General features: G+C 55.6%; 92 protein-coding genes, 5 tRNA genes, 3 rRNA genes and 1 riboswitch (1 of these 101 only partly in view). Of the genes, 61 read left to right on the forward strand and 39 right to left on the reverse strand.

The features are described 5' to 3' along the window. Positions 1–32: 32 nt before the first annotated feature. On the reverse strand, positions 33–1,025 hold the full coding sequence (gene xylF, locus AC4IBF_RS00795; protein ID WP_133293540.1) for a D-xylose ABC transporter substrate-binding protein: 993 nt from the start codon (positions 1,023–1,025) through the stop codon (positions 33–35). Between the two features lie 371 nt (positions 1,026–1,396). On the opposite strand from xylF, the gene xylA reads away from it, so the two are divergent. From xylA to AC4IBF_RS00815, 4 genes are all read left to right on the forward strand, one after another. Then, a complete protein-coding gene (gene xylA, locus AC4IBF_RS00800; RefSeq protein WP_127732712.1) occupies positions 1,397–2,719 on the forward strand; it encodes a xylose isomerase in 1,323 nt (440 codons plus the stop codon). Between the two features lie 61 nt (positions 2,720–2,780). Continuing rightward, entirely contained in the window at positions 2,781–4,235 is a 1,455-nt protein-coding gene (gene xylB / locus AC4IBF_RS00805; protein ID WP_491463110.1) for a xylulokinase, read from the forward strand. A 103-nt stretch (positions 4,236–4,338) separates the two neighbouring features. Continuing rightward, positions 4,339–4,878 carry an isochorismatase family protein gene (locus tag AC4IBF_RS00810; RefSeq protein ID WP_248175444.1) on the forward strand — a complete coding sequence of 180 codons (540 nt, stop codon included), beginning with the start codon at positions 4,339–4,341 and terminating at the stop codon, positions 4,876–4,878. Continuing rightward, positions 4,878–5,798 carry a GlxA family transcriptional regulator gene (locus tag AC4IBF_RS00815; RefSeq protein ID WP_491463111.1) on the forward strand — a complete coding sequence of 307 codons (921 nt, stop codon included), beginning with the start codon at positions 4,878–4,880 and terminating at the stop codon, positions 5,796–5,798. The genes AC4IBF_RS00810 and AC4IBF_RS00815 overlap by 1 nt, the downstream gene beginning before the upstream one ends. Here AC4IBF_RS00815 and AC4IBF_RS00820 read toward each other — a convergent pair. Next, positions 5,791–6,786 (reverse strand): acyltransferase, encoded by a 996-nt coding sequence (locus AC4IBF_RS00820; protein WP_133293544.1) that lies wholly within the window; start codon positions 6,784–6,786, stop codon positions 5,791–5,793. The two genes, AC4IBF_RS00815 and AC4IBF_RS00820, sit on opposite strands and share 8 nt — an antisense overlap. A gap of 182 nt (positions 6,787–6,968) precedes the next feature. Between AC4IBF_RS00820 and AC4IBF_RS00825 the strand changes: the two genes are divergently transcribed. The 4 genes from AC4IBF_RS00825 (at position 6,969) to AC4IBF_RS00840 (ending at position 12,274) form a co-directional block, all read left to right on the forward strand. Continuing rightward, positions 6,969–7,274 (forward strand): YsaB family lipoprotein, encoded by a 306-nt coding sequence (locus AC4IBF_RS00825; RefSeq protein WP_136195911.1) that lies wholly within the window; start codon positions 6,969–6,971, stop codon positions 7,272–7,274. Positions 7,275–7,434: 160 nt separating this feature from the next. Beyond that, a complete protein-coding gene (glyQ, locus tag AC4IBF_RS00830) occupies positions 7,435–8,346 on the forward strand; it encodes a glycine--tRNA ligase subunit alpha (RefSeq protein ID WP_003860141.1) in 912 nt (303 codons plus the stop codon). A gap of 9 nt (positions 8,347–8,355) precedes the next feature. Further along, positions 8,356–10,425, forward strand: a complete 2,070-nt coding sequence (glyS, locus tag AC4IBF_RS00835) for a glycine--tRNA ligase subunit beta (protein WP_133293547.1) — start codon at positions 8,356–8,358, stop codon at positions 10,423–10,425. Positions 10,426–10,654: 229 nt separating this feature from the next. Beyond that, positions 10,655–12,274: an ATP-binding cassette domain-containing protein gene (locus AC4IBF_RS00840; protein WP_248175441.1), complete on the forward strand. Its 1,620-nt coding sequence runs from the start codon at positions 10,655–10,657 to the stop codon at positions 12,272–12,274. 39 nt (positions 12,275–12,313) lie between these two features. Here AC4IBF_RS00840 and AC4IBF_RS00845 read toward each other — a convergent pair whose 3' ends face one another. After that, a complete protein-coding gene (locus AC4IBF_RS00845; protein WP_111964342.1) occupies positions 12,314–12,601 on the reverse strand; it encodes an HTH-type transcriptional regulator in 288 nt (95 codons plus the stop codon). 331 nt (positions 12,602–12,932) lie between these two features. Between AC4IBF_RS00845 and AC4IBF_RS00850 the strand changes: the two genes are divergently transcribed. Continuing rightward, positions 12,933–13,643 (forward strand): DUF3053 domain-containing protein, encoded by a 711-nt coding sequence (locus tag AC4IBF_RS00850; RefSeq protein ID WP_014882044.1) that lies wholly within the window; start codon positions 12,933–12,935, stop codon positions 13,641–13,643. A gap of 247 nt (positions 13,644–13,890) precedes the next feature. Beyond that, complete coding sequence (cspE, locus tag AC4IBF_RS00855; RefSeq protein WP_003860775.1) at positions 13,891–14,103, forward strand: transcription antiterminator/RNA stability regulator CspE; 213 nt, start codon at positions 13,891–13,893, stop codon at positions 14,101–14,103. A 58-nt stretch (positions 14,104–14,161) separates the two neighbouring features. On the opposite strand, the gene ghrB is transcribed toward cspE, so the two are convergent. The 6 genes from ghrB to AC4IBF_RS00885 form a co-directional block, all read right to left on the reverse strand. Further along, a complete protein-coding gene (gene ghrB / locus AC4IBF_RS00860) occupies positions 14,162–15,136 on the reverse strand; it encodes a glyoxylate/hydroxypyruvate reductase GhrB (protein WP_115876665.1) in 975 nt (324 codons plus the stop codon). Between the two features lie 26 nt (positions 15,137–15,162). After that, on the reverse strand, positions 15,163–16,443 hold the full coding sequence (locus tag AC4IBF_RS00865; protein WP_127729184.1) for an MFS transporter: 1,281 nt from the start codon (positions 16,441–16,443) through the stop codon (positions 15,163–15,165). Between the two features lie 117 nt (positions 16,444–16,560). Further along, positions 16,561–17,499, reverse strand: a complete 939-nt coding sequence (locus tag AC4IBF_RS00870) for a sugar kinase (RefSeq protein WP_136195913.1) — start codon at positions 17,497–17,499, stop codon at positions 16,561–16,563. 3 nt (positions 17,500–17,502) lie between these two features. Next, positions 17,503–18,252 carry a sugar phosphate isomerase/epimerase family protein gene (locus tag AC4IBF_RS00875; RefSeq protein ID WP_127729188.1) on the reverse strand — a complete coding sequence of 250 codons (750 nt, stop codon included), beginning with the start codon at positions 18,250–18,252 and terminating at the stop codon, positions 17,503–17,505. Positions 18,253–18,355: 103 nt separating this feature from the next. Continuing rightward, positions 18,356–19,372 (reverse strand): LacI family DNA-binding transcriptional regulator, encoded by a 1,017-nt coding sequence (locus AC4IBF_RS00880; protein ID WP_008502761.1) that lies wholly within the window; start codon positions 19,370–19,372, stop codon positions 18,356–18,358. A gap of 129 nt (positions 19,373–19,501) precedes the next feature. Further along, the gene (locus AC4IBF_RS00885) at positions 19,502–20,164 is read right to left on the reverse strand and encodes an OmpA family lipoprotein (protein WP_032650803.1); all 663 of its coding nucleotides are present in this window, start codon (positions 20,162–20,164) and stop codon (positions 19,502–19,504) included. 213 nt (positions 20,165–20,377) lie between these two features. Here AC4IBF_RS00885 and AC4IBF_RS00890 point away from each other — a divergent pair, with 213 nt between their 5' ends. Next, a complete protein-coding gene (locus tag AC4IBF_RS00890) occupies positions 20,378–22,657 on the forward strand; it encodes a molybdopterin guanine dinucleotide-containing S/N-oxide reductase (RefSeq protein ID WP_458728413.1) in 2,280 nt (759 codons plus the stop codon). Here AC4IBF_RS00890 and AC4IBF_RS00895 read toward each other — a convergent pair. Beyond that, positions 22,620–23,066: an N-acetyltransferase gene (locus AC4IBF_RS00895; RefSeq protein WP_115876660.1), complete on the reverse strand. Its 447-nt coding sequence runs from the start codon at positions 23,064–23,066 to the stop codon at positions 22,620–22,622. The genes AC4IBF_RS00890 and AC4IBF_RS00895 overlap by 38 nt on opposite strands. Then, positions 23,044–23,625, reverse strand: a complete 582-nt coding sequence (tag, locus tag AC4IBF_RS00900; protein WP_111964349.1) for a DNA-3-methyladenine glycosylase I — start codon at positions 23,623–23,625, stop codon at positions 23,044–23,046. Before tag ends, AC4IBF_RS00895 begins: the two co-directional genes overlap by 23 nt. Positions 23,626–23,787: 162 nt before the next feature. On the opposite strand from tag, the gene AC4IBF_RS00905 reads away from it, so the two are divergent. The 9 genes from AC4IBF_RS00905 (at position 23,788) to dppF (ending at position 34,353) form a co-directional block, all read left to right on the forward strand. Further along, on the forward strand, positions 23,788–24,486 hold the full coding sequence (locus AC4IBF_RS00905; protein WP_111964350.1) for an autotransporter domain-containing protein: 699 nt from the start codon (positions 23,788–23,790) through the stop codon (positions 24,484–24,486). 238 nt (positions 24,487–24,724) lie between these two features. Beyond that, positions 24,725–25,927, forward strand: a complete 1,203-nt coding sequence (locus AC4IBF_RS00910) for an L-lactate MFS transporter (protein WP_252093560.1) — start codon at positions 24,725–24,727, stop codon at positions 25,925–25,927. Positions 25,928–26,166: 239 nt separating this feature from the next. Continuing rightward, positions 26,167–27,861 carry a kdo(2)-lipid A phosphoethanolamine 7''-transferase gene (gene eptB, locus AC4IBF_RS00915; protein ID WP_115876656.1) on the forward strand — a complete coding sequence of 565 codons (1,695 nt, stop codon included), beginning with the start codon at positions 26,167–26,169 and terminating at the stop codon, positions 27,859–27,861. A gap of 91 nt (positions 27,862–27,952) precedes the next feature. Continuing rightward, positions 27,953–28,029, forward strand: a tRNA-Pro gene (locus AC4IBF_RS00920). A 620-nt stretch (positions 28,030–28,649) separates the two neighbouring features. Next, positions 28,650–30,257, forward strand: a complete 1,608-nt coding sequence (gene dppA / locus AC4IBF_RS00925) for a dipeptide ABC transporter periplasmic-binding protein DppA (RefSeq protein ID WP_111964353.1) — start codon at positions 28,650–28,652, stop codon at positions 30,255–30,257. 160 nt (positions 30,258–30,417) lie between these two features. Continuing rightward, entirely contained in the window at positions 30,418–31,437 is a 1,020-nt protein-coding gene (dppB, locus tag AC4IBF_RS00930; RefSeq protein WP_008502770.1) for a dipeptide ABC transporter permease DppB, read from the forward strand. Between the two features lie 9 nt (positions 31,438–31,446). Beyond that, positions 31,447–32,349: a dipeptide ABC transporter permease DppC gene (gene dppC / locus AC4IBF_RS00935; RefSeq protein WP_111964354.1), complete on the forward strand. Its 903-nt coding sequence runs from the start codon at positions 31,447–31,449 to the stop codon at positions 32,347–32,349. Positions 32,350–32,359: 10 nt separating this feature from the next. Further along, positions 32,360–33,343 carry a dipeptide ABC transporter ATP-binding protein gene (dppD, locus tag AC4IBF_RS00940; RefSeq protein WP_008502772.1) on the forward strand — a complete coding sequence of 328 codons (984 nt, stop codon included), beginning with the start codon at positions 32,360–32,362 and terminating at the stop codon, positions 33,341–33,343. Continuing rightward, a complete protein-coding gene (gene dppF, locus AC4IBF_RS00945; RefSeq protein ID WP_032644494.1) occupies positions 33,340–34,353 on the forward strand; it encodes a dipeptide ABC transporter ATP-binding subunit DppF in 1,014 nt (337 codons plus the stop codon). Before dppD ends, dppF begins: the two co-directional genes overlap by 4 nt. Before the next feature lie 43 nt (positions 34,354–34,396). Here the strand turns inward: dppF and coaA are convergent, their stop codons facing one another. After that, complete coding sequence (coaA, locus tag AC4IBF_RS00950) at positions 34,397–35,347, reverse strand: type I pantothenate kinase (protein ID WP_021242480.1); 951 nt, start codon at positions 35,345–35,347, stop codon at positions 34,397–34,399. 317 nt (positions 35,348–35,664) lie between these two features. Between coaA and AC4IBF_RS00955 the strand changes: the two genes are divergently transcribed. From AC4IBF_RS00955 to rpoC, 13 genes are all read left to right on the forward strand, one after another. Continuing rightward, positions 35,665–35,740 (forward strand) — tRNA-Thr (locus AC4IBF_RS00955). Between the two features lie 8 nt (positions 35,741–35,748). Then, positions 35,749–35,833, forward strand: a tRNA-Tyr gene (locus AC4IBF_RS00960). Between the two features lie 117 nt (positions 35,834–35,950). Then, positions 35,951–36,025: transfer RNA gene (locus tag AC4IBF_RS00965), tRNA-Gly, on the forward strand. A gap of 6 nt (positions 36,026–36,031) precedes the next feature. Then, positions 36,032–36,107, forward strand: a tRNA-Thr gene (locus AC4IBF_RS00970). A 118-nt stretch (positions 36,108–36,225) separates the two neighbouring features. Next, positions 36,226–37,410, forward strand: a complete 1,185-nt coding sequence (tuf, locus tag AC4IBF_RS00975) for an elongation factor Tu (RefSeq protein WP_023309456.1) — start codon at positions 36,226–36,228, stop codon at positions 37,408–37,410. A 228-nt stretch (positions 37,411–37,638) separates the two neighbouring features. Next, the gene (gene secE / locus AC4IBF_RS00980; RefSeq protein WP_014068449.1) at positions 37,639–38,022 is read left to right on the forward strand and encodes a preprotein translocase subunit SecE; all 384 of its coding nucleotides are present in this window, start codon (positions 37,639–37,641) and stop codon (positions 38,020–38,022) included. A 1-nt stretch (position 38,023) separates the two neighbouring features. After that, complete coding sequence (gene nusG, locus AC4IBF_RS00985) at positions 38,024–38,569, forward strand: transcription termination/antitermination protein NusG (RefSeq protein WP_002438628.1); 546 nt, start codon at positions 38,024–38,026, stop codon at positions 38,567–38,569. 156 nt (positions 38,570–38,725) lie between these two features. Then, on the forward strand, positions 38,726–39,154 hold the full coding sequence (gene rplK / locus AC4IBF_RS00990; RefSeq protein WP_008503452.1) for a 50S ribosomal protein L11: 429 nt from the start codon (positions 38,726–38,728) through the stop codon (positions 39,152–39,154). Positions 39,155–39,157: 3 nt separating this feature from the next. Further along, on the forward strand, positions 39,158–39,862 hold the full coding sequence (gene rplA / locus AC4IBF_RS00995) for a 50S ribosomal protein L1 (protein WP_006810530.1): 705 nt from the start codon (positions 39,158–39,160) through the stop codon (positions 39,860–39,862). Between the two features lie 291 nt (positions 39,863–40,153). Then, complete coding sequence (rplJ, locus tag AC4IBF_RS01000) at positions 40,154–40,651, forward strand: 50S ribosomal protein L10 (protein ID WP_003862338.1); 498 nt, start codon at positions 40,154–40,156, stop codon at positions 40,649–40,651. 66 nt (positions 40,652–40,717) lie between these two features. Next, positions 40,718–41,083: a 50S ribosomal protein L7/L12 gene (gene rplL / locus AC4IBF_RS01005; protein WP_002445276.1), complete on the forward strand. Its 366-nt coding sequence runs from the start codon at positions 40,718–40,720 to the stop codon at positions 41,081–41,083. A gap of 319 nt (positions 41,084–41,402) precedes the next feature. Further along, entirely contained in the window at positions 41,403–45,431 is a 4,029-nt protein-coding gene (gene rpoB / locus AC4IBF_RS01010; protein ID WP_032644498.1) for a DNA-directed RNA polymerase subunit beta, read from the forward strand. A gap of 76 nt (positions 45,432–45,507) precedes the next feature. After that, positions 45,508–49,731, forward strand: a complete 4,224-nt coding sequence (gene rpoC, locus AC4IBF_RS01015; protein WP_023309968.1) for a DNA-directed RNA polymerase subunit beta' — start codon at positions 45,508–45,510, stop codon at positions 49,729–49,731. Between the two features lie 58 nt (positions 49,732–49,789). Here the strand turns inward: rpoC and AC4IBF_RS01020 are convergent, their stop codons facing one another. The 10 genes from AC4IBF_RS01020 to rsd all read right to left on the reverse strand — a co-directional run bounded on the left by AC4IBF_RS01020 (position 49,790) and on the right by rsd (position 58,572). Further along, positions 49,790–50,107 carry a PTS lactose/cellobiose transporter subunit IIA gene (locus tag AC4IBF_RS01020; protein ID WP_003862327.1) on the reverse strand — a complete coding sequence of 106 codons (318 nt, stop codon included), beginning with the start codon at positions 50,105–50,107 and terminating at the stop codon, positions 49,790–49,792. After that, on the reverse strand, positions 50,107–50,415 hold the full coding sequence (locus AC4IBF_RS01025; RefSeq protein ID WP_010425948.1) for a PTS sugar transporter subunit IIB: 309 nt from the start codon (positions 50,413–50,415) through the stop codon (positions 50,107–50,109). Before AC4IBF_RS01025 ends, AC4IBF_RS01020 begins: the two co-directional genes overlap by 1 nt. Positions 50,416–50,595: 180 nt before the next feature. After that, entirely contained in the window at positions 50,596–52,137 is a 1,542-nt protein-coding gene (locus AC4IBF_RS01030) for a sensor domain-containing diguanylate cyclase (RefSeq protein WP_115877033.1), read from the reverse strand. Between the two features lie 336 nt (positions 52,138–52,473). Next, on the reverse strand, positions 52,474–53,601 hold the full coding sequence (gene thiH / locus AC4IBF_RS01035; protein WP_111966107.1) for a 2-iminoacetate synthase ThiH: 1,128 nt from the start codon (positions 53,599–53,601) through the stop codon (positions 52,474–52,476). Then, positions 53,598–54,368 (reverse strand): thiazole synthase, encoded by a 771-nt coding sequence (gene thiG, locus AC4IBF_RS01040; protein WP_111966108.1) that lies wholly within the window; start codon positions 54,366–54,368, stop codon positions 53,598–53,600. Before thiG ends, thiH begins: the two co-directional genes overlap by 4 nt. A gap of 1 nt (position 54,369) precedes the next feature. Continuing rightward, complete coding sequence (gene thiS, locus AC4IBF_RS01045) at positions 54,370–54,570, reverse strand: sulfur carrier protein ThiS (RefSeq protein WP_032644502.1); 201 nt, start codon at positions 54,568–54,570, stop codon at positions 54,370–54,372. Further along, the gene (locus AC4IBF_RS01050) at positions 54,554–55,309 is read right to left on the reverse strand and encodes a HesA/MoeB/ThiF family protein (protein ID WP_491463112.1); all 756 of its coding nucleotides are present in this window, start codon (positions 55,307–55,309) and stop codon (positions 54,554–54,556) included. Before AC4IBF_RS01050 ends, thiS begins: the two co-directional genes overlap by 17 nt. Beyond that, a complete protein-coding gene (gene thiE, locus AC4IBF_RS01055; RefSeq protein WP_491463113.1) occupies positions 55,296–55,937 on the reverse strand; it encodes a thiamine phosphate synthase in 642 nt (213 codons plus the stop codon). The genes AC4IBF_RS01050 and thiE overlap by 14 nt, the downstream gene beginning before the upstream one ends. Beyond that, positions 55,937–57,832 (reverse strand): phosphomethylpyrimidine synthase ThiC, encoded by a 1,896-nt coding sequence (gene thiC, locus AC4IBF_RS01060; RefSeq protein ID WP_133293557.1) that lies wholly within the window; start codon positions 57,830–57,832, stop codon positions 55,937–55,939. The genes thiE and thiC overlap by 1 nt, the downstream gene beginning before the upstream one ends. 79 nt (positions 57,833–57,911) lie before the next feature. After that, a riboswitch (TPP riboswitch) is annotated at positions 57,912–58,020 on the reverse strand. A gap of 54 nt (positions 58,021–58,074) precedes the next feature. Beyond that, entirely contained in the window at positions 58,075–58,572 is a 498-nt protein-coding gene (rsd, locus tag AC4IBF_RS01065; RefSeq protein WP_143344509.1) for a sigma D regulator, read from the reverse strand. 95 nt (positions 58,573–58,667) lie between these two features. On the opposite strand from rsd, the gene nudC reads away from it, so the two are divergent. The 6 genes from nudC to AC4IBF_RS01095 all read left to right on the forward strand — a co-directional run bounded on the left by nudC (position 58,668) and on the right by AC4IBF_RS01095 (position 63,020). Then, entirely contained in the window at positions 58,668–59,441 is a 774-nt protein-coding gene (nudC, locus tag AC4IBF_RS01070; RefSeq protein ID WP_143344510.1) for an NAD(+) diphosphatase, read from the forward strand. 38 nt (positions 59,442–59,479) lie between these two features. Further along, the gene (gene hemE / locus AC4IBF_RS01075; RefSeq protein WP_029742041.1) at positions 59,480–60,544 is read left to right on the forward strand and encodes a uroporphyrinogen decarboxylase; all 1,065 of its coding nucleotides are present in this window, start codon (positions 59,480–59,482) and stop codon (positions 60,542–60,544) included. Between the two features lie 9 nt (positions 60,545–60,553). Continuing rightward, on the forward strand, positions 60,554–61,225 hold the full coding sequence (nfi, locus tag AC4IBF_RS01080) for a deoxyribonuclease V (RefSeq protein ID WP_025910411.1): 672 nt from the start codon (positions 60,554–60,556) through the stop codon (positions 61,223–61,225). Between the two features lie 41 nt (positions 61,226–61,266). After that, positions 61,267–61,857 (forward strand): YjaG family protein, encoded by a 591-nt coding sequence (locus AC4IBF_RS01085; RefSeq protein ID WP_008503468.1) that lies wholly within the window; start codon positions 61,267–61,269, stop codon positions 61,855–61,857. Positions 61,858–62,043: 186 nt separating this feature from the next. After that, positions 62,044–62,316 (forward strand): nucleoid-associated protein HU-alpha, encoded by a 273-nt coding sequence (gene hupA / locus AC4IBF_RS01090; protein WP_002445246.1) that lies wholly within the window; start codon positions 62,044–62,046, stop codon positions 62,314–62,316. 11 nt (positions 62,317–62,327) lie between these two features. After that, entirely contained in the window at positions 62,328–63,020 is a 693-nt protein-coding gene (locus AC4IBF_RS01095) for a DUF1481 domain-containing protein (RefSeq protein WP_115877041.1), read from the forward strand. 58 nt (positions 63,021–63,078) lie between these two features. Here the strand turns inward: AC4IBF_RS01095 and purD are convergent, their stop codons facing one another. Next, a complete protein-coding gene (gene purD / locus AC4IBF_RS01100) occupies positions 63,079–64,371 on the reverse strand; it encodes a phosphoribosylamine--glycine ligase (protein WP_252093700.1) in 1,293 nt (430 codons plus the stop codon). A gap of 15 nt (positions 64,372–64,386) precedes the next feature. Then, positions 64,387–65,976: a bifunctional phosphoribosylaminoimidazolecarboxamide formyltransferase/IMP cyclohydrolase gene (gene purH, locus AC4IBF_RS01105; protein ID WP_127729212.1), complete on the reverse strand. Its 1,590-nt coding sequence runs from the start codon at positions 65,974–65,976 to the stop codon at positions 64,387–64,389. A gap of 560 nt (positions 65,977–66,536) precedes the next feature. Between purH and AC4IBF_RS01110 the strand changes: the two genes are divergently transcribed. The 6 genes from AC4IBF_RS01110 to AC4IBF_RS01135 all read left to right on the forward strand — a co-directional run bounded on the left by AC4IBF_RS01110 (position 66,537) and on the right by AC4IBF_RS01135 (position 74,493). Beyond that, a 16S ribosomal RNA gene (locus tag AC4IBF_RS01110) occupies positions 66,537–68,078 on the forward strand. Between the two features lie 199 nt (positions 68,079–68,277). Then, positions 68,278–71,183, forward strand: a 23S ribosomal RNA gene (locus tag AC4IBF_RS01115). A gap of 72 nt (positions 71,184–71,255) precedes the next feature. Beyond that, positions 71,256–71,371: ribosomal RNA gene (gene rrf / locus AC4IBF_RS01120) — 5S ribosomal RNA — on the forward strand. The 16S, 23S and 5S rRNA genes sit together here, the layout of an rRNA operon. Positions 71,372–71,496: 125 nt before the next feature. Beyond that, positions 71,497–72,525, forward strand: coding sequence for a UDP-N-acetylmuramate dehydrogenase (murB, locus tag AC4IBF_RS01125; protein ID WP_325848810.1), 1,029 nt, complete (start codon positions 71,497–71,499; stop codon positions 72,523–72,525). Further along, entirely contained in the window at positions 72,522–73,484 is a 963-nt protein-coding gene (gene birA, locus AC4IBF_RS01130; protein WP_127732572.1) for a bifunctional biotin--[acetyl-CoA-carboxylase] ligase/biotin operon repressor BirA, read from the forward strand. The genes murB and birA overlap by 4 nt, the downstream gene beginning before the upstream one ends. A gap of 16 nt (positions 73,485–73,500) precedes the next feature. Beyond that, positions 73,501–74,493 (forward strand): family 8 glycosyl hydrolase, encoded by a 993-nt coding sequence (locus AC4IBF_RS01135; protein WP_248175431.1) that lies wholly within the window; start codon positions 73,501–73,503, stop codon positions 74,491–74,493. Between the two features lie 54 nt (positions 74,494–74,547). Here AC4IBF_RS01135 and bcsG read toward each other — a convergent pair whose 3' ends face one another. The 3 genes from bcsG to bcsE are packed head-to-tail and all read right to left on the reverse strand — an operon-like array spanning position 74,548 to position 77,973. Continuing rightward, entirely contained in the window at positions 74,548–76,227 is a 1,680-nt protein-coding gene (gene bcsG, locus AC4IBF_RS01140; protein WP_252093640.1) for a cellulose biosynthesis protein BcsG, read from the reverse strand. Then, complete coding sequence (gene bcsF / locus AC4IBF_RS01145; protein WP_024908822.1) at positions 76,220–76,417, reverse strand: cellulose biosynthesis protein BcsF; 198 nt, start codon at positions 76,415–76,417, stop codon at positions 76,220–76,222. Before bcsF ends, bcsG begins: the two co-directional genes overlap by 8 nt. Beyond that, entirely contained in the window at positions 76,411–77,973 is a 1,563-nt protein-coding gene (gene bcsE, locus AC4IBF_RS01150; RefSeq protein WP_136195976.1) for a cellulose biosynthesis c-di-GMP-binding protein BcsE, read from the reverse strand. The genes bcsF and bcsE overlap by 7 nt, the downstream gene beginning before the upstream one ends. A 175-nt stretch (positions 77,974–78,148) precedes the next feature. Here bcsE and bcsR point away from each other — a divergent pair, with 175 nt between their 5' ends. From bcsR to AC4IBF_RS01195, 9 genes are all read left to right on the forward strand, one after another. Then, the gene (gene bcsR / locus AC4IBF_RS01155) at positions 78,149–78,337 is read left to right on the forward strand and encodes a cellulose biosynthesis protein BcsR (protein ID WP_008503237.1); all 189 of its coding nucleotides are present in this window, start codon (positions 78,149–78,151) and stop codon (positions 78,335–78,337) included. 11 nt (positions 78,338–78,348) lie between these two features. Further along, positions 78,349–79,101, forward strand: a complete 753-nt coding sequence (bcsQ, locus tag AC4IBF_RS01160; protein WP_325848813.1) for a cellulose biosynthesis protein BcsQ — start codon at positions 78,349–78,351, stop codon at positions 79,099–79,101. Continuing rightward, a complete protein-coding gene (gene bcsA, locus AC4IBF_RS01165; protein ID WP_143345642.1) occupies positions 79,098–81,713 on the forward strand; it encodes a UDP-forming cellulose synthase catalytic subunit in 2,616 nt (871 codons plus the stop codon). Before bcsQ ends, bcsA begins: the two co-directional genes overlap by 4 nt. A gap of 10 nt (positions 81,714–81,723) precedes the next feature. Beyond that, positions 81,724–84,144 (forward strand): cellulose biosynthesis cyclic di-GMP-binding regulatory protein BcsB, encoded by a 2,421-nt coding sequence (gene bcsB, locus AC4IBF_RS01170; RefSeq protein WP_491463114.1) that lies wholly within the window; start codon positions 81,724–81,726, stop codon positions 84,142–84,144. A 6-nt stretch (positions 84,145–84,150) separates the two neighbouring features. Continuing rightward, a complete protein-coding gene (bcsZ, locus tag AC4IBF_RS01175; RefSeq protein ID WP_115876800.1) occupies positions 84,151–85,257 on the forward strand; it encodes a cellulose synthase complex periplasmic endoglucanase BcsZ in 1,107 nt (368 codons plus the stop codon). Then, positions 85,239–88,721 (forward strand): cellulose synthase complex outer membrane protein BcsC, encoded by a 3,483-nt coding sequence (gene bcsC, locus AC4IBF_RS01180; RefSeq protein ID WP_136195974.1) that lies wholly within the window; start codon positions 85,239–85,241, stop codon positions 88,719–88,721. The genes bcsZ and bcsC overlap by 19 nt, the downstream gene beginning before the upstream one ends. 119 nt (positions 88,722–88,840) lie before the next feature. After that, entirely contained in the window at positions 88,841–90,847 is a 2,007-nt protein-coding gene (gene hmsP / locus AC4IBF_RS01185; RefSeq protein ID WP_491463115.1) for a biofilm formation regulator HmsP, read from the forward strand. A 159-nt stretch (positions 90,848–91,006) separates the two neighbouring features. Then, a complete protein-coding gene (locus AC4IBF_RS01190) occupies positions 91,007–92,293 on the forward strand; it encodes a dicarboxylate/amino acid:cation symporter (RefSeq protein WP_023309587.1) in 1,287 nt (428 codons plus the stop codon). A 226-nt stretch (positions 92,294–92,519) separates the two neighbouring features. Then, positions 92,520–94,013 (forward strand): M16 family metallopeptidase, encoded by a 1,494-nt coding sequence (locus AC4IBF_RS01195; RefSeq protein WP_143345639.1) that lies wholly within the window; start codon positions 92,520–92,522, stop codon positions 94,011–94,013. A 63-nt stretch (positions 94,014–94,076) separates the two neighbouring features. Here AC4IBF_RS01195 and kdgK read toward each other — a convergent pair whose 3' ends face one another. Next, the gene (kdgK, locus tag AC4IBF_RS01200) at positions 94,077–95,006 is read right to left on the reverse strand and encodes a 2-dehydro-3-deoxygluconokinase (protein ID WP_127732564.1); all 930 of its coding nucleotides are present in this window, start codon (positions 95,004–95,006) and stop codon (positions 94,077–94,079) included. 229 nt (positions 95,007–95,235) lie between these two features. Between kdgK and pdeH the strand changes: the two genes are divergently transcribed. After that, positions 95,236–96,009 (forward strand): cyclic-guanylate-specific phosphodiesterase, encoded by a 774-nt coding sequence (gene pdeH / locus AC4IBF_RS01205; protein ID WP_491463116.1) that lies wholly within the window; start codon positions 95,236–95,238, stop codon positions 96,007–96,009. Positions 96,010–96,074: 65 nt separating this feature from the next. Next, positions 96,075–98,117: an AsmA family protein gene (locus AC4IBF_RS01210; RefSeq protein WP_133295298.1), complete on the forward strand. Its 2,043-nt coding sequence runs from the start codon at positions 96,075–96,077 to the stop codon at positions 98,115–98,117. A gap of 60 nt (positions 98,118–98,177) precedes the next feature. Here AC4IBF_RS01210 and AC4IBF_RS01215 read toward each other — a convergent pair whose 3' ends face one another. The 3 genes from AC4IBF_RS01215 to AC4IBF_RS01225 form a co-directional block, all read right to left on the reverse strand. Further along, positions 98,178–99,500, reverse strand: coding sequence for an MFS transporter (locus AC4IBF_RS01215; protein WP_111963705.1), 1,323 nt, complete (start codon positions 99,498–99,500; stop codon positions 98,178–98,180). A 260-nt stretch (positions 99,501–99,760) separates the two neighbouring features. Next, positions 99,761–100,786: an inner membrane protein YhjD gene (gene yhjD / locus AC4IBF_RS01220; protein ID WP_115876806.1), complete on the reverse strand. Its 1,026-nt coding sequence runs from the start codon at positions 100,784–100,786 to the stop codon at positions 99,761–99,763. A 50-nt stretch (positions 100,787–100,836) separates the two neighbouring features. Beyond that, entirely contained in the window at positions 100,837–101,736 is a 900-nt protein-coding gene (locus AC4IBF_RS01225) for a LysR family transcriptional regulator (RefSeq protein WP_115876807.1), read from the reverse strand. Between the two features lie 119 nt (positions 101,737–101,855). On the opposite strand from AC4IBF_RS01225, the gene AC4IBF_RS01230 reads away from it, so the two are divergent. After that, a complete protein-coding gene (locus tag AC4IBF_RS01230; RefSeq protein ID WP_136195983.1) occupies positions 101,856–102,614 on the forward strand; it encodes an SDR family NAD(P)-dependent oxidoreductase in 759 nt (252 codons plus the stop codon). Between the two features lie 264 nt (positions 102,615–102,878). On the opposite strand, the gene AC4IBF_RS01235 is transcribed toward AC4IBF_RS01230, so the two are convergent. Next, positions 102,879–103,418: a GNAT family N-acetyltransferase gene (locus AC4IBF_RS01235; RefSeq protein ID WP_136195970.1), complete on the reverse strand. Its 540-nt coding sequence runs from the start codon at positions 103,416–103,418 to the stop codon at positions 102,879–102,881. A gap of 148 nt (positions 103,419–103,566) precedes the next feature. Here AC4IBF_RS01235 and AC4IBF_RS01240 point away from each other — a divergent pair, with 148 nt between their 5' ends. Beyond that, entirely contained in the window at positions 103,567–105,156 is a 1,590-nt protein-coding gene (locus AC4IBF_RS01240; protein WP_133295296.1) for an STY4199 family HEPN domain-containing protein, read from the forward strand. 61 nt (positions 105,157–105,217) lie between these two features. On the opposite strand, the gene AC4IBF_RS01245 is transcribed toward AC4IBF_RS01240, so the two are convergent. The 3 genes from AC4IBF_RS01245 to AC4IBF_RS01255 form a co-directional block, all read right to left on the reverse strand. After that, positions 105,218–106,867, reverse strand: coding sequence for an alpha,alpha-trehalase (locus AC4IBF_RS01245; protein ID WP_111963711.1), 1,650 nt, complete (start codon positions 106,865–106,867; stop codon positions 105,218–105,220). A 182-nt stretch (positions 106,868–107,049) separates the two neighbouring features. Continuing rightward, positions 107,050–108,402, reverse strand: coding sequence for a glutathione-disulfide reductase (gorA, locus tag AC4IBF_RS01250; protein WP_133295294.1), 1,353 nt, complete (start codon positions 108,400–108,402; stop codon positions 107,050–107,052). Between the two features lie 71 nt (positions 108,403–108,473). Further along, positions 108,474–109,316, reverse strand: coding sequence for a 23S rRNA (adenine(2030)-N(6))-methyltransferase RlmJ (locus AC4IBF_RS01255; protein ID WP_047652937.1), 843 nt, complete (start codon positions 109,314–109,316; stop codon positions 108,474–108,476). A gap of 207 nt (positions 109,317–109,523) precedes the next feature. Here AC4IBF_RS01255 and prlC point away from each other — a divergent pair, with 207 nt between their 5' ends. Next, complete coding sequence (gene prlC, locus AC4IBF_RS01260) at positions 109,524–111,566, forward strand: oligopeptidase A (RefSeq protein WP_059363924.1); 2,043 nt, start codon at positions 109,524–109,526, stop codon at positions 111,564–111,566. A gap of 7 nt (positions 111,567–111,573) precedes the next feature. After that, positions 111,574–112,326, forward strand: coding sequence for a 16S rRNA (guanine(1516)-N(2))-methyltransferase RsmJ (rsmJ, locus tag AC4IBF_RS01265; RefSeq protein WP_017384177.1), 753 nt, complete (start codon positions 111,574–111,576; stop codon positions 112,324–112,326). Positions 112,327–112,418: 92 nt separating this feature from the next. On the opposite strand, the gene uspA is transcribed toward rsmJ, so the two are convergent. Beyond that, on the reverse strand, positions 112,419–112,856 hold the full coding sequence (gene uspA, locus AC4IBF_RS01270; RefSeq protein ID WP_003861223.1) for a universal stress protein UspA: 438 nt from the start codon (positions 112,854–112,856) through the stop codon (positions 112,419–112,421). A 283-nt stretch (positions 112,857–113,139) separates the two neighbouring features. Between uspA and uspB the strand changes: the two genes are divergently transcribed. Beyond that, entirely contained in the window at positions 113,140–113,475 is a 336-nt protein-coding gene (uspB, locus tag AC4IBF_RS01275) for a universal stress protein UspB (protein ID WP_003861224.1), read from the forward strand. A gap of 43 nt (positions 113,476–113,518) precedes the next feature. On the opposite strand, the gene AC4IBF_RS01280 is transcribed toward uspB, so the two are convergent. The 3 genes from AC4IBF_RS01280 to pitA form a co-directional block, all read right to left on the reverse strand. Next, positions 113,519–113,926, reverse strand: coding sequence for a hypothetical protein (locus AC4IBF_RS01280; protein ID WP_127732549.1), 408 nt, complete (start codon positions 113,924–113,926; stop codon positions 113,519–113,521). Continuing rightward, entirely contained in the window at positions 113,904–114,293 is a 390-nt protein-coding gene (locus tag AC4IBF_RS01285) for a polymorphic toxin type 44 domain-containing protein (protein ID WP_252093633.1), read from the reverse strand. Before AC4IBF_RS01285 ends, AC4IBF_RS01280 begins: the two co-directional genes overlap by 23 nt. Positions 114,294–114,466: 173 nt before the next feature. After that, positions 114,467–115,343, reverse strand: partial view of an inorganic phosphate transporter PitA gene (gene pitA, locus AC4IBF_RS01290; RefSeq protein ID WP_127732547.1) — the 3' portion only. The gene runs 623 nt beyond the window's last position; only the last 877 of its 1,500 coding nucleotides appear in the window; the start codon falls outside the window, past its right edge — the gene reads right to left on this strand; the stop codon is at positions 114,467–114,469.

The following is a 115,343-nucleotide window of genomic DNA, read 5'->3' on the forward strand; positions in this document are numbered from 1 at the left end:
ATGCGCCCCCGCAGAGCAGGGGCCGCGCCGGATTACAGTTCGCTCTTCTTGTGGAAGCCGTCTTTAATGACGGTGGCGTCAATGTTCTCTTTATTGACTTCAATAGGGGTGAGCAGGCGAGCCGGAACGTCTTTCAGTCCGTTATTTAGCGTTGCGTCTGCTTTAGGCTGCTTGCCATTGCCCAGTTCCACGGCGATTTCCGCCGCCGTATTGGCAAGCTCGGTAATCGGTTTGTAGACCGTCATGGTTTGGGTGCCTGCGATGATGCGTTTTACGCCAGCCAGATCGGCATCCTGTCCTGAAATGGCGACTTTACCGGCCAGCCCCTGTGCACTCAGGGCCTGGATAGCACCGCCTGCGGTGGCATCGTTGGAGGCCACAACCGCATCAATTTTGTTGTTGTTGGCCGTCAGCGCGTTTTCCATAATCTTCAGCGCGTTTTCTGGCAGCCAGCCGTCGGCCCACTGATCGCCGACCACTTTAATTTTCCCGTTGTCGATGTACGGTTTAAGGACTTTCATTTGCCCTTCGCGGAACAGCTTGGCGTTGTTATCCACCGGAGAGCCGCCCATCAGGAAATAATTGCCCTGAGGCACTTTGTCGATCAGGCTTTGCGCCTGTAATTCCCCGACTTTTTCATTGTCGAACGAAATATAATAATCTATGTCCGCATTATTAATCATGCGGTCATAGGCCAGGACTTTAATGCCTTCCTGTTTGGCTTCTTTCACCACGTTACTTAATACCTGGCCGTTATAGGGGATAATGACCAGCACATCGACGCCACGGTTAATCATATTCTCAATCTGCGACATTTGTGTTTCTTCGTTGCCGTTAGCCGACTGAACAAACACGCTGGCGCCGAGGGATTCTGCTTTTTTAACAAAAATATCGCGATCTTTTTGCCAGCGCTCCAGGCGCAGGTCGTCAATCGCCATGCCAATTTTGACCTCTTTGGCATGTCCTGCAAAGCTTGCAAGGAGGAGCGTAGCGCAGAGCGTTAGAGTCAGGTTCTTTATCTTCATAATTATTAGGCCTTTTTGTAGGGGTATGTGTTGCTGAGATAAAAGAAACATTCACTGCTGGGACGCAGCAAATTTTTAACGCGGAAAGGCGGGCTGGCAATTACAGATTTTTATCTTCGCATTATGATATTTGGTTTATTTCTGAATTTATGACCGCGATCGGATTTTAAAATACGTAACGTCTTAATTACATTTGATTCTGGAATATGCGCCGAAAAATAGTTTGTCTGCGCATTATTTTGCGAGCCAGCGCACAGTTGTGCATTCTCTCAATAGCAGTGTGAAATAACGTAATTGAGCAACCCAAAATGTCTATTCACTATTACTCCTGTATCAACGACTCGCCGCATACCCTGATTATGGAGCTCAATATGCAAGCTTATTTCGACCAACTCGATCGTGTTCGTTACGAAGGCCCGAAAACGACCAATCCTTTAGCATTTCGTCACTACAACCCGGATGAGCTGGTGCTGGGTAAGCGCATGGAAGATCATCTGCGCTTTGCCGCCTGTTACTGGCATACCTTCTGCTGGAATGGCGCCGATATGTTCGGCGTGGGCTCCTTTGATCGCCCATGGCAGCAGCCGGGTGAGGCCATCGAACTGGCAAAGCGCAAAGCCGACGTTGCGTTTGAGTTCTTCCACAAGCTGAACGTGCCGTACTACTGCTTCCATGACGTCGACGTGTCGCCGGAAGGCGCATCGCTGAAAGAGTATCTGAACAACTTTGCACAGATGGTGGATGTACTGGCAGCAAAACAGCAGCAAAGCGGCGTGAAGCTGCTCTGGGGCACGGCAAACTGCTTCACTAACCCACGCTACGGCGCGGGTGCGGCAACCAACCCGGATCCGGAAGTGTTTAGCTGGGCGGCCACGCAGGTGGTGACGGCAATGAACGCCACGCATCAGCTGGGCGGCGAAAACTATGTCCTGTGGGGCGGACGTGAAGGCTATGAAACCCTGCTCAACACCGATCTGCGTCAGGAGCGCGAGCAGATTGGCCGCTTTATGCAGATGGTTGTCGACCACAAGCACAAAATTGGCTTCCGCGGCACGCTGTTGATTGAGCCGAAGCCGCAGGAACCAACGAAGCATCAGTATGACTACGACGTGGCGACGGTGTATGGCTTCCTGAAGCAGTTTGGTCTGGAAAAAGAGATCAAAGTGAACATTGAGGCCAATCACGCCACGCTGGCGGGCCACTCTTTCCACCACGAGATCGCGTCTGCGATTGCGCTGGGCATCTTCGGCTCGGTCGATGCGAACCGTGGCGACGCGCAGCTGGGCTGGGACACCGATCAGTTCCCGAACAGCGTGGAAGAGAATGCGCTGGTGATGTACGAGATCGTCAAAGCGGGCGGTTTCACCACCGGTGGCCTGAACTTTGACGCCAAGGTGCGTCGCCAGAGCACCGACAAATACGATCTGTTCTACGGCCACATTGGCGCGATGGACACCATGGCGCTGGCGCTGAAGGTGGCGGCACGTATGATTGAAGACGGCGAGCTCGATAAACGCGTGGCGAAGCGCTACAGCGGCTGGAACAGTGAGCTGGGCCAGCAAATTTTGAAAGGGCAGTTATCGCTTGCGGACATCGCGAAGTACGCTGAACAACATCAGCTGGCGCCGCAGCACCAGAGCGGGCACCAGGAACTGCTGGAAAATCTGGTTAATCACTACCTGTTCGATAAATAACAGCATCCAGGCCCGGTACGCGGAAGCGACACCGGGCATTTCTGTCAAAGGAGTCACCGCAATGTATATCGGGATCGATCTGGGCACATCGGGTGTGAAAGCCATCCTGTTAAGCGAGCAGGGCGAGGTGTTAGCAACGCAGACAGAAAAGCTGCAGGTTTCACGTCCGCATCCGCTGTGGTCGGAACAGGACCCGGAGCAGTGGTGGCAGGCAACGGATCGTGCAATCAAGGGGTTAGGTGAACAGCATTCTCTGCGTGACGTGAAAGCGCTGGGGATTGCCGGGCAAATGCACGGTGCAACCTTGCTGGATAGCGAGCATCGCGTGTTGCGACCCGCCATTCTCTGGAACGATGGCCGCTGTGCGGAAGAGTGCGCGCTTCTTGAGGCGCATGTACCCACGTCTCGTGAAATTACCGGCAACCTGATGATGCCCGGCTTTACTGCGCCCAAACTGCTGTGGGTGCAGCGACACGAGCCGGAGATTTTCCGTCAGGTGGCGAAAGTTCTGTTGCCGAAAGACTATCTGCGCTTTCGTATGACGGGCGATTTTGCTTCCGACATGTCCGATGCCGCAGGCACGATGTGGCTCGACGTGGCGAAACGCGACTGGAGCGAGGCGATGCTGGATGCTTGCCATCTAACCCGGGAACACATGCCCGCGCTGTTCGAAGGTAGCGAGGTAACAGGCTCGTTGCTGCCGGACGTTGCGGAACGCTGGAATATGCCTGCCGTACCGGTGGTTGCCGGGGGCGGTGACAATGCCGCGGGTGCCGTGGGCGTCGGCATGGTTGAGGCAGGTCAGGCGATGCTGTCGCTTGGAACCTCTGGCGTCTATTTTGCCGTCAGCGATGGGTATCGTAGTAATCCTGAAAGCGCTGTGCACAGTTTCTGTCATGCGCTGCCAGGAAAATGGCATTTGATGTCAGTGATGCTGAGTGCAGCGTCGTGCCTGGACTGGGCGGCGAAGCTGACCGGGATGGCCGATGTTCCTGCGTTGATTGCCGCAGCACAGCAGGCGGATGAAAATGCCGGTACCGTCTGGTTTTTACCGTATCTTTCCGGCGAACGTACGCCGCACAACAACCCGGAAGCGAAAGGGGTGTTTTTTGGCTTAACCCATCAGCATGGTCCGGCAAAACTGGCGCGTGCAGTTCTGGAAGGGGTGGGCTATGCGCTGGCCGACGGGATGGACGTGGTGCACGACTGCGGCCTGAAACCGACGAGCGTCACCCTGATTGGCGGCGGTGCGCGAAGCCCTTACTGGCGACAAATGCTGTCGGATATCAGCGGGTTGCAGCTGGATTTCCGCACGGGAGGGGATGTTGGCCCCGCGCTCGGCGCCGCGCGTCTGGCGCAGATAGCCATTCATCCGGAACAACCGCTTTCACAACTGCTGCCGCAGCTTACCCTTGAGCAGGCGCATTTCCCGAACGCGGTAAACCATGCGCGGTACGCGGAAAGGCGCGCGGTATTCCGTAAAATCTACCAGCAGCTGCTGCCGCTGATGTCGTAAATACGCTTGTCCGGGAGAGGCACGAGGATGTCCTTTTTTGGTCTGTGCGTGCCTTCCTTTCCTTGCCAGTATGGTGTCACACCCACCGGCGAGGAGATCCATCATGTCACGTATTGCACTCATCAATATTGATACTCAGCAGTCCTTCCATCACCGCAATTACTGGCAGGAAAGCGAGATCCCTGCTTTTCAGCAGGCGATTCTGGGGCTGATTGATGGCTGCCAGGCACGTAATATCCCGGTCGTTGATATTTTTCACGTGGATGAAGACGGTCCTTTCACCCTGGAAAGTGGCTATGTCAAACCGATGGCCTTTTTACGTCATCAGCCGGATGTGGTTTTTCAGAAACACGTCCATAATGCCTTCACGGATACCGGGCTTGACCGCTGGCTGCGCGAGCGTGATATCAACCAGCTGATTATCTGCGGCATTCGCACTGAACAATGCTGTGAAACCACCGCCCGGGTGGCATCCGATCTGAGTTATGCTGTGACCTTTGTAAGCGAGGCGACGCTGACGTTTCCCATGACGTACAAAGGGATAACCCTTAGCGCAGCGGAAATTCGCCACCGTACCGAAACGGTACTGTCCGGGCGTTTTGCCGAAATTAAAACGGTAGCGGAGACGCTGGAGTCACTGTAATGAGCATCGACGTCTGGTTCGTCATGTTGCCCGGGGTGCTGTCATTAGATATGACGGGCCCGGCAGAGACCTTTGTGCTGGCTGGCGACGCGTTTCGTCTGCATTACATTGGGCCGCAACCGGACGTTCCGACGTCGATAGGCCTGACGATGAGCGGCATTCAGCCGCTGCCGGAACGTCTCCCGGAAGGCAGCCTGCTGGTGCTGCCGGGGGTGAGCGACTCCCGCTATCAGTTTTCGACACCACAGGCGTTACGGATACAGCACTGGCTGATGCGCCTGCAGCCGGCCATTCAGCGCCGGGATATCACGGTGATGTGCGTCTGTTCAGGGGCGCTGCTGGCGGCGAAATCGGGTCTGCTGAACAACCGGCAGTGTACAACCCACCATGACGTTATCAGCCGTTTACGCACCGCAGCCCCCACGGCGACAATTAAAGAAAACCGCATCTTTGTGCAGGATGAGAACATCTGGACCAGCGCAGGCATCACGTCGGGCATCGATCTGGCGCTGCATATGATTAACCGCCTGTGCGGTCCCGAAAAGGCGCTGGCCGTGGCGCGTGAGATGGTGGTCTGGTTCCGCCGTTCCGGTGACGATCCCCAGCTCTCCCCGTGGCTGCGCTACCGCAATCATCTTCATCCGGCGATCCATCGGGCGCAGGATGCGCTCACCGCCGAGCCGCAAAAAGCGTGGAGCTTGCCTGACATCGCCGCGCTGGCGCACGTCAGCCCGCGCCATCTTACCCGGCTTTTCCAGTCACATTTAGGCATTAGCGTTCGCGATTATCTGGAGCAGCTGCGTCTGGCGGTGGCGGAGCAGTGGCTATTGCAGGGGCGAGGCGTGGAGCAGGCTTCGCTGGCGGCAGGGTTTTCCTCCCCGCGCCAGTACCATCGCGCGCGGCAGCGCAGCGTTAGCTGACGAAGCGGCGAACGTCTATTTTTTGCAGCAGCATCGACAGCAGCAGGCTGATCGCCAGCGTGGCGGCAAAAATCCAGACCATATCCAGCACTGGCCAGGTTTTAAGCTCGACGCCTCGTGTCCGAAGCGCGTGGATCACCAGCGCGTGAAAACCGTAAATCCCGAGAGAGTGTCGTGAAATGACGCTCAGTACGGGAAGGGGACGCGCATTCAGGGTGTTTTTGGCGAGCGTGAGCAGCGATACGGCACAGATAAAGACCATCGGCCCGCAGTAGAGATACCAGGTATCGGCAAAATTGCCGCGCCACTGAAGCTCGTACAGCGTCCCACGTGAAATCACCGCCACGCCAGCGATAAACAGCGCCCCGCAGAGCCAGTTCAGCCCGCGTTTTTGCGTGTCCATCATCCCGATGGCGCGCCCCAGCATGCCGTAAAGCACGTAGTAAAAGGTATCGCCGTTGATATAGAGGTTCACCGGCAGCCACTCAAACCCGTCGATTTTCTGCGAAACCGTATTCGGGTTGGCGATGATGCCAATCACCACCATCAGGGCCAGGAGCATTTTCCCGCTGACGTTTTTCACCTGAATGAGCGGGGAGACCAGATAGATAACGATAATGGCGAAGAAGAACCACAGGTGGTAGAACACCGGTTTTTGCAGCACGTATTTCAGCGATAGTCCGGCGTTTATTGAGGTAAACAGGGTGATATAGAGCAGGGCAACGGCGCTGTAAAACCCCAGGCAGGCCGCAATGCGGATGAAGTGCCGCGGCTGAGCGCTGCGATCGCCAAAAAAGAGAAAGCCGGAAATCATAAAGAACAGCGGCACGCTGACGCGCGACGCAGAGTTGAGAATATTGGCGATATCCCAGTTAACAGGGCTGATGCTGTGGGCATTCGTGACGTACCAGGTCGTCGTGTGGATCATGACCACCATCAGACACGCTATTCCTCGCAGGTTATCAATCCAGTTAATTTTTGACGGCATCAGTTCCTCGTATTCCCTGTAAAGTGAGTGTGACTCCCATTGTCCAAAAGTCTTCGTTTGGAAAATTCTGAGTTTTATGCGCAGGCTTGCCGGGAGACCGCGAGATTCGCAGAATGGCAGTCCTTAATCTATAAAAGTGTTGATACTAAAAATAACAGCCGCTGACCAGGACGGTAATAAAAATGATGATGAAGCGTGTGGCATTACTCATTCTGCTTTTCATGCTGGCAGGATGCAGTGCGCCGCAAGAAGCACCCGTGCAAAAAGCGCAGCAGGGTAAAATGAGCCCGGAACGTTCGCTGAATATGGAAGCGCTCTGTAAAGATCGGGCCGCACGCCGCTATAACTCGGACGTTCAAAAAATTGATGTCACCGGGTTCGAGCGTTTTCAGGGCAGCTATGAGCTACGGGGCCATACGTCGCGTAAAGAGGGCTTTGTCTGCTCGTTTGATGCGGACGGTCAGTTTTTACACCTCTCCATGCGCTAGCCTGCTCGCATAATCAACAGCCAGACGCCGTCAGCGTTCTGGCCGGAAGGCTTATTTCCCAATTTTCCCTAAACAACCCCGTTTCGTACTGTATATCTTGCAGCCAGCGGGTATACTGGTCGCTTCCATTTAAAACCACACGTATCCAGCACGAAATACTATGCAAAAGTTTGATACCAAGACCTTCCAGGGCCTGATCCTGACCTTACAGGATTACTGGGCTCGTCAGGGCTGTACCATTGTTCAACCTTTGGACATGGAAGTCGGCGCCGGCACTTCACACCCGATGACCAGTCTGCGTGCGTTGGGGCCAGAGCCAATGGCGACCGCGTATGTGCAGCCTTCCCGTCGTCCGACCGATGGTCGTTACGGTGAGAACCCGAACCGTCTGCAACATTACTATCAGTTCCAGGTGGTGATTAAGCCATCACCCGACAACATTCAGGAACTGTACCTCGGGTCGCTGAAAGAGCTGGGTATGGATCCAACCATCCACGACATCCGTTTCGTGGAAGATAACTGGGAGAACCCAACGCTGGGTGCCTGGGGTCTGGGTTGGGAAGTGTGGCTTAACGGTATGGAAGTGACCCAGTTCACTTACTTCCAGCAGGTGGGTGGTCTGGAATGTAAGCCGATCACCGGTGAAATCACCTACGGTCTGGAACGTCTGGCGATGTACATTCAGGGCGTAGACAGCGTTTACGACCTGGTCTGGAGCGACGGCCCGCTGGGTAAAACCACCTACGGCGACGTGTTCCATCAGAACGAAGTGGAGCAATCCACCTATAACTTCGAATACGCGGACGTGGACTTCCTGTTCACCTGCTTCGAGCAGTACGAGAAAGAAGCGCAGCAGCTGCTGGCGCTGGAGACTCCGCTGCCGCTGCCTGCCTACGAGCGTATTCTGAAGGCCGCCCACAGCTTCAACCTGCTGGACGCCCGCAAAGCCATCTCCGTGACTGAACGTCAGCGCTACATTCTGCGTATTCGTACCCTGACCAAAGCCGTTGCAGAAGCTTACTATGCGTCCCGTGAAGCCCTTGGCTTCCCGATGTGCAACCGAAACAAATAAGAGGCGGCCATGTCTGAGAAAACTTTCCTGGTGGAAATTGGCACCGAAGAGCTGCCACCAAAAGCCCTGCGCAGCCTGGCTGAATCTTTTGCTGCGAACGTGACCGCCGAGCTGGATAACGCTGGCCTGGCGCACGGTAAAATTGAGTGGTTTGCTGCCCCGCGCCGTCTGGCGCTGAAAGTGGCAAACCTGGCGGCGTCTCAGCCAGATCGCGAAGTCGAAAAACGTGGCCCGGCGATTGCTCAGGCGTTTGACGCGGAAGGCAAGCCGAGCAAAGCGGCGGAAGGCTGGGCGCGCGGCTGCGGCATCACCGTCGATCAGGCCGAGCGTCTGACCACGGATAAAGGCGAATGGCTGCTGTATCGTGCCCATGTGAAAGGCGAAAGCGCGGAAGCGCTGCTGCCGGACATGATTGCCACGTCTCTGGCGAAGCTGCCTATTCCTAAGCTGATGCGCTGGGGCGCGTCTGATGTGCACTTTGTGCGTCCGGTTCACACCGTGACCCTGCTGCTGGGCGACACCGTTATTCCGGCTACCATTCTGGGCGTGGCGTCCGATCGCGTGATCCGCGGCCACCGCTTTATGGGCGAGCCAGAGTTCACCATCGACAATGCCGACCAGTACCCGCAGATCCTGCTGGAGCGCGGCAAGGTCATTGCTGACTACGAACAGCGTAAAGCCAAAATCAAAGCGGACGCGGAAGACGCGGCGCGCAAGATTGGCGGTAAAGCCGATCTGAGCGACAGCCTGCTGGAAGAAGTGACCTCGCTGGTGGAATGGCCGGTTGTGCTGACCGCGAAGTTTGAAGAGAAATTCCTGGCCGTTCCGGCTGAAGCGCTGGTTTACACCATGAAGGGTGACCAGAAGTACTTCCCGGTCTATGCCAACGACGGCAAACTGCTGCCAAACTTCATCTTCGTGGCAAACATCGAATCGAAAGATCCGATCCAGATTATCTCTGGTAACGAGAAGGTCGTGCGTCCACGTCTGGCCGATGCCGAGTTCTTCTTCAATACCGACCGTAAAAAGCGTCTGGAAGATCATCTTCCACGCCTGCAGACCGTGTTGTTCCAGCAGCAACTGGGTACGCTGCGCGACAAGACCGACCGTATCGCGGAGCTGTCCGGCTGGATTGCCCGTGAAATCGGTGCGGACGTCAACCACGCAACGCGTGCTGGCCTGCTGTCCAAGTGTGACCTGATGACCAACATGGTGTTCGAATTTACCGACACCCAGGGCGTGATGGGTATGCATTACGCGCGTCACGATGGCGAAGCGGAAGACGTGGCCGTGGCCCTGAACGAGCAGTATCAGCCGCGCTTTGCGGGTGACGAACTGCCGTCCAACCCGGTTGCCTGTGCCGTGGCGATCGCCGATAAGATGGACACCCTGGCGGGTATCTTCGGTATCGGTCAGCATCCAAAAGGCGACAAAGACCCGTTTGCGCTGCGTCGTGCCGCGCTGGGCGTGCTGCGTATCATCGTTGAGAAGAACCTGAACCTGGATCTGCAGACCCTGACCGAAGAAGCGGTGCGTTTGTACGGTGATAAGCTGACTAACGCGAACGTGGTGGATGATGTGATCGACTTTATGCTCGGTCGTTTCCGCGCCTGGTATCAGGATGAAGGTTACACCGTCGACACCATTCAGGCGGTGCTGGCGCGTCGTCCGACCCGTCCGGCTGATTTCGATGCGCGTATGAAGGCAGTTTCCCACTTCCGTACGCTGGAAGCGTCATCTGCTCTGGCGGCAGCCAACAAGCGTGTATCCAACATTCTGGCGAAATCCGACGAGACGCTGAACGAGCGTGTGAACGCCGCGACGCTGAAAGAGCCGGAAGAGATCGCCCTGGCGATGCAGGTTGTGGTGCTGCGCGACAAGCTCGAGCCGGTCTTCGCGGAAGGTCGCTACCAGGAAGCGCTGGTGGAGCTGGCCGAGCTGCGTGACGTCATTGACGCCTTCTTCGAGAAAGTGATGGTGAACGTAGAAGATAAAGAGCTGCGTATTAACCGTCTCTCTATGCTCGAAAAACTGCGTGAGCTGTTCCTGCGCGTAGCGGATATTTCGCTGCTGCAGTAATGTGCCCGTTGATACAAATGCTAAAAACCCGCTTCGGCGGGTTTTTTTATGATGTGTTGCTGAAAATTTAACCTTGAAACCGTCAACACATTACCGCTATCCTTATCCACGTTAACTTTCTCGCGCTGGAGTGCCCCCCAAAAATGAACAAACACGACTGATGAATTTCGATCCTTGCTAAACGCCACCGCGTCGGCAGGGGATGTTTTGATTTCATTCAGGAGTGCTTATGGCTCATTTTGCGCAGCCCCCTTCTTTTATTTTGCATCAGGTCACCTGTCAGTTTCCGACGGGCGATACCCTTTTTGGCCCGCTGAACCTCACGCTGGAACCCTCTCTGTGCGCGCTGGTTGGCCGCAACGGCAGCGGAAAAACGCGTCTGCTGCGTCTGCTGGCGGCGCTGGACGAACCGGCTACCGGTCATATTGAACGCTTTGGCTCGCATGTCTTTGTGGCGCAGCAGCACGTCATTTCTTCGCAGACGACGCTGGCTGAACTTCTCGGATATGACGCGATTTTTACTGCGCGTAAGCGCATCGACAGCGGTGATTACCAGCCTGACGATCTGGCGTTGCTCGACGGCTACTGGGATGTAGCCGAGCGACTGAGCGAGGCGTTTATCAATGCGAAGCTCCCGGCGTTTGATCCGGATAAGCCTGCCCTGGAACTCAGCGGCGGCGAGCGCATCCGCGCCCTGCTGTGCGGCGCGTTTACGGCTGAAGCGGATTTCATGCTGCTGGACGAACCGACTAACCATCTGGATCGACAAGGTCGGGCGTGGTTCTACGACCAGTTGAGTCGCTATCAGGGCGGCGTGCTGGTGGCCTCTCATGACCGCGAACTTCTGGAGCAGGTGCCGCGTATTCTTGAGCTGAGCGCCTCGGGTCTGCGCAGCTACGGCGGAAATTATGCGGATTATCAAGCCCAGCGCGATGCCGAACAGCAGGCTGCCCGCGCGGCGCTCGAACATGCGGCAACCGAGCGCAAACGCACCCGCGCGCGCATGCAAAAAGAGCATGATGACAGCCAGCGGCGGTCGGCAAAGACGTTACGCACCGTCGATACCCTGAATATCGCATCGTTTGAGCGTGTCAAATACAAAGGCGCGGCAAAGGAGCGGATCGGCTCATGGAAAAAACAGCACAGCGAGCAAAATGAAGCCCTGAACGCCGCGGTAAACAAGGCGCGTGAACGCGTTGAAGAAGATAACCCGGTCATGTTCACCCTGCCGGGAAGTCAGGTCCCGGAAGGGAAACAGGTACTGGTTCTGGAGGATCTGGTGTTGCCGCATGTGCCTGTCCCACCCATCACATGGCGTATGGACGGACCGATGCGCGTGGCGTTAAAGGGACCGAACGGCTGTGGGAAATCGACGTTGTTAAAAACCATCCTCGGCGAGGTTACTCCCCGTTCGGGTGCCTGTAAGGTATCCGTCAGCTGTGCTTATCTCGACCAGCATCTGTCGCAACTCGATCTCACGCAGTCGGTCATGACGCATCTCAATTTGAGTCATACCCCTCTGGAAGAGGGGGTATTGCGAACCCGTTTAGCACAGCTTCAACTGGGGGCCGACAAAGTGAAGCTCCCATTGGCGGAGCTCAGCGGCGGCGAGCGTCTTAAGGCTGCCCTGGCCTGCGTGCTGTGGCGTGCGGAGGCCACGCAGCTTCTTCTGCTGGATGAACCGACCAACCATCTGGATCTGGCTTCAGTCCAGGCCATTGAAGCGGCGCTGGCCGGTTTCCCTGGGGCTCTGCTGGTGGTATCACACGATGAGCTTTTTTTAAGAGGCCTGGTGTTAACGCATGAGCTGGTATGGGAAGAGGCGGGTTGGCGTTGTGATAGCCTGTAAAACACAAGCCCCCGCAACGGCGGGGGCATTCAATCTTCACTACGCTATCTGTTTGCTGAGTGCAGGGTTGGCCTGAATCAGGCGCATCAGCCGTAACTCGGTTGGGGTGGGTTTCTCACGTTTTGACTCCCACTCCTGCACCATAGCCACGCTGACACCCATCGCTCTGGCGAATTCTTCGGTTTTCAGTCCTGTCCCTTTGCGCAATTGCTCATATTCTGTAAAGGGATTGGATTTTTGTTGCAGGGTAATCATCTGCGGTACATCTTTAAAAATGATCTGTTCCAGACTGCTCAGCAGTTCAAACTCAGGATCTTTATATTCCATTGAGGACTCCTCTTAAATCTCACATCGTGATCAAGAACATCAGAGAGCCAGTTAAGAATAGTCCCTAATACCAACCCAGGATCGTCACGGGTGTGATTAATTGTGCGGTAACGATCGCTGTATCCGATTCAGCAATATGGATAGTTATGCTAATTCCCTGATTAGTCATAGGTCGGCTTCGCCAGGTATTTTTTTGTAAATGATAAGAAATAAATCGGCAATAGCCGTTTTGCATGAAAAGAGTATCTTGCAAGGCTGACCTGGACTATCCTTGTCAGCGTCGGGCACGCGTGTGCCGGTGTGCGCTTTTTTGGGTGAAAGGAGTAATAAAATGGCGACAGGAAAGTCCTGCTCTCGCTGGTTTGCGCCTATTGCGGCGTTGTTGATGGTTGTTAGCCTGAGTGGGTGTTTTGATAAAGAAGGCGATCAGCGCAAAGCGTTTATCGATTTTCTGCAGAATACAGTGATGCGCAGCGGCGAGCGGTTGCCGACGCTGACTGCGGATCAGAAAAAACAGTTTGGTCCCTTCGTGTCCGATTACGCCATTCTTTATGGTTATTCACAGCAGGTGAGCCAGGCGATGGATTCCGGTATCCGCCCGGTAGTGGATAGCGTGAACGCCATCCGCGTTCCACAGGATTATGTGACGCAGCGTGAACCGCTGCGCCAGTCCAACGGTGCGCTTGGCGTGCTGAGCCAGCAGTTGCAAAATGCGAAAATGCAGGCTGACGCGTCACGTTCTGCGCTCAAGCAAGGTGACGATCTTAAACCGGTCTTCGACAAAGTGTATGAGAAAGTGGTGACCAAGCCTTCTGAAGCGCTGCAACCGCTGATTCCGGCTGCGCAAATCTTCACGCAGCAACTGGTTCAGGTGGGTGACTTTATCGCCCAGCAGGATACGCAGGTGAGCTTTGTTGCCAACGGTATTCAGTTCCCGACCTCGCAGCAGGCAAGCCAGTATAATACGCTGATTGGGCCGCTGGCCTCCCAGCATCAGGCCTTTAGCCAGGCCTGGAGTGCGGCAGTCACTGCCACAGAATAAACCGAAAAACCCCCGCTTCTGGCGGGGTTTTTTTATGCCTGTCGAAAATAACGCTTGTCATTCCTCTACCACATCGGTATAACTATTCCCGTCGGTTTGTTACACAGACCTAAAGCAGTTTAGTAAAGCAGTCCAGATTGTTATCCATAGATACCCTTCGTAGTGACCCTTCCTTCATCGCTTAAAAATCTGTAACGCAATCCATCAAGCCGGAAGGCACAATATATTTGTTAATAAGGTAATTTCTATGTCTGCTAAAATGACTGGTCTGGTAAAATGGTTCAACGCTGATAAAGGTTTCGGCTTCATCACTCCTGACGATGGCTCTAAAGACGTGTTCGTACACTTCTCTGCTATCCAGAACGATGGCTACAAATCTCTGGACGAAGGTCAGAAAGTGTCCTTCACCATCGAAAGCGGCGCTAAAGGCCCAGCAGCTGGTAACGTTGTAAGCCTGTAAGCTTCCAACCCAGTAGCAAAAAATTTAAAAACCCGCCTTCTGGCGGGTTTTTTCGTTTCTACCGTTGCACCTGCGGGTTCACGCAGTTTATCTCCACCTTTCCGCTAAGGGCGGCAATTAGATTATCGACCGCCGTTGCCGCCATATTGTAGCGCGTCTCATGGGTGGCTGAACCGATGTGGGGCAGGGCAACCACGTTAGGCAGCGAAAGCAGCGGCGAATCCACCGGCAGCGGCTCCTGCTCAAACACGTCCAGACCTGCTGCATGGATCTGACCGTTTTTAAGGGCCTCAATCAGCGCCTTCTCATCCACCACCGGGCCACGACCCGCGTTGATGAAAATGGCTGACGTCTTCATTTTTTCAAACGCCTCTTTGCCAATCAGATGACGAGTTTCGTTCGTGAGCGGCAGAACCAGGCAGACAAAATCGGCTTCCTGCAGCAGGGTATCCAGCTCGCAGTAACGAGCGTTGAAGCGTTCTTCGGCTTCACCGTGATGGCGACGCGCGTTATACAGAATCGGCATGTTAAAACCAAAATGCGCGCGCTGCGCCAGCGCCAGCCCGATACGACCCATACCGACAATGCCCAGCGTCTTGCCGTGAACGTCCACGCCGAACCAGTCCGGACCAATGCTTTTTGTCCATTCGCCCGCTTTGACACGCTCAGCCACTTCCACCACGCGACGGGCCGTGGTGAGCATCAGCGCCATCAGCGTATCGGCCACGGTTTCCGTCAGGGCATGCGGCGTATGCATCAGCAGGATCTTGCGGGCGTTAAGGGCATCCACGTCGAAGTTGTCGTAACCCACGGAAACGGTTGAGGTAGCACGAAGCTTCGGCATTTTTTCCAGCAGGGCGACATCCACTTTCTCGCTTGAACCCAGCAGGCCCTCGGCGCTGGCGAACGCGTCGGCGTGCTGTGCCACGGTTTCCGGGCTCAGGTTCTTCACCTGCGTGACGGTGAAGTGTTCTTCAAGGCGTTTCTGCAGATCTTCCGGCAGTGCTTTATACAAAATGACGGACGGCTTCATGCTAATCTCCGTTGATTTTTAAGGATTCAGGCGTGGCGAGCGCCGACAGGGTGTTGTTGATTATTAGCAGGCTTAACAATCAGAGTAAGCCACACGGAGGCGAAAAGCGCCACCCCCATAAATATGTACGATGCGGACGGGCTGCCGGTGGCACCGTTCAGGTAGCCGACGAACCAGGAGCCGCAGAACGAGCCCAGCGCACCCATGCTGTTAATTAACGCCATTGCGCCACCCGCAACGTTACGCGGGAGCATCTCCGGGATGATGGCAAAGAACGGTCCGTAAGGGGCGTACATGGCCGCACCGGCAATCACCAGCAGGGTGTAAGAGGCCCAGAAATGGTTTGCGCCCACGGCCCAGGAGCCAATAAAGGCGAAGGCAGCAATCAGCAGCAGCGGCCAGACAAACAATTTACGGTTCTGCAGCTTGTCCGATGCCCAGGAGACGACGATCATGGCGATGGTTGCCGCCAGATATGGTACGGATGACAGCCAGCCTACTTCGACCATGCCGAGGTTCTCGCCGCCGCTGCGGATAATGGACGGCAGCCACAGCACAAAGCCGTACACGCCAATGCTCCAGGTAAAATACTGCGCGCAGAGCAGGAGCACGTTACGCGAGCGGAAGGCTTCGCCGTAGTTACGTACCGCCTTCAGGCCCTGCTGTTCTTTGTCCAGCTGCGCCTGCAGCGCCGCTTTCTCATCTTCAGAAAGCCATTTCGCCTGGGCTGGTTTATCTTTCACCAGCACCCACCAGCAGAAGGCCCAGATAATCGCCGGCACCCCTTCAATGATAAACATTTCGCGCCAGCCGAAGGACTGGATCAGGTAGCCGGACACCACTGACATCCACAGTACCGTTACCGGGTTACCGAGGATAAGGAAGGTATTCGCGCGCGAGCGTTCAGATTTGGTAAACCAGTTGCTGATGTAGATCAGCATCGCCGGCATAACCGCCGCCTCAACGACGCCGAGGATAAAGCGAATGGCGGCCAGGGCAGGAATATTGTTCACCATGCCGGTCAGTGACGCGCAGGCGCCCCACAGGATCAGACAGATGAAGATCAGCTTACGCACGCTGCGGCGTTCCGCATAAATCGCGCCGGGGATCTGGAAGAAGAAGTAGCCCAGGAAGAAAAGGGCACCCAGCAGGGAGGAGATACCTTTGGTGATGCCAAGATCCTCTGTGATCCCTGCCGCAGACGCGAAGCTGAAGTTGGCACGGTCAAGGTACGCCAGGCTGTACGTGATAAACACGATTGGCATGATGTACCACCAGCGTTTTACTGCATTGGTCGAACTGTTCATAGGCTTGCCTCTGTTGTTGAGGTTGTTACCGCCGTTGTCTGTAGGGTACACGGTGGCTTAATTATTTGGTGCGGCTTGCTGCCCTCACCCTGGCCCTCTCCCACAGGGAGAGGGAATTTAAACGCCGAGCTGTGCTCGCGTTGGTAATCCTTCGCTGTCGCCCTGCACCTGAATGGCCAGCGAGCCAATCTTGTTGCCTCGCGCGACGGCCTGCGGCAGCGTTTTGCCTTCCAGCAGGGCGCTAATCACGCCCACGGCAAAGCCGTCGCCCGCGCCGACGGTGTCGACTACGTTCTCGACCTTCACCGCCGCGACCGCGCCCTGTTCGCCGTCGGCCGTTTTAAACCATGCGCCATCAGCACCGGTTTTCAGCACCACCGCTTTTACCCCTTTATTCAGATAGAAATCGGCAATGCCTTCCGGCGTGCCTTCGCCGGTCAGGATCATCCCTTCTTTCAGGCCTGGCAGAACCCAGTCCGCCCTGAACGCCAGACGGTTTAGTTTCTCCACCATTTCCGCTTCGCTTTTCCACAGCACCGGGCGCAGGTTGGGGTCGAACGATATGGTTTTCCCCTGGCCTTTCAGAGTGGTCGCGGCATGATCGAGCAGCTCATACGAGCTGGCAGACAGCGCTGCCGCCACGCCGCTCAGGTGCAGATGGCGCGCGGAGGCAAAGTAATCTGCGTGGTAATCCGCGACAGACAGGTGGCTTGCGGCCGATCCTTTACGGAAATACTCCACGATGGGATCGGTTCCATTTTCGACCTTAGATTTAAGCTGAAAGCCGGTAGGGAAGCGTCCCTCGAGGGTGACGCCTGCGGCATCAATCCCCTCTTTTTTCAGCGAATCGAGAACGAAATGACCAAAGCTGTCATCCCCCACGCGGCTGACCCAGCCCACGTTCAGGCCAAGACGCGCCAGGCCGGTTGCGACGTTGAGTTCAGCGCCTGCGACGCGTTTGATAAAGTGCTCTACCGCGCTCAGCTCGCCCGTTTCGGTGGCGACAAACATCGCCATGGCCTCGCCGATCGTGATGACATCCAGCGTCTTGTGCATGGTTTACTCCTCGCGCAGCAGGTTGACGTAATGGCGGGTAACGGCGGTTAAATCCGCCCCTTCCAGCGGGAACTCGATACCGCGCGGGGCATCGGCAGGCAGCTGGCCGAGCAGATCCAGCCAGCGCGCATCGGCGCGATCCGGCGCTACTGCGCGGAAGTTATCTTTGTGCGGCACGGCGGCCTTCACGTGGATATAGCTCACCGCAGGGGCCAGATGACGCGCGGCCTCTTCGGGGGAATCGCCAACCCATAGCCAGTTGCCCATGTCGAAGGTTAGCGTGACGGGTAAAGCCATTTCCCGACAGGCGGCCTGGAAGCGCTGCATGGGGGCGAGCTGCCCGCAGTCGGTCTGATCGTTCTCCACGACCAGCGCCATACCGCTTGCATTAAGCAGGCTACGCAAGTCGTCAAGAGGCTGCGCGTCGCGGAAATGGCCCAGGGAAACCTTCAGCCACAGGGCGTTCAGGGTGTTGGCTTCAGAAAGATAGCGGGGCAGGTCCGGGTTGAGGTTGCCGTCGGGCATAAACAGGGCGGCGGGTGCGGAGTAGCACGCCAGCAGGCCCAGCAGCTCAATGGATTCACCCAGCGCAGGCAGTGCCAGCAGCTCTTCGCTGTTGAACAGTTCCCGGCGGATCTCCACGCCGTCTGCCCCTGCGCCTGCAATAACGGGAAGCATCGCCCGCTGACCGCCTGCCTGTCGCACCTGTTCCGCACCGTACGCGGCGGTGACCACCATAATTTTCCGGCCCATCTTCGGACTCCATCGCAACATATCAATACTATTACGCTAGATGGAACCGGTTCCAAAGAAAAGGTCAGGATGTTGAATTTATGATCGCTATCACAAGGGAAATTTAACGCGCGGTAGAGCCACGAACGATCAGCTCGCCGGAGAAGACCTGCTCGCGAACGGCATCGCTGGTACCTTCAATACGACGAACCACTTGTTCAACAGCAGCATAGCCAATTTGCCAGGTGGGCTGCTTGAGGGTGGTAATGCCTACGCCAGCCAGTTCCGCCCACTCCAGTTCATCAAACCCCAGCAGACCGATGTCGCTGCCCCAGTGAAGGCCAATGCGCTTGAGCGAGCGGGCGACCTGAAGCGTCAGCGCCCCGTTGGCCGAGATAACGGCTTTGCGCATCCCGCGATGGCGCGTGTGGAACTGACGCAGGGTGTTGTCGAGCTGCCCGGCTTCGTGAAGCGGCGTTTCGGCATTTTCGGCAATCACGCCGGGATATCGCTCCAGCGTGGCGCGAAATGCACTCAGGCGCTCGCGACGGGTATTGACCATCCCCAGCGGTTCACTCAGAAACAGAATAGCCTCGAAGCCCTGTTCAATGAGATGTTCGGTAGCGGTCGTGGCGGCCTGGGTGTTATCCAGCCCGACGACATCGCAGGCAAATTCAGGAATTTTACGGTCGATGAGGACCATAGGCAGAGAGGACTGCTGCAGGCGGTTTAACCCCTCTTCACGCATGCCTACCGCGTTGACCACAATCCCTTCCACCTGATAGCTGCGCAGCAGGTCGAGATAGTGCAGCTCCTGGTCGACTTCATTATTGGTATTACAGACCAGTGGCGTGAACCCCTTCTCGCGACAGGCGGCTTCGATACCGCTGAGCACGTTAACGGAGTAGGGATTAGTGATATCGGCGATGATAAGTCCGATAAGACGGGTGCGACCGCGTTTAAGCCCGCGCGCCATGAGGCTGGGACGGTAGTCGAGATCGGCAATGGCCTGTTCAATTCGCGCCAGCAACGCATCGGACAGCAGGTGTTTTTCACCGTTAAGGTAGCGCGAAATACTGGTTTTACCGGTTTTGGCGGCTTTCGCCACGTCGCTGATGGTGGCCCGGGCTGGTTTGCTCATCGCTGATTTCCCTGAATTTAGTGAGAATACCTTAGCGGGAAAATCAACGATGGCAAGTGGTTCATGCCGGGGTGTGGGGCTTGATGCCCTCACCCCGACCCTCTCCCACTGGGAGAGGAGGAAATGCAATTACTGAATTGGGCTCAACGTAATCTCAACGCGGCGGTTCTGCGCTTTGCCTTCCGCCGTGCTGTTGCTGGCGATAGGGTTGGCAGGGCCCATGCCGCTGGTGCGGATGCGGTTTGCTTCAACGCCCTGAGTGATGAGCGAGCTGGCCACGGCGTCGGCGCGCTGCTGGGACAGACGCATGTTCAGTTCCTGGCTGCCGGTGCTATCGGTATAGCCCATCACGTTCACGGCAGTCTTGTTGTACTCTTTCAGCACCATTGCCACGCCGGTGAGCGTATTCGCACCTGCTGGTTTCAGCGTTGCGCTGCTGCTGTCGAAGGTCACGTTGTTCGGCATGTTCAGGATGATGTTATCGCCGCTGCGCGTCACGCTCACGCCGGTTCCCTTCATTTTGTCGCGCAGCTTCGCTTCCTGCACGTCCATGTAATAACCAACGCCGCCGCCCAGCGCCGCGCCCGCCGCTGCGCCAATCAGAGCGCCTTTGCCGCGGTCTTTCTTGGAGGAGGAGAGCGCCCCAACGCCTGCGCCGACCAGCGAGCCGATACCCGCGCCAATGCCGGATTTACCCGCTTCGCGTTCACCGGTGTAAGGGTTGGTTGTGCAGCCAGAAACAGCCAGGGCACCGCTCACCAGAGCGGCAATAACGAGTACGCGTTTTTTCATCTTCTTTCCTTAATCCTTTTTATTCTTTGCCACGGCGAGCGTGGCAGTTGATTATGACGTCCAGATACGGAGAAAATTCCGGGTATAACTCTGAAATTTGTGACAAACCATAAACTGCCTCAGCAAAGAAGGCCGTAAAACCTGCACGCAACCAGGAGCGCACGCTTGAGCACCTCAACGAAAACCATTCTGACCGCCGCCCACTGGGGTCCGATGCTGGTCGAAACCGATGGCGAAAATGTTCTGTCGTCCCGCGGGGCACTGCCAACCCAACATCCCAACTCGTTACAGACCGTCGTTCGCGATCAGGTGCACAGCAAAACGCGCGTGCGCTGGCCGATGGTGCGTAAAGGTTTTCTGGCCTCGCCGGACAAGCCGCAGGGTATTCGCGGTCAGGATGAGTTTGTTCGCGTGAGCTGGGATGACGCGCTGGCGCTGATCCACGCCCAGCACAAGCGTATCCGCAACAGCTACGGTCCGTCGTCCATTTTCGCCGGGTCCTACGGCTGGCGTTCAAACGGCGTGCTGCACAAAGCCTCGACGCTGCTGCAGCGCTACATGAGCCTGGCGGGAGGCTATACCGGTCATCTGGGGGATTACTCCACCGGCGCGGCGCAGGCGATCATGCCGTACGTCGTGGGCGGGAACGAAGTGTACCAGCAGCAGACCAGCTGGCCGCTGGTGCTGGAGCATACCGATGTGGTCGTACTGTGGAGCGCTAACCCCCTTAACACGCTGAAAATTGCCTGGAATGCCAGCGACGAGCAGGGCATTGGGTATTTCGACGCGCTGCGTAAAAGCGGCAAGCGCATCATCTGCATTGACCCGATGCGTTCTGAAACCATGGATTTCTTTGGCGACAGCGCCGAGTGGGTTGCCCCGCATATGGGCACCGACGTGGCAATGATGCTGGGTATCGCCCATACCCTGGTGGAGAACGGCTGGCACGATGTCGAATTCCTGACGCGCTGTACCACCGGTTTCGATAAATTCGCCGACTACCTGACGGGTCAATCCGATGGGATTGCGAAAACGGCAGAGTGGGCGGCAAATATTTGTGGCGTTCCTGCGGAGAAAATCCGCGAACTGGCGGCGTTGTTCCATAAAAATACCACGATGTTAATGTCCGGCTGGGGAATGCAGCGCCAGCAGTTTGGCGAGCAAAAACACTGGATGCTGGTGACCCTTGCTGCGATGCTTGGGCAGATCGGCACGCCGGGCGGTGGTTTTGGTCTCTCCTATCACTTTGCTAACGGCGGCAACCCCACGCGTAAAGCGGCGGTGCTGGCGTCTCTGCAGGGCTCGGTGCAGGGCGGCGTGGATGCCGTGGATAAAATCCCGGTGGCGCGTATTGTTGAAGCCCTTGAAAACCCCGGTGGTTTTTATCAGCACAACGGTCTGGACCGCCATTTCCCGGACATTAAATTTGTCTGGTGGGCTGGCGGGTCGAACTTCACGCACCATCAGGATACCAACCGCCTGATCCGCGCCTGGCAAAAGCCGGAGCTGGTGGTGATTTCCGAGTGCTTCTGGACCGGTTCGGCTAAGCATGCAGATATCGTGCTGCCGGCGACCACCTCGTTTGAGCGTAACGATCTCACCATGACCGGTGACTACAGCAACCAGCATATGGTTCCGATGAAGCGCGTAGTGGCCCCGCGAGATGAAGCACGTGATGATTTTGAGGTGTTTGCTGAACTGAGCGAACTGTGGGAAACGGGCGGCCGCGAGCGTTTTACCGAAGGGAAAAGCGATCTGCAATGGCTGGAGACCTTCTACCAGATTGCCGGACAGCGCGGCGCAGCGCAGGGCGTGACGCTTCCGCCATTTGCTGAGTTTTGGGAGGCGAACCAGATTGTCGAGATGCCGGAGAGCGAGCAGAACGCGAAGTTTGTCCGTTTTGCCGATTTCCGTCGCGACCCCGAGAACCACCCGCTGAAAACAGAGAGCGGAAAGATCGTGATTTACAGCGAGCGCATCGCCAGCTTTGGCTATGCCGACTGCCCGCCGCACCCTACCTGGCTCGAGCCGGATGAGTGGCACGGCAACGCCCAGCCGGAACAGCTACAGGTGTTGTCTGCGCATCCCGCGCACCGTCTGCACAGCCAGCTTAACTATACGTCCCTGCGCGAGCGGTATGCGGTCGCCGGGCGAGAGCCCATCACGCTGAATACCCATGATGCGAAAGCGCGCGGGATTGCCGACGGTGACGTGGTGCGCGTCTGGAACTCGCGCGGGCAGGTGCTGGCAGGGGCGGTGGTGAGCGACGGAATTAAACCGGGCGTGATCTGTATTCATCAGGGCGCATGGCCCGACCTTGAGCCCGCCGAGGGCGGTATCTGTAAAAACGGGGCGGTTAACGTGCTGACCAAAGATCTCCCCAGCTCGAAGCTGGGGAATGGTTGCGCAGGGAACACTGCGCTGGCCTGGGTCGAGAAATATGAGGGGCCCGAGCTTACCTTAACGGCGTTTGATCCGCCTGCCAGCTCATGATCCATGTCGGGTGCTGAGTATCATCCTGCCAGGCGCTGTCTTCAATGCGAAAGCCATGAGCATGATAGAAATTCACCGCCCGGACATTTTTCTGGTACACCTCCAGAGTTAAGTGCGGGAAGCGCTGTTGAACATGGTTCAGCAGCGCGCGCCCGATGCCTTTCCCGATGCATGACGGCGCCACAAACAGGGCGCCGACAAACTGAGACTGCATCACGCTGATAAATCCGTAGGGTTCGCCATCCTGTTCCCAAACCCAGGTTTCCGCCGACGGCAGGTAAACGTCCCGCACCATGGCCTCGTTCTCTTTCCAGTAACCCGGCTCGATAAACGGATGCGCTTCCGTGGTGCTTTCAAGCCACAGGCTCAAAAGCGGCGCGGTATTTTCATTTTGCCATTTGCGGATCATGATGGCCTCCCGGATGACAGAAGCAGCCGGTAACGTGGTCATTGACCAGGCCACAGGCCTGCATAAAGGCGTAGCAGATGGTGGAGCCGACAAACTTAAAGCCGCGTTTTTTCAGTGCTTTCGAGAGCGCATCCGAGGCCGGGGTGGAGGCCGGGATTTCCGCGAGCGTGGCGGCCTGAGTGAGTTGCGGTTTGTTGTTCACAAACGTCCAGACAAAATCTGAAAATGATTCGCCGTTTTGCTCCATCGCCAGGTAAGCGCGTGCGTTGCCGATGATGGCCTGGATCTTACCGCGATGGCGGATGATGCCGGCGTCCTGCACCAGCCGCTCCACGTCCTCATCGGTCATCGCAGCGACGGCGACAGGATCGAACTGATGGAAAGCATTGCGGTAATTTTCACGTTTTTTCAGTACCGTAATCCATGATAACCCCGCCTGCTGGCCCTCCAGGCAGATCATCTCGAAGAGCTTTTTGCCATCCCTTTCCGGCACGCCCCATTCCCGATCGTGATAGTCGATATAAAGCTGATCCTGGCTTACCCAACCGCAACGTTCCATCCGTCATCTCCCTTATTGATACTGATTTCGCAAAAATTTCGTTCTGACTGGCTTGACGTGTTTACTATAAAGACAATAGTTAATACAGGGCCATATGCTCTCTAAGCTCTTCCTGAATAACGACAAATATCGCCGAATTCGGCTCTCTCTGGGGTCGCGTTGATGATGATAAAAAAAATCAGTGGTCGCCATGCTGCTTCTGGCCTGGTGGGAATTTCAGCCTGCCTGTTCTTTTGTAATACAGCGTCTGCCTGGCAACAGGAATATATCGTTTCAGACGCCCAGAATAATACGGCGGAACGCTATACATGGGACGCGGATCACCAACCGCGTTATGAGGATATTCTGGCTGAGCGTATTCAGTCTTCGCAGAACGCGCCGGGACTTGCCCTGAATATACCGTCTGGCAGAACGACGGAGGGGGCAATGAGCGTGGGCTGGAATTTTCCCGTTTCAGCACGCATCACCACCGGCCCGGTGGTGGCATGGCGGTACGACGGCACGACTCCCATGATGATCAACGAGTTTGGTGATAGCGCGTCGACGCAAGCAATCACCGACCCGCTCTGGCATGCCAGCGTCAGCACGCTGGGGTGGCGCGTGAATACCCAGTATGGCGATCTCCGTCCGTGGGCGCAGATTAGCTATAACCAGCAGTTTGGTGAAAACCAGTGGAAATCGCAGTTTGGCATGCCGCAAACGCCAGCCCCTGCCCAAAACGGTAGCTGGATGGATGTCACCGTGGGAACGGATATTCCCTTTAACACGCACATGGCGGCCTATGCGTCGCTGGCTCAGGGGGAGCACACCACCACCGGTGAGGAGTTTTTATACACACTCGGCGTCAGCGCAAATTTCTAGAGTTGTTACTTTTTTAAACGTTACGGTAACATCTCGAAAACAATAACCACGGGCTTTACAGCGATAGCAGATACTAACATGCTATCGCTTTATTCCCTTGCCAGGTCATTCATTCCCGATTCCAGGCATTTCATTCCGTTCCGCCTGCATTTCATGCCATTTTACCCCATGCGTTTTAAGGTTTTGTTTATCGTTGTCCTCAGCGAACTTCCTTAATTTCTCTTGCAGGACAACTGCCATGAACACATCAACCTATAACCGCACGCGCTGGCTCACGCTCTTTGGCACCATCGTCACCCAGTTTGCGCTGGGATCGGTCTATACCTGGAGCCTGTTCAACAGCGCGCTTTCCGATAAACTCGGCGCACCGGTCAGCCAGGTCGCGTTCTCCTTTGGTTTGCTGAGCCTGGGTCTGGCGATTTCGTCTTCCGTCGCGGGTAAGCTGCAGGAGCGTTTTGGCGTGAAGCGCGTGACCATGGCGTCCGGCATCCTGCTGGGTCTGGGCTTTTTCCTGACGGCGCACTCCAGCAATCTGATGATGCTGTGGCTGAGCGCCGGCGTGCTGGTGGGTCTGGCCGATGGCGCAGGTTACCTGCTGACCCTGTCAAACTGCGTGAAGTGGTTCCCGGAGCGTAAAGGTTTAATCTCCGCGTTTGCCATCGGCTCTTATGGCCTGGGCAGCCTCGGGTTCAAATTTATCGACTCCCACCTGCTGGCGTCCGTTGGCCTCGAAAATACCTTTATGATCTGGGGCGCAATCGTGCTGGTGATGATTCTGTTCGGCGCCACGCTGATGAACGATGCGCCGCAGCAGGAGGTTAAATCCGTGAACGGCGTGGTGGAGAACGACTTCACCCTCGCGCAGTCCATGCGTAAGCCACAGTACTGGATGCTGGCGGTAATGTTCCTGACTGCCTGCATGAGCGGTCTGTATGTTATCGGCGTGGCGAAGGATATCGCGCAGGGCATGGTGAAGCTGGATGCGGCCACGGCGGCGAATGCGGTGACGGTCATCTCCATTGCCAACCTCTCCGGTCGTCTGGTGCTCGGTATTCTGTCTGACAAAATTGCCCGCATCCGCGTGATTACGATTGGGCAGGTGGTCTCGCTGGTCGGTATGGCGGCGCTGCTGTTCGCTCCGCTGAATGAAGCCACCTTCTTTGCGGCGATTGCCTGCGTGGCCTTTAACTTCGGTGGCACCATTACCGTCTTCCCGTCACTGGTGAGCGAGTTCTTTGGCTTGAACAATCTGGCGAAAAACTACGGCGTTATCTATCTGGGCTTCGGGATCGGCAGTATCTGCGGCTCGCTAATTGCCTCCCTGTTCGGCGGGTTCTACGTGACCTTCTGCGTAATATTTGCCTTGCTGATTATCTCGCTGGCGCTCTCAACCACGATTCGCCAGCCGCAGCGCGAAGTATTCAAAGAAGCGCATGCGTAAGCGGTATGAAAGAGGCCTCTGTGGCCTCTTTTGTCTTTATGCGAGACGCTTCCCGTCTCGATATTTTGTAAAAATTTACACCGATCACACTCTCTGCTGCCACTTTTCTCTCCCGCTGTGGTCTACTTACCGCGCTTGTAGACGTTTCTCATAACGCTTCCTTACGCATTTACTTACTCTGTCCGCTTTCTCTTTGAGATTCGACGGGTCTTTATACCCCTTCCCCCAGGGTTGTTTGCATGAAATACATTAGGTCTCTTACCCAGCAAAGATTGTGTCTGATGCTGGCTGTCTATATCGGATTATTTCTGAATGGCGCGGTACTGTTCAGAAGAGTGGAAGGTTATTTCGAAAACCTTACCGTAAGTAATTGTATTTTTGCCGCAATTGAAGTGTTCGGCTCCGTCCTCGCTACCTTCTTCCTCTTACGCCTGCTGTCCCTTTTTGGCCGACGTACCTGGCAAATTTTGGCCTCGCTGGTGGTGATTATTTCTGCCGCCGCAAGCTATTACATGACCTTTATGAACGTGGTCATTGGGTACGGTATCGTTGCCTCGGTGATGACCACGGATATCGATCTCTCGAAAGAGGTGGTAGGGAAAGGCTTCATCGTCTGGACGGTTTTAACCTGTCTGATACCGCTGTTCTTTATCTGGAACAATACGTGCCGCTATACGCTGTTACGCCAGCTGCGCACGCGTGGACAGCGGATCCGCAATATCGTCGTCGTTCTGCTGGCCGGTCTGCTGGTATGGGCGCCTATCCGCCTGATGGAAACGCAGCAAAAACGCGTCGAAAAAGCGACGGGCGTGGATATGCCAAGCTATGGCGGCGTGGTGGCAAACTCCTATTTGCCGTCTAACTGGCTGTCAGCGTTAGGTCTGTATGCCTGGGCGCAGGCGGATGAATCCGGTGATGTTAAGTCGCTGATCAATCCACTGAAAAAATTCACCTACCAGCCACCAGCCGACGGGCTTGATGATACGTACGTCGTTTTTGTCATTGGCGAAACGACGCGCTGGGATCATATGGGCATTCTCGGCTATAACCGGGATACCACGCCAAAGCTGGCGCAGGAGAAGAACCTGGTGGCTTACCGGGGTTACTCCTGCGATACCGCGACCAAGCTTTCGCTGCGCTGTATGTTTGTTCGCGAAGGCGGTGCAAGCGATAACCCGCAGCGCACGCTGAAAGAGCAAAACGTCTTTGCCGTGCTGAAGCAGCTTGGATTTAGCTCAGACCTGTTCGCCATGCAAAGTGAGATGTGGTTCTACACCAATACCCTGGCAGATAACATCGCGTACCGTGAGCAGATTGGCGCCGAACCGCGTAACCGCGGTAAAAACGTCGACGACATGCTGCTGCTGGAAGAGATGTCGCAATCCCTCAAGAATCATCCGCAGGGCAAGCATCTTGTCATTCTGCATACCAAAGGATCGCATTACAGCTATTACCAGCGCTACACGCGTGATTTCGCGAAGTGGCAGCCTGAGTGCGTGGGCATTAATAAAGACTGCAGCAAGCAGGAGCTGATCAATGCCTATGATAACTCGGTGCTGTATGTGGATACCTTCCTGAGCCGGGTGATCGACCAGCTGCGCGATAAGAAAGCGATTGTGATTTATGCGGCAGACCACGGTGAATCCATCAACGAGAAAGAGCATCTGCACGGTACGCCGCGCAAGCTGGCACCGCCTGAACAGTTCCGCGTGCCGATGATCATGTGGATGTCGGATAAGTATCTGGAAAACCCGGAGAAGGCGAAGATGTTTGCTCAGCTGAAGAAAGAGGCGGAGATGAAGGTGCCGCGTCGTCACGTTGAGCTGTACGACACCATTATGGGTTGTCTCGGCTATACCTCACCGAACGGTGGGATTAACGAAAACAACAACTGGTGTAAACTCCCTGCTAACAGCGTAAAAGCCGCGCAGTAGCTGCTCTGGCGAGAATATCGCCAGTTGAATGGCTTTTTGAAAATAAGGGATTGACGGGGGCGCACCTCAGCAGTAAGATGCGCTCCGCATTCGGCGAGTAGCGCAGCTTGGTAGCGCAACTGGTTTGGGACCAGTGGGTCGGAGGTTCGAATCCTCTCTCGCCGACCACATTCTGAAAAGGGCTAACCGCAAGGTTAGCCCTTTTTGCATTATGACCTTATCCCGTCAGAGTATCCAAAACGCCCCTTAGGTCCGCTTCTTCCTGCCTGTTAACGATTTTGTGACATAATCCATTGTATTTTTTTATATATAGATTGATCTTTTTTCGCGTTGCTTATGGATAACCTCAGCATTTTTCGCTGTGCGTTTTAGCGTTCATGGAATTTAGTGCTCAGATAATCACCATTCTGCAAGAAAATTTACCCATTCTGAATAAAAGTTAATCACTGATTGTTGCGAAATATGAAGAGACTTGTGCTGCAGGATAGCGAGTAGCATAAATTTCCCTGCTGAAAACTGGCATACATAGTTTTTTTAATCTTTGTTTGCGGTTTCTCACACTCAGCGTAAATCCCCGCCACCTGTATTGACGTTTTCACATTCTGTTGACAGATTGTAGGGCATGAGGGGCATTTCAGGGACGATCTGCGCTGCAACTCAAACGCTCTTCTGAAAGGATTCTCCATCCCTTTAACGCCTTCGGGCACCTCCGACCGGACCGGGTAAAAAATAAATAAAGGTCTGGCGGCGTAACACAACAAAGCAAAACATCACATTGGAGCAGAATAATGAGTATTTCCTTGAAGAAGTCAGGGATGCTGAAACTTGGTCTGAGCCTGGTGGCTATGACCGTGGCAGCAAGCGTACAGGCAAAAACCCTGGTTTACTGTTCTGAAGGCTCGCCGGAAGGCTTTAACCCACAGCTCTTTACCTCTGGTACGACTTACGACGCAAGCTCTGTACCGATCTATAACCGTCTGGTTGAATTCAAAACCGGTACCACGGAAGTGATTCCGGGGCTGGCAGAGAAGTGGGACGTCAGCGAAGACGGCAAAACCTATACCTTCCACCTGCGCAAAGGCGTGAAGTGGCAGGACAGCAAAGAATTCAAACCAACGCGCGACTTTAACGCCGACGACGTTGTGTTCTCCTTCGATCGTCAGAAAAACGCGCAGAACCCGTACCACAAAGTGTCTGGCGGCAGCTATGAATACTTCGAAGGGATGGGCCTGCCGGATCTGATTTCTGAAGTGAAAAAAGTGGACGACAATACCGTTCAGTTCGTGCTGACGCGTCCGGAAGCGCCATTCCTGGCTGACCTGGCTATGGACTTTGCTTCAATTCTGTCCAAAGAGTACGCGGACAACATGCTGAAAGCCGGTACGCCGGAAAAAGTCGACCTGAACCCAATCGGTACCGGTCCATTCCAGCTGCTGCAGTACCAGAAAGACTCCCGCATTCTGTACAAAGCGTTCGAAGGCTACTGGGGCACCAAGCCGCAGATCGACCGTCTGGTCTTCTCCATTACGCCTGACGCTTCCGTGCGTTATGCAAAACTGCAGAAAAACGAATGCCAGGTTATGCCATACCCGAACCCGGCTGACATTGCCCGCATGAAGCAGGACAAGAACATCAACCTGCTGGAGCAGGCTGGCCTGAACGTGGGCTATCTCTCCTTCAACACCGAGAAGAAACCGTTTGATGACGTGAAAGTGCGTCAGGCGCTGACCTACGCGGTGAACAAAGAAGCGATCATCAAGGCCGTTTACCAGGGCGCTGGCGTTGCAGCCAAAAACCTGATCCCACCAACCATGTGGGGCTATAACGACGACGTTAAAGACTACAGCTACGATCCTGAGAAAGCGAAAGCGCTGCTGAAAGAAGCGGGCCAGGATAAAGGCTTCACCGTCGAGCTGTGGGCGATGCCGGTACAGCGTCCGTACAACCCGAACGCACGCCGCATGGCAGAAATGGTTCAGGCTGACTGGGCTAAGATTGGCGTTCAGGCCAAGATTGTGACCTACGAGTGGGGCGAGTACCTGAAGCGCGCTAAAGCGGGTGAGCACCAGGCGGTAATGATGGGCTGGACCGGTGATAACGGGGATCCGGACAACTTCTTCGCTACCCTGTTCAGCTGCGCGGCGGCGAAAGACGGTTCTAACTACTCTCGCTGGTGCTACAAGCCGTTTGAAGACCTGATTCAGCCGGCGCGTGCGACCGACGATCACAACAAACGTATTGAACTGTACAAGCAGGCTCAGGTTGTTATGCACGATCAGGCTCCGGCGCTGATTGTTGCTCACTCCACCGTGTACGAGCCAGTGCGTAAAGAAGTGAAGGGCTACGTGGTTGATCCACTGGGCAAACACCACTTCGAGAACGTATCTGTTGAATAATAAGTAGGGTGTTTTCCCTCTCCCTCCGGGAGAGGGCAGGGGTGAGGGGCGTGCATGCATCCCCTCACCCTCATCTTCTCTCAAGGGAGAAGAAATTTACATTTGTGAGCAATACAGACGTCACGCCACTGGTCGTGCGTCATCAGAGAGAATCCGGGTTATGTTGCAGTTCATCCTCCGACGTCTGGGACTTGTTATCCCCACGTTTATCGGTATCACCCTTCTCACTTTTGCCTTCGTCCATATGATCCCCGGCGACCCGGTAATGATTATGGCGGGCGAGCGTGGTATTTCCCCTGAGCGCCATGCACAGCTGCTGGCTGAACTCGGTCTCGATAAGCCGATGTGGCAGCAGTATCTCCACTATATCTGGGGCGTGCTGCACGGTGATTTAGGGATTTCGTTGAAAAGCCGCCTTCCGGTGTGGGACGAGTTCGTGCCGCGTTTTAAAGCGACGCTGGAGCTTGGCGTCTGCGCCATGATTTTCGCCACTGCGGTAGGTATCCCGGTTGGGGTGCTGGCAGCCGTTAAGCGTGGCTCTATTTTTGACCATACCGCCGTGGGCCTGGCGCTGACCGGCTACTCCATGCCTATCTTCTGGTGGGGCATGATGCTGATCATGCTGGTCTCGGTGCAGCTTAACCTGACCCCGGTCTCCGGGCGCGTTAGCGATATGGTCTTCCTGGATGACTCCAACCCGCTCACCGGCTTTATGCTGATTGATACGGCTATCTGGGGCGAGGAGGGCAACTTCATGGATGCCGTCGCGCACATGATCCTGCCTGCCATGGTGCTGGGGACCATTCCTCTGGCGGTGATCGTGCGTATGACCCGTTCATCGATGCTGGAAGTGCTGGGTGAGGATTACATCCGCACCGCGCGCGCCAAGGGCCTGACGCGCATGCGCGTCATTATCGTCCATGCGCTGCGTAACGCCATGCTGCCGGTGGTGACCGTTATCGGTCTCCAGGTGGGGACGTTGCTGGCGGGGGCGATTCTGACCGAAACCATCTTCTCCTGGCCGGGCCTGGGCCGCTGGCTGATTGACGCGCTGCAACGCCGTGACTATCCGGTTGTGCAGGGCGGTGTACTGCTGGTCGCGACGATGATTATCCTCGTCAACCTGCTGGTCGATTTGCTGTACGGCGTGGTGAACCCGCGTATTCGTCATAAGAAGTAAGGGGCCATCATGTCACAAGTCACTCAAAATAAAGTGGTCGCTGCACCGGTTCCTATGACGCCGCTGCAGGAATTCTGGCACTACTTCAAGCGCAATAAAGGTGCGGTAGTAGGGCTGGTGTATGTCGCTATCATGATCCTGATTGCGGTGTTTGCGAACTTCCTCGCACCGTACAACCCGGCGGACCAGTTCCGTGATGCGCTGCTCGCGCCACCTGCGTGGCAGGACGGCGGTAGCCTGGCGCACCTGCTCGGTACCGATGACGTGGGCCGCGATGTGCTGTCGCGTCTGATGTACGGCGCGCGCCTGTCGCTGCTGGTCGGCTGCCTGGTGGTGGTGCTCTCCCTGATTATGGGGATCGTTCTCGGCCTGGTTGCCGGTTACTTCGGCGGCATCGTTGATAACATCATCATGCGTATCGTCGACATCATGCTGGCTCTGCCAAGCCTGCTGCTGGCCCTGGTGCTGGTGGCGATCTTCGGTCCATCGATCGGTAACGCCGCCCTGGCGCTGACGTTCGTGGCGCTTCCTCACTACGTGCGTTTAACCCGTGCGGCGGTGCTGGTGGAAGTGAACCGCGATTACGTTACCGCCTCTCGTGTGGCGGGTGCCGGTGCGATGCGCCAGATGTTCGTGAATATCTTCCCTAACTGCCTTGCGCCGCTGATTGTTCAGGCGTCGCTCGGTTTCTCTAACGCCATTCTTGATATGGCCGCTCTTGGCTTCCTGGGCATGGGTGCGCAGCCGCCAACACCGGAGTGGGGCACTATGCTCTCCGACGTGTTGCAGTTCGCACAAAGCGCCTGGTGGGTTGTCACCTTCCCGGGTCTGGCAATCCTGCTGACGGTGCTGGCATTTAACCTGATGGGTGATGGCCTGCGTGATGCGCTTGATCCCAAACTGAAGCAGTAAGAGGCACGAGATGGCGTTATTAAATGTAGATAAATTATCGGTGCACTTCGGCGACGAAGGCACCCCGTTTCGCGCCGTGGACCGCATCAGCTACAGCGTCAATCAGGGCGAAGTGGTGGGTATCGTTGGGGAGTCCGGTTCCGGTAAGTCCGTCAGCTCGCTGGCGATCATGGGGCTGATTGATTACCCGGGCCGCGTGATGGCGGAAAACCTGCAGTTCAACGGTCAGGACCTGAAGCGCATTTCTGAAAAACAGCGCCGCCAGCTGGTGGGCGCGGAAGTGGCGATGATTTTCCAGGATCCGATGACCAGCCTGAACCCGTGCTACACCGTCGGTTTCCAGATTATGGAAGCGATTAAGGTGCACCAGGGCGGGAATAAGAAAACCCGTCGCCAGCGGGCGATCGATCTGCTGAACCAGGTGGGTATTCCTGACCCGGCTTCGCGTCTGGACGTTTACCCGCATCAGCTTTCCGGCGGGATGAGCCAGCGCGTGATGATCGCCATGGCGATTGCCTGTCGGCCAAAGCTGCTGATTGCGGATGAACCGACGACGGCGCTGGATGTGACCATTCAGGCACAAATCATCGAGCTGCTGCTGGAGCTGCAGCAGAAAGAGAATATGGCGCTGGTGCTGATTACGCACGATTTGGCGCTGGTGGCCGAAGCCGCGCACAAAATCATCGTGATGTATGCCGGCCAGGTGGTCGAGACCGGAAATTCGCACGATATCTTCCGCGCGCCGCGTCATCCGTATACCCAGGCGCTTTTACGCGCGCTGCCGGAGTTTGCTCAGGATAAAGCGCGTCTGGCATCGCTGCCGGGTGTGGTGCCGGGTAAATATGACCGTCCGCAGGGCTGTCTGCTCAATCCGCGCTGTCCGTATGCGACGGACAAATGCCGGGCGGAAGAGCCAGAGCTGAACCAGCTGGCTGACGGTCGTCAGTCGAAATGCCACTACCCACTCGATGATGCCGGGAGGCCAACACTATGAGTACGCAACAGGCCACCACGCAACAGCCGCTGTTGCAGGCCATCGACCTGAAAAAATACTACCCGGTGAAGAAGGGACTGTTTGCCCCCGAACGCCTGGTGAAAGCGCTGGACGGCGTCTCCTTTAACCTCGAACGCGGTAAAACGCTGGCGGTGGTGGGAGAGTCAGGCTGCGGGAAATCCACGCTGGGCCGTCTGCTGACGATGATTGAAGTGCCGACCGGCGGCGAGCTCTATTATCAGGGGCAAGATCTGCTCAAGCACGATCCGCAGGCGCAGAAACTGCGTCGCCAGAAAATCCAGATTGTGTTCCAGAACCCGTATGGTTCGCTGAACCCGCGTAAAAAAGTGGGACAGATTCTGGAAGAGCCGCTGCTGATTAACAGCAACCTGAGCAAAGAGCAGCGCCGTGAAAAAGCGCTGGCGATGATGGCGAAGGTCGGCCTCAAAACCGAGCATTACGATCGCTATCCGCACATGTTCTCCGGCGGCCAGCGTCAGCGTATTGCTATCGCGCGCGGGCTGATGCTCGATCCGGACGTGGTGATTGCCGATGAGCCGGTCTCCGCGCTCGACGTATCCGTGCGTGCGCAGGTGCTGAACCTGATGATGGATCTGCAGCAGGAGCTGGGGCTGTCTTACGTTTTCATCTCCCACGACCTGTCGGTGGTGGAGCATATTGCTGATGAGGTGATGGTGATGTACCTGGGACGCTGCGTGGAGAAGGGGACCAAAGACCAGATCTTTAATAATCCTCGTCACCCGTATACCCAGGCGCTGCTGTCTGCGACGCCGCGTCTGAACCCGGACGATCGTCGTGAGCGTATTAAGCTGACGGGTGAATTGCCAAGTCCGCTGAATCCGCCTCCGGGATGTGCATTCAACGCCCGCTGCAGCCGCCGCTTTGGCCCGTGCACCCAGCTCCAGCCGCAGCTGAAGGATTATGGCGGCCAGCTGGTTGCCTGCTTCGCGGTCGATCAGGATGAAAATGGCGAGAAGCCACACGCATAACGAAAAAAACCGGCGCTAAGCCGGTTTTTTTATGTCTGATTGATTATTTCCGCAGGCGAATCTGGTCGACGGCGTGCTTCTCGCTCTTGGTGAGGATCAGGCTCGCACGCTCGCGCGTCGGCAGGATGTTCTCTTTGAGGTTCACGTAGTTGATCTCATTCCATAGCCCCGTCGCCACATTGATCGCTTCTTCTTCAGAAAGCTGAGCATAGTGGTGGAAATAGGAATCCGGATCGGTGAACGCCCCTTCACGGAACTTCAGGAAGCGATTGATGTACCAGTTTTGCAGCAGGTCTTCCGGCGCATCGACATAGATAGAGAAATCGACGAAATCCGAGACGAATACGTGATGCGGGTCGTGAGGATAGTCCATGCCGCTTTGCAGCACGTTCAGACCTTCCAGAATGAGAATGTCTGGCTGAACCACCGTTTTATCCCCACCCGGGATGCGATCGTAGATCAGGTGCGAATAGACTGGCGCAGTCACGTGCGGCACGCCGGATTTCAGGTCAGAGACAAATTTCACCAGACGGTGCATATCGTAAGAGAGCGGGAAGCCCTTCTTCTTCATCAGCCCACGTTCTTTTAATACCTCGTTCGGGTGCAGAAAACCGTCGGTGGTGATCAGCTCCACGCTGCGGTGTTCCGGCCAGCGGCTCAACAGCGCCTGCAGGACGCGCGCGGTGGTACTTTTACCCACGGCCACGCTGCCTGCGATACTGATGATATAAGGAATGCGTTGACCGTTCGTCCCGAGAAACTGCTCCAGCACGGCCTGACGGCGCAGGTTCGAGCTGATATAGAAGTTAAGCAAGCGAGAGAGGGGGAGATAAATTTCTGCCACCTCTTCCAGGGACAGATCTTCGTTTATCCCTTTTAACCGTGCGATTTCACCTTCCGTCAGCGTCATAGGGACGGAATCACGCAGGGCAGCCCACTGGCTGCGGTTAAAGTGAAGATAAGGCGTCATTAACGTTTGCTCTTTTTTGCTCATAAGCATGCTTCAGCGAGCCAGCACCACACTGCCGGATCGTGGCTCATCACACAGTTAATTTTGGACAATGGGCAGGAGGTTAACACCAGATGACGGGAATAATAAGAAAAAAGATGGAAAGCGCTGCGTTACGCGGAAGCCGTCACGCTACGGTGAATACGGTGCAAATCACGATGATATGTTGAATATTTGACCTCAAATGGCTGCTTTTACAGCGTCCGATACGCTGTTCGCATAAAATGTGAGCGAAAGAACGTTTTATGCAAATTTTTAGTTGCATGACCGCTCAGGTATCCATAGAATGCGCGCTACTTGATGCCGACTTAGCTCAGTAGGTAGAGCAACTGACTTGTAATCAGTAGGTCACCAGTTCGATTCCGGTAGTCGGCACCATCAAGTCCGGTGGGGTTCCCGAGCGGCCAAAGGGAGCAGACTGTAAATCTGCCGTCACAGACTTCGAAGGTTCGAATCCTTCCCCCACCACCACTTTCTGGCAGCGTAAATGCCGCCGGAGCTGGTTGGAAAAATTAGCCAGCTCAAACTGAAAAAGAGAGAAATCTCTTTTTTTGTTACAGAAAGAACTGGGTAGCCGAGTTTCAGGATGCGGGCATCGTATAATGGCTATTACCTCAGCCTTCCAAGCTGATGATGCGGGTTCGATTCCCGCTGCCCGCTCCAATACGTGCTGATATGGCTCAGTTGGTAGAGCGCACCCTTGGTAAGGGTGAGGTCCCCAGTTCGACTCTGGGTATCAGCACCACTTCACTTCTCCTTCCCGTTTCTCTCTGTTTCAATTTTACTGTATTCAACAATTCAGGCATTTCGCCTGGTTGATGTGGTGATATCACCGATTTATCCGTGTCTTAGAGGGACAATCGATGTCTAAAGAAAAGTTTGAACGTACAAAACCGCACGTTAACGTCGGTACTATCGGCCACGTTGACCATGGTAAAACAACGCTGACCGCTGCAATCACTACCGTTCTGGCAAAAACCTACGGTGGTTCTGCTCGTGCTTTCGACCAGATCGATAACGCACCAGAAGAAAAAGCTCGTGGTATCACCATCAACACCTCTCACGTTGAGTACGACACCCCGACTCGCCACTACGCACACGTAGACTGCCCAGGCCACGCCGACTATGTTAAAAACATGATCACCGGTGCTGCGCAGATGGACGGCGCGATCCTGGTTGTTGCTGCGACTGACGGCCCAATGCCTCAGACTCGTGAGCACATCCTGCTGGGTCGTCAGGTAGGCGTTCCTTTCATCATCGTGTTCCTGAACAAGTGCGACATGGTTGATGACGAAGAGCTGCTGGAACTGGTAGAGATGGAAGTTCGTGAACTGCTGTCTCAGTACGATTTCCCAGGCGACGATACTCCAATCGTTCGTGGTTCTGCTCTGAAAGCGCTGGAAGGCGACGCAGAGTGGGAAGCGAAAATCATCGAACTGGCTGGCTTCCTGGATTCTTACATCCCAGAACCAGAGCGTGCGATTGACAAGCCATTCCTGCTGCCAATCGAAGACGTATTCTCCATCTCCGGTCGTGGTACCGTTGTTACCGGTCGTGTAGAGCGCGGTATCATCAAAGTTGGTGAAGAAGTTGAAATCGTTGGTATCAAAGAGACTGCGAAGTCTACCTGTACTGGCGTTGAAATGTTCCGCAAACTGCTGGACGAAGGCCGTGCTGGTGAGAACGTTGGTGTTCTGCTGCGTGGTATCAAACGTGAAGAAATCGAACGTGGTCAGGTTCTGGCGAAGCCAGGCTCAATCAAGCCACACACCAAGTTCGAATCTGAAGTGTATATCCTGTCCAAAGACGAAGGCGGCCGTCATACTCCGTTCTTCAAAGGCTACCGTCCACAGTTCTACTTCCGTACAACTGACGTGACCGGTACCATCGAACTGCCAGAAGGCGTTGAGATGGTAATGCCAGGCGACAACATCAAGATGGTTGTGACGCTGATCCACCCAATCGCGATGGACGACGGTCTGCGTTTCGCAATCCGTGAAGGTGGCCGTACCGTTGGCGCGGGCGTGGTTGCTAAAGTTCTCGGCTAATCGCTGATAACATTTGACGCAATGCGCATGAAAAGGGCATCATTTGATGCCCTTTTTGCACGCTTTCACATCAGAACCTGGCTCATCAGTGATTATTTTTGTCATAATCATTGCTGAGACAGGCTCTGCAGAGAGCGTATAATCCATAAAGGGATTAGCGTTTCGATTTGGCTCGCCTCGCAATCGCGGGGTGAAATTATTTGTAGAATTCTTCTGACAGGTTGGTTTATGAGTGCGAATACCGAAGCTCAAGGGAGCGGGCGCGGCCTGGAAGCGATGAAGTGGGTCGCTGTTGCCGTGCTGCTGATTGTGGCAATCGTTGGCAACTATCTTTATCGTGACATGATGCTGCCGCTCCGCGCGCTGGCAGTGGTGATTCTGATTGCTGCAGCGGGCGGTGTCGCGCTGTTGACGACTAAGGGTAAAGCGACCGTTGCTTTCGCTCGTGAAGCACGTACCGAAGTCCGCAAGGTCATTTGGCCGACTCGCCAGGAAACATTGCACACCACGCTGATCGTGGCTGCAGTGACTGCGGTAATGTCACTGATCCTGTGGGGACTGGATGGTATTCTGGTTCGCCTGGTTTCCTTTATTACTGGCCTGAGGTTCTAAGATGTCTGAAGCCCCTAAAAAGCGTTGGTACGTCGTTCAGGCGTTTTCCGGTTTTGAAGGCCGCGTAGCAACGTCGCTGCGTGAGCATATCAAATTACACAACATGGAAGAGTTATTTGGCGAAGTGATGGTTCCGACCGAAGAAGTGGTTGAGATCCGTGGCGGCCAACGTCGCAAAAGCGAGCGTAAATTCTTCCCGGGTTACGTGCTGGTTCAGATGGTGATGAACGATGCGAGCTGGCACCTGGTGCGCAGCGTACCGCGCGTGATGGGCTTTATCGGCGGCACGTCTGACCGTCCGGCGCCAATCAGCGATAAAGAAGTTGATGCGATTATGAACCGCCTGCAGCAGGTGGGTGATAAGCCGCGTCCGAAAACGCTGTTTGAACCGGGTGAAATGGTTCGTGTTAGCGACGGTCCGTTTGCTGACTTTAATGGCGTCGTTGAAGAAGTGGACTACGAGAAGTCCCGCCTGAAAGTTTCTGTTTCTATCTTCGGTCGTGCGACCCCGGTAGAACTGGACTTTGCGCAGGTCGAAAAAGCCTAAGCAGCGATCAAAAAAGCGGCGATTTAATCGTTGCACAGGGCGCGAGATTGGAATACAATTTCGCGCCTTTTGTTTTTATGGGCCCCGGCCCGTAAAACGAATTTTATTCACGGGGAGCCTCCCTGAGGCGCTATCACCCAATCAGAGGATTTTAGAATGGCTAAGAAAGTACAAGCCTACGTCAAGCTGCAGGTTGCAGCTGGTATGGCGAACCCAAGTCCACCAGTTGGTCCAGCTCTGGGTCAGCAGGGTGTGAACATCATGGAATTCTGTAAAGCGTTCAACGCAAAAACTGAATCCCTGGAAAAAGGTCTGCCAATCCCAGTCGTAATCACTGTTTACGCTGACCGTTCTTTCACTTTCGTTACCAAAACCCCTCCAGCAGCTGTTCTGCTGAAGAAAGCGGCTGGTATCAAGTCTGGTTCCGGTAAACCGAACAAAGACAAAGTGGGTAAAATTTCCCGCGCTCAGCTGCAGGAAATCGCGCAGACCAAAGCTGCCGACATGACTGGTGCCGACATTGAAGCGATGACTCGCTCAATCGAAGGTACTGCACGTTCCATGGGCCTGGTAGTGGAGGACTAAGAAATGGCTAAACTGACCAAGCGCATGTCCGTGATCCGTGACAAAGTTGATGCGACCAAACAGTACGACATCAACGAAGCTATCGCTCTGCTGAAAGAACTGGCAACTGCTAAGTTCGTTGAAAGCGTTGACGTTGCCGTTAACCTCGGCATCGACGCGCGTAAATCCGATCAGAACGTTCGTGGCGCAACTGTACTGCCACACGGTACTGGCCGTTCCGTTCGCGTAGCTGTATTTGCTCAGGGTGCGAACGCTGAAGCTGCTAAAGCTGCCGGCGCTGAACTGGTAGGTATGGAAGATCTGGCTGATCAGATCAAGAAAGGCGAAATGAACTTTGACGTTGTTATTGCTTCTCCAGATGCAATGCGCGTTGTTGGCCAGCTGGGCCAGGTTCTGGGTCCACGCGGCCTGATGCCAAACCCGAAAGTTGGTACTGTAACCCCTAACGTTGCTGAAGCGGTTAAGAACGCTAAAGCAGGTCAGGTTCGTTATCGTAACGACAAAAACGGCATCATCCACACCACCATCGGTAAAGTGGACTTTGACGCTGACAAACTGAAAGAAAACCTGGAAGCTCTGCTGGTTGCGCTGAAAAAAGCGAAACCAACTCAGGCGAAAGGCGTGTACATCAAGAAAGTTAGCATCTCCACCACTATGGGTGCAGGTGTTGCAGTTGACCAGGCTGGCCTGAGCGCTGCTGCAAACTAATGCCTTTACGTGGGCGGTGATTTTGTCTACAATCTTACCCCCACGTTTGCTAACAAAAGTTAGCGGCTAAAAGATTTGTTCGTTGGAGCCTGGCCTAATCCAGGCCTCCGTCGAAGACCGCAGGTGTTTCGCAAGAGACTTAATCCCCTGCGTAGACGGTGACAGAACGCTAAGATTATTTTTGGATACTCTGGCTTGTTTCTGCTCACCGTATTAAGACGCTCTTTCCGTTGGGGAGAGTGAAGTGAGTTCCGGAACATGAGTTCCGGCAAACATCCAGGAGCAAAGCTAATGGCTTTAAATCTTCAAGACAAACAAGCGATTGTTGCTGAAGTCAGCGAAGTAGCCAAAGGCGCGCTGTCTGCAGTAGTTGCGGATTCCCGTGGCGTTACTGTAGACAAAATGACTGAACTGCGTAAAGCAGGTCGTGAAGCTGGCGTATACATGCGTGTTGTTCGTAACACCCTGCTGCGCCGCGTAGTTGAAGGTACTCAGTTCGAGTGCCTGAAAGACACGTTTGTTGGTCCGACCCTGATTGCATACTCTATGGAACACCCGGGCGCTGCTGCTCGTCTGTTCAAAGAGTTCGCGAAAGCGAATGCAAAATTTGAGGTCAAAGCTGCAGCCTTTGAAGGTGAGTTGATCCCGGCATCGCAAATCGATCGCCTGGCAACCCTGCCGACCTACGAAGAAGCAATTGCACGCCTGATGGCAACCATGAAAGAAGCTGCGGCTGGCAAACTGGTTCGCACTCTGGCTGCTGTACGCGATGCGAAAGAAGCTGCTTAATCGCAGTTATCTTTATAAAGCATTTGCTTACGTATAAACTTATTCTGATTTTCAGGAACAATTTAAATGTCTATCACTAAAGATCAAATCATTGAAGCAGTAGCAGCTATGTCCGTAATGGACGTTGTAGAGCTGGTTTCTGCAATGGAAGAAAAATTCGGTGTTTCTGCTGCTGCTGCTGTAGCTGTAGCTGCGGGCCCGGCTGAAGCTGCTGAAGAAAAAACTGAATTCGACGTAATTCTGAAAGCTGCTGGCGCTAACAAAGTTGCTGTTATCAAAGCAGTACGTGGTGCAACTGGCCTGGGTCTGAAAGAAGCTAAAGACCTGGTAGAATCTGCTCCAGCTGCGCTGAAAGAAGGCGTGAGCAAAGACGACGCAGAAGCACTGAAAAAATCTCTGGAAGAAGCTGGCGCTGAAGTTGAAGTTAAATAAGCCAACTTTTCTGGTTGCAGCCTGAGTAATTAGGCTGATGGCTGGTGACTTTTTAGTCACCAGCCTTTTTGCGCTGTAAGGCATCAGTAGCATTTCACACTGTTTGACTGCTGATTGTCCTGACAATGCATGTTTCTATCGACGACTTAATATATTGCGACAGGGTGCTCGCTCTGTGTAAATCGCGACGAAATGATTTAAGCGTGATAGCAACAGGTATTGCGGAAAGTATTCAATTTTCCGGTCCACAAAATGGTGTTGCACAAACTGTCCCTTCGTCGGACAGATGGGTCGACTTGTCAGCGAGCTGAGGAACCCTATGGTTTACTCCTATACCGAGAAAAAACGTATTCGTAAGGATTTTGGTAAACGTCCACAAGTTCTGGACATTCCATATCTCCTTTCTATCCAGCTTGACTCGTTCCAGAAGTTTATCGAGCAAGATCCTGAAGGGCAGTACGGTCTGGAAGCAGCCTTCCGCTCCGTGTTCCCGATTCAGAGCTATAGCGGTAACTCCGAGCTGCAGTACGTCAGCTACCGCCTTGGCGAACCGGTGTTTGACGTTCAGGAATGTCAGATCCGCGGCGTGACCTATTCCGCACCGCTGCGCGTAAAACTGCGTCTGGTGATCTACGAGCGCGAAGCTCCGGAAGGCACCGTAAAAGACATTAAAGAACAAGAAGTCTACATGGGTGAAATTCCACTCATGACAGACAACGGTACTTTCGTAATCAACGGTACTGAGCGTGTTATCGTTTCCCAGCTGCATCGTAGCCCGGGCGTCTTCTTCGACAGCGATAAAGGTAAAACACACTCTTCCGGTAAAGTACTGTATAACGCACGCATCATTCCTTACCGTGGTTCATGGCTGGACTTTGAGTTCGATCCGAAAGACAACCTATTTGTCCGTATCGACCGTCGTCGTAAGCTGCCTGCAACCATCATTCTGCGTGCACTGAACTATACCACTGAGCAGATCCTGGACCTGTTCTTTGAGAAAGTGATCTTTGAAATCCGCGACAACAAGCTGCAGATGGAGCTGGTGCCGGAACGTCTGCGTGGTGAGACCGCGTCGTTCGACATCGAAGCCGACGGCAAAGTGTATGTGGAAAAAGGTCGCCGTATCACCGCGCGCCACATCCGCCAGCTGGAAAAAGATGATATCAAACACATCGAAGTTCCAGTTGAATACATTGCAGGAAAAGTAGCCGCGAAAGATTACGTTGATGAATCAACTGGCGAGCTGATCTGCCCGGCGAACATGGAGCTGAGCCTGGATCTGCTGGCTAAGCTGAGCCAGTCTGGCCACAAACGTATTGAAACGCTGTTCACCAACGATCTGGACCACGGTGCGTATATCTCTGAGACTATTCGCGTCGACCCAACCACCGATCGTCTGAGCGCGCTGGTAGAAATCTACCGCATGATGCGTCCTGGTGAGCCACCAACTCGCGAAGCGGCGGAAAGCCTGTTCGAGAACCTGTTCTTCTCCGAAGACCGCTACGATCTGTCTGCGGTTGGTCGTATGAAGTTCAACCGTTCTCTGCTGCGCGACGAAATCGAAGGTTCCGGTATCCTGAGCAAAGACGACATCATCGAAGTGATGAAGAAGCTCATCGATATCCGTAACGGTAAAGGCGAAGTGGACGATATCGACCACCTCGGCAACCGTCGTATCCGTTCCGTAGGCGAAATGGCGGAAAACCAGTTCCGCGTTGGCCTGGTACGTGTAGAGCGTGCGGTGAAAGAGCGTCTGTCTCTGGGCGATCTGGATACCCTGATGCCTCAGGATATGATTAACGCCAAGCCGATTTCTGCAGCAGTGAAAGAGTTCTTCGGTTCAAGCCAGCTGTCTCAGTTCATGGACCAGAACAACCCACTGTCTGAGATTACGCACAAACGTCGTATCTCTGCACTCGGCCCAGGCGGTCTGACCCGTGAACGTGCAGGCTTTGAAGTTCGAGACGTACACCCGACGCACTACGGTCGCGTATGTCCAATCGAAACGCCTGAAGGTCCAAACATCGGTCTGATCAACTCCCTGTCCGTGTACGCACAGACTAACGAATACGGTTTCCTTGAGACCCCGTACCGTAAAGTGACCGACGGTGTTGTAACCGATGAAATTCATTACCTGTCTGCTATTGAAGAAGGTAATTACGTTATCGCTCAGGCGAACTCCAACCTGGATGACGAAGGCCACTTTGTAGAAGATTTGGTTACCTGCCGTAGCAAAGGCGAATCCAGCTTGTTCAGCCGCGATCAGGTTGACTACATGGACGTATCCACCCAGCAGGTGGTATCCGTCGGTGCGTCCCTGATCCCGTTCCTGGAACACGATGACGCCAACCGTGCATTGATGGGTGCGAACATGCAACGTCAGGCCGTTCCAACTCTGCGCGCTGATAAGCCGCTGGTTGGTACTGGTATGGAGCGTGCTGTTGCCGTTGACTCCGGTGTTACTGCAGTTGCTAAACGTGGCGGTACTGTTCAGTACGTCGATGCATCCCGTATCGTTATCAAAGTTAACGAAGACGAGATGTATCCGGGCGAAGCAGGTATCGACATTTATAACCTGACCAAATACACCCGTTCTAACCAGAACACCTGTATCAACCAGATGCCTTGCGTGTCTCTGGGTGAGCCAGTTGAGCGCGGCGACGTGCTGGCAGACGGTCCGTCAACCGACCTCGGTGAACTGGCGCTCGGTCAGAACATGCGCGTAGCGTTCATGCCGTGGAACGGTTACAACTTCGAAGACTCCATCCTCGTCTCCGAGCGTGTGGTTCAGGAAGATCGTTTCACCACCATCCATATTCAGGAACTGGCATGTGTGTCCCGTGACACCAAGCTGGGGCCAGAAGAGATCACCGCTGACATCCCTAACGTGGGTGAAGCTGCGCTCTCCAAACTGGATGAATCCGGTATCGTTTACATCGGTGCGGAAGTGACCGGCGGCGACATTCTGGTTGGTAAGGTTACGCCTAAAGGTGAAACCCAGCTGACGCCAGAAGAGAAACTGCTGCGTGCAATCTTCGGTGAGAAAGCGTCTGACGTTAAAGACTCTTCCCTGCGCGTACCAAACGGTGTTTCCGGTACGGTTATCGACGTTCAGGTCTTCACCCGTGACGGCGTTGAGAAAGATAAGCGTGCGCTGGAAATCGAAGAGATGCAGCTCAAACAGGCTAAGAAAGACCTGTCTGAAGAACTGCAGATCCTCGAAGCGGGTCTGTTCAGCCGTATCTATGCGGTGCTGGTTGCCGGTGGCGTTGAAGCTGAGAAGCTCGACAAACTGCCACGCGATCGCTGGCTGGAACTGGGCCTGACCGACGAAGAGAAACAGAATCAGCTGGAACAGCTGGCTGAGCAGTATGACGAACTGAAACACGAGTTCGAGAAAAAACTCGAAGCGAAACGCCGCAAAATCACTCAGGGCGACGATCTGGCACCAGGCGTGCTGAAGATTGTTAAGGTGTATCTGGCTGTTAAACGTCAGATCCAGCCTGGTGATAAGATGGCAGGTCGTCACGGTAACAAGGGTGTTATCTCTAAGATCAACCCGATCGAAGATATGCCGCACGATGCTAACGGTACGCCGGTAGATATCGTACTGAACCCGCTGGGCGTACCGTCTCGTATGAACATTGGTCAGATCCTGGAAACTCACCTGGGTATGGCTGCAAAAGGCATCGGCGATAAGATTAACGCCATGCTGAAACAGCAGCAGGAAGTCGCGAAACTGCGCGAATTCATCCAGCGTGCCTACGATCTGGGTACCGACGTGCGTCAGAAAGTCGACCTGAACACCTTCAGCGATGAAGAAGTGCTGCGTCTGGCAGAGAACCTGCGCAAAGGTATGCCAATTGCAACGCCGGTATTCGACGGTGCAAAAGAAGCTGAAATTAAAGAGCTGCTGCAACTGGGTGGTCTGCCAACGTCTGGTCAGATTACGCTGTTTGACGGCCGTACTGGTGAACAGTTCGAACGTCCGGTAACCGTAGGTTACATGTACATGCTGAAACTGAACCACCTGGTCGACGACAAGATGCACGCTCGTTCTACCGGTTCTTACAGCCTGGTTACTCAGCAGCCGCTGGGTGGTAAGGCACAGTTCGGTGGTCAGCGCTTCGGGGAGATGGAAGTGTGGGCGCTGGAAGCATACGGCGCGGCATACACCCTGCAGGAAATGCTCACCGTTAAGTCTGATGACGTGAACGGTCGTACCAAGATGTATAAAAACATCGTGGACGGCAACCATCAGATGGAGCCGGGCATGCCAGAATCCTTCAACGTACTGTTGAAAGAGATTCGTTCGCTGGGTATCAACATCGAACTGGAAGACGAGTAATTCTCGCTCAAACAGGTCACTGGTGCCGGGTTAACCCCCGGCACCAGATTGTGCTAACTCCGACGGGAGCAAATCCGTGAAAGATTTATTAAAGTTTCTGAAAGCGCAGACTAAAACCGAAGAGTTTGATGCGATCAAAATTGCTCTGGCTTCGCCAGACATGATCCGTTCATGGTCTTTCGGTGAAGTTAAAAAGCCGGAAACCATCAACTACCGTACGTTCAAACCTGAACGTGACGGCCTTTTCTGTGCGCGTATTTTCGGGCCAGTAAAAGATTACGAGTGCCTGTGCGGTAAGTACAAGCGCCTGAAACACCGTGGTGTGATCTGTGAGAAGTGCGGCGTTGAAGTGACCCAGACCAAAGTGCGTCGTGAGCGCATGGGCCACATCGAGCTGGCGTCTCCGACCGCTCACATCTGGTTCCTGAAATCTCTGCCGTCCCGTATCGGTCTGCTGCTGGATATGCCGCTGCGCGATATCGAACGTGTTCTGTACTTCGAATCTTATGTGGTTATCGAAGGCGGGATGACGAACCTGGAACGTCATCAGATTCTGACTGAAGAGCAGTATCTGGACGCGCTGGAAGAGTTCGGTGACGAATTTGACGCGAAGATGGGTGCGGAAGCTATTCAGGCCCTGCTGAAGAGCATGGATCTGGAGCAAGAGTGCGAGCAGCTGCGTGAAGAGCTGAACGAAACCAACTCCGAAACCAAACGTAAAAAGCTGACCAAGCGTATCAAACTGCTGGAAGCGTTCGTTCAGTCTGGTAACAAACCAGAGTGGATGATCCTGACCGTTCTGCCGGTTCTGCCGCCAGATCTGCGTCCACTGGTTCCGCTGGATGGTGGTCGTTTCGCAACGTCCGATCTGAACGATCTGTATCGTCGCGTTATCAACCGTAACAACCGTCTGAAACGTCTGCTGGATCTGGCTGCGCCGGACATCATCGTACGCAACGAAAAACGTATGCTGCAGGAAGCGGTAGATGCCCTGCTGGATAACGGTCGTCGCGGTCGTGCGATCACCGGTTCTAACAAACGTCCTCTGAAATCTTTGGCCGACATGATCAAAGGTAAACAGGGTCGTTTCCGTCAGAACCTGCTCGGTAAGCGTGTTGACTACTCCGGTCGTTCTGTAATCACCGTAGGTCCATACCTGCGTCTGCATCAGTGCGGTCTGCCGAAGAAAATGGCACTGGAGCTGTTCAAACCGTTCATCTACGGCAAGCTGGAACTGCGTGGCCTCGCCACCACCATCAAAGCCGCTAAGAAAATGGTTGAGCGTGAAGAAGCTGTCGTTTGGGATATCCTGGACGAAGTTATCCGCGAACACCCGGTACTGCTGAACCGTGCACCAACTCTGCACCGTTTGGGTATCCAGGCATTTGAGCCAGTCCTGATCGAAGGTAAAGCTATCCAGCTGCACCCGCTGGTTTGTGCGGCCTATAACGCCGACTTCGATGGTGACCAGATGGCTGTTCACGTACCGCTGACGCTGGAAGCCCAGCTCGAAGCGCGTGCGCTGATGATGTCTACCAACAACATCCTGTCCCCAGCGAACGGTGAACCAATTATCGTTCCTTCTCAGGACGTTGTACTGGGTCTGTACTACATGACCCGTGACTGTGTTAACGCCAAAGGCGAAGGCATGGTGCTGACTGGCCCGAAAGAAGCTGAGCGTATTTATCGCGCTGGCCTGGCCTCTCTGCATGCGCGCGTTAAAGTGCGTATCACCGAATACGAAAAAGATGAAAACGGCGAATTCGTTGCGAAAACCAGCCTGAAAGACACGACCGTTGGCCGTGCCATTCTGTGGATGATCGTACCGAAAGGTCTGCCTTTCTCCATCGTCAACCAGGCGCTGGGCAAGAAAGCGATCTCCAAAATGCTGAACACCTGTTACCGCATTCTGGGTCTGAAGCCGACCGTTATCTTCGCTGACCAGACAATGTATACCGGCTTTGCTTACGCAGCGCGTTCAGGTGCATCTGTTGGTATCGATGACATGGTCATCCCAGAGAAGAAACACGAGATCATCTCTGAAGCGGAAGCCGAAGTTGCTGAGATCCAGGAGCAGTTCCAGTCTGGTCTGGTTACCGCGGGCGAACGCTATAACAAAGTTATCGATATCTGGGCAGCGGCGAACGATCGTGTATCCAAAGCGATGATGGATAACCTGCAGACCGAAACCGTGATTAACCGTGACGGCGTAGAAGAGCAGCAGGTTTCCTTCAACAGCATCTACATGATGGCCGACTCCGGTGCGCGTGGTTCCGCAGCACAGATTCGTCAGCTGGCAGGTATGCGTGGTCTGATGGCGAAGCCAGATGGCTCCATCATCGAAACGCCAATCACCGCGAACTTCCGTGAAGGTCTGAACGTACTCCAGTACTTCATCTCCACGCACGGTGCTCGTAAGGGTCTGGCGGATACCGCACTGAAAACTGCGAACTCCGGTTATCTGACGCGTCGTCTGGTTGACGTTGCGCAGGACCTGGTTGTGACCGAAGACGATTGTGGCACCCTCGAAGGTATCACCATGACCCCGGTTATCGAGGGCGGTGATGTTAAAGAGCCACTGCGCGATCGCGTTCTGGGTCGTGTAACCGCGGAAGACATTCTGAAGCCGGGTACTGCAGACATTCTGGTTCCACGCAACACGCTGCTGCACGAGCACTGGTGTGACCTGCTGGAAGCGAACTCTGTTGACTCCGTGAAAGTACGTTCCGTTGTATCCTGTGACACCGACTTTGGTGTATGTGCGCACTGCTACGGTCGTGACCTGGCGCGTGGCCACATCATCAACAAAGGTGAAGCAATCGGCGTTATCGCGGCACAGTCCATCGGTGAGCCGGGTACACAGCTGACGATGCGTACGTTCCACATCGGTGGTGCGGCATCTCGTGCGGCTGCTGAATCCAGCATCCAGGTGAAAAACAAAGGTAGCATCAAGCTCAGCAACGCGAAGTCTGTTGTTAACTCCGCTGGCAAGCTGGTTGTGACCTCTCGTAACACCGAGCTGAAGCTGATCGACGAATTCGGTCGTACCAAAGAGAGCTATAAAGTGCCTTACGGTGCGGTTATGGCGAAAGGTGATGGCGAGCAGGTTGCCGGCGGTGAAACCGTTGCAAACTGGGATCCACACACCATGCCGGTTATCACCGAAGTAAGTGGTTTCATCCGCTTCACTGACATGATCGACGGCCAGACCATCACTCGTCAGACGGACGAGCTGACCGGTCTGTCTTCTCTGGTGGTTCTGGATTCTGCTGAACGTACTACCGGTGGTAAAGATCTGCGTCCTGCACTGAAAATCGTTGATGCTCAGGGTAACGACGTTCTGATCCCGGGTACCGACATGCCTGCGCAGTACTTCCTGCCGGGTAAAGCGATCGTTCAGCTGGAAGATGGCATTCAGATCGGTGCGGGTGATGCTCTGGCGCGTATTCCACAGGAATCCAGCGGTACCAAGGACATCACCGGTGGTCTGCCACGCGTTGCGGACCTGTTCGAAGCACGTCGTCCGAAAGAGCCTGCAATCCTGGCTGAAATCAGCGGTATCATCTCCTTCGGTAAAGAGACCAAAGGGAAGCGCCGTCTGGTTATCACTCCAGTAGATGGCAGCGAACCGTACGAAGAGATGATTCCTAAGTGGCGTCAGCTCAACGTGTTCGAAGGTGAACGTGTAGAACGTGGTGACGTGGTTTCCGATGGTCCAGAAGCTCCGCACGACATTCTGCGTCTTCGTGGCGTACACGCAGTAACGCGTTACATCACCAACGAAGTACAGGACGTTTACCGTCTGCAGGGCGTTAAGATTAACGATAAGCACATCGAAGTTATCGTTCGTCAGATGCTGCGTAAAGCAACCATCGAAAACGCGGGCAGCTCCGAGTTCCTGGAAGGCGAGCAGGTTGAATACTCACGCGTCAAGATCGCTAACCGCGAACTGGAAGCGAACGGCAAAATCGGTGCGACCTTCTCGCGCGATCTGCTGGGTATCACCAAAGCGTCTCTGGCAACCGAGTCCTTCATCTCTGCAGCATCGTTCCAGGAAACGACTCGTGTCCTGACCGAAGCCGCTGTTGCAGGTAAACGTGATGAACTGCGCGGTCTGAAAGAGAACGTCATCGTGGGGCGTCTGATCCCGGCTGGTACCGGTTATGCGTACCATCAGGATCGTATGCGTCGTCGTGCTGCGGGCGAACTGCCAGCTGCACCGCAGGTGACTGCTGAAGATGCATCCGCGAGCCTGGCAGAACTGCTGAACGCAGGTCTGGGCGGTTCCGACAACGAGTAATCGTTGATGCCGTAAATAAAAAACCCGCCTCGGCGGGTTTTTTTACATCTGCATGTATTCAATTCACCAACGGGATCCGACGATAAAGCTCAATCATATCGCCCGCCAGATCCTGAATGACCATGGCGTTCATCAGGTGATCCTGCGAGTGGACGGTGATCAGGTTAACCGGAAGCTTCCCGGTCCCCTCATCAAGACCGATAAGCTGCGTCTGTATAGTGTGCGCATGCTTCACATATTCACGCGACTCTTCCATCGCTTTTTCAGCTTCGTCAAAATCACCTTTACGCGCCATCTGCAACGCCGTCAGGGCTGCACTGCGCGCCGCGCCCGCGTTGACCAGCAGTTCCATAATCGTGGTTTCTAAGTCTTCCATTATGACTCCAGAAGTTTGAGCGCTTTTTCCAGTACGGCATCACCTTTCATCATGCCGTAATCCATCATGTCGATCACCGCGACCTTTTTACCCAACGGGTCGGCCTGCGCCTGGAGTTTAGCCTGCTCGTATTTAACCTGTGGCCCCAGCAATACGATGTCGGCCGTCGCGATGTTGTCTTTAAACTCCGCAACCGGAACGGCTTTAATGGTGACTTCAACTCCTTTTTTCTGCGCGGCGTCTTTCATACGTTGAACCAGCATGCTGGTTGACATTCCCGCTGCACAGCATAAAACGATGTTCTTCATAATCAGCCTCGATCTACATGTGTTTATTGATAATTATCCCGTGCAGACCGCTTCAACAACCGCTTTACCGCGATTGTGTGTCAGGCATCACAAAGAAACCGGTGATTTTCTGAAACCGGTTACAATTTTGCATTGTCAGGCACCCGGCCCGTGGAAACGGGCAGGGTGAAAGAGGCAGGATTAGCTGATGGACGTTCGGTTAATGCGGTTTTTGCCCTGCTGTTTGGCGCTGTAGAGGGCGTTATCAACGCTCCCGACAAATTGCTCCAGTGGTTCAAAATGCCACTCTCCAAGACCGCCGCTGAACGTAACCCGCAGGTTTTCTTCCCGCCAGACGCGCTTTTCAACGGCGGTACGCCACGCTTCCAGCAATGAGAGCGCGGAAGACATCTGCTCCGCCTGGAAGATTACCGCGAACTCTTCTCCACCATAACGGTAAATTGAGACGTGATGTGGCTGCATGATCTGAATCCCTTCGCGAGCCACGTTACGCAGAACAATATCACCGGTCAGGTGGCCCAGCGTGTCGTTAATTGACTTGAAGTTATCAATGTCTACCAGCGCCATCGCGAAAGGCTGTTGGGCATTCAGCAGCTCCGCGACATCGCTGTCGAACGCGCGGCGGTTTTTACAGCCCGTCAGCGCATCGTGAGTGGCCTGGCGAACATACGCCATTTCACGCTCTTTGTTGGACTGAATCGTGTGGCTCAGCATCGCTTCCAGGCGCGGCGCCTCGCTAACATCGCCAGTTTTGATGGCATTGATAATGTGCATCAGCACTGAACGCGAGGCGTGGCGGAGGTATAAGCCGAAGAGGATGATGATGATGGCGGCCAGCGCAAACCCCCAACCAACGATAGTTGTTTCGTGACGGGTAATATCGGTGAGCGTCTCGCCAGAGACCCGGTAGATGACAAACCAGTCCGGGTTGGTAAACGAGTAGTAGTAATACCAGGCGTTGCTTTTCTTGTCGTAAAGATGACCTTCGCCGCTGGTCATTTTGTCCATCAGCGCTTCGCTCACGTACTGTTTGAACAGCGCGCCGGTATCCGGATGCAGCACCACGGCGCCGTCGCGCTCGACGACGAAGAATTCCCCCTGAACGGGCGCCACCATCTGGCGCAGGGTGAAGCCCATAGACGTCAAATCGAGATGGAAAGCGAGCGTTCCCTTCAGTCTCCCTTCAGGCGAAATCAAAGGCTTATAGAGTGTTACCGTCGGATGGCCAGTGAAGTAGTCCATGTAGGGACGGGTATAGTGACTGAAGATACTCGCTTCCGCCTGAGCGACGAACCACGGGCGTGTCCGGGGATCGAAGGTTTTACTCGTCTCCGTGGGGAGCACCTCTGGTGCGCGAAGATAATGCCCCTGCGTGTCCGCCAGCGAGATGGAGGAGACGGTCGGCATCAGGTTCTGCAAATGCATCATCATCTGCAGCCCTTGCGTCGGGTTGACGTTGAGCGTCTCGTTTAGCCTGTCGTCGCGGGCAAAGTACATCGCGGAACGGCCCAGGATATAGTCGTTTTCACGCAGGATAGATTCGGTGTAGTTCACCGCCAGGTTATGCGTGAAGTTGCTATTGATCTTATGATAATCCTCAAGAAAATCCTTTCGTTGCGAAAGCGTTACCGCGATCGCGATCACCGCAAAACTGCAGAGGATCCCCGCAAAGCTGAGCATGATTGGCCGTGTAAAAGAGAGCTTTTTGCTGTGAAGTGCCATGAGCTGTACATCGTTCCTGATGGTGAATATTTTTCGTCTGCCGATATCCTCTCAGCATAGTCGCTGTCCTGCGGTTAGCGGTGAATTATACGGCGCACGATTTCTGACGAGATGATTTATCTTAAGAATCATTAAGAAAATACTTATTCATTTGCCGGGGGCAGTTTGTGAAATGAATCAGAGGCAGGGCGAAACGAGGAAGAAGCTTTTCGCCCCGGTCAGCATCCGTTGCTGACCTTGTGACAATAAAAAACCGGACGATCGATGACAATCATCCGGTTTTGCCTTTTCGTAGCGTCTCGACAAATTTCTATGATGTTGCTGTGCGTTTCAACGTCATTGCGAGGCTCTTCCCAGCCAGCTGTCCCAGTCTTTCCAGACAGGCTGAAGGCCCTGCGCCGTCAGGGCTGCGGCGACCGCTTCCGGACGTCGCCCGTCATGCGGCACAAACTGCTCCAGCTCCGGACGATCGTCGGCGTAGCCGCCAGGCTGCGTTTTGGAAAACGCGCTGACGTTGTTAATCGCAAGCGGGATAACGCGATCGCGAAACGCCGGGGACTCACGCGTTGAGAGCGATAATTCAACTTCCGGGGCGAGCAGGCGAAACGCGCAGATCGTCTGCACCAGCTGGCGTTCATCCATTAGCGAAGCCGGTTCGATCCCTCCCGCACAGGGGCGCAGGCGCGGGAAGGAGATGGAATAACGGCTCTGCCAGTAGTGCTGCTGGAGCCACAGCAAATGTTCCGCCACCATATAACAATCCACCCGCCAGCTGTCGGAGAGCCCGATCAGCGCACCCAGACCGATTTTGTCGATACCCGCGCGGCCGAGCCTGTCCGGCGTTTCCAGCCGGAAAAAGAAATCCTGTTTCTTACCCTTCAGGTGGTGCCGGGCGTACGTCGCCTCATGATATGTTTCCTGGTAGACCATGACCCCGTCCAGCCCGAGGTTTTTGAGCTCTGCGTACTCCTCCTGCGACAGGGGCTGCACTTCCATCTGCAACGACGCAAACTGACGACGAATGGCGGGAAGGTGCTGACGGAAATAGTCCATTCCCACTTTTCCCTGATGTTCGCCCGTGACCAGCAGAAGATGTTCAAAGCCCATTTCACGAATGGCCGCACACTCCCGGGAAATCTCATCTTCATCGAGCGTTTTACGCTTGATGCGGTTGCTCATGGAAAAACCGCAGTAGGTGCAGTCATTGGCGCACAGGTTGGAGAGATAGAGCGGCACGTAGAAGCTCACCGTGTTGCCAAAACGCTGGCGGGTGAGTCGCTGTGCTCGCTGGGCCATCGGTTCGAGGTACGCGCTCGCCGCGGGGGAGAGCAGGGCCATCAGATCCTCGCGGGTCAGATGGCGGGCATGCAGCGCGCGCTCCACGTCAGCCGCCGTTTTGCTGTTGATGCGCAGGGCAATGTCGTCCCAGTTAAGCTGCCGCCAGCGCTCGGTAAACGTGCTCATGAGATCGCCTCCAGAAAACCGGTCAGCGGGCTGGTGGCCTGCGCCTGGAAACTGCGCGAGCCGGGGCCGGCTCCCCTTGCCAGCAGGCCAGCCTCTACGGCCATGCGGAATGCACGCGCCATCATGACCGGGTCGTCGGCAACCGCGATGGCCGTGTTGACCAGCACCGCGTCGGCGCCCATCTCCAGCGCTTGCGCGGCATGGCTGGGCACGCCAATGCCCGCATCAACGACCACCGGCACGGTGGCCTGCTCGATGATGATCTCCAGCATCGCGCGGGTTTCCAGCCCCTGGTTGGAGCCAATGGGGGCGCCCAGAGGCATGACGGCGGCGCAGCCGACCTCTTCCAGCCGTTTGCACAGGACAGGGTCAGCGCCGCAGTAGGGCAGAACGGTAAACCCTTGCTGCACCAGCTTTTCAGCCGCTTTCAGCGTTTCAATCGGGTCGGGCAGCAGCCAGCGGGCATCCGGATGGATTTCCAGCTTTAGCCAGCGGGTGCCGAGCGCCTCGCGGGCCAGCTGCGCGGCAAAAATCGCCTCTTCGGCGGTTTTCGCTCCGGAGGTGTTAGGCAGCAGCGTCACGCCTGCTTCCAGTAAAGGAGCCAGAATGGCATCGCTGTGGTGGCGCAGATCCACGCGCTTGAGCGCCAGCGTCACCAGCTGGCTGCCGCTTTCGCGAATGGCATCCACCATCAGCTGCGGCGAGGCGAATTTTCCGGTTCCGGTAAACAGATGCGAATCAAAAACCTTATCGGCAATACGTAACATCTCAGCCCCCTGCGATAACCTGAAACAGCAGGATCTGGTCGCCTTCATTGACCTGCTGATGTTCCCACTGCTCGCGCGGCAGGATCTGTTGATTGAGCGCCAGCGCCGTTCCCGGCTTGAGCTGACGCAGCTTGTCGAGCAGTGCGGCAACGGTAAGCCCGTCGTCGCATCTCATCGGCTCATCGTTAAACAGAATGCGCATCGCGGTCTCCACATACCGGGCAGCGGCTGGCGCGGCGTAACGCCAGCTGGCGCCAGCTGCTGGAGCGAGCATCAAACAGCCGCAGCGTATTGCGTTCCGTCTCCATGCCGCTGAGCAGCTTGATGGCCTCCAGTGCCTGCATGGTGCCCATCACCCCGACCACCGGGCCAAGAATGCCCGCCGTACGGCAGTTGCGCGTCGGCTCGGCATCGTCCGGCCACAGGCAGCGATAGCAACCCTGCGACCACGGCGGGGTCAGGACCATCATTTGCCCGCCGAACCCCACCGCGCTGGCGGTAATGAGCGGCGTATGATTTGCCACGCAGGCGGCGTTAATCGCCTGGCGCGTCGCCATGTTGTCCGTGCAGTCCAGTACCACGTCGGCAAGGGCGACTTCACGGCGCAGGCTTTCACCGCTAAGCCGCTCCTGTAAGGCAACCAGCTCGATATCCGGGTTGAGCTGCGCCAGGCGCTGCCGGGTGATTTGCGCTTTCGGCTGGTTGATATCCTCGGTGGTAAAGAGGATTTGTCGCTGCAGGTTGCTGAGGTGAACCTCGTCGTCGTCGGCCAGCACCAGCGTACCGATACCTGCGCCTGCCAGATAAAGCGCGGCGGGTGCGCCTAATCCGCCCAGACCGACAATCAGCACCCGGCTGGCGAGCAGCTTTTGCTGGCCGTCGATGGCGATATCCTCCAGCAGGATCTGACGGCTGTAGCGCATAAAGTCACGATCGTTCATCGCCTGCTCCTGCCAGCTGTAACAGCTGTTTGGTGGCGGACCGCCAGTCTGCGGCCTGGGTGATGGCACTGACGACGGCGATACTGCCGACGCCGGTCTCCAGCACCGCCGGGGCACGTTCAAGGCTGATTCCGCCGATGGCGACAGTGGGGTAATCGGCAAGGCGTTTAACGTGACTTGCCAGCTGCGTCAGACCCTGCGGAGCGGAGGGCATCTGCTTGGTTTGCGTCGGGAAGACGTGACCAAGCGCGATGTAAGAGGGACGGGCCGCCAGGGCCACGTCAATCTCCATGTCATCGTGCGTTGACACGCCCAGACGCAACCCGGCTTCACGGATTGCGCTCAGATCCGTTGTTTCCAAATCCTCCTGACCCAGATGCACGCCGTACGCCCGGTGCTTAACGGCCAGCCGCCAGTAGTCGTTGATAAACAGACGGGCGTTATACCGGCGCCCCAGCGCGATGGCGGCAACCACATCGGCTTCCACCTCGTCATCGCGTTTATCCTTGATGCGCAGCTGGATCGTTCGAACGCCTGTCTCCAGCAGGCGCTCTATCCACGCCACGCTGTCCACCACCAGATAGAGCCCTAAACGGTAGGGAACGGGTGGGAAATCGGGCTGGTACATTACGCCTCCTCTTTTTTGAGGTAGATTTCGCCGCCTTTGGCGCGGAAGGTTTCGGACATGTCCGCCATACCCACTTCAATGGTTTGCGTGGCGGCGTAGTCGCGCACCTCCTGGCTGATTTTCATCGAGCAGAACTTCGGCCCACACATGGAGCAGAAGTGCGCGACTTTGCCCGATTCCTGCGGCAGGGTTTCGTCGTGGTAGGCGCGGGCGGTGAACGGATCCAGCGCCAGGTTGAACTGGTCTTCCCAGCGGAATTCAAAGCGCGCCTTCGACATGGCGTTATCACGGATTTGCGCGCCCGGATGGCCTTTGGCCAGATCCGCCGCGTGGGCGGCAATCTTGTAGGTGATCAGCCCCTGCTTCACGTCCTCTTTGTTTGGCAGCCCGAGGTGCTCTTTCGGCGTCACGTAGCACAGCATGGCGCAGCCGAACCAGCCGATCATCGCCGCGCCAATGCCTGACGTGAAGTGGTCATAGCCCGGCGCGATGTCGGTGGTCAGTGGCCCCAGCGTGTAGAACGGCGCTTCGTGGCAGTGCTCCAGCTCCTCGGTCATGTTGCGGCGGATCATCTGCATCGGCACGTGTCCCGGGCCTTCAATCATCACCTGCACGTCATACTCCCAGGCGATTTTGGTCAGTTCGCCCAGCGTGTGCAGCTCGGCAAACTGCGCTTCGTCGTTGGCGTCACGGATGGAGCCCGGGCGCAGGCCGTCGCCCAGTGACAGAGAGACGTCATAGGCGGCGCAGATCTCGCAAATTTCGCGGAAGTGTTCATAGAGGAAGTTTTCCCGGTGATGGGAGAGGCACCACTTCGCCATGATGGAGCCGCCGCGCGAGACGATGCCGGTCAGACGCTTCGCGGTCATCGGCACGTAGCGCAGCAGCACGCCCGCGTGAATGGTGAAGTAGTCCACGCCCTGCTCGGCCTGCTCCAGCAGGGTGTCGCGGAACGCTTCCCAGGTGAGGTCTTCGGCAATGCCGTTGACCTTCTCCAGCGCCTGATAAATCGGGACGGTGCCAATCGGCACCGGGCTGTTACGCAGGATCCACTCGCGGGTTTCGTGAATATAGCGGCCGGTGGAGAGATCCATTACCGTGTCCGCGCCCCAGCGCGTGGACCAGACCAGCTTTTCCACCTCTTCTTCGATGGAGGAGGTGACGGCCGAGTTACCGATGTTCGCGTTGACCTTCACCAGGAAGTTGCGGCCGATAATCATCGGCTCGGACTCCGGGTGGTTGATGTTGGCGGGGATGATCGCGCGCCCGGCGGCCACTTCGTCACGCACAAACTCCGGCGTGATGTTCTCCGGCAGGCGAGCGCCAAAGCCTTCACCAGGATGCTGATAGCGCAGCACTTCGCTGCGGATACGCTCGCGACCCATGTTTTCACGGATGGCGATGAACTCCATCTCCGGCGTGACGATACCCTGGCGGGCGTAGTGCAGCTGGGTCACGCATTTACCTGCTTTAGCACGTTTTGGCGTCAGCAGGCCGGTAAAGCGCAGCTCGTCCAGACCGTCGTCGGCCAGGCGCTCTTTGGTGTACGCAGAGCTGAGCACGCTCAGCTCTTCGCAGTCGTTACGCGCGTCAATCCACGGCTGGCGCAGCTTTGCCAGCCCCTGCTGGACGTTGATGGCAACATCAGGATCGCCGTATGGGCCGGAGGTGTCATACACCGGCACGGCTTCGTTGTCTTCATACTGCGGATTCTCTTTGCTGCCGCCGATAAGCGTCGGGCTGAGGTGGATTTCGCGCATCGGAACGCGAATATCGTCCTGCGAGCCGGAAATGTAGATGCGTTTCGAGTTCGGGAAAGCAGTGCTTTCCAGGGTATCGATGAAGTGTTGGGCCTGTGCGCGCTGTTCGCGGCGGGTCAGTTTTGCAGTAGACATAGCTCATTCCAAAAGTGAAGGACATGGCTTGTCAGACGACGGATGAAGCAAGAGAGGATCGCCCGGGGGGCGATACAACAGCAGTGTGACTCTTGTTCCCTTCGCAGGTATTAGCCTGATCAGGTTCCGCGGATCCCGAATTAACGGTCTCAGCCCGGCTTTCGCTCTGGGCACTCCGACAAGAAAAATCCCCCTCGTGAGAGGGGCGAATGGTTGTAAATTACTCGTTAACGATTAAGAACTCAAGCAGGGCGCGCGACGTTCTCTTCGTTACTGATGTTCAAATCATTGTCCAGGGCGAGAGAGATCAGCTTGTCTTCCAGCGTGAATCGCTCCTCCAGCGCTTCGCCGAGGTCGGATAGCGCCTGCTGGAACTCAAGATAGTTATCGTGATCGATGGCGTTCTCAAGCGTGGAATCGTAGTAATCCATGATCTGCTGGGTATTGGCTTCCAGCAGCGGATAGAGCTTGCTGGCCGCTAAATACGGCGTTGTCCCTTCCATTTCGCGGATAATGCGTTCATAAATATTGAAATGGCCGTCGGACAGATAGTCGACCAGGCCCTGACAAAAATCATCCAGCGCTTTTTCGTTCAGTCGCATAAACGATTCTTTGCCAGGCTTAATGCCGACCAGATTGTAATAAGCCACGAGTAGATGCTTGCGCACATGCAGCCAGCGATCCACCAGTTTGTTACTTCCTCTAACGCGCTCAGTCAGGCTTTCTAGCTGGTTTAACATGGTCGACTCCGCAAAGTGTAGGATTGAATCTGCTCATCCAGAATGTAACCACAATGCTAACAACATGTCAGTGAAGCGAAGGTAGTGCAATAGATATGGATCGTATTATTGAAAAATCAGATCTGGGTTGGTGGATCGTCAGCCACGAACAAAAATTATGGTTGCCCGGTGGAGAACTGCCCTACGGTGCGGCGGAAACGTTCGATCTCGTGGGCCAGCCTGCGCTAGAGATCGGCGAGTGGCAGGGTGAGCCCGTGTGGTTGATCCAGCAAGCGCGTCGTCAGGATATGGGATCCGTTCGCCAGGTGTTGGATCTGGACGTAGGCCTGTTCCAGCTGGCGGGGCGGGGCGTGCAGCTGGCGGAGTTTTACCGCTCGCACAAATACTGCGGCTATTGCGGCCATACCATGCACCCGAGTAAAACCGAGTGGGCGATGCTCTGCAGCCACTGCCGCGAACGTTATTACCCACAAATTGCGCCGTGCATTATCGTCGCTATCCGTCGGGATGACTCTATTTTGCTTGCACAGCATACCCGCCATCGCAACGGCATTCATACCGTGCTGGCCGGGTTCGTCGAGGTGGGCGAAACGCTGGAGCAGGCAGTGGCGCGCGAGGTGATGGAAGAGAGCGGGATCAAAGTGAAGAACTTGCGCTACGTCACCTCCCAGCCGTGGCCGTTCCCGCAGTCGCTGATGACGGCCTTTATGGCCGACTATGACAGCGGCGAGATCGTTATCGATCAGAAAGAGCTGCTGGACGCGAACTGGTATCGCTACGACGATTTACCCCTGTTACCTCCGCCGGGCACCGTGGCGCGTCGGCTGATAGAAGATACCGTGGCGATGTGTCGGGCCGAGTATGAGTAGTGTTACACTGAGGCCATGACGCTTAAGGAACTGCAAAAATGACCGAACTGAAGAACGATCGTTATCTGCGTGCGCTGCTGCGCCAGCCCGTTGATGTCACCCCGGTGTGGATGATGCGCCAGGCGGGACGCTATCTGCCAGAGTACAAAGCCACGCGCGCGCAGGCGGGCGATTTTATGTCGCTTTGCAAAAACGCCGAGCTGGCCTGTGAAGTGACGCTCCAGCCGCTGCGCCGCTTCCCGCTGGATGCGGCGATCCTCTTCTCGGATATTCTGACCATTCCGGATGCGATGGGCCTTGGCCTGTACTTCGAAACCGGTGAAGGTCCGCGTTTCACCTCTCCGATCAAAAGCAAAGCCGACGTGGACAAGCTGCCGATCCCCGATCCGGAAGGCGAACTGGGCTACGTGATGAACGCCGTGCGCACCATTCGCCGCGAGCTGAAAGGTGAAGTGCCGCTGATTGGCTTCTCAGGCAGCCCGTGGACGCTGGCGACCTATATGGTGGAAGGGGGCAGCAGCAAAGCCTTCACCATGATTAAAAAGATGATGTACGCCGAGCCGCTGGCCCTGCATGCGCTGCTCGACAAGCTGGCGAAGAGCGTTACGCTCTATCTGAACGCGCAGATTAAGGCGGGCGCGCAGTCGGTGATGATTTTCGATACCTGGGGCGGCGTGCTGACCGGGCGCGATTATCAGCAGTTCTCCCTGTATTACATGCATAAAATCGTTGATGGCCTGCTGCGTGAAAACGAAGGTCGCCGCGTGCCGGTGACGCTGTTCACCAAAGGTGGCGGCCAGTGGCTGGAAGCGATGGCGGCAACCGGCTGCGACGCGCTGGGTCTCGACTGGACCACCGATATTGCCGATGCGCGTCGTCGCGTGGGCGACAAAGTAGCGCTGCAGGGCAATATGGACCCGTCCATGCTTTATGCGCCGCCAGCCCGCATTGAAGAAGAAGTGTCGACTATACTGTCTGGTTTCGGCCAGGGGGAAGGCCACGTCTTTAACCTCGGCCACGGCATTCATCAGGATGTGCCGCCAGAACACGCAGGCGTATTTGTGGAGGCGGTGCATCGGCTTTCTGCCCAGTATCACAAGTAAGGAGTCGTTATGGATCTCGCGTCGCTACGCGCTCAACAAATCGAACTGGCCTCATCGGTGATCCGCGAGGATCGTCTGGATAAGGACCCTCCGCAGTACATTGGCGGAGCAGACGTCGGATTCGAGCAGGGTGGGGACGTGACGCGAGCGGCGATGGTGGTACTGAAATACCCTTCGCTTGAGCTGGTGGAGTACAAGGTCGCGCGTATCGCGACCACCATGCCGTACATTCCGGGCTTTCTCTCCTTCCGCGAATATCCCGCGCTGCTGGCAGCGTGGGAGCAGCTTTCGCAAAAACCTGACCTGCTGTTTGTCGATGGGCACGGGATCTCACACCCGCGTCGTTTAGGCGTTGCCAGTCATTTTGGGCTGCTGGTGGATGTGCCGACCATTGGCGTCGCCAAGAAACGCCTGTGCGGCGCGTTTGAACCTCTTTCATCCGAGCCGGGTGCGCTGGCGCCGCTCATCCATAAAGGCGAGCAGCTGGCGTGGGTCTGGCGCAGCAAGGCACGCTGTAACCCGCTCTTTATCGCTACCGGGCACCGTGTGAGCATGGACAGCGCCCTCGCGTGGGTGCAGCGCTGCATGAAGGGCTACCGCTTGCCGGAGCCGACGCGCTGGGCAGACGCCGTGGCGTCTTCACGTCCGGCTTTTGTTCGTTGGCAGGAAATTCAGCGATGATTCAGGTAAACTGCGCCTAATTTTCGATTCGAGAGATCATCATGCTACAAAACCCAATTCACCTGCGCCTTGAAAAGCTGGAAAGCTGGCAGCACGTCACCTTTATGGCTTGCCTGTGCGAGCGCATGTATCCCAACTATGCCGCGTTCTGCAAGCAGACGGGTTTTGGTGATGGCCATATCTACCGCCGCATTCTGGATCTGATCTGGGAAACGCTGACGGTGAAAGACGCGAAGGTGAATTTCGACTCTCAGCTCGAAAAGCTGGAAGAGGCGATTCCGGTGGCGGATGATTTTGACCTGTACGGCGTCTACCCGGCAATTGATGCCTGCGTGGCGTTAAGCGAACTGCTGCACTCCCGACTGAGCGGTGAAACGCTGGAGCACGCTATTGAAGTCAGTAAGGCATCTATTACGACCGTCGCGATGCTGGAAATGACCCAGGAAGGTCGGGAAATGACCGACGAAGAGCTGCGTGCGAACCCGGCGGTTGAGCAAGAATGGGACATTCAGTGGGAAATTTTCCGCCTGTTAGCAGAGTGTGAAGAACGCGATATTGAGCTGATAAAAGGGCTGCGCGCTGACTTACGAGAGGCTGGCGAGAGCAATATTGGTATAATTTTTAACCAATGAGACAATAAATCTTGAGATAACGCCCGTTTTGTCGCTCCTCGACTCTTCCCTTTCGCCCCTTGTCTGGTCTACATTTGGGGGGCGAAAAAAAGTGGCTATCGGTGCGTGTATGCAGGAGAGTGCTTTTTTGGCATTTTCGTCGCACTCGATGCTTAGCAAGCGATAAACACATTGAAAGGATAACTTATGAACAAGACTCAACTGATTGATGTAATTGCGGACAAGGCTGATCTGTCTAAAGTGCAGGCTAAAGCTGCTCTGGAATCTACCCTGGCTGCTATTACTGAGTCTCTGAAAGAAGGTGATGCTGTACAACTGGTTGGTTTCGGTACCTTCAAAGTGAACCACCGCGCTGAGCGTACTGGCCGCAACCCGCAGACCGGTAAAGAAATCAAAATCGCCGCAGCTAACGTGCCGGCATTTGTTTCTGGTAAAGCACTGAAAGACGCTGTTAAGTAAGACGCGTGGCAGTGAACAGTTTTAGCGAAGGGGCGGTAACGCCCCTTTTGTCTTTCTGGCGTGGAACGCTCGCGCTGGCAGGCATGCTGCTGCTGTCAGCCTGTAGCCACGACACCTCCCTGCCGCCGTTTACCGCCAGCGGTTACGCGGACAACCAGGGCGCGGTTAGGGTCTGGCGCAAAGATTCCGGCGGCGAAGTTCATCTGCTTTCTGCCTTCAGCCCGTGGCATAACGGCAATACGTCGACTGCGGAATATCGCTGGCAGGGAGATGACCTGTCGCTGATTGAACTGAACGTCTACAGCAAAACCCCCGAACACGTGAAAGTGCGTTTTGACGACCATGGCGAGCTGAGCTTTATGCAGCGCGAAGTCAGCGGTCAAAAACAGCAGCTTTCCAGCGATCAAATTGCCCTCTACCGTTACCGTGCCGAACAAATCCGCCAGACCAGCGATGCGCTTCGTCTGGGGCGCGTTGTGCTGCGCCAGGGGCGCTGGCATGCCGATGGGTCGGTGACAACCTGTGAAGGACAGACGGTCAAGCCTGAGCTCGAATCCTGGGCAACCGAACACATTCAACGCCGTCAGCGTCATTCATCAATGGAAGTGAGTGTGGCGTGGCTTGAGGCGCCGGAAGGCTCTCAGCTGCTGCTGGTGGCGAACGAAGACTTCTGCACCTGGCAGCCGACTGAGAAGAGTTTCTGAGGTAAATCCCCTCTCCCTTGAGGGAGAGGGTCAGGGTGAGGGGGAACAGACGGTTCCGTTACTCCCCCTGCTCGCGCGCAATCGCGCGATAACCGATATCCTGACGGCTAAAGCTACCGTTCCAGTGAATATCTGCCATCAGCGCATAGGCGCGTTTCTGCGCTTCTGCCACGGTATGGCCCAGCGCGGTTGCACACAGCACGCGGCCGCCGTTGGTGAGGACGCGATCGTCGCCAGCCAGCTTCGTACCGGCGTGGAACACCTTCGCACCTTCAATCTCTTCCAGCGGCAGGCCGTGGATTTCATCACCGGTGCTGTAGTTGCCCGGATAACCACCCGCAGCAATCACCACGCCGAGAGACGCACGCTCGTCCCACTCGGAGGTTTTCTCGTCCAGCTTGCCATCGCAGGCTGCCAGGCACAGATCCACCAGATCGGATTTCATGCGCAGCATGATTGGCTGCGTTTCCGGATCGCCAAAACGGCAGTTGAATTCGATGACCTTAGGGTTACCCTGCTTGTCGATCATCAGACCTGCGTAAAGGAAACCGGTGTAGGTATTACCTTCTGCCGCCATTCCCTTCACGGTAGGCCAGATGATGCGATCCATGGTGCGCTGGTGAACTTCGTCAGTCACTACCGGAGCGGGGGAGTAAGCCCCCATTCCACCGGTATTCGGGCCGGTATCGCCATTGCCCACACGCTTGTGGTCCTGGCTGGTGGCCATCGGCAGAACGTGCTCACCGTCGACCATCACGATGAAGCTTGCTTCTTCACCGTCGAGGAACTCTTCGATCACGATGCGGTGGCCCGCATCACCGAAAGCATTGCCCGCCAGCATATCCTGAACTGCGGCTTCGGCTTCGTCGAGCGTCATCGCGACGATCACGCCTTTACCGGCGGCCAGACCGTCGGCCTTGATAACAATCGGCGCGCCTTTCTCACGTAAGTAGGCCAGAGCAGGCTCCACTTCAGTGAAATTCTGATATTCCGCCGTCGGGATGTTATGACGCGCGAGGAAATCTTTGGTGAAGGCTTTGGAGCCTTCCAGCTGCGCGGCGCCTTCCGTTGGGCCGAAAATTTTCAGGCCCGCTGCGCGGAACGCATCCACCACGCCAATCACCAGCGGCGCTTCCGGGCCGACGATGGTCAGGTCGATTTTCTCGCTCTGGGCAAAACTCAGCAGCGCCGGAATGTCGGTCACGCCGATAGCCACGTTCTGCAGCGCGGGTTCCAGTGCGGTACCGGCGTTGCCCGGTGCCACGAAGACCGTTTTCACCAGCGGAGACTGCGCCGCTTTCCACGCCAGCGCGTGCTCGCGTCCGCCGTTACCAATCACTAATACTTTCATTTTCAGCTCCGGGAATTAATGGCGGAAGTGGCGCATGTCGGTGAAGATCATCGCGATGCCGTGTTCGTCGGCAGCGGCAATCACTTCGTCGTCGCGGATTGAACCGCCTGGCTGGATCACGCAGGTGATGCCCACAGCGGCTGCGGCGTCGATACCGTCACGGAACGGGAAGAAGGCGTCAGAGGCCATGGCGGAGCCTTTGACTTCCAGACCTTCGTCACCTGCTTTAATACCCGCGATTTTCGCAGAGTAAACGCGGCTCATCTGGCCTGCGCCTATCCCGATAGTCATGTTCTCTTTCGCATAGACGATGGCGTTGGATTTTACGAACTTCGCCACTTTCCAGCAGAACAGCGCGTCACGCAGTTCCTGTTCGGTCGGCTGGCGTTTGGTCACCACGCGCAGGTCGGCTTTTGTCACCATGCCCAGATCGCGGTCCTGAACCAGCAGGCCGCCGTTTACGCGTTTGAAGTCCAGGCCCGGCACGCGTTCTGCCCACTGGCCGCAAATCAGTACGCGCACGTTCTGTTTTGCCGCGGTGATTTTCAGCGCTTCTTCGGAGGCCGATGGCGCGATAATCACTTCGACAAACTGGCGGGAGATAATGGCCTGTGCGGTTTCAGCATCCAGTTCGCGGTTGAAGGCGATAATGCCGCCGAACGCGGAGGTCGGGTCGGTTTTGTAGGCGCGATCGTAGGCATCCAGAATAGAGGTGCTTACCGCCACGCCGCATGGGTTGGCGTGCTTGACGATAACGCAGGCCGGCTCGCTGAACTCTTTCACGCATTCCAGCGCCGCGTCGGTGTCGGCAATGTTGTTATAGGAGAGCGCTTTGCCCTGAACCTGCTGAGCGGTCGCAACAGAGGCTTCTTTTACCTCTTCTTCTATATAGAAGGCAGCCTGCTGGTGGCTGTTCTCACCGTAACGCATATCTTGTTTCTTAATGAAGTTCAGATTCAGGGTACGCGGGAAGCGGCCAGAAGGATCTTTGCTTTCACCGTGGTAAGCCGGCACCAGGCTACCGAAGTAGTTGGCGATCATGCTGTCATACGCTGCGGTGTGCTCGAAAGCTTTAATGGCGAGGTCGAAACGGGTATCCAGAGTCAGCGACCCTTCGTTGGCATCCATCTCATTAATAATGGTCTCGTAATCGCTGCTCTTCACCACGATAGCCACATCTTTATGGTTCTTGGCTGCTGAGCGCACCATGGTTGGGCCGCCAATATCAATATTCTCTACGGCATCTTCCAGAGAGCAGCCTTCGCGGGCAACGGTCTGGGCAAACGGGTAGAGGTTAACGACAACCATATCGATCGGCGCGATGTCGTGCTGTTCCATAATGGCGTCGTCCTGGCCGCGACGGCCAAGAATACCGCCGTGGACTTTCGGATGCAGGGTTTTGACGCGTCCATCCATCATTTCCGGGAAACCGGTGTAATCGGACACTTCGGTTACCGGCAGACCTTTATCTGCTAACAGGCGAGCGGTACCGCCTGTAGAAAGCAGTTCTACACCGCGTGCAGAAAGTGCCTGAGCGAATTCGACGATACCGGCTTTATCAGAAACACTGAGCAGAGCGCGGCGGACTGGACGACGTTGTTGCATGGTAAATCCCCTGGATTTCACGATTACAGAGAGCGTTAGATGAATTTCCTGCGAAAAACTCATCTAACACACCTGACGAGGCATCCTTGTTAAGCGCGAGCATTTTAACGAAAACGTTTGCGCAACGCTCGCACATTTTCACTTTTTCGCATCACTGTGGATAACTTTGTGCATAAAAGGGTATAAGGCGGGGTTTTGCTGGGGAATGCAGCAGTCAGTCATTTTTTTGCAACTTTTCGGTTGCGGTCGTTCGCGAACTCCCTATAATGCGCCTCCATCGACACGGCGGATGTGAATCACTTCACAAACAGCCCGGTCGGTTGAAGAGAAAAAATCCTGAAATAACGGGTTGACTCTGAAAGAGGAAAGCGTAATATACGCCACCTCGCAACGGTGAGCGAAAGCCGCAGTTGCACTGCTCTTTAACAATTTATCAGACAATCTGTGTGGGCACTCAAAGTGACATGGATTCTTAATGTCTTCGGACAATAAATGAATACCAAGTCTCTGAGTGAACATGCGTAATTCATTACGAAGTTTAATTCACGAGCATCAAACTTAAATTGAAGAGTTTGATCATGGCTCAGATTGAACGCTGGCGGCAGGCCTAACACATGCAAGTCGAGCGGCAGCGGAAAGTAGCTTGCTACTTTGCCGGCGAGCGGCGGACGGGTGAGTAATGTCTGGGAAACTGCCTGATGGAGGGGGATAACTACTGGAAACGGTAGCTAATACCGCATAACGTCGCAAGACCAAAGAGGGGGACCTTCGGGCCTCTTGCCATCAGATGTGCCCAGATGGGATTAGCTAGTAGGTGGGGTAACGGCTCACCTAGGCGACGATCCCTAGCTGGTCTGAGAGGATGACCAGCCACACTGGAACTGAGACACGGTCCAGACTCCTACGGGAGGCAGCAGTGGGGAATATTGCACAATGGGCGCAAGCCTGATGCAGCCATGCCGCGTGTATGAAGAAGGCCTTCGGGTTGTAAAGTACTTTCAGCGGGGAGGAAGGCGTTGTGGTTAATAACCACAGCGATTGACGTTACCCGCAGAAGAAGCACCGGCTAACTCCGTGCCAGCAGCCGCGGTAATACGGAGGGTGCAAGCGTTAATCGGAATTACTGGGCGTAAAGCGCACGCAGGCGGTCTGTCAAGTCGGATGTGAAATCCCCGGGCTCAACCTGGGAACTGCATTCGAAACTGGCAGGCTAGAGTCTTGTAGAGGGGGGTAGAATTCCAGGTGTAGCGGTGAAATGCGTAGAGATCTGGAGGAATACCGGTGGCGAAGGCGGCCCCCTGGACAAAGACTGACGCTCAGGTGCGAAAGCGTGGGGAGCAAACAGGATTAGATACCCTGGTAGTCCACGCCGTAAACGATGTCGACTTGGAGGTTGTGCCCTTGAGGCGTGGCTTCCGGAGCTAACGCGTTAAGTCGACCGCCTGGGGAGTACGGCCGCAAGGTTAAAACTCAAATGAATTGACGGGGGCCCGCACAAGCGGTGGAGCATGTGGTTTAATTCGATGCAACGCGAAGAACCTTACCTACTCTTGACATCCAGAGAACTTAGCAGAGATGCTTTGGTGCCTTCGGGAACTCTGAGACAGGTGCTGCATGGCTGTCGTCAGCTCGTGTTGTGAAATGTTGGGTTAAGTCCCGCAACGAGCGCAACCCTTATCCTTTGTTGCCAGCGGTTAGGCCGGGAACTCAAAGGAGACTGCCAGTGATAAACTGGAGGAAGGTGGGGATGACGTCAAGTCATCATGGCCCTTACGAGTAGGGCTACACACGTGCTACAATGGCGCATACAAAGAGAAGCGACCTCGCGAGAGCAAGCGGACCTCATAAAGTGCGTCGTAGTCCGGATTGGAGTCTGCAACTCGACTCCATGAAGTCGGAATCGCTAGTAATCGTAGATCAGAATGCTACGGTGAATACGTTCCCGGGCCTTGTACACACCGCCCGTCACACCATGGGAGTGGGTTGCAAAAGAAGTAGGTAGCTTAACCTTCGGGAGGGCGCTTACCACTTTGTGATTCATGACTGGGGTGAAGTCGTAACAAGGTAACCGTAGGGGAACCTGCGGTTGGATCACCTCCTTACCTTAAAGAACCTGCCTTTGCAGTGCTCACACAGATTGTCTGATGAATGATGAACTTCTGAATGTACTTTTGAGTGCATTAAGAAGTTTTGCTCTTTAAAAATCTGGATCAAGCTGAAAATTGAAACGACACATCTTTAATGGTGTGTTCGAGTCTCTCAAATTTTCGCAATCAGAAGTGAAACATCTTCGGGTTGTGAGGTTAAGCGACTAAGCGTACACGGTGGATGCCCTGGCAGTCAGAGGCGATGAAGGACGTGCTAATCTGCGAAAAGCGCCGGCGAGGTGATATGAACCTTTGACCCGGCGATGTCCGAATGGGGAAACCCAGTGCAATTCGTTGCACTATCGTTAACTGAATACATAGGTTAACGAGGCGAACCGGGGGAACTGAAACATCTAAGTACCCCGAGGAAAAGAAATCAACCGAGATTCCCCCAGTAGCGGCGAGCGAACGGGGAGCAGCCCAGAGTCTGAATCAGCTTGTGTGTTAGTGGAAGCGTCTGGAAAGTCGCACGGTACAGGGTGACAGTCCCGTACACGAAAGCACACAGGCTGTGAACTCGAAGAGTAGGGCGGGACACGTGGTATCCTGTCTGAATATGGGGGGACCATCCTCCAAGGCTAAATACTCCTGACTGACCGATAGTGAACCAGTACCGTGAGGGAAAGGCGAAAAGAACCCCGGCGAGGGGAGTGAAAAAGAACCTGAAACCGTGTACGTACAAGCAGTGGGAGCACCTTCGTGGTGTGACTGCGTACCTTTTGTATAATGGGTCAGCGACTTATATTCTGTAGCAAGGTTAACCGTATAGGGGAGCCGAAGGGAAACCGAGTCTTAACTGGGCGTTAAGTTGCAGGGTATAGACCCGAAACCCGGTGATCTAGCCATGGGCAGGTTGAAGGTTGGGTAACACTAACTGGAGGACCGAACCGACTAATGTTGAAAAATTAGCGGATGACTTGTGGCTGGGGGTGAAAGGCCAATCAAACCGGGAGATAGCTGGTTCTCCCCGAAAGCTATTTAGGTAGCGCCTCGTGAACTCATCTTCGGGGGTAGAGCACTGTTTCGGCTAGGGGGCCATCCCGGCTTACCAACCCGATGCAAACTACGAATACCGAAGAATGTTATCACGGGAGACACACGGCGGGTGCTAACGTCCGTCGTGAAGAGGGAAACAACCCAGACCGCCAGCTAAGGTCCCAAAGTCATGGTTAAGTGGGAAACGATGTGGGAAGGCACAGACAGCCAGGATGTTGGCTTAGAAGCAGCCATCATTTAAAGAAAGCGTAATAGCTCACTGGTCGAGTCGGCCTGCGCGGAAGATGTAACGGGGCTAAACCATGCACCGAAGCTGCGGCAGCGACGCTTATGCGTTGTTGGGTAGGGGAGCGTTCTGTAAGCCGTTGAAGGTGTGCTGTGAGGCATGCTGGAGGTATCAGAAGTGCGAATGCTGACATAAGTAACGATAAAGCGGGTGAAAAGCCCGCTCGCCGGAAGACCAAGGGTTCCTGTCCAACGTTAATCGGGGCAGGGTGAGTCGACCCCTAAGGCGAGGCCGAAAGGCGTAGTCGATGGGAAACAGGTTAATATTCCTGTACTTGGTGTTACTGCGAAGGGGGGACGGAGAAGGCTATGTTAGCCGGGCGACGGTTGTCCCGGTTTAAGCATGTAGGCGGAACGACCAGGTAAATCCGGTCGTTTATTAACGCTGAGGTGTGATGACGAGGCACTACGGTGCTGAAGTAACAAATGCCCTGCTTCCAGGAAAAGCCTCTAAGCATCAGGTAACATCAAATCGTACCCCAAACCGACACAGGTGGTCAGGTAGAGAATACCAAGGCGCTTGAGAGAACTCGGGTGAAGGAACTAGGCAAAATGGTGCCGTAACTTCGGGAGAAGGCACGCTGATATGTAGGTGAAGCCCCTGCGGGTGGAGCTGAAATCAGTCGAAGATACCAGCTGGCTGCAACTGTTTATTAAAAACACAGCACTGTGCAAACACGAAAGTGGACGTATACGGTGTGACGCCTGCCCGGTGCCGGAAGGTTAATTGATGGGGTTAGCGGCAACGCGAAGCTCTTGATCGAAGCCCCGGTAAACGGCGGCCGTAACTATAACGGTCCTAAGGTAGCGAAATTCCTTGTCGGGTAAGTTCCGACCTGCACGAATGGCGTAATGATGGCCAGGCTGTCTCCACCCGAGACTCAGTGAAATTGAACTCGCTGTGAAGATGCAGTGTACCCGCGGCAAGACGGAAAGACCCCGTGAACCTTTACTATAGCTTGACACTGAACACTGGTCCTTGATGTGTAGGATAGGTGGGAGGCTTTGAAGCGTGGACGCCAGTCTGCGTGGAGCCGTCCTTGAAATACCACCCTTTAATGGCTGGTGTTCTAACGTAGACCCGTGATCCGGGTTGCGGACAGTGTCTGGTGGGTAGTTTGACTGGGGCGGTCTCCTCCCAAAGAGTAACGGAGGAGCACGAAGGTTAGCTAATCCTGGTCGGACATCAGGAGGTTAGTGCAATGGCATAAGCTAGCTTGACTGCGAGAGTGACGGCTCGAGCAGGTGCGAAAGCAGGTCATAGTGATCCGGTGGTTCTGAATGGAAGGGCCATCGCTCAACGGATAAAAGGTACTCCGGGGATAACAGGCTGATACCGCCCAAGAGTTCATATCGACGGCGGTGTTTGGCACCTCGATGTCGGCTCATCACATCCTGGGGCTGAAGTAGGTCCCAAGGGTATGGCTGTTCGCCATTTAAAGTGGTACGCGAGCTGGGTTTAGAACGTCGTGAGACAGTTCGGTCCCTATCTGCCGTGGGCGCTGGAGAATTGAGGGGGGCTGCTCCTAGTACGAGAGGACCGGAGTGGACGCATCACTGGTGTTCGGGTTGTCATGCCAATGGCACTGCCCGGTAGCTAAATGCGGAAAAGATAAGTGCTGAAAGCATCTAAGCACGAAACTTGCCCCGAGATGAGTTCTCCCTGACCCTTTAAGGGTCCTGAAGGAACGTTGAAGACGACGACGTTGATAGGTCGGGTGTGTAAGCGCAGCGATGCGTTGAGCTAACCGATACTAATGAACCGTGAGGCTTAACCTTACAACGCCGAAGATGTTTTGGCGAAGAGACAGAACAATCAATTTCAGCCTGATACAGATTTAACAGAATTTGCCTGGCGGCTTTAGCGCGGTGGTCCCACCTGACCCCATGCCGAACTCAGAAGTGAAACGCCGTAGCGCCGATGGTAGTGTGGGGTCTCCCCATGTGAGAGTAGGGAACTGCCAGGCATCAAACAAGTGAAGAGGCCATCCGAAAGGATGGCCTTTTTGCGTTTCTGCGCTACACAAAACTAATCCCCCAATACCTTGCTTATACGGTAAACTACCTGCGTTTTTGCATCAGGATAGCGTCTATGAACCACTCCCTTAAGCCCTGGAATACCTTTGGCATTCAACGGAATGCTAAAAACATTGTACGTGCCGATACCGCACAGCAGTTGCTGAATGCATGGCAAAGCGCAACAGAAAATAACGAACCCGTACTGATTCTGGGCGAAGGAAGTAATGTCCTGTTTCTCGACGATTTTGCGGGAACGGTGATCGTTAACCGCATCATGGGAATTGATGTTGCAGAGAGTGCCGATAGCTGGCACCTGCACGTGGGGGCCGGAGAAAACTGGCATCAGCTGGTGCAATTTACCCTCGAAAAAGGGATGCCGGGCCTGGAAAACCTTGCGCTTATTCCAGGCTGCGCCGGATCGTCACCTATTCAAAACATTGGCGCCTACGGCATCGAACTGAAACATGTCTGTGAGTATGTCGACTGCATCGAACTGGCGACCGGAACGGCTAAGCGTTTAACGGCAGAACAGTGCCGATTTGGCTATCGTGACAGTATCTTCAAACATGAATATCAGGATCGCTACGTGATTGTCGCCGTGGGGCTGCGTCTGTCGAAGAACTGGCAGCCCGTATTGACCTACGGAGATTTAACGCGTCTCGATCCGGTTACCGTTACCGCCCGCGACGTTTTTGACTCAGTTTGCCATATGCGGATGACCAAGCTTCCCGATCCTAAAGTTAACGGAAACGCTGGCAGTTTCTTCAAAAACCCGGTTATCAGCAGCGAAAATGCAAAAATTCTTCTTGAAGGATGGCCAACTGCGCCACATTACCCTCAGGCGGATGGCAGCGTGAAGCTGGCCGCGGGGTGGCTTATCGATCAATGCCAGCTAAAAGGTACTTCAGTAGGCGGTGCCGCCGTTCACCAACATCAGGCTCTGGTGCTGATTAACCAACGCGATGCGACCAGCGATGATGTTGTACAGCTGGCTCATTATGTTCGTCAGCGTGTGGGCGAAAAATTCAACGTCTGGCTGGAGCCAGAAGTTCGCTTCATTGGCCGCACAGGTGAAGTCAATGCCGTGGAGACTATCGCGTGAAGGACAATACTATCCCCTTAACCCTGATTAGCATCCTTGCTGACGGTGAGTTTCATTCTGGCGAGCAGCTGGGTGAACAGCTTGGCATGAGCCGTGCTGCTATCAATAAACATATCCAGACGCTTCGCGACTGGGGTGTTGATGTGTTCACGGTTCCCGGAAAAGGTTACAGCCTGCCGGAGCCGATTCAATTGCTGAATGAAGAAGCGATTCGCAGCCAGATTGGACACGGCAATGTGGCGGTGCTACCCGTGATTGATTCGACGAACCAGTATCTTCTGGATCGTCTGCCTGAGCTGAAATCCGGCGATGCCTGTGTTGCTGAGTATCAGCAGGCCGGTCGCGGTCGTCGTGGCCGCAAGTGGTTTTCCCCCTTTGGTGCCAATCTCTATCTGTCCATGTACTGGCGACTCGATCAGGGCCCGGCCGCTGCCATTGGCTTGAGTCTGGTTATCGGCATCGTCATGGCGGAAGTGCTGCACGATCTGGGTGCGGATAAAGTACGTGTTAAATGGCCTAATGACCTGTACCTCAACGATCGTAAACTTGCCGGCATTCTGGTCGAACTGACGGGGAAAACGGGCGACGCGGCGCAAATCGTCATTGGCGCAGGCCTCAATATGGTGATGCGCAATGTACAAAGTGATGTGGTGAATCAGGCCTGGACTAACCTCCAGGAGGCGGGGATTGTCATCGATCGTAATACCCTTGCCGTGCGTATGATTAAAGAGTTGCGTAGCTCACTCACGCTTTTTGAGCAGGAAGGGCTGGCACCGTTCCTGTCTCGTTGGGAAAAGTTGGATAACTTCATCAACCGCCCGGTGAAATTGCTGATTGGTGATAAAGAGATCTACGGAACTTCCCGCGGTATTGACGCACAGGGCGCGCTGCTCCTGGAACAGGATGGCGCGATTAAACCCTGGGTGGGCGGTGAGATTTCCCTGCGAAGTGCCGAATAACCGGATCGAGTTAATTATGCGAAAACCCGTCTGCGCGACGCTGGCCGTCATGATGAGTGTGCTGTTCTCGCCTCTCTCCCTGGCGGATCAGGCCTGGGAGAGTTACAAGGCCCGCTTTTTCAAACCGGAAGGCCGCATTGTCGATACCGGCAATGGTGGCGTGTCGCATACGGAAGGTCAGGGCTTTGCCATGCTGATGGCAGTTGCCAACGACGATAAAGCCACGTTCGATAAGCTCTGGCAATGGACGGAAAGCCAGCTGAAGAACAAAGAGAATGGTCTCTTTTACTGGCGGTATAACCCCGCAGAGTCCAACCCGGTCGCGGACAAAAACAACGCCGCCGATGGTGACGTGCTGATTGCCTGGGCGCTGCTTAAAGCCGACGCCCGCTGGCATGACAAACGCTACAGCGCCGCATCGGATGCCATTACAAAAGCGCTGGTTGCCCATAGCGTGATCCGCTATGCGGGTTACCGCGTGATGCTGCCCGGCGTCCAGGGATTTAAGCTTGACGGTGAAGTGGTCCTCAATCCTTCCTATTTTGTATTTCCGGCCTGGCAGGCCTTCGCCGGACGCAGTCATTTGCCGGTCTGGCGTGATTTGATTAAGGATGGTAAACGCCTGCTGGGGAAAATGGGCTCGGGTAAAGCGAATCTGCCCACTGACTGGGTTTCACTGGCATCAGGTGGCAAGCTGACCCCTGCTAAAGGCTGGCCACCGCGAATGAGCTATGACGCGATTCGTATTCCGCTGTATCTTGCCTGGTCTGATAAGCAAAGTCCGCTGCTGACGCCGTGGAAGGCCTGGTTCGGTCAGTTCCCCCGGGAACAAACGCCCGCCTGGGTTAACGTCACGACCAACGAATATGCGCCCTATATGATGGAAGGCGGCCTGTTGGCTGTACGCGATTTAACGATGGGGCAGTCTTCCGGCGAACCCGAATTCACCGCTAAAGACGACTACTATTCGGCTAGTCTGAAAATGCTGGTGTGGATTTCAGCGCAATAATAACGCACTGACTATCCCCTCTCCCCAACGGGGAGAGGGTGAGGCGTAAATCAGTTACTGCGGATACGGTACCCAATCTCCGCCGTTCAGGCGAACGTACGGTTTGTTCTGATACTGAATGACAACCGCGTTAGCGTTCTCTGAGACTTCTGCCGTTTGCGGCAGGTTGCTGGTGAGCTGCTCCCAGTTCACGCTATCTTCCACAAACAGCTTCCCGTCAACGGCGCGGGCAACCAGTTCTGAAATCGCCAGATAGCTGGAGGGCTGGGTGATTTCAATCGGTGCGCCCTGATGGGGTGCTTTCATACCAAAGAACTTAATGCCAGCAGGCACGTTGGTAATCGACGGGCTTGGGATATCACGCAGACCTGACACCTGCATTCTGTCGCCTTTCAGCGCGCCGCCGTGCTCAGGTACCACTACCACCATCACTTTACGGCCTGACTTTTCCAGTTCCGTGAAGAACGCATCCAGCTCGTCAAAGAACTTCTGCGCACGCACTTTATAATCAGCCGTTTTGCTCACGCCCGGGAAATGGTTACCGTCGTGGAGCGGCAGGGTGTTAAAGAACGTCGCGCTGCGTGGATTACTGTCTTTTCCGATGGTCTGCAGCCAGCGCTGCAGGACGGCGGTATCGTCATAGACGGGCGAGCCGTCGAAGCCCAGAAGAGAGACAGGAAGGCCGGTTTGATCCATCAGCGGTGCCTGCATGCCACCCTGTTCGCGTACTTCTTTCAGGAAGTTACCGAACTGGCCGTTATGCCCCAGCATCAGATGCTGCGTAAAGCCCAGCTTTGCGAGGTTATCGAACAGATAACACTGGTTGCCGGCGGGTTGATACAGGTTTTTATGAGATGTCTGACCGCAGCTAGCACGCAGCAGGCGGATCGCCGCCGGGCCGCTGTACGAGGTGGCAGAGTTGAAATCTTTAAACTGAATATCGAAGTGTGACCACAGCGGATGAGACATCAAACCGGCGGCGTCCACGTCGGCCCAGGAGAGAGAGCAGATATTGATCACCAGCAGTTCAAACGGCTGAGCATCCGCCGGCAGCGCATCCGGGAATTTAGTCTGTCGCTTGTCTTCCGCGGTATAGAAACTGGAGAGCCAGGCGTTCAGGTTGGTTGAGGTCGGCGGTGCGGTCTGGGTTGGGATATCGCCCACTACAGGCGTATCGCCTGCCGTTGTGACGGTTGCCGCCGCGCTTCCCCCTGTGGTAGTCACCGTGGTGGTCGGTTGACCGGCAGGCCACAGCGAAAAGTTCGGCCCAGCCAGCGTCAGCACGTTAAGCCAGATCATAATCGCGACGACAAACACCGTGACGCGGATCCACTGTGACAGGAACAGCCAGGCAACCAGCAGCACAAATACCGCACCAATCATCTGCCAGTTAATAAAGCGCTCGGTCAGATCGAGGATATAGCTGGCGCTAAAGCCCGCCACCTGCGAACCCTGGCTCATAATGCTATCCGGCCCCGGTAGCCAGGTATCATGCCAGAACAGCGCAAAGCCTACAGGAACGGCGACCCAGTGACGTAATCGATGCAGCCTGATATTCGGCAGCGGCATCAGCAGGAAGGCCATAAACACCAGGTTGAGAAGGGGATGGAAATTCAGATAGCCTGCCCACAGCAGACCAAACTTCACCAGAAAGTAGAAGTTCCAGCCGGAAAGGCCGCGCCAGTATTGCCAGAGCGGCGAGGGTGACGAAGCGGTATAGGTAGAATTAGTCATGTTTTCGGTCTGCCTTGACGTGTGATGCCCGTGTCAGTGTTCCGGCTGGTTTTACATAGCGAGGTTTAATAAACAGCACTCTGGCCGTATCACGGATACGGCGTATGGAATGGCGCGCATAGTAGCCAAGCGGGAAAAAGATCAGCGCACAGAATATAACCAGTTGTATGATATCGCTGATGTTCATGATGATGCGTTCTCCGCGTTGTCTGTTAATAAGCGAAGGGGTTCCGGAACCCGACGCCAGACGTGTCCATCATGTCTGGCATTGAGGATCGGTTTGGCATCGCTCTTGATTGCGAGCGGTTTGGCCCATTGTTCAGGCTGGAGCGCACGCATCTGCACCAGCTCCGCGCTAATCGTATTATCTTCGAACCAAATCATACGGTTCGAGAAAATATCCCCTGTAGGCAGGGGGAAGATGTGGTTGAGCGCCGTATCGAGATCGTTTACCCGGCAGAAGGACAAAAACAGCACCAGGCGATTATCGCCAATGGTCATGATGTCCCCTGTACGGTTCGGGCGACAGAGGGTGAGAGCCTGTTCAACGCGAATACCCGGTACAGGACGCAGGGCAACCATGACCCCTTTTCCGTCTGCAGGAAGAAGCGTGTTGTTCATCATGTTGCCCACGGCGTCGCAGAAGGTATCCCATTTTTGGTACCCACGCAGCTTCATCGGCTGCGTCATGGAGAGCAGCGTGGAAATATCTTCCGGTACGTGGCGGCTAAACTGCTGGCCCTGAACGCTTTCGATAAGCGTCAGGCAGCGTGACAGCGGCGCATTCCATGGAATAACCATATTGGCGCCGCAGCCCAGAAGCAGGCGCTCATCGGTGGCGCGCAGGCTGGTATTATTTTCGCGCACGATGATTTTTAACGCGCTTCCGCGCTGGCGGCGTAGGGTGTGGATTTGCCGTGCCAGCGTCTCAATCTGGTTATTCTGCATCAGCGAGAAAATAAGGGTCGCCGCCTGGGTTGTGCGGGCTTCATGGAAAAGGGCTTCGTTAGACTCAAAAAGTGTCCAGTTTTCCGACAGGGCGGGTGCCCCCTCTAAAACCGCGATATGGCTCAGAATGCGTTTTTCATCACTGCGCGGTTGGACCACGGTTTCTTCCTGCTGTGCAAGGTGCCACTCGCCCTCAATATGTTTCAGGGTAAGTTGTTGCCTGGCACTCACGCCCTTTTCATTACACCAGAATGCAATATCGTAGAGATAGCTACCCACCTGATCGCGAACGCTTGCCAGACCGAACAGGGAGCGATATTCGCCCATTAAAAGTGAGAACAGCTTGTCATTATTACTGCCAGGATTGACTATCAATAGCGTGCAATTTTGAAATTTTGCCCATTTATTGATTTTTTCAAGCCACGGCAACAGTTTTTCAGCAGGGATATTTTGCAGGACGTTATTTGCACATTTAAGAATCACCAAATGGTGATCCGGATCAATAGAGCACTGAACGTCGCGGGACAAAAAGTATAGACTATCGGCTTCCGATGTCATGGAAAATAATCGCACCGTCTGAGGCCCGCGATTGTTTTCCAGCGTGATAATTTTCTTCGGGTCTTCGCCCATGCTAATGACGGCCACGCGGGAATCCTTATCCTGGGCAGCAATTGTCTGGTTAACCAGGCTGATAGCATCTTCATTTCGGTCCGTATTAATCCACCAGACTCCTCCGACTGGCATGTGGCTCAATTCGTCCCATAATGACTGGATGCCAATAGAAAATATGGAGTCCACGGTGTCCCTCTTTTCGTCTAATTTATCTGTATCTCAGTTTACTAGCGAAAGCGTAGAAATAAACCTAACATTGAAATTAAAGAACATCAGATTTAGCATGTAAATGAAATTTGTCAGGGCAGGAAGCCCCGCAACTTCATTAGCGTGCGATTTTCCTTAAAGGGATGGAAAAAGAATGGATAATAACGAACCTGGAACCCCAGTCGACTCGACTCTGGGTTACACATTCCAAAACGATTTTCTGGCGCTGACGCAGGCCTTTTCTTTACCTGAAATAGATTACACCGATATTTCCCAGCGGGAACAGTTGGCCGCGGCTATTAAACGCTGGCCGTTATTAGCTGAATTCGCCCATCAACAATAAGGGAGCCATTGATGGCCATACTCGGATTACAGGGTGTCCGTGGCGGTGTGGGTACCACATCAGTTACCGCGGCGCTGGCGTGGTCATTACAGCTTTTAGGTGAATCGGTGCTGGTTATTGACGCCTGCGCCGATAATTTGTTGCGTATGTCGTTTAACGTTGACTTTACTCGTGAAGAGGGCTGGGCCCGCGCGCTGCTTGATGATAAAGACTGGCAGGATGCGGGGATGCGCTATACCTCCCAGCTCGATCTGCTGCCGTTTGGTCAACTGACCACCACGGAACGCGAAAATGAAGCCGCGTATCAGCGCCTGTTTTCGCAGTTCACGCTGGCGCTGCAGACCCTGAAAGAAAAGGGGCACTACAAATGGATCCTGCTGGATCTGCCCCACGGCGCCGGCACGCTGACCCGACAGCTTATCGCCCAGTGCGATCATATACTTTCCATCGTCAACGTCGATGCGAACTGCCATATCCGCCTGCATCAGCAGGGGCTGCCTCAGAACGCTCACCTTCTGATTAACGATTTGCGCATTGGCAGCCAGATCCAGGACGATCTGTATCAGGTCTGGCTGCAAAGCCAGCGCCGTCTGCTTCCCATTGTCATCCATCGTGATGAGGGGATGGCGGAATGCCTTGCGTCTAAGCAACCGCTCGGCGAATACCGCAGCGATTCACTGGCGGCAGAAGAGATCCTGACGCTGGCTAACTGGTGTCTGCTGAACTTCGCCAACCGGGCGGAACATGCAGGGAGTGATGTATGAGTCGTCTCGCCAGCTGGTTACTCATCCCACCGGTCAGTTCGCGTTTGAGCGAACATTACCGGCATTTTCGCCGTCACGGCGCGTCGGCATTCAGCGCCGCGCTCGGCTGTTTCTGGATGATTCTGGCCTGGATGTTTATTCCACTCGAACACCCGCGCTGGCAGCGCATACGTGCCCGGCACAGTGAATTGTATCCGCACATTAATCCTGACCGGCCGCGTCCACTGGATCCGGCGCGTTATCTCATTCAGGCCATCTGGCTGGTGGCGACCTCATCCCGTGCGGAGACAAAAACGCCGTACTGGCGGAGCTTCTCCCGCGTGCAGCAGTTACGTGAACGCTACCATCAGTGGCTGGACAGGCTGCCCAACAGCGTAAGCGATAAGACCAGCCATCTGGATAACCATAAAGAGCTAGGACATCTCCATCCGGGCCTGCGGCGTTTTATCCTCGGCGTGATCGTCGTGTTCTCGCTCATTCTGGCGCTGGTCTGTATTACGCAGCCTTTCAACCCTCTGGCGCAGTTCACCTTCCTGATCCTGCTGTGGGGCGTGGCGCTGCTGGTCCGCCGTATTCCGGGCCGCTTCTCGGCGCTGATGCTGATCGTATTGTCGCTGACCGTCTCCTGTCGCTACATCTGGTGGCGTTATACCTCAACCCTGAACTGGGACGACCCGGTCAGCCTGGTATGCGGTCTGGTGCTGCTGTTTGCAGAAACCTACGCCTGGATCGTGCTGGTGCTGGGCTATTTCCAGGTCATTTGGCCGCTCAACCGCCAGCCGGTTCCGCTGCCAAAGGACACGACCCAGTGGCCAACCGTCGATCTCTTCGTGCCGACCTACAACGAAGACCTGAGCGTGGTGAAGAACACGATTTATGCTGCGCTGGGTATCGACTGGCCGAAAGACAAGCTCAAGGTCTGGATCCTGGATGACGGCAACCGCCCGGCGTTTCGCCAGTTCGCGGAGGAGGTCGGCGTCGAATACATCGCCCGTCCGACTCACGAACACGCTAAGGCGGGTAACATCAACAACGCGTTGAAGTATGCCTCCGGGGAGTTTGTCTCGATCTTTGACTGTGACCACGTGCCGACGCGCTCTTTCCTGCAGATGACCATGGGCTGGTTCCTGAAGGAGAAAGAGCTGGCGATGATGCAGACGCCGCACCACTTCTTCTCGCCGGACCCGTTTGAACGTAACCTTGGCCGCTTCCGTAAGACCCCGAACGAAGGCACCCTGTTCTATGGCCTGGTGCAGGACGGGAACGACATGTGGGATGCCACCTTCTTCTGCGGCTCCTGTGCGGTTATCCGCCGTAAACCGCTGGATGAAATTGGCGGTATCGCCGTCGAAACGGTAACTGAAGATGCGCACACCTCTCTGCGCCTGCACCGTCGTGGCTATACCTCTGCCTATATGCGTATTCCTCAGGCAGCCGGTCTGGCAACGGAGTCACTGTCGGCGCACATTGGCCAGCGTATTCGCTGGGCGCGCGGGATGGTGCAGATTTTCCGTCTCGATAACCCTCTGATCGGGAAAGGACTCAAGCTGGCGCAGCGTCTCTGCTACGTCAACGCCATGTTCCACTTCTTGTCCGGCATTCCGCGGCTAATCTTCCTGACCGCGCCGCTGGCGTTCCTGCTTCTGCACGCTTATATCATCTACGCTCCCGCGCTGATGATTGCGCTGTTTGTTCTGCCGCACATGATCCACGCGAGCCTGACGAACTCGAAGATACAGGGTAAATACCGCCACTCCTTCTGGAGTGAAATCTACGAAACGGTGCTGGCCTGGTACATCGCGCCGCCGACGATGGTGGCGCTGATTAATCCGCACAAAGGTAAATTCAACGTCACCGCGAAGGGCGGGCTGGTGGAGGAGGAGTACGTCGACTGGGTGATCTCCCGGCCGTATATCTTCCTGGTGCTGCTGAATATCGTGGGCGTCATTGCGGGTATCTGGCGTTACTTCTACGGCCCGGAAAACGAAATCCTGACCGTCTTCGTCAGTATGGCATGGGTCTTCTACAACCTGATTATCCTCGGCGGCGCGGTGGCGGTGTCGGTGGAAAGCAAACAGGTTCGTCGTGCGCATCGTGTTGAAATCTGCATGCCTGCGGCGATTGCCCGTGAAGATGGCCACCTCTTCTCCTGTACCGTGCATGACTTCTCTGACGGCGGTCTGGGGATCAAAATCAACGGCCAGGCGAAGGTGCTGGAAGGGCAAAAAGTTAACCTGCTGCTTAAGCGCGGTCAGCAGGAGTATGTCTTCCCGACGCAGGTTGTTCGCGTGGCGGGCAATGAAGTCGGTCTGCAGCTGATGCCGTTGACCAAAAAGCAACATATCGATTTTGTGCAGTGTACGTTTGCCCGCGCGGATACGTGGGCTCTCTGGCAGGACAGCTTCCCGGAAGATAAACCTCTGGAAAGCCTGCTGGATATTCTGAAGCTGGGGTTCCGTGGCTATCGTCACCTTGCAGAATTTGCCCCGTCGTCGGTGAAATTAATTTTCCGGTCACTTACTTCGCTGGTTTCCTGGGTCGTGTCGTTCATTCCTCGTCGTCCTGAGCGGGATGAGGCGAAGCAGGCGGACCCGGTTATGGCTCAACAATGATGATAACGCGATGAAAACAAAACTTTCCTGGTTATGTGCAGTGGCAATGGGGATGAATGCGATCCCCGCAACAATGGCTAACGCAGCCCCGGGTAACGCAGCGGCAACGCCTGCGCCAACGGTACCTGTCGTCGCGCAAGCAACCGATCCGGTTGTCACCGCGGCACCTGGCCAAACAGAAAATATCACGCCGAACCAGCCGACGGAGGGGAACACATTGCCGGCAGACGGCCAGGTCATCGGGCAGGTGATGCCGGGCGTCCGGGGGGCGAATGCGCCCGTCGTTGCGGACAATGCGCCGTCGCGCGACGTGAAGCTGACCTTCGCGCAAATTGCGCCGCCTCCGGGCAGCATGGTGCTGCGCGGCATCAACCCTAACGGCGGCATTGAGTTTGGCATGCGCAGCGATGAGGTCGTCTCTAATGCGGTGCTGAACCTTGAATACACCCCGTCGCCGTCCCTGCTGCCGACGCAGTCTCAGCTGAAGGTCTACCTGAATGACGAGCTGATGGACGTACTGCCGGTCACCAAAGAGCAGCTGGGCAAAAAAACCCAGGCGCAGGTGCCGATTAACCCGCTGTTCATCACCGACTTTAACCGTATCCGTCTGGAGTTTGTCGGTCACTACCGCGATGTCTGCGAAAACCCTGCCAGCAACACGCTGTGGATGGACGTCGGGCGTAACTCCTCGCTGCAGATGACCTACCAGTCGCTGGCGCTGAAAAACGATCTCTCGGCATTCCCGGTTCCGTTCTTCGATCCGCGTGATAACCGTCCGCTCACGCTGCCGATGGTGTTTGCATCATCCCCGGACGTGACCGAGCAGCTGGCGGCCACCATTGTGGCGTCCTGGTTTGGTTCACGCGCGGGCTGGCGTGGACAGAGCTTCCCGGCGATGTATGACAAACTGCCGGACAGAAATGCCATTGTGTTTGCGACCAACGCGAAACGCCCGGCCTTCCTGCGCGATCGTCCGGACGTCAAAGCGCCGACCATTGAGATGATAAGCCACCCGGAAAACCCGTACGTGAAGCTGCTGGTGGTCTTTGGTCGTGATGATAAAGACCTGGTGCAGGCAGCAAAAGCCATTGCTCAGGGTAACGTCCTTTTCCGCGGCAACAGCGTGGTGGTGGATGAGGTCAAACCGCTGCTGGCGCGTAAACCTTATGATGCGCCAAACTGGGTGCGTACCGACCGTGCGGTGACATTCGGTGAGCTGAAAACCTATGAAGAACAGCTGCAGGCGACGGGGCTTGAGCCAGCGCCGATTAGCCTGTCGCTGAATCTGCCGCCGGATCTGTACCTGCTGCGTACCAACGGCATTGATATCAATCTGAACTACCGCTATACCGCGCCAGCGACCAAAGACAGCTCGCGCATGGATATCAGCCTGAACAACCAGTTCCTGCAATCCTTCAGCCTGCAAAGCACGCAGGATACTAACCGCCTGATGCTTCGCCTGCCGGTGCTGCAGGGTCTTCTGGATGGCAAAACGGATGTCTCTATTCCGGCACTGAAGCTTGGCGCGATAAACCAGCTGCGCTTTGACTTCCAGTACATGAACCCAATGCCTGGCGGTTCTGCGGAAAACTGCATCACCTTCCAGCCCGTACAGAACCACGTTGTGATTGGCGATGAGTCGACCATCGACTTCTCGAAGTACTATCACTTCCTGGCGATGCCGGATCTGCGCGCCTTTGCTAACGCGGGCTTCCCGTTCAGCCGCATGGCCGATCTTTCTGAGTCCATCGTAGTAATGCCAAAAGCGCCAACTGAAGGGCAGGTAACGACCCTGCTGGATACCATGGCGACCGTTGGAGGACAGACGGGATTACCGGCGATTAACGTTACGTTGACGGACGATGGCAGCCAGATTCAGAACAAAGACGCTGACATCATGGTGATCGGTACCATTCCGGACAAGCTGAAGGATGACAAACGTATCGATCTGCTGGTGAAAGCGGCTCAGTCCTGGGTTAACACGCCGCTGCGCCAGACCGAGTTCCCGAGCATTATGCCGGATGTGAACGATCGTCAGGCCAGCGCGCAGACGACGGTAACGTCTCAGGGGGCAATGGCCGCGGTGGTCGGCTTCCAGTCACCTTACAACGAACAGCGTAGCGTGGTGGCTCTCCTCGCGGACAGCCCGCGCGGGTATGAACTGCTCAATACGGCCATGAACGACAGCGGTAAACGTGCCGCGATGTTTGGTTCCGTGTCGGTGATCCGTGAGTCCGGCGTCAATAGCCTGCGCGTGGGCGATGTGTACTACGTAGGCCATCTGCCGTGGTTTGAACGCCTGTGGTATGCGCTGGCTAACCATCCGGTTCTGCTCGCCATCCTGGCTGCGGTCAGCGTGGTCTTGCTGGCATGGGTGCTGTGGCGTCTGCTGCGAATCATCAGCCGTCGTCGTCTGAACCCGGATGAGTAAGATGTGATGAAAGCCTTTCGCTGGTGTGTATTAGCAGCGGTGATGCTGGCGGCGCTACCTCTTCGCGCCGCCTGTACCTGGCCTGCCTGGGAGCAGTTTAAAAAGGACTACATCAGCGAGGGCGGGCGTGTCGTTGATCCCAGCGACACGCGCAAAATTACGACCTCGGAAGGGCAAAGCTACGCCCTGTTCTTTGCCCTGGCGGCGAACGATCGCAAATCTTTTGACCAGCTGCTGACCTGGACGCGCGATAATCTTGCCAGCGGCGATCTCAACGACCATCTGCCTGCCTGGCTATGGGGTCAGAAAGATAAAGAGACGTGGGCGGTGATTGATACTAACTCCGCCTCTGACGCCGATGTCTGGATCGCCTGGTCACTGCTCGAAGCGGGTCGACTGTGGAAACATCCGGATTATACCCGCACGGGTAAAGCGCTGCTGAAACGCATTGTCAGCGAGGAAGTGGTGAAAGTCCCGGGGCTCGGCGCAATGCTGCTTCCCGGTAAAGTCGGCTTTGCCGATGAGAACGTATGGCGCTTTAATCCCAGCTATCTTCCTCCGCAGCTAGCGAGTTATTTCACGCGTTTTGGTACCCCGTGGACCACGCTTCGTGAAACCAATCAGCGCCTGCTGCTGGAGAGTGCGCCGAAAGGATTTTCGCCGGACTGGGTGCAGTATCAGAAAAACAAAGGCTGGCGGTTACAGCAGGATAAATCGCTGGTGGGCGGCTACGATGCCATCCGCGTTTATCTCTGGGTGGGAATGATGAGTGATAAAGATCCTCAGAAAGCCCGGCTGCTGACGCGCTTCCAGCCGATGGCGGCCAAGACAATGAAACGGGGTGTGCCGCCGGAGAAAGTGGATGTGGCGACGGGTAAACGCACCGGGAATGGTCCGGTCGGGTTCTCTGCCGCCATGCTGCCGTTTTTACAACAACGTGATGCCCAGGCGGTTCAGCGCCAGCGCGTTGCAGACCATTTTCCCGATAATAATGCCTATTACAGCTACGTGCTGACTCTCTTTGGGCAAGGATGGGATCAGCATCGTTTTCGCTTCACCGCAAAAGGTGAATTAATACCGGATTGGGGCCAGGAATGCGCAAGTTCACAGTAAATCTACTCACTTTATCGCTTGGCCTGGCACTGATGCCGATGGCTGAGGCCGCCAACTCTCCGCAGCAGAAACAGCTGCTGGAACAGGTTCGGCTGGGCGAATCGACACAGCGTGAGGATTTGGTTCGTCAGTCGCTTTATCGTCTGGAGCTGATTGACCCGAACAACCCTGACGTCATTGCCGCACGCTTTCGCTACCTGCTGCGCCAGGGCGATAACGCCGGCGCGCAAAAAGAGCTGGACCGTCTGAAAGGGATAGCACCGGGCTCGAGCGCGTACCAGTCATCACGCAACACGATGCTGCTGTCCACGCCGGATGGCCGCCAGCAGCTCCAGCAGGCGCGATTGCTCGCTACCACGGGACACACGCAGGAGGCGATTGCAGCCTATGACAAGCTGTTTGACGGCAACCCACCGGGCGGCGACGTGGCGACGGAATACTGGAACGTGGTGGCGAAAGATCCTGCTCGCCGGAATGCAGCCATTAACCAGCTCAAGAAAATAAACAGCAGCAGCCCCGGAAATACACAGCTGCAGGCGACGTTGTCCCAGCTTCTGTTCCAGAGCGGACGCCGTGACGAAGGCTTTGCGCTATTGCAGGAGATGGCCAAATCTACCAACGGGCGCAGCCAGGCGTCTGATATGTGGTATGACCAAATCAAAGACCAGCCTGCCAGCAGCGCGAGCGTTAGCGCGCTGCAAAAATACCTGAGCGTATTCAGCGACGGTGATAGCGTCGCGGCGGCGCGTGCCCAGCTTGAAGCCCAGCAAAAACAGCTCGCTGACCCTGCATTCCGCGCGAAAGCGGAAGGGCTGGCGGCGGTGGATGCCGGGCAGGGCAGTAAGGCGGTGGCGGAGCTGCAAAAAGCCGTCAGCGCCAACCATGCCGACAGTGAAGCGGTGGGTGCCCTGGGACAGGCTTATTCCCAGAAAGGCGACCGCGCCCGCGCGGTGGCACAGTTTGAAAAGGCAATTGCCCTCGATCCCCAGAGCGATAACCGGGGTAAATGGGACAGTTTGCTGAAGGTTAACCGCTACTGGCTGCTGATCCAGCAGGGCGATGCGGCGCTGAAGGCGAATAACCCGGCGCAGGCGGAGCGTTACTATCAGCAGGCACGCAGTATCGACAATACCGACAGCTATGCCGTGCTGGGGCTGGGCGACGCCGCCGCGGCGCGTAAAGATAACGACGCGGCGGAGCGTTATTACCGTCAGGCGCTGCGAATGGACAGCGGCAACAGCAATGCGGTCCGCGGTCTGGCCAATATTTACCGTGCGCAGTCCCCGGAGAAAGCCTCGCAGTTTATCCAGTCTCTCTCCGCCAGCCAGCGCAGAAGCATAGATGATATTGAACGTAGCCTGACCAACGAACAGCTCTCCGCCCAGGCCGAGCAGCTTGAAAATCAGGGGAAATACGCTCAGGCGGCAGAGATTCAGCGTCGTCGTCTGGCGCTCTCTCCCGGCGATGTATGGATAACCTATCGTCTCTCGCGCGATCTCTACAGCGCGGGTCAGCGCAGCCAGGCGGATACCCTTATGCGTCAGCTTGCCAGCCAGAAACCGTCCGACCCGGATCAGGTTTATGCCAACGGGCTCTATCTTTCCGGAAACGATCAGGACCGCGCCGCGCTGGCGCATCTGGATACGCTGCCGCGAAGCCAGTGGAACGGCAATATTCAGGAGCTTGCTGACCGTCTGCAAAGTAACCAGGTGCTGGAAACCGCCAACCGTCTGCGCGACAGCGGCAAAGAGCAGGAGGCTGAAAACCTTTTGCGCCAGCAGCCAACCTCCACCCGCATCGACCTGACGCTGGCGGACTGGGCGCAGCAGCGTGGCGATCTGGACTCGGCAAAAACGACGTACAACGCCGTTCTGCAGCGTGAACCGCAGAACGAAGACGCCATCCTCGGCCTGACCGAGATTTATAGCGCTCAGGGTAACAAAGATGCCGCGCGCTCGGAGCTGGCGAAGCTGCCCGCCGCGCAAAACGGTCAGCCGCTGTCGCTCAATATGCAGCGCCGCATCGCGATGGCGCAGGCGGGTCTGGGCGATTCCGCCGCCGCAGAACAGACCTTCAATAAAATTATTCCGCAGGCTAAATCGCAGCCCGGCTCCATGGAAAACGCGCTGGTGCTGCGTGATGCCGCGCGTTTCCAGGCGCAAAACGGGCAGCCTCAGCAGGCACTGGAAACCTACAAAGACGCGATGGTGTCGTCTGGCATCACCACGACGCGTCCGGTGGATAACGACAGTTTCACTCGTCTGACGCGTAACGATGAAAAAGACGACTGGCTGAAACGCGGCGTGCGCAGTGATGCCGGTGACTTGTACCGTCAGCAGGATGTTAACGTCACGCTGCAGCACGACTACTGGGGCTCCAGCGGCACGGGCGGCTATTCCGACCTGAAAGCGCATACTACCATGCTGCAGGTGGATGCCCCGCTCTCTGACGGGCGCATGTTCTTCAGAAGCGATCTGGTCAACATGGACGCTGGTTCATTTGATAACAATAACGGAACCTACGATCCTAAATGGGGGACCTGCTACGAAACGCCGTGTAGCGGCAATACCCATCAGTCCGACAATGGCGCAAGCGTTGCCGTCGGCTGGCAGAATAAAACCTGGGCGATGGATATTGGCACCACGCCGATGGGCTTTGACGTTGTCGACGTGGTGGGCGGCATCAGCTACAGCAGCGATCTGGGCCCCATCGGCTATACCGTTAACGCCCATCGTCGCCCAATCTCCAGCTCTCTGCTGGCGTTCGCCGGGCAAAAAGATACCAACACCGGCACCACCTGGGGCGGCGTACGTGCCACCGGTGGCGGCGTAAGCATGAGCTATGACAAAGGTGAAGCGAACGGCATCTGGTCGAGCCTGAATGCGGAAACGCTGACGGGTAAAAATGTTGAGGATAACTGGCGCGTCCGCTGGATGACGGGTTACTACTACAAGCTCATTAATAAAAACAATGAGCGCCTGACGGTCGGCGTCTCCAATATGCTCTGGCACTACGACAAAGACCTGAGCGGGTATACCCTGGGTCAGGGCGGTTACTACAGTCCGCAGGAGTACGTCTCCTTCGCACTGCCGGTGACCTGGCGTAAACGCACGGAGAACTGGTCCTGGGAGCTGGGTGGCTCGGTCTCCTGGTCTCACTCGAAAACCAAAGACGAACTGCGCTACCCGATCCAGAATCTGATCCCGACCGATGAGCCAGACCGCTATACCGACCGGGGCGCAATGGAAACCGGCAGCAGTTCATCAGGAACGGGTTATACCGCGCGGGCCATTATCGAGCGCCGCGTAACGTCCAACTGGTTTGTAGGCATGGGCGTGGATATTCAGGAGGCGAAAGACTATACCCCAAGCCATGCGCTGATCTATGTGCGCTACTCTGCCGCAGGCTGGCAGGGCGATATGGACTTACCGCCGCAGCCGCTCATCCCTTACGCGGACTGGTAATCGGATTTTCCTTAATCCATTTGTAAGTCTCTCTTAATAGCGCGGCAATCGGGTATACTCAGGCGCGCCGGGTTTACACCCTGGCGCGCCCTGCGCTTCGAGTTTTGTGGAGAGTCATTTTGCGTGTCAGCCGTTCCTTAACAATCAAACAGATGGCGATGGTCTCTGCCGTCACCATGCTGTTTGTCCTGCTCTTCTGCGTAATTTTGCTGTTTCATTCCGTACAGCAGAATCGCTATAACACGGCTTCGCAGTTAGAAAGTATCGCCCGCTCGGTGCGTGGCCCGCTTTCTGCCTCTATCCTGAAAGGGGATATTCCCGAAGCGGAAACCATTTTAAAACGTATTCAGCCTGCCGGCGTCGTTAGCCGCGCCGATGTCGTCTTGCCCAACCAGTTTCAGGCGCTGCGGATGAGCTTTATCCCGGAGCGTCCCGTCCCGATGATGGTGATGCGCCTGTTTGAACTGCCGGTGCAAATTTCGCTTCCCGTTTATTCGCTTGAACGCCCTGCGAATCCGCAGCCGCTGGCCTACCTGGTTTTGCAGGCGGACTCCTACCGCATGTATAAATTCGTCATGAGCTGGGTGGTTACGTTAGTGACCACTTGCTTACTTATGACGCTTATTCTCAGCGTGGCGCTCACCTGGTGCATTAACCGGCTGATTGTTCATCCGCTGCGCCGTATCGCCCGTGAGCTGAATACGCTTGCGCCGCAGGATCAGATGGGACATCAGCTTGAGCTGCCGCGTCTGCATCATGACGATGAGATAGGTATGCTGGTGCGCAGCTACAACCTCAATCAGCAGCGCATCCAGCGTCAGCAGGATGAATTAAACAGCAGCGCCACCCGTTTTCCGGTATCGGAGCTCCCCAATAAAGCCTTCCTGATGGCGATGCTGGAGCAGACCGTTGCCCGTCAGCAAACTACGGCGCTGATGGTTATCGCCTGTGAAACCTTGCAGGACACGGCTGGCGTGCTTCAGGAGAGCCAGCGCGAAATGCTGCTGCTCACCCTGGTGGAAAAGATCAAATCTGTCCTTGCCCCGCGCATGGTGCTGACCCAGGTCAGCGGTTACGATCTGGTGGTGATTGCCAACGGCGTAAAAGAACCGTGGCATGCGATCACCTTAGGTCAGCAAGTACTCACTGTCATTAATGAGCGGTTGCCCATTCAGGGTATCCAGCTTCGTCCGAGCGCCAGTATCGGTATCGCCATGTACTATGGTGATTTAACGGCGGAGCAGCTTTATCGTCGCGCGTTCTCGGCGGCGTTTACCGCCCGGCGCAAAGGGAAAAATCAGATCCAGTTCTTTGAACCGGAGCAGATGGAAAAGGCGCAGCAGCGCCTGACGGAAGAGAGCGACATCCTGACCGCGCTGGATAACCGGCAGTTTGCCCTCTGGCTACAGCCGCAGATGAATTTGCTGACGGGAGAAGTGAAAAGCGCCGAGGCACTGCTGCGCGTGCAGCAGCCGGATGGTTCATGGGAACTGCCGGAAGGGCTGATTGAGCGCATTGAGTCCTGCGGCCTGATGGTTACCGTCGGCTACTGGGTGCTGGAAGAGTCCTGCCGTCAGCTGGCCGCCTGGCAGGAGCGCGGCGTGACGCTGCCGCTGTCGGTCAATTTGTCTGCCATGCAGCTTATGCACCCGACCATGGTTTCAGAGATGCTGGAGCTGATCCATCGTTACCGAATCAAGCCTGATACGTTAACTCTGGAAGTGACGGAGAGCCGACACATCGACGATCCTAATCAGGCGGTCGCGATTCTCAAACCGCTGCGTAATGCCGGTATTCGCATTGCCCTGGACGATTTTGGCATGGGATACGCCGGGCTGCGTCAGCTTCAGCACATGAAAACCCTTCCGGTAGATGTGCTCAAAATTGACAAAGCGTTTGTCGACGGTCTGCCGGGCGACAGCAGCATGGTGCAGGCGATTATCCAGATGGCGCGTAGCCTCAACCTGCATCTTATTGCCGAGGGGATTGAAACCGAAGCGCAACGCGCCTGGCTTGCAGAGGCGGGCGTGGAGAGCGGACAAGGCTTCCTTTTTGCCCCTGCAGTCCCTTCGGATATCTTTATAGAACGATACCTTTCTTGTGCTGACAATAACGCAAAAGTGTAATTTTGTTGCTGGCTTGTGCGAGCCAGCTCAAAATTCTTAACATTTGTGTTTCAAATTTGAACTGAGTTTATTTCTGTCCTGTTATGTGGGTGTTATTTTAAAGCCGCAGGTTAACCATAACCTTACAAAGCCTGTGGTTTTTCTTCCCAAGGACACCTTATGAAAACCTCACTCTTCAAAAGTCTTTATTTCCAGGTCCTGACAGCCATCGCCATCGGTATTCTGCTGGGTCACTATTATCCTGAGCTGGGCGCGCAAATGAAACCGCTTGGCGACGCGTTCGTTAAGCTCATCAAAATGGTCATCGCTCCGGTGATCTTCTGTACCGTAGTAACGGGCATCGCTGGCATGGAAAGCATGAAGGCGGTTGGTCGTACCGGTGCAGTGGCGCTTCTCTATTTTGAAGTGGTCAGTACACTTGCGCTGATTATCGGTCTGATCATCGTCAACGTGGTGCAGCCAGGCGCGGGGATGAACGTAGACCCGTCAACGCTTGATGCCAAAGCGGTCGCGGTATATGCCGAGCAGGCGAAGGATCAGGGCGTGGTAGCCTTCCTGCTGGACGTGATACCGGGCAGCGTCATTGGCGCGTTCGCCAGCGGAAACATCCTCCAGGTGCTGCTGTTCGCCGTGATGTTTGGCTTTGCCCTGCACCGTCTGGGCAGCAAAGGCCAGCTTATCTTTAACGTAATCGAAAGCTTCTCGCAGGTGATCTTCGGCATCATCAATATGATCATGCGCCTGGCGCCGATCGGTGCTTTTGGTGCGATGGCCTTCACCATCGGTAAGTATGGCGTCGGTACGCTGGTGCAGCTGGGTCAGCTGATTATCTGCTTCTATATAACCTGTATCCTTTTCGTAGTCGTGGTGCTGGGTTCCATCGCCCGCGCGACGGGTTTCAACATCTTCAAATTTATTCGTTACATCCGTGAAGAGCTGCTGATTGTTCTGGGGACCTCCTCTTCAGAATCGGCGCTGCCGCGTATGCTCGACAAGATGGAAAAGCTGGGGTGCCGTAAATCGGTGGTCGGGCTGGTGATCCCGACGGGCTACTCCTTCAACCTGGACGGCACCTCGATATACCTGACGATGGCGGCCGTGTTTATCGCTCAGGCGACCAACAGCCATATGGATATTTTCCATCAGATTACCCTGCTGGTGGTTCTCCTGCTCTCCTCTAAAGGCGCGGCAGGCGTGACGGGCAGCGGCTTTATCGTGCTGGCTGCCACCATTTCCGCTGTAGGTCACCTGCCGGTGGCGGGTCTGGCGTTGATTCTGGGTATTGACCGCTTCATGTCAGAGGCCCGTGCGTTAACCAACCTGGTGGGTAACGGCGTGGCAACGGTGGTGGTGGCGAAATGGGTGAAAGAGCTGGATCACAAAAAGCTCGACGATACTCTGAATAATCGTTCAACTGACAGCAAAAATCCTGGCTTAACCTCTTAATCTTGTCACAAATGCCCGTATTCCCTTGTCGGGATGCGGGCTCCTGCGCATAATAACTGTTCGTACCTGTCATAATTCGACAAGATTTTTTTGGGTATATTTCACTTCGGACCGTGACGTTTTGCCGAACGCGCGGTCTAATCGACGTGTTTTCATCGTCATCTTTAAGAGTGAAGCGCGTCGCGAGGCACTCTTTTTTAACCAGGAATGTTGATCAGGGGTTCACATGCAGGGCACAAAAATTCGACTCTTAACCGGCGGTTTGCTGATGATGGCAGCAGCCAGTTATGTGCAGGCAGATGCGCTCCAGCCAGACCCGGCCTGGCAACAAGGGACATTAGCGAACGGTTTTCAGTGGCAGGTGTTAGCCACTCCGCAACGTCCCAGTGACCGTATAGAAATCCGTCTGTCCATTAATACCGGTTCCCTCACGGAAAGCACCCAGCAAACCGGTTTTAGCCATTTTATTCCCCGGCTGGCGCTCACGCAGAGCGGCAGCCTGCAAGCGGTTCAGGTGCGTTCACTTTGGCAGCAGGCCATCGATCCGAAGCGCCCGCTTCCTCCGGCTGTTGTCTCGTATGACTACACCATGTTTAACCTGAGCCTGCCTAATAACCGTAACGACCTGCTGAAAGAAGCGCTTACGTATCTCTCCGATGCCTCTGGCAATCTGGCGATTACGCCGGACACCGTTAACTATGCGTTGAGCAACAGTGACATGGTGGCGACCTGGCCCGGAGATACCAAAGAGGGCTGGTGGCGCTACCGCCTGAAGGGCTCAACGTTACTGGGACATGACCCGGCCGAACCGCTGAAACAACCGGTCGATGCCGAACAGGTAAAATCGTTCTACCAGAAGTGGTACACCCCGGACGCCATGACGCTGATCGTGGTAGGTAACGTGGACAGCCGCGCGGTGGTGGAGCAGATCAACAAAGCGTTTGGTGATTTGAAAGGTAAGCGTGAAACGCCAGCCCCTGTCCCGACGCTCTCTCCGCTGCGTGCAGAGCCTGTCAGCATTATGACGGACGCCGTGCGTCAGGATCGCCTCTCCGTCATGTGGGATAACGCTTGGCAGCCCATCCGTGAGTCAGCGGCAATGCTGCGCTACTGGCGTGCCGATCTGGCGCGTGAGGCGCTGTTCTGGCACGTTCAGCAGACGCTGAGCAAGAACAACGTCAAGAATATCGGTCTTGGCTTTGACTGCCGCGTGCTGTTCCAGCGCGCGCAGTGTGCCATTAACGTTGAATCGCCGGGCGATAAGCTGAATGCCAATCTGGGCGTGGTCGCGAAAGAGCTGGCAAAAGTGCGTAAAGAGGGGCTTTCCGAAGAGGAATTCAATGCTCTCGTGGCTCAGAAAAAACTCGAGCTGCAGAAGCTGTTTGCGACCTACGCACGTGCCGATACCGACATTCTGATCAGCCAGCGTATTCGCTCCCTGCAGAATCAGGTGGTGGACATTGCGCCGGAACAGTACCAGAAACTGCGTCAGGACTTCCTGAACGGTCTGACCGTCGAGATGCTCAATCAGGACCTCCGTCAGCAGCTGTCACAGGAGATGGCGTTGATCCTCCTGCAGCCGAAGGGCGAGCCGGAATATGACATGAAGGAACTTCAGACGACCTGGGATTCCATTATGGCCACCGCGTCGCAGCCAGCGCAGGCCGCCACGGCGGATGATTTACATCCGGACGCGACGGATATTCCGCAGGGGCAGTAATGCTTAAACATTCCCTCTCCCTGTGGGAGAGGGTTAGGGTGAGGGCATCAGCCCGCACCTTACTTAAACTGGCATCGCCTCGCGCGGAATAATCGCCCCGCGATACTGAATCACCGTGCTGGCCGTCAGGTGCCCACGCTGTGCCGCCGCTTCCGGCGTTCCACCCGTCAGACGTACCGCCAGATAGCCCGCGCTGAATGAATCACCCGCCGCGGTGGTATCAATCACTTTCTCTTTGGCCAGCTTCACCGCAGGGACCTCAACCACCGCTTCACCCGCAATCGCGACCAGGCACGACTCCGCGCCGCGCTTAATCACCACTTCGCTCACGCCTGCTGCGTGCGTACGTGCAATTACGTCCTCAACCGGCTTTTCACCCCACAGGGCGTCTTCATCGTCGAGCGTGAGGAAGGCGATGTCGGTGCACTGCAGCATCTGTTGATAGACCTGCTGCGTCTCTTCGCGGCTGCCCCACAGGCGCGGGCGGTAGTTGTTATCGAAAATAACCTTGCCGCCGTTTGCACGGCATTCGCGCAGCAGCGACAGCAGCTTTTCACGGCTGGTGGGGCTTAAAATCGCAAGGCTAATCCCGCTCAGATAGAGATAGTCAAAGGTCGCCAGCTCTTCGCAGATGGCCGCAGCCGCGTCGCTCTCCAGCCAGAATTTGGCCGCGGCTTCGTTACGCCAGTAATAAAACGTGCGTTCGCCGGTGCTGTCGGTCTCGATGTAATAAAGTCCCGGGAGGCGGTTTTCCATACGCTGAATCAGCGACGTTTCAACATGTTCACTCTGCCACGCCTCCAGCATCTGCTGGCTGAAGCTGTCCGTTCCCAGGGCGGTAACGTAGTTCACGGTGAGCGCCTCAGGCGCGACCTGGCGGGCAATATAAACGGACGTGTTTAACGTATCGCCACCAAATCCGCGGCTGACTTCAGCGCCTTTTTGTGACAGTTCAATCATGCATTCGCCAATCACGGCAATTTTTTTGGACATAGTCGTGAACCTGAACAGAAGAATTATCAGCAGTGTGCGCTGAGTGAATTAACCGGTCAACTATATTAAAACAACGTTCCATTATTTTATTTGAGCCAGCGCGTGTTCCCGCGCATTTCTGTCATCTTAATTTCATTTTCCCGGTGAATTGAACATAAAGTTCTCAATTGTCGCGCCGATAATCCTGTGACGAGTCCAGAAAGGCTATCCCAACAACAGGACATCTGAAATGAAGTCAGAGCAGGTTATCCAGCGGCTGAGCACTACGCCTGAGGCAAGTATTGAGAACTTGCAGGAGCATCGCTACTGGCTGCAATGTGAGCGTGCATACAACTATCAGCCGATCTACCGAACAGATGGTCGACTGATGGCAATTGAAATTTTGACCGTCGTTACGCACCCCTCAAACCCCACTCAGCGCATCGCGCCGGATCGCTATTTTGCCGAAGTTGCCGTTCGCCAGCGTCTGGATGTGCTGGAAGAACAGCTTCGCATGCTGGCGAAGAAGCAGTCCTTTTTTGAACAGCACGATATCCTCGCCTCGGTGAACGTCGACGGCCCAACCCTGCTGGCGCTGCGGCAGAACGCAAAATTGCAGGAGCTGATCGCCACCCTGCCGTGGATGCGCTTTGAGCTGGTGGAGCATGTCCGTCTGCCGCAGGATTCCTCGTTTGCTTCGATATGCGAATACGGCCCGCTGTGGCTGGATGACTTTGGCACCGGCATGGCGAATTTCTCCGCCCTGAGTGAGGTGCGCTACGACTACATTAAAGTGGCCCGCGATCTGTTCATTATGCTGCGTCAGACCCCGGAAGGTCGGAATCTGTTTACGCTGTTATTACAGCTGATGAACCGCTATTGCCAGGGCGTGATTGTTGAAGGTGTGGAAACGCTGGAAGAGTGGCGTGATGTGCAAAGCTCGCCTGCCGCGGCGGCGCAAGGCTATTTCCTCTCCCGACCGGTACCCATGGATCGCCTCGATAGCGTGATAACTACCCTCTGATAAGCCCGCTTCCCTTTGTCTGGACTATAGTTTTACAGGACAGGTCATCAGGAAAGGGGATAAAAATGACAAGAACAACCAGGGTAATCTCCTGGACAGCAGGGATTTTCTTGTTGTTGATCGTGGTCGTCGCCATCATTATTGCGACGTTTGACTGGAACCGTCTCAAGCCGACCATCAACCAGAAAGTCTCAACCGAACTGAACCGCCCCTTCGCCATACGCGGTGATTTAGGTGTGGTATGGGAGCGTCAGAAAGAGGAGCCAGGCTGGCGAAGCTGGATCCCCTGGCCACACGTCCATGCCGACGACATCATTCTCGGCAACCCGCCGGACATCCCGGACGTCACCATGGTCCACCTGCCGCGCGTGGAGGCCACGCTAGCGCCGTTAGCGCTTCTGACCAAAACCGTTTATCTGCCGTGGATCAAACTTCAGCAGCCTGATGCGCGTCTGATCCGACTCTCAGAAAAAACCAACAACTGGACGTTTAACCTTGCCAGCGATGGCGACAAGGATCCGAATGCCCAGCCTTCTTCCTGGTCATTCCGTCTCGACAATATTCTTTTCGATCGCGGACGGATCGCCATCGACGATAAGGTCAGCAAGGCGGATATGGAGATCCTGGTCGATCCGTTGGGCAAACCGCTGCCGTTTAGCGAGGTCACGGGCACGAAAGCAAAAGGCGACGCGGCAAGCGTAGGTGACTATGTCTTCGGCCTGACGGCAAAAGGACGCTACAACGATCAGCCTCTCAGCGGTAAAGGGAAAATCGGCGGCATGCTGGCGCTACGGAGCGAGGGCACGCCGTTCCCGGTGCAGGCGGACTTCCGTTCCGGTAACACCCGCGTGGCGTTCGTGGGAACGGTTAACGACCCGATGAACATGGGCGGCGTTGACCTTCAGCTTAAATTTGCCGGTGATTCGCTGGGCGAGCTGTATGAACTGACCGGCGTACTGCTGCCGGATACCCCGCCATTCGAAACGGACGGGCATCTGGTCGCCAAAATCGATACCGAAAAATCGTCCGTTTTTGACTACCGGGATTTTAATGGCCGCATTGGCGACAGCGACATCCACGGCACGCTGACCTACACCACCGGAAAACCGCGCCCGAAACTGGAAGGGGATGTTGAATCCCGTCAGCTGCGTCTGGCCGATCTTGGTCCGTTGATTGGCGTGGATTCGGGCAAAGGCACAAAGTCCAAAGAGGTCAAAAAGGACGTTCAGCCTGCGGGAAAAGTATTGCCTTACGATCGTTTCGAAACCGACAAATGGAACGTAATGGATGCGGATGTACGTTTCAAAGGCGGGAAAATTGAACATGGCAGTACGCTGCCGATCAGCAATCTTTCGACCCATATCCTCCTCAAAAACGCCGACCTGCGCCTTCAGCCACTGAAGTTCGGCATGGCGGGTGGGACGATTTCCTCGAACATTCACCTGGAAGGCGATAAGAAGCCGATGCAGGGACGGGCGGAGATCCAGGCGCGTCGATTGAAGCTGAAAGAGCTGATGCCGAACGTAGAGCTGATGCAGAAAACCCTCGGTGAAATGAACGGTGATGCCGACATTCGCGGCGTGGGGAACTCGGTGGCGGCGCTGTTGGGCAGCGGCAACGGAAACCTGAAGCTGCTGATGAACGACGGACTGGTGAGCCGAAACCTGATGGAGATCCTGGGGCTGAACGTCGGTAACTACGTCGTCGGGCAAATCTTCGGCGATGACGAGGTGCGGGTGAACTGCGCGGCGGCCAATCTGGATCTGGTGAACGGCGTGGCGCGCCCGCAGATTTTTGCCTTCGACACGGAAAACGCGGTGATTAACGTGACCGGTACCGCCAGCATGGCTTCGGAGCAGCTTGATCTGACGATTGACCCGGAGAGTAAGGGGATCCGTATTATCACGCTGCGCTCGCCGCTGTACGTGCGCGGGACCTTCAAAAATCCGCAGGCGGGCGTGAAGCCAGGGCCGCTGATTGCGCGCGGTGCCGTGGCTGCGGCCCTTGCGACGCTGGTTACCCCAGCTGCAGCGCTGCTGGCACTGATTTCGCCGTCAGAGGGCGAGGCGAATCAGTGCCGGACCATTTTGTCGCAGATGAAGAAATAGCTCCCTTTCTCCCTCTCCCTGTGGGAGAGGGCCGGGGTGAGGGCATCAGGCCGCAGTGAATTACAGAGCCTGGTGCTTCGTCTCGTGCGTCAGCAGCAGCGCAATCAGCGTCAGCGCCGCCATGGCCGCAAGATAGACGCCCACATAGAACAGACCATAGTTTGCCTGCAGCCAGGTGGCGATATATGGCGCAACGGACGCACCCAGAATAGACGAGACGTTATAGGAGAACGACGCGCCGGTATAACGTACTTCAGTCGGGAACAGCTCGGGCAGCAGCGCGCCCATCGGGCCGAAGGTCAGCCCCATCAGGCTCAGGCCAATCAGCAGATAGGCCATCACCAGCGCCGGGCTACCTGAACCCAGCAGCGGCGGGAAGACGAACAGGGCAAACAAAACGATCAGCGTGGTGATCGTAATCATGCTCGCACGACGACCGAATTTATCCGCCAGCAGGCCGGCAATCGGAACCATCACGCCAAACCCGATCACCGCCATCATCAGCATCCACAGCACTTCGTTACGCGGCAGCCCCAGCCCAACCGGCGCGGCGGCGGTACTGAACGTCATGGAATAGACGGTCATGATGTAGAACAGCGTATAGGTGGCGAGCATGATAAACGTGCCCAGCACGGTCACGCGAACGTGTTTGGTCAGAAGCGTACCCAGCGGCACTTTCACCTGCTTGTTCGCCGCGGCCACTTTCGCGAAGACAGGCGTTTCATGCAGAGAAACACGCACATACAGGCCAATCAGCACCAGCACGGCTGAGAAGATAAACGGAATACGCCAGCCCCAGCTCATGAACTGTTCATCCGTCAGCAGCCAGGAGAGCAGCAGGAACGTCCCGTTGGCAAAGAAGAAGCCAATCGGAGCGCCAAGCTGTGGGAATGAACCGTACAGCGCGCGCTTGCGCGCCGGGGCGTTCTCGGTGGCCAGCAGCGCCGCGCCGCCCCATTCACCACCCAGCCCCAGACCTTGACCAAAACGCGCCAGCGCCAGCAGGACCGGCGCCAGAATACCGATGGTTTCGTAGGTCGGCAGCAGGCCGATGGCTACGGTGGAGATCCCCATCGTCAGCAGCGAGGCCACCAGCGTGACTTTGCGGCCGATGCGATCGCCAAAGTGTCCAAACAGCGCAGAGCCAATCGGACGCGCAACAAACGCAATCGCAAAGGTCGCCAGAGACTGCAGCGTGGCCGCCGTCGGATCGCCCTGCGGGAAGAAAATGTGCGGGAATACGATGACCGCGGCGGTGGCATAAATATAGAAGTCGAAGAACTCGATGGCGGTGCCAATCAGCGATGCGACAACGACTTTATTGCGCGAATTTACTGGAACGTTTTCCGTTTCTGAGTCGAGTGTGGTGGCGGTTGCTTGCATAATATTTTCTTATTTTTGTCGAACGAAAGGCCATATTACGCACAGCAAAAGCGACATTTCAATCTGTAACAAAGCCGCGACCCGGTGATAAAAACAGCAAAAAGCGGATAATTTTCAGACCAGCCAAAACACGTCTATGAAATGCTTCACAGATTTTAAATATCAGTCAATTAAACTGGTTTTCGGTTAAATAAAAGTTACGGGCTGGATTTATATGCTGAAATGATGAATCGGGCTGAAATTTCAGCCCGATGGCGGGGCTAGCGGTGCGTTTTGCCGGGCATTCGCGTGTCGCCTTTGTACTCGGCGGTGGCAATCCATGCCGCGCAGAACAGTGTCAGGCGGGCGAAGAAGTAGAAGAAGGCCATCAGTCCCAGCACCGAGCCAAACGCCGCGCCGGAAGGGGATTTAACCAGTGACGGCAGGGTGTAAGTCATCACGATTTTGATCACCTCAAAGCCGATCGCCGCAATCAATGTGCCGCGGAGCAGCGCCTTCTTGCGCGGCCGATGCCGGGGCAAGCGCCAGAAGATCCAGAAGAACAGCAGGTAGTTGGCGAAGATGGAAATAGCCAGCCCAATGCCGCGCCAGGCGGGCTTCAGCCATTCGATGTAATCCAGATAGAGCGCGGAGATGATCATCTGCTGCGCCGAGCCCGCCACGGAGGTAATGGAAAGCGTCACGATGAGCGCGACCAGCAGGCCAATCAGCGAAACAAAGTCGCGGAGATACTTGACCCAGATTTTCTCCTGGTCCTGCGGCTTACGCTCCCAGACGTCGCGCGACTGGGCGCGAATGGCCTCGCGCAGGTTGCCCATCCAGTTAACGCCGGAGTAAAGGGCAATCAGCAAGCCGACGATGCCGACGGTGGTACGCTGCTGAACGGCGGTATTGATAGTGCTTTTGAGCGTACTGGCAAGGGTCGGGTCACTGACGTTATTCAGGATCTTATTGAAGATATCCTGCAGCAGCGTCGGGTGCGACGCGAGGACAAAACCGGCTGCCGCGAACGACACCATCAGGATCGGTATCATAGACAGGAAGGAAAAATAGGTGATGGCGGCACCAAACTGGTTTCCCATGCGGTCATTAAAGCGTTCGGTCGCGCGTATCAGATGCGCAATCATGGGAAACTGCTGAATTCTCGCGGCGATGCCGGTTACGGTTCCCAGCGCTTTGCTGGCGGTACCTGGCGTTTTGGCCTCTTCGGGCCCGGTTTCCATCTTTTTGACGGGCTCATACTCTAAATGTTGGGTGGGTCGTTGCGGGTTGTTTTCCGGCGTCACGCGTCTTTTCCTTTTCGTTTGGCTGGATGTTATTGAATTATAGCTTGCGACTAGTCCACGTAAGCTTTTGTGAGTTCGGTTAGCCACTCCATGAACAGATGGACCCGGCGGGAGAGGTTGCGCCGGTGGGGATAAATCAGGGAAACAGGCATCGGTTCGGCCCGGTATTGCGGGAGGATCTCAATCAGCTTCTTCGCGCGCAGTAAATCGCGCACCCCAACCCGCGGCACCTGAATAATGCCCAGTCCGGCGAGACAGGCAGCCTGGTAAGTTTCCGTGCTGTTGACGGTTAAGACCCCGCCCGTTTTTATCCACTGTGTTGTACTGCCGTTATAAAACTCAAAGCCCTGTGGGCGTGTTCCCAGCGTAGCGGTGTAGTGAATAACGGCGTGCGAGCCTAAATCGTCCAGGGTTTCCGGGTAGCCAAAACGCGCCAGATAGTCCGGGCTGGCGCAGTTAATCACCGACAGCTTGCCCAGTGGACGGGCAATCAGCCCTGAATCCTTCAGCGTGCCGACGCGTACCACGCAATCAAACCCTTCGCGGATCACATCCACCAGACGATCGCTGCTGCTGAGCTCCAGTTCAATGCCAGGATAGTGCTGCAGAAAAGCAGGCAGTTTGGGGATGACCAAATTTCGAGCAACGCCGACGGGCATATCCACGCGGAGCCGGCCGCTGATGCTGGAGGGATCGTGCTGAAACATACCGTCGAGTTCATCAAGGTTTGCCAGCAGATCTTTTGCCCGCTCGTAATAGACCATGCCGTCCTGCGTCAGGCTGACGCGGCGCGTGGTGCGGTGTAATAGCTGGGTGCCAAGCCGGTTTTCCAGGGCCTGAATTTGCCGCGAGACGCTGCCTTTCGGCAGAGTTAATGTTTCGGCCGCGCGGGAAAAACTCTCCAGTTCCGCGACGCGGACGAACAACTGCATTGCGTGAATTTTATCCATAGAGGAAGCTCATTGTTGTTTCTGGTGAAACAGTGAAGCGTTTTAACCCATCTTTATTGATTTTCTATCACCTAATAAGCTCTTTCTCAATCTCCTTAACAGCCAAAACGAGGTTTATGATGAGTGAACGTATCGCATTAGTGACGGGTGGTAGCCGTGGTCTGGGCAAAAACGCTGCGTTAAAGCTGGCGGCAGACGGCACGGGAATTGTCCTGACATACAACCGTAGCCAGCAGGAAGCGCTGGATGTTGTGCATGAAATTCAGCAAAAAGGCGTCAACGCAGCGGCATTACAGCTCAACGTCGGGGATATCACGGGATTTGAACATTTTGCCCAACAGCTTCAGGAAACCCTTAGGACCGTCTGGCAGCGTGAAACCTTTGACTATTTATTGAACAATGCCGGGACGGGTTTATATGCACCCTATGCCGACACGACGGAAGCCCAGTTTGATGAAGCGTTGAACATTCATTTCAAAGGGCCTTTCTTCCTGACCCAGCGCCTGCTGCCGCTGCTTAACGACGGGGGACGTATCCTCAACGTCTCCAGCGGGCTGGCCCGTTTTACCCAGCCGGGCTCAGGGACCTACGCGGCCATGAAGGGGGCGATGGAAGTGCTGACGCGCTATCAGGCGAAAGAGCTGGGCGCGCGCGGCATTTCCGTCAATATCATTGCGCCTGGCGCGATAGAAACAGACTTTGGCGGCGGACGCGTGCGCGACAACGCGGAGCTGAATCAGTTGCTGGCCTCGCAGACGGCGCTGGGACGGGTGGGTCTACCGGACGATATCGGTGATGCCATTGCGGCACTGCTCAGCGATAAGCTGGGCTGGATGAATGCGCAACGTATTGAAGTGTCAGGCGGTATGTTCCTGTGATGCCCGGACTTAAGGGGAAGGAACCTCTTAAGGAACCCTTAATATGGATGTGTCTGCACACTGACAGCGATAAAGAACGCAGTTAGCCATAGCCGATAACCCATTTTCATCACGATATTTCTCCAGAGAAAAACCCTGATGTTTTTTATTAACGCAATGGCCGCAGAAAATATTTTCAGCGCATGACGTTTGATATTCGTTTCCTCTTAATAGCGACCCTGAAGAGGAAACGACGTCCGGAAATATCGGCTAAATTACTATTGGTCAGGAATTATTATTCAGGTATTCCTGCTGTAATAAACCAAATAGCCAGTCATTTTGCCAGCGCCCCGCAAGATAATAGCTCTCACGTAATTCACCTTCCAGGCGAAAGCGGGCTTTTTCCAGCAGGCGTCTTGAAGCAGCGTTTCCCGCTGTTACGGTGGCGGTGAGTCGCCGTATCCCGCCCTGAAGAAAAGCGTAATCGCAAAGCGCTTTCAGGGATTCAAAGCCGTAACCTTTCCCCTGCGCCTCGGGGGCGAAAAGGAAGCCCACTTCGGCGCAGTCCTCCTCCCGATGAATATACCCGGTAACGCCCAGCGGGGCCTGGGAGGCGGTGTCACGTACGACGAGACAAAGCCAGTGCGCGCTGCCCGGAGCCCATGGCGTCAGGCGCGAATCAAACGCCTCTCGTATCGCCGCGACGGGGCGGTCTTCCGCCACAAAGCGCATAACGTCCGGGTGCTGCTGGAGCGCCAGAAAAAAGGGCCAGTCTTCTTCCTGCAAAGGTGAGCAGTTCAGGCGAGGGGTAATTAAAACGGGCATTCAGATTCTCCTGACACTTTTTAAATGATTTTAGGGTTGTCACTTTATTTCAACAGAAAGTCAGGTATGGTTAACCGCGTATAAATAAAAAGAATAAAGGGCGTCTCGCGCCCATTCCTGATGTCTTCGTTGTCGCTTAAGGAAAACAATGACTCTCAGCACATCACACCATATTCGCGAACAGTTTGAACACTGTCTGGCGGTCATTCGCCATGCGTCGGTGGAAATTTTACTCCTTCTGAATGTACATGCTTCTGAGGGCAAAGATCCACGCTGGTTTCTGGAACAACTCGACAGCGCGCGATTAGCTTTGGGCGGCTGGGGAGCCGTTGCGAAAAAACTAAACCTGAATGATGCCGAGATGTCGGAATTTACGCTCCAGCTGCGCCTGCTGCAGCAGCGCGTACCGCAGTATGAAAGCGGACAGGATGTGAGTGAAAACCAGCTTATTGCGGCGATGCGGTTTGTGACCGCGCTGGAACATCTTCGTCTTCAGCAGCCGCTGTTGACCTATAGCACGGAGCTGGCACCGGGCAGCGAACTCCAGCAGCAGCAGGCGCACAAGCAGGTACGCGCGATTGAGCTGATGCTTAAAGGGCTTATCCAGCAGGCCTGGCCCGATCAGGTAAAGCTGAACAACCATCTTAAGACCCTGTTTAACGCTGACCGCGTAAGGCGCTGGCTGAAGCTTGGCGAGATCAACGATGTCCTGAGCGGCATGATGTTCAGCGAGCTGGCGCAGATGCTGGTGGATAAAAAAGAGTTCAGCCGCTATTACGCTTCGCTTTTCAGCGACCCGTCCATGCTGACGCTGCTGGTTGAACCGCGCAAAACGCTGCAAACCTTTCTCGACGATATTCGGCAAATCCGCAACAGCATCACCGTTCAGAAGACGTTAAGCTCGGCGCAAATTCAGCTGCTGGACAACTACTACGCGCAGATCGCGCGGCCCGTTCAACGCGCGTTTGAAGAGGGGAGAACGCGCGTTAATCCGGCAGGATTCATGGCGGTAGATGCCAGTGAATTGCATACCTTCTGGGAAAAGGCGCAGAAAATGGATCGGGTTACCGGTGGGGATCTGTTTGAAGTCCGTGACACTATTGAAAAGCCGACCCAGCGCGCGCCGCGCACCCCCGAACAACGCGAGCAGCTCATTTCCGGTGCGTTATGGGGGGCAGTTGGCGTTATGGTGATTGCCATTGTGGCAGGGGGCTTCTGGCTGGTGACCAGCAGCAAGCCGCAGCCAGCGGCCGTCAGCGCGGCTGAAGCGGCTCCACCGCAGGAAATGCGTGAGACGCCTTCCTCGCGCGAAACGCTCACGCGCATGGGGGTGACCTGGGACGAGAATAATTTCCGCTCGGCTATTAACCGCAACGATACCCGCGTGACCCAGCTCTTTTTGCAGGGCGGTATGGACTGGAAGCTGTCCTGGACCGAAGAGGCGATGTCGGCAGGCCATGACGACGTGCTGGAGCTGATGTTACGCTACCGGCAAAACATGGTGGAAGAGAAGCCGTGTCGCCGCTTCATCAACACGCTCAGCCACGCGATGTCGAACGGCGAGTCTCTGACCTCGGTACGTAAAGAGTATCTTAAAGCGTTCTGCACCGTGCCTGCCGTAGTGAAACGCCAGCAGCACGATCTCGACATGGCCACACGCCGCGCGCAGTCACAGCCGGATGCCACCACCAAAAAATGGCAGTCTATTCAGAGCGCCATTTATGAGGTGATTCGCTAACATTTTCCCCTCACCCCAGCCCTCTCCCCTGAGGGGCGAGGGGGAAAAGATCACACCCTGCTTAAGGCTCCCCATACAAACCAATCAGCCGCCGCACCACGCCGTTCGTCCAGCCGAAACCGTCCTGCAGCGGATACTCACCCCCGCCACCTTCGCGCGGCGTGCTGCTGGCGATGTGGTATTTCTCAATCAGCTTGTGGTGCGTCTTGTAGAAATGGTTCACCGTATGCAGCCAGCTCCAGGCGATCTCATCCCCCAGCGAGTCGTTTCCGTACTGCTTGAATCCCTGAATCGCCATCCACTGCAGCGGCGCCCAGCCGTTGGGTTTATCCCACTGCTCGCTGGTTTCGTACTCGGTCGCCAGAATTCCGCCCGGGGTCAGCAGACGCGCCTTGACTGCATCCGACAAGCGCTCCGCCTGCTCGTGAGTTGCCATGCCAACGTACAGCGGCACGATGCTGGCGGCAGAAAACAGCGCCAGCTCTTCGCGCCGCCAGTCGTAATCGCGGTAACAGCCGCTCTCCTCGTCCCACAGATAGCGGTTCACCGCCGCGCGGCGATCGTTGGCTTTCTGGCGGAATTCCTCTGCCGTCTCTTTATCTCCTTTCGACGCCGAGATGTTGGCGATAGCGCTTTCCAGTTTGAACAGGAAGGCGTTCAGATCGATGGGGATGAACTGCGTCGTGCGGATGCTGGCGAGCCGCGACGGATCGCGCAGCCAGCGGGACGAGTAATCCCAGCCGGAAGCCGCACCCGCGCGCAGGTCGCGATACACCTCGTTTGGAGGACGGCCCGAGTGGCGCGCGGTTTCCACGTCCTCAATCCACGATTCGTCGCGCGGAGTATCGCGGTCATCCCAGTAGCGGTTGAGCAGTGAACCGTCCGGCATGCGCACGGCGCTGCGGTATGCCTGATTAAGCAGCAGCGACTCCGCACCGTCCATCCAGAAGGCGTACTCCATTTTGAGGTGATCAAGATAGCGTTTCGCACCGCGCACGCCGTCCTCCTCAAACAGCTCCACCATCAGCGCAAAGACCGGCGGCTGTGAGCGGCTGAGATAATAGGTGCGGTTGCCGTTGGGGATATGCCCGTAGCGTTCAATCAGCCAGGCGAAGTTGTCCGCCATACATTTGAGCAGATCGTTACGGCCGCTCTCCGCCAGCCCCAGCATGGAGAAATAAGAATCCCAGTAGTAGGTCTCGCTGAAGCGCCCGCCGGGGACGATATAGGCCTGCGGCAGCGCCAGCAGGGAAGACCAGGGAATATGATCCTGCGGCTCGCGCGTCAGCACCGGCCACAGGTTATCAATGTGCTCTTTCAGGGAGAGTCCCGGGTCGGAGACATATTCTGTGCCGTACGTTTCCGGCATCCAGAAGTGGTTCTCCACAAACTGGCGCAGGTCGAAATCCCGGTGGCGTCTGACCTTGCGGTAGCGGATCAGGATATCCAGCGGATCCATCTTCGGCGCGCAGTCGGGGAAGGTTTTACTGTCCGCAAACAGCCGCGTCGACTGCACGTGTTCGAACAGTTCAAGGTAGCGGTCTGCGGGCGTCAACGCATCGGAGGCGGGTAGCCCCTCGATCATTTCGGGTTCCGGCTCCGCCTCAATCATTTCATCCAGTTTCAACTCGCAGGGATCGGTCTCGTAGCGCAGCTCTTCTGCAATCTCGAACTCGATGTTCTCGGTAGCCTGTAGTTTCTGGTTGAACATGGTGATAGGGACCTCCGGTTGTGTGTTCAAAAGACAGGTTTATCCGGGCGTCTTATAAGCGTAGACATTCGCTTCGGTAGATGGGGAGGGAAATGTGCGGTAGATCACTATTTTCGGAGCATTCGTTTTGCAACGATTTATGAATGTTAAAAAAAATGCCCCTCCGGGGAGGGGCATCAGGATTAACGCATGGTCACAAACTCTTCCGCGGCCGTCGGGTGGATTGCCACAGTATTATCGAAGTCTTTCTTGGTTGCGCCCATCTTCAGCGCCACGGCGAAGCCCTGCAGGATCTCATCCATGCCGAAGCCAATGCCGTGGATACCGACAATCTTCTCTTCCGGGCCGACGCAGACCAGCTTCATTCGGCATGGCTGACGGTGCGAGGTGACGGCGGTATACATTGCGGTGAACGCCGATTTATACACTTTCACCTGGTCGTCGCCGTACTGCTCGCGCGCCTGCGGCTCGGTTAAGCCGACGGTGCCGATTGGCGGATGGCTGAAGACCACGGTCGGGATGTTGCTGTAGTCCAGATGCTCGTCCGGCTTGTTGTTAAACAGGCGCTCGGAGAGACGACGACCCGCCGCAACGGCGACCGGCGTCAGCTCAACCGCACCGGTATTGTCGCCGACCGCGTAAATGCCCGGTACGCTGGTGTTCTGGAATTTATCGACGACGATATAGCCTTTTTCGTCGGTTTTCACGCCAGTCACGCCCAGGTTGAAGTTATCGTTCGCCGGTTCACGGCCAATCGCCCAGATCAGGCAATCAACGGTCTGGCTGCGACCATCTTCCAGCTCCAGGGTCAGGCTTCCGTCCGCGTTTTTCACCACCGCTTTTGGTACGGCGTTGGTGTGCAGGGTTGGGCCTTCGGTGTTCATCACTTCAACCAGCGTATCGACAATCAGCGGGTCAAAACTGCGCAGCGGCGCGTGTTTACGTACGAACAGGTGCGCTTCTGCGCCCAGGCCGTTAATCACGCCAGCCAGTTCAACCGCGATGTATCCCGCGCCTACCACGGCAACGCGCTCAGGCAGGGCTGGCAGCTCGAAGAAACCGTCGGAGTCGATGCCGTATTCCACGCCCGGGATGTTCGGGTGGCTCGGACGACCGCCGGTGGCGATCAGGATGTGATCGGCGGTGATCGTCTCGCCGTTCACTTCGATCGTTTTCGCATCAACGAAGCGGGCGAAACCGTGGATAACGTCGACGTTATTTTTCCCCAGCACGTTGTCGTACGAGGTGTGAATGCGATCGATGTACGCGGTACGGCTGGCGATCAGCTTGTCCCAGTCGAAGCGGTTGATGGTGGTGTCAAAGCCGTAGTCCGGGCCATACATATGGATAGCTTCACGGATCTGCGCCGCATGCCACATCACCTTCTTCGGTACACAACCCACGTTCACGCAGGTGCCGCCCAGCGCTTTGGCTTCAATCAGCGCGCACTTCTGGCCGTACATGGCCGCGCGGTTGATGGAGGCGATGCCGCCGCTGCCGCCGCCGATTGCGATATAGTCATAATGCTTAGTCATAGCTTTTGTCCTTAATCGTGAATTGCCGCGATTGTATACCTGAAATCAATAGTTTCCACCGATGGCTGCGATTACTCCGGCACTATCCAACTGACGGTAGCGTGGCCTGTACCCGCCGGCACCAGCGTTTTATGCAGCCACGGCAGCACGTTGTTCATCTGCGCTTCGAGCTTCCACGGCGGGTTGATTACAATCATGCCGGAGGCGGTCATACCGCGCTGATCGCTGTCCGGACGTACCGCCAGCTCGATCTGCAGGATCTTGCGGATGCCGGTCGCTTCCAGGTCTTTGATCATGCGTTTGATCTGCGCGCGCAGCACCACCGGGTACCACAGGGCATAGGTGCCGGTAGCAAAGCGTTTGTAGCCTTCGTGGATACCCGTCACCACCGCCTGATAGTCGGTTTTGATTTCGTACGGCGGGTCGATGAGCACCAGGCCGCGACGGGAAACCGGCGGCAGTTTGGCCTTCAGCTGCTGGTAGCCGTCGGCTTTTTCGACGCGGGCGCGGCTGTCTTTCTGGAATTCTGAACGCAGCAGCGGGAAGTCGCTCGGGTGCAGCTCGGTCAACTGGATGCTGTCCTGCTCGCGCAGCAGCTGGCGGGCAATCAGCGGCGAGCCCGGGTAATAACGCAGCTGGCCGTTGCGGTTGAAGTGATTCACCACGCCGATGTACGGCTCCAGCTCGGCAGGCAGGTCGTCCTGCTGCCAGATGCGGGCGATCCCTTCCAGATATTCACCGGTACGCTCGGCATGCTCGCCGCTCAGCTGATAACGGCCCGCGCCCGCGTGGGTGTCCAGATAGAGAAACGGCTTCTCTTTCTCTTTGAGCGATTCGATGATCAGGCTCTGAACGGTGTGTTTAAGGACGTCGGCGTGGTTGCCTGCGTGGAAGCTGTGGCGATAACTGAGCATGGGTAATGATATTCCGCTGAATTGACGATTTGCCACAGTTTACAGCAGAACGGCAAAGATTACCCGTAGGCCCGGTAAGCGCAGCACCACCGGGCTCTTTTCGACAACGTCCGGCATTGAAATCCTCTACACTTAACCCCATTCTAGATCCCATATGCACAGCGCCGGATGCGCGCTTCATTCACCTATTTCAACAGGACAGCGTTTATGACCAATCCATTACTGACGCCTTTTTCGTTGCCACCGTTTTCTAAAATCCTCCCCGAGCATGTGGTTCCAGCGGTTACGCAATCGCTGGACAACTGCCGCGCGGCGGTAGAAAGCGTGGTCGCGCAGGGCGGGCCGTACACCTGGGAAAATCTGTGTCAGCCGCTGGCCGAAGTGGACGACGTGCTGGGGCGTATCTTCTCCCCGGTAAGCCACCTGAACTCGGTAAAAAACAGCCCGGAGCTACGTGAAGCCTACGAGCAAACCCTGCCGCTGCTCTCTGAGTACAGCACCTGGGTCGGCCAGCACGAAGGGCTCTACAAAGCCTACCGCGACCTGCGCGACGGCGACCATTATGCCGAACTGAACACGGCGCAGAAAAAATCGGTCGATAACGCCCTGCGTGATTTCGAGCTGTCCGGGATTGGCCTGCCAAAAGAGAAACAAACCCGCTACGGTGAAATCGCCGCGCGCCTGTCCGAGCTGGGTAACCAGTACAGCAACAACGTGCTCGACGCCACCATGGGCTGGACGAAGCTGATTACCGACGAAGCGGAGCTGGCAGGCATGCCGGAAAGCGCGCTGGCGGCGGCAAAAGCCCAGGCCGAAGCGAAAGAGCAGGACGGGTTCCTGTTAACCCTGGATATCCCGAGCTATTTGCCGGTGATGACCTACTGCGACAACCAGGCCCTGCGCGAAGAGATGTACCGCGCTTACAGCACCCGCGCCTCCGATCAGGGGCCAAACGCCGGTAAGTGGGATAACAGCCCGGTCATGGCGGAAATCCTCGCCCTGCGCCACGAGCTGGCCCAGCTGCTGGGCTTCGAAAACTACGCCGATAAATCCCTCGCCACCAAAATGGCGGAGAACCCGCAGCAGGTGCTCGACTTCCTGACCGATCTGGCGAAACGCGCCCGTCCGCAGGGTGAGAAAGAGCTGGCCCAGCTGCGCGCCTTCGCGAAAGCGGAGTTCGGCGTGGACGAGCTGCAGCCGTGGGACATTGCTTACTACAGCGAAAAACAAAAGCAGCACCTCTACAGCATCAGCGACGAGCAGCTGCGCCCGTACTTCCCGGAAAACAAAGCCGTGAACGGCCTGTTTGAAGTGGTGAAGCGCATCTATGGCATCACCGCCAAAGAGCGTACCGATATCGACGTCTGGCATCCGGACGTGCGCTTCTTCGAGCTGTATGACGAGAAAAACGAACTGCGCGGCAGCTTCTACCTCGATCTCTACGCGCGTGAGAACAAGCGCGGCGGGGCGTGGATGGACGACTGCGTGGGCCAGATGCGTAAAGCCGACGGTTCTCTGCAGAAGCCGGTCGCCTACCTGACCTGTAACTTCAACCGTCCGGTGAACGGCAAACCTGCGCTCTTTACCCACGATGAAGTGATCACCCTGTTCCACGAGTTCGGTCACGGCCTGCACCATATGTTGACCCGCATCGAAACCGCAGGCGTGGCAGGCATCAGCGGTGTGCCGTGGGATGCGGTCGAGCTGCCAAGCCAGTTTATGGAAAACTGGTGCTGGGAGCCGGACGCGCTGGCGTTTATCTCCGGCCACTACGAGACCGGCGAACCGCTGCCTAAAGAGCTGCTGGACAAAATGCTGGCGGCGAAAAACTACCAGGCGGCGATGTTTATCCTGCGCCAGCTGGAGTTCGGACTGTTCGACTTCCGCCTGCACGCCGAGTTCAGCCCGGAGCAGGGTGCGAAGATTCTTGAGACCCTGGCCGAGATTAAAAAGCAGGTCGCCGTGATCCCTGGGCCAACCTGGGGCCGCTTCCCGCACGCGTTCAGCCACATCTTCGCTGGCGGCTACGCGGCGGGTTACTACAGCTACCTGTGGGCCGACGTGCTGGCGGCGGATGCCTTCTCTCGTTTCGAAGAAGAGGGGATTTTCAACCGCGAAACCGGCCAGTCGTTCCTCGACAATATCCTGACCCGCGGCGGTTCCGAAGAGCCAATGGTGCTGTTCAAACGCTTCCGCGGCCGCGAGCCGCAGCTGGATGCGATGCTTGAGCATTACGGGATCAAAGGCTGATTGTTACGTGAAGATCTGCTTAGTAGATGAAACGGGCGCCGGAGACGGCGCCTTATCTGTTCTGGCCGCCCGCTGGGGGCTGGAACATGATGAAGATAACCTGATGGCGCTGGTGATGACACCAGAACACCTCGAATTACGTAAACGCGATGAACCGAAGCTCGGCGGGATTTTCGTCGATTTTGTCGGCGGCGCGATGGCGCACCGGCGCAAGTTCGGTGGCGGTCGTGGTGAAGCGGTTGCCAAAGCGGTTGGCATCAAAGGGAGCTACCTCCCGGACGTGGTCGATGCCACGGCGGGGCTGGGGCGCGATGCGTTTGTGCTGGCGTCTGTCGGCTGTCGCGTGCGGATGCTGGAGCGTAATCCGGTGGTCGCTGCGCTGCTCGACGACGGGCTGACGCGAGGCTATGCGGACCCGGAAATCGGCCCGTGGTTGCAGGAACGATTGCAGCTGATTCACGCCTCCAGCCTGACGGCGCTGACGGATATCACCCCGCGCCCGCAGGTCGTCTATCTCGACCCGATGTTCCCGCACAAGCAGAAAAGCGCGCTGGTGAAGAAAGAGATGCGGGTGTTTCAGTCTCTGGTGGGGCCTGATCTGGATGCGGATGGCCTGCTGGAGCCGGCTCGTCAGCTGGCGACGAAGCGGGTAGTGGTGAAGCGTCCTGACTATGCACCGCCGCTGGCGGACGTGGCGACCACTAACGCGGTGACCACCAAAGGGCACCGGTTTGATATTTATTCGGGGACACCGGAATAAAAAAAGCCGGGTGGCGGCTTCGCCTTACCCGGCCTACATTTAGTGCCGCCTGTAGGCCCGGTAAGCGTTAGCGCCACCGGGTTTTTTTGCACTTACTCGTCTTCTTCGTCACGCAGTGGAACAATCAGCATATCCACGTGGACGGTATTGATCAGCTGGCGCGCGGAAGACATCAGCTTGCTCCAGAAGTCCTGATGGTGACCGCACACCACCAGGTCCATGTCATATTTCTTGATCGCATCAACCAATACCTGGCCCAGGTCACCGCTGCCGCTCAGGGTTTCGGTAATCGGATAACCCGCGTTGGTGGAGAGTTCGCTCAGGGCGTGGTGCGTCTCTTCGGAGATACGCTTCTGCATATCGCCCAGATTGACGTCGATCAGACCGGTGTAGAGGTCGGAGTAATTCACGTCAACGTGAATCAGCGAAACTTTCGCGTTGTAGGGACGTGCCATGGATACCGCTTTATCAACCAGCACTTTGCTCTCCGGGGAGAGGTCTACCGCGATGAGAATGTGTTTGTAAGCCATAGTGTTACTCCTTCCTTAAGTTATCGATGACTAAATAGGAAAGCCGTCGTCTGATGCTTTCATTACGGCCCAGTTGAACATATTTTTCAAGCTTTGGTGTTGATAACGATTAACCTTGTGGCAAAAAAATTAACGGATCTCCTACACTATTAAATGAGCCGTTCGGATATTAAAACGCGAACCGGATCGACTTTTGGTCATTCTTTCACTGAACTGTCTGTCAGGGCATTGGGGTGCGGTAGCTCAGAAGCCTTGCTTCGTGGGCGGACGCCGGGGAGGATGTATGATTAGCACCGTCGCATTGTTTTGGGCGTTATGCGTAGTTTGCATAGTGAATATGGCGCGCTACTTCTCATCGTTACGTGCGCTGTTAGTGGTACTTCGTGGTTGCGATCCGTTGCTTTATCAGTATGTGGACGGTGGAGGGTTCTTCACCTCGCATGGACAGCCCAGCAAACAGATGCGTCTGGTGGGATACATCTACTACCAGCGCTACCGCGATCATCACGATGAAGAATTTATCCGTCGCTGCGAGCGCCTGCGTCGTCAGTTCATTTTGACCAGTGCCCTGTGCGGGCTGGTCGTCGTCAGCATGATTGCATTGATGATTTGGCACTGATCACCACAGCAGGCGGGGTCAGCCCCGCCTTCTTTCCTCTGGTTCAGGGCTTAACTGAGAACCGAAGATCGGAGATATTGGTCTCAATCGAAGTAACCTTCCCGCTATAGGCGATGTTAACGTCTCCGTTTGTATCAATGCTGGCCGCAGTAATTGTACCCGTACCTTCAATGACAGGATGCTTCTTAGCCAACTGATGGATAATGTCGGTGTCTTTCCCTGTTATCTTTTCCGAGAGATAGTAACGGTAGATTGTGGGTACGGTGGCGCCACCCTGATTGTTCACGGTCATATAGAGCCAGACGCTGTCAGATAATTTATAAGCGTGTTGAAGTGCATCGTTATTTCGCTGATTGGGCTGGTGGTTTAGCCACACAAATCCAATGACCAGAGCCAGAAGCGAAACCGTAACAAGGCGATGAATCCATTTAGTAGCCGTTTTGAATGGCATACTCTATTCCTTCTCTGATATTGCGTTGGTCCGTTGGATCGTCCCCGTAAGGCGGCTTTTCGTACCATTTTCCCCATTCAGGTTTTGATGTGCCAGCACGGCTTTGAGCCCAACCTGCTCCCATAAGAAGGATGTTTGCAGGAATGCCTGCTGCAGTTCCGGCGGCTCCGAAGTTGAAATTACCAAATGCAGCAAAATAAGGGTCGAACTTTTTGTAATCCCAGGGACCACCATTTCGGACTTTTTGGTAGAACCAGTAATACGTTGAGGGAGTGGCCATATTGCGTGACATTCCGTTAAGGCGTGCCTCACGTATATTGTTCGCTATAACGATTGAACCCGGTCCTGAGATAGGGACAGAAGCCATACATTCTCCTTTGTCTGGTTTTTCTTCTGACCGTCATCATAGTGTTATCTTCGCAATTCTTTTGAGCAAAAAATGTTCAGGAAATCCTAATGTTATAAAATGTTCGATTGCAAATAACAGCCATAAAAAAGCGGGTCAGTTTCCTGACCCGCTTTTTTGTCGCCTTCAACCGATTAAATCAGCTTCAGCGAAATCCAGTACAGCCCGCCAGACAGCAGGATTGAGGCCGGAAGGGTGAACACCCAGGCCATCAGAATGTTGGTCACGGTTTTGCGCTGCAGGCCGCCACCGTCAACAATCATGGTACCTGCTACGGACGAGGAGAGTACGTGGGTTGTGGATACCGGCATACCGGTGTAACTCGCCAGACCGATAGACACTGCCGCCGTCATCTGCGCGGACATGCCCTGCGCATAGGTCATGCCTTTCTTACCGATCTTCTCGCCGATGGTGGTCGCCACACGACGCCAGCCAATCATCGTACCGATACCGAGCGCCAGCGCGACGGCCATGATGATCCAGATTGGCGCGTACTCAATGGTGTTGAGCATATCGCCTTTCAGTTTCTTCAGCAGACGCTGGTCGTCAACATTCACGTCAGGCAGCTTCGCCACTTTATCCGTCACATCAGAGATGCACAGCATAATGCGACGCAGCTGACCACGCTGCTCAACGGTCAGTTTGTCATAACTTTCGATATTGCCCAGCATCCCTTTGGCACGTTCCAGCGCGTTAATCGCGTTTGCCGGATGGCAGTGGAACTCGCCGGGTGCAGTCGTGGCACCGGCTTCCGGAGAAGGGATCAGCTGGTCAACGCCGGTCGCTTTTTTCAGCAGCTCAGGGTGCTGCTGGAAATAGGTTTCAACGTTGTTTACCGCATCACGGGTTCGGGTGATTTCGTAGCCGGAGGCATTCATGTTGACCACGAATCCTGCCGGTGCAACGCCAATCAGTACCAGCATCACCAGACCAATGCCTTTCTGACCATCGTTCGCGCCGTGTGAGAAGGCCACGCCGATAGCGGAAATGATCAGGGCAATACGCGTCCAG

Source organism: Enterobacter sp. Taxon_8 (genome assembly GCF_058354585.1).

Excerpts from the sequence above, each read along its gene's own strand:
- xylF (WP_133293540.1), bottom strand. The coding sequence starts at position 1,025 with ATGAAGATAAAGAACCTGACTCTAACGCTCTGCGCTACGCTCCTCCTT.
- xylA (WP_127732712.1), top strand. The coding sequence starts at position 1,397 with ATGCAAGCTTATTTCGACCAACTCGATCGTGTTCGTTACGAAGGCCCG.
- xylB (WP_491463110.1), top strand. The coding sequence starts at position 2,781 with ATGTATATCGGGATCGATCTGGGCACATCGGGTGTGAAAGCCATCCTG.
- AC4IBF_RS00810 (WP_248175444.1), top strand. The coding sequence starts at position 4,339 with ATGTCACGTATTGCACTCATCAATATTGATACTCAGCAGTCCTTCCAT.
- AC4IBF_RS00815 (WP_491463111.1), top strand. The coding sequence starts at position 4,878 with ATGAGCATCGACGTCTGGTTCGTCATGTTGCCCGGGGTGCTGTCATTA.
- AC4IBF_RS00820 (WP_133293544.1), bottom strand. The coding sequence starts at position 6,786 with ATGCCGTCAAAAATTAACTGGATTGATAACCTGCGAGGAATAGCGTGT.
- AC4IBF_RS00825 (WP_136195911.1), top strand. The coding sequence starts at position 6,969 with ATGATGATGAAGCGTGTGGCATTACTCATTCTGCTTTTCATGCTGGCA.
- glyQ (WP_003860141.1), top strand. The coding sequence starts at position 7,435 with ATGCAAAAGTTTGATACCAAGACCTTCCAGGGCCTGATCCTGACCTTA.
- glyS (WP_133293547.1), top strand. The coding sequence starts at position 8,356 with ATGTCTGAGAAAACTTTCCTGGTGGAAATTGGCACCGAAGAGCTGCCA.
- AC4IBF_RS00840 (WP_248175441.1), top strand. The coding sequence starts at position 10,655 with ATGGCTCATTTTGCGCAGCCCCCTTCTTTTATTTTGCATCAGGTCACC.
- AC4IBF_RS00845 (WP_111964342.1), bottom strand. The coding sequence starts at position 12,601 with ATGGAATATAAAGATCCTGAGTTTGAACTGCTGAGCAGTCTGGAACAG.
- AC4IBF_RS00850 (WP_014882044.1), top strand. The coding sequence starts at position 12,933 with ATGGCGACAGGAAAGTCCTGCTCTCGCTGGTTTGCGCCTATTGCGGCG.
- cspE (WP_003860775.1), top strand. The coding sequence starts at position 13,891 with ATGTCTGCTAAAATGACTGGTCTGGTAAAATGGTTCAACGCTGATAAA.
- ghrB (WP_115876665.1), bottom strand. The coding sequence starts at position 15,136 with ATGAAGCCGTCCGTCATTTTGTATAAAGCACTGCCGGAAGATCTGCAG.
- AC4IBF_RS00865 (WP_127729184.1), bottom strand. The coding sequence starts at position 16,443 with ATGAACAGTTCGACCAATGCAGTAAAACGCTGGTGGTACATCATGCCA.
- AC4IBF_RS00870 (WP_136195913.1), bottom strand. The coding sequence starts at position 17,499 with ATGCACAAGACGCTGGATGTCATCACGATCGGCGAGGCCATGGCGATG.
- AC4IBF_RS00875 (WP_127729188.1), bottom strand. The coding sequence starts at position 18,252 with ATGGGCCGGAAAATTATGGTGGTCACCGCCGCGTACGGTGCGGAACAG.
- AC4IBF_RS00880 (WP_008502761.1), bottom strand. The coding sequence starts at position 19,372 with ATGAGCAAACCAGCCCGGGCCACCATCAGCGACGTGGCGAAAGCCGCC.
- AC4IBF_RS00885 (WP_032650803.1), bottom strand. The coding sequence starts at position 20,164 with ATGAAAAAACGCGTACTCGTTATTGCCGCTCTGGTGAGCGGTGCCCTG.
- AC4IBF_RS00890 (WP_458728413.1), top strand. The coding sequence starts at position 20,378 with ATGCTGGTCGAAACCGATGGCGAAAATGTTCTGTCGTCCCGCGGGGCA.
- AC4IBF_RS00895 (WP_115876660.1), bottom strand. The coding sequence starts at position 23,066 with ATGATCCGCAAATGGCAAAATGAAAATACCGCGCCGCTTTTGAGCCTG.
- tag (WP_111964349.1), bottom strand. The coding sequence starts at position 23,625 with ATGGAACGTTGCGGTTGGGTAAGCCAGGATCAGCTTTATATCGACTAT.
- AC4IBF_RS00905 (WP_111964350.1), top strand. The coding sequence starts at position 23,788 with ATGATGATAAAAAAAATCAGTGGTCGCCATGCTGCTTCTGGCCTGGTG.
- AC4IBF_RS00910 (WP_252093560.1), top strand. The coding sequence starts at position 24,725 with ATGAACACATCAACCTATAACCGCACGCGCTGGCTCACGCTCTTTGGC.
- eptB (WP_115876656.1), top strand. The coding sequence starts at position 26,167 with ATGAAATACATTAGGTCTCTTACCCAGCAAAGATTGTGTCTGATGCTG.
- dppA (WP_111964353.1), top strand. The coding sequence starts at position 28,650 with ATGAGTATTTCCTTGAAGAAGTCAGGGATGCTGAAACTTGGTCTGAGC.
- dppB (WP_008502770.1), top strand. The coding sequence starts at position 30,418 with ATGTTGCAGTTCATCCTCCGACGTCTGGGACTTGTTATCCCCACGTTT.
- dppC (WP_111964354.1), top strand. The coding sequence starts at position 31,447 with ATGTCACAAGTCACTCAAAATAAAGTGGTCGCTGCACCGGTTCCTATG.
- dppD (WP_008502772.1), top strand. The coding sequence starts at position 32,360 with ATGGCGTTATTAAATGTAGATAAATTATCGGTGCACTTCGGCGACGAA.
- dppF (WP_032644494.1), top strand. The coding sequence starts at position 33,340 with ATGAGTACGCAACAGGCCACCACGCAACAGCCGCTGTTGCAGGCCATC.
- coaA (WP_021242480.1), bottom strand. The coding sequence starts at position 35,347 with ATGAGCAAAAAAGAGCAAACGTTAATGACGCCTTATCTTCACTTTAAC.
- tuf (WP_023309456.1), top strand. The coding sequence starts at position 36,226 with ATGTCTAAAGAAAAGTTTGAACGTACAAAACCGCACGTTAACGTCGGT.
- secE (WP_014068449.1), top strand. The coding sequence starts at position 37,639 with ATGAGTGCGAATACCGAAGCTCAAGGGAGCGGGCGCGGCCTGGAAGCG.
- nusG (WP_002438628.1), top strand. The coding sequence starts at position 38,024 with ATGTCTGAAGCCCCTAAAAAGCGTTGGTACGTCGTTCAGGCGTTTTCC.
- rplK (WP_008503452.1), top strand. The coding sequence starts at position 38,726 with ATGGCTAAGAAAGTACAAGCCTACGTCAAGCTGCAGGTTGCAGCTGGT.
- rplA (WP_006810530.1), top strand. The coding sequence starts at position 39,158 with ATGGCTAAACTGACCAAGCGCATGTCCGTGATCCGTGACAAAGTTGAT.
- rplJ (WP_003862338.1), top strand. The coding sequence starts at position 40,154 with ATGGCTTTAAATCTTCAAGACAAACAAGCGATTGTTGCTGAAGTCAGC.
- rplL (WP_002445276.1), top strand. The coding sequence starts at position 40,718 with ATGTCTATCACTAAAGATCAAATCATTGAAGCAGTAGCAGCTATGTCC.
- rpoB (WP_032644498.1), top strand. The coding sequence starts at position 41,403 with ATGGTTTACTCCTATACCGAGAAAAAACGTATTCGTAAGGATTTTGGT.
- AC4IBF_RS01020 (WP_003862327.1), bottom strand. The coding sequence starts at position 50,107 with ATGGAAGACTTAGAAACCACGATTATGGAACTGCTGGTCAACGCGGGC.
- AC4IBF_RS01025 (WP_010425948.1), bottom strand. The coding sequence starts at position 50,415 with ATGAAGAACATCGTTTTATGCTGTGCAGCGGGAATGTCAACCAGCATG.
- AC4IBF_RS01030 (WP_115877033.1), bottom strand. The coding sequence starts at position 52,137 with ATGGCACTTCACAGCAAAAAGCTCTCTTTTACACGGCCAATCATGCTC.
- thiH (WP_111966107.1), bottom strand. The coding sequence starts at position 53,601 with ATGAGCACGTTTACCGAGCGCTGGCGGCAGCTTAACTGGGACGACATT.
- thiG (WP_111966108.1), bottom strand. The coding sequence starts at position 54,368 with ATGTTACGTATTGCCGATAAGGTTTTTGATTCGCATCTGTTTACCGGA.
- thiS (WP_032644502.1), bottom strand. The coding sequence starts at position 54,570 with ATGCGCATTCTGTTTAACGATGAGCCGATGAGATGCGACGACGGGCTT.
- AC4IBF_RS01050 (WP_491463112.1), bottom strand. The coding sequence starts at position 55,309 with ATGAACGATCGTGACTTTATGCGCTACAGCCGTCAGATCCTGCTGGAG.
- thiE (WP_491463113.1), bottom strand. The coding sequence starts at position 55,937 with ATGTACCAGCCCGATTTCCCACCCGTTCCCTACCGTTTAGGGCTCTAT.
- thiC (WP_133293557.1), bottom strand. The coding sequence starts at position 57,832 with ATGTCTACTGCAAAACTGACCCGCCGCGAACAGCGCGCACAGGCCCAA.
- rsd (WP_143344509.1), bottom strand. The coding sequence starts at position 58,572 with ATGTTAAACCAGCTAGAAAGCCTGACTGAGCGCGTTAGAGGAAGTAAC.
- nudC (WP_143344510.1), top strand. The coding sequence starts at position 58,668 with ATGGATCGTATTATTGAAAAATCAGATCTGGGTTGGTGGATCGTCAGC.
- hemE (WP_029742041.1), top strand. The coding sequence starts at position 59,480 with ATGACCGAACTGAAGAACGATCGTTATCTGCGTGCGCTGCTGCGCCAG.
- nfi (WP_025910411.1), top strand. The coding sequence starts at position 60,554 with ATGGATCTCGCGTCGCTACGCGCTCAACAAATCGAACTGGCCTCATCG.
- AC4IBF_RS01085 (WP_008503468.1), top strand. The coding sequence starts at position 61,267 with ATGCTACAAAACCCAATTCACCTGCGCCTTGAAAAGCTGGAAAGCTGG.
- hupA (WP_002445246.1), top strand. The coding sequence starts at position 62,044 with ATGAACAAGACTCAACTGATTGATGTAATTGCGGACAAGGCTGATCTG.
- purD (WP_252093700.1), bottom strand. The coding sequence starts at position 64,371 with ATGAAAGTATTAGTGATTGGTAACGGCGGACGCGAGCACGCGCTGGCG.
- purH (WP_127729212.1), bottom strand. The coding sequence starts at position 65,976 with ATGCAACAACGTCGTCCAGTCCGCCGCGCTCTGCTCAGTGTTTCTGAT.
- murB (WP_325848810.1), top strand. The coding sequence starts at position 71,497 with ATGAACCACTCCCTTAAGCCCTGGAATACCTTTGGCATTCAACGGAAT.
- AC4IBF_RS01135 (WP_248175431.1), top strand. The coding sequence starts at position 73,501 with ATGCGAAAACCCGTCTGCGCGACGCTGGCCGTCATGATGAGTGTGCTG.
- bcsG (WP_252093640.1), bottom strand. The coding sequence starts at position 76,227 with ATGACTAATTCTACCTATACCGCTTCGTCACCCTCGCCGCTCTGGCAA.
- bcsR (WP_008503237.1), top strand. The coding sequence starts at position 78,149 with ATGGATAATAACGAACCTGGAACCCCAGTCGACTCGACTCTGGGTTAC.
- bcsQ (WP_325848813.1), top strand. The coding sequence starts at position 78,349 with ATGGCCATACTCGGATTACAGGGTGTCCGTGGCGGTGTGGGTACCACA.
- bcsA (WP_143345642.1), top strand. The coding sequence starts at position 79,098 with ATGAGTCGTCTCGCCAGCTGGTTACTCATCCCACCGGTCAGTTCGCGT.
- bcsB (WP_491463114.1), top strand. The coding sequence starts at position 81,724 with ATGAAAACAAAACTTTCCTGGTTATGTGCAGTGGCAATGGGGATGAAT.
- bcsZ (WP_115876800.1), top strand. The coding sequence starts at position 84,151 with ATGAAAGCCTTTCGCTGGTGTGTATTAGCAGCGGTGATGCTGGCGGCG.
- bcsC (WP_136195974.1), top strand. The coding sequence starts at position 85,239 with ATGCGCAAGTTCACAGTAAATCTACTCACTTTATCGCTTGGCCTGGCA.
- AC4IBF_RS01190 (WP_023309587.1), top strand. The coding sequence starts at position 91,007 with ATGAAAACCTCACTCTTCAAAAGTCTTTATTTCCAGGTCCTGACAGCC.
- AC4IBF_RS01195 (WP_143345639.1), top strand. The coding sequence starts at position 92,520 with ATGCAGGGCACAAAAATTCGACTCTTAACCGGCGGTTTGCTGATGATG.
- kdgK (WP_127732564.1), bottom strand. The coding sequence starts at position 95,006 with ATGTCCAAAAAAATTGCCGTGATTGGCGAATGCATGATTGAACTGTCA.
- pdeH (WP_491463116.1), top strand. The coding sequence starts at position 95,236 with ATGAAGTCAGAGCAGGTTATCCAGCGGCTGAGCACTACGCCTGAGGCA.
- AC4IBF_RS01210 (WP_133295298.1), top strand. The coding sequence starts at position 96,075 with ATGACAAGAACAACCAGGGTAATCTCCTGGACAGCAGGGATTTTCTTG.
- AC4IBF_RS01215 (WP_111963705.1), bottom strand. The coding sequence starts at position 99,500 with ATGCAAGCAACCGCCACCACACTCGACTCAGAAACGGAAAACGTTCCA.
- AC4IBF_RS01225 (WP_115876807.1), bottom strand. The coding sequence starts at position 101,736 with ATGGATAAAATTCACGCAATGCAGTTGTTCGTCCGCGTCGCGGAACTG.
- AC4IBF_RS01230 (WP_136195983.1), top strand. The coding sequence starts at position 101,856 with ATGAGTGAACGTATCGCATTAGTGACGGGTGGTAGCCGTGGTCTGGGC.
- AC4IBF_RS01235 (WP_136195970.1), bottom strand. The coding sequence starts at position 103,418 with ATGCCCGTTTTAATTACCCCTCGCCTGAACTGCTCACCTTTGCAGGAA.
- AC4IBF_RS01240 (WP_133295296.1), top strand. The coding sequence starts at position 103,567 with ATGACTCTCAGCACATCACACCATATTCGCGAACAGTTTGAACACTGT.
- AC4IBF_RS01245 (WP_111963711.1), bottom strand. The coding sequence starts at position 106,867 with ATGTTCAACCAGAAACTACAGGCTACCGAGAACATCGAGTTCGAGATT.
- gorA (WP_133295294.1), bottom strand. The coding sequence starts at position 108,402 with ATGACTAAGCATTATGACTATATCGCAATCGGCGGCGGCAGCGGCGGC.
- AC4IBF_RS01255 (WP_047652937.1), bottom strand. The coding sequence starts at position 109,316 with ATGCTCAGTTATCGCCACAGCTTCCACGCAGGCAACCACGCCGACGTC.
- prlC (WP_059363924.1), top strand. The coding sequence starts at position 109,524 with ATGACCAATCCATTACTGACGCCTTTTTCGTTGCCACCGTTTTCTAAA.
- uspA (WP_003861223.1), bottom strand. The coding sequence starts at position 112,856 with ATGGCTTACAAACACATTCTCATCGCGGTAGACCTCTCCCCGGAGAGC.
- uspB (WP_003861224.1), top strand. The coding sequence starts at position 113,140 with ATGATTAGCACCGTCGCATTGTTTTGGGCGTTATGCGTAGTTTGCATA.
- AC4IBF_RS01280 (WP_127732549.1), bottom strand. The coding sequence starts at position 113,926 with ATGCCATTCAAAACGGCTACTAAATGGATTCATCGCCTTGTTACGGTT.
- AC4IBF_RS01285 (WP_252093633.1), bottom strand. The coding sequence starts at position 114,293 with ATGGCTTCTGTCCCTATCTCAGGACCGGGTTCAATCGTTATAGCGAAC.